The 112,531-nt window shown below is 72.0% G+C and carries 110 protein-coding genes and 2 pseudogenes (2 of these 112 cut by a window edge); 50 read left to right on the top strand and 62 right to left on the bottom strand.

The genetic code is table 11. The features are described from left to right. The 8 genes from mshB to ACYVP9_RS01600 all read right to left on the bottom strand — a co-directional run. Positions 1-607: the 5' portion of an N-acetyl-1-D-myo-inositol-2-amino-2-deoxy-alpha-D-glucopyranoside deacetylase gene (mshB, locus tag ACYVP9_RS01635; protein ID WP_460602939.1), read on the bottom strand. It extends 266 nt beyond the left edge of the window; only the first 607 of its 873 coding nucleotides appear in the window; the start codon lies at positions 605-607; the stop codon falls past the left edge of the window. A 33-nt stretch (positions 608-640) separates the two neighbouring features. Then, positions 641-1,705 carry an ABC transporter ATP-binding protein gene (locus tag ACYVP9_RS01630; protein WP_460602938.1) on the bottom strand — a complete coding sequence of 355 codons (1,065 nt, stop codon included), beginning with the start codon at positions 1,703-1,705 and terminating at the stop codon, positions 641-643. Then, the gene (locus tag ACYVP9_RS01625) at positions 1,702-2,964 is read right to left on the bottom strand and encodes an ABC transporter ATP-binding protein (RefSeq protein ID WP_460602937.1); all 1,263 of its coding nucleotides are present in this window, start codon (positions 2,962-2,964) and stop codon (positions 1,702-1,704) included. Before ACYVP9_RS01625 ends, ACYVP9_RS01630 begins: the two co-directional genes overlap by 4 nt. A gap of 2 nt (positions 2,965-2,966) precedes the next feature. Beyond that, entirely contained in the window at positions 2,967-3,905 is a 939-nt protein-coding gene (locus tag ACYVP9_RS01620) for an ABC transporter permease (protein ID WP_460602936.1), read from the bottom strand. A 31-nt stretch (positions 3,906-3,936) separates the two neighbouring features. Beyond that, positions 3,937-4,947 carry an ABC transporter permease gene (locus tag ACYVP9_RS01615; protein ID WP_460602935.1) on the bottom strand — a complete coding sequence of 337 codons (1,011 nt, stop codon included), beginning with the start codon at positions 4,945-4,947 and terminating at the stop codon, positions 3,937-3,939. A gap of 173 nt (positions 4,948-5,120) precedes the next feature. After that, entirely contained in the window at positions 5,121-6,836 is a 1,716-nt protein-coding gene (locus tag ACYVP9_RS01610) for an ABC transporter family substrate-binding protein (RefSeq protein WP_460602934.1), read from the bottom strand. Positions 6,837-6,984: 148 nt separating this feature from the next. Continuing rightward, complete coding sequence (locus ACYVP9_RS01605) at positions 6,985-7,758, bottom strand: carbon-nitrogen hydrolase family protein (protein ID WP_460602933.1); 774 nt, start codon at positions 7,756-7,758, stop codon at positions 6,985-6,987. Then, entirely contained in the window at positions 7,755-8,906 is a 1,152-nt protein-coding gene (locus ACYVP9_RS01600) for a pyridoxal phosphate-dependent aminotransferase (RefSeq protein WP_460602932.1), read from the bottom strand. The genes ACYVP9_RS01605 and ACYVP9_RS01600 overlap by 4 nt, the downstream gene beginning before the upstream one ends. A 272-nt stretch (positions 8,907-9,178) precedes the next feature. Here ACYVP9_RS01600 and ACYVP9_RS01595 point away from each other — a divergent pair, with 272 nt between their 5' ends. Next, positions 9,179-10,273, top strand: a complete 1,095-nt coding sequence (locus ACYVP9_RS01595; RefSeq protein WP_460602931.1) for a hypothetical protein — start codon at positions 9,179-9,181, stop codon at positions 10,271-10,273. A gap of 205 nt (positions 10,274-10,478) precedes the next feature. Here ACYVP9_RS01595 and typA read toward each other — a convergent pair whose 3' ends face one another. Both typA and ACYVP9_RS01585 read right to left on the bottom strand, forming a co-directional pair. After that, positions 10,479-12,350 carry a GTP-binding protein TypA/BipA gene (gene typA, locus ACYVP9_RS01590; protein WP_460602930.1) on the bottom strand — a complete coding sequence of 624 codons (1,872 nt, stop codon included), beginning with the start codon at positions 12,348-12,350 and terminating at the stop codon, positions 10,479-10,481. A 1-nt stretch (position 12,351) separates the two neighbouring features. Next, positions 12,352-13,710, bottom strand: a complete 1,359-nt coding sequence (locus tag ACYVP9_RS01585; protein ID WP_460604266.1) for a DEAD/DEAH box helicase — start codon at positions 13,708-13,710, stop codon at positions 12,352-12,354. 299 nt (positions 13,711-14,009) lie between these two features. Here ACYVP9_RS01585 and ACYVP9_RS01580 point away from each other — a divergent pair, with 299 nt between their 5' ends. Further along, complete coding sequence (locus tag ACYVP9_RS01580; RefSeq protein ID WP_460602929.1) at positions 14,010-14,690, top strand: lysophospholipid acyltransferase family protein; 681 nt, start codon at positions 14,010-14,012, stop codon at positions 14,688-14,690. On the opposite strand, the gene nicT is transcribed toward ACYVP9_RS01580, so the two are convergent. From nicT to ACYVP9_RS01540, 8 genes and pseudogenes are all read right to left on the bottom strand, one after another. Then, positions 14,677-15,795 (bottom strand): HoxN/HupN/NixA family nickel/cobalt transporter, encoded by a 1,119-nt coding sequence (nicT, locus tag ACYVP9_RS01575; protein ID WP_460604265.1) that lies wholly within the window; start codon positions 15,793-15,795, stop codon positions 14,677-14,679. The genes ACYVP9_RS01580 and nicT overlap by 14 nt on opposite strands. Before the next feature lie 94 nt (positions 15,796-15,889). Beyond that, positions 15,890-16,636: an energy-coupling factor ABC transporter ATP-binding protein gene (locus ACYVP9_RS01570; protein WP_460602928.1), complete on the bottom strand. Its 747-nt coding sequence runs from the start codon at positions 16,634-16,636 to the stop codon at positions 15,890-15,892. Further along, positions 16,633-17,391 carry an energy-coupling factor transporter transmembrane component T family protein gene (cbiQ, locus tag ACYVP9_RS01565; protein WP_460602927.1) on the bottom strand — a complete coding sequence of 253 codons (759 nt, stop codon included), beginning with the start codon at positions 17,389-17,391 and terminating at the stop codon, positions 16,633-16,635. Before cbiQ ends, ACYVP9_RS01570 begins: the two co-directional genes overlap by 4 nt. Then, positions 17,391-18,391: pseudogene (locus tag ACYVP9_RS01560) on the bottom strand (energy-coupling factor ABC transporter permease). Before ACYVP9_RS01560 ends, cbiQ begins: the two are co-directional and overlap by 1 nt. Before the next feature lie 208 nt (positions 18,392-18,599). Further along, a complete protein-coding gene (locus ACYVP9_RS01555) occupies positions 18,600-19,175 on the bottom strand; it encodes a TerD family protein (RefSeq protein ID WP_460602926.1) in 576 nt (191 codons plus the stop codon). Positions 19,176-19,322: 147 nt separating this feature from the next. Beyond that, positions 19,323-20,396 (bottom strand): TerC family protein, encoded by a 1,074-nt coding sequence (locus ACYVP9_RS01550; RefSeq protein WP_460602925.1) that lies wholly within the window; start codon positions 20,394-20,396, stop codon positions 19,323-19,325. 136 nt (positions 20,397-20,532) lie between these two features. Continuing rightward, the gene (locus tag ACYVP9_RS01545; protein ID WP_460602924.1) at positions 20,533-21,720 is read right to left on the bottom strand and encodes a PucR family transcriptional regulator; all 1,188 of its coding nucleotides are present in this window, start codon (positions 21,718-21,720) and stop codon (positions 20,533-20,535) included. Positions 21,721-21,737: 17 nt separating this feature from the next. Beyond that, on the bottom strand, positions 21,738-22,709 hold the full coding sequence (locus tag ACYVP9_RS01540) for a helix-turn-helix transcriptional regulator (RefSeq protein ID WP_460602923.1): 972 nt from the start codon (positions 22,707-22,709) through the stop codon (positions 21,738-21,740). Positions 22,710-22,799: 90 nt separating this feature from the next. Between ACYVP9_RS01540 and ACYVP9_RS01535 the strand changes: the two genes are divergently transcribed. Then, a complete protein-coding gene (locus ACYVP9_RS01535; RefSeq protein ID WP_460602922.1) occupies positions 22,800-24,296 on the top strand; it encodes an MFS transporter in 1,497 nt (498 codons plus the stop codon). A 103-nt stretch (positions 24,297-24,399) separates the two neighbouring features. Here the strand turns inward: ACYVP9_RS01535 and ACYVP9_RS01530 are convergent, their stop codons facing one another. Both ACYVP9_RS01530 and ACYVP9_RS01525 read right to left on the bottom strand, forming a co-directional pair. Continuing rightward, positions 24,400-24,843, bottom strand: a complete 444-nt coding sequence (locus tag ACYVP9_RS01530; protein WP_460602921.1) for a DUF2867 domain-containing protein — start codon at positions 24,841-24,843, stop codon at positions 24,400-24,402. Positions 24,844-24,878: 35 nt separating this feature from the next. Continuing rightward, positions 24,879-25,994, bottom strand: a complete 1,116-nt coding sequence (locus tag ACYVP9_RS01525) for an ROK family protein (RefSeq protein ID WP_460602920.1) — start codon at positions 25,992-25,994, stop codon at positions 24,879-24,881. 50 nt (positions 25,995-26,044) lie between these two features. On the opposite strand from ACYVP9_RS01525, the gene ACYVP9_RS01520 reads away from it, so the two are divergent. From ACYVP9_RS01520 to ACYVP9_RS01505, 4 genes are read left to right on the top strand one after another with little or no spacing between them, the layout of a single operon-like run. Next, a complete protein-coding gene (locus ACYVP9_RS01520) occupies positions 26,045-27,298 on the top strand; it encodes an MFS transporter (protein ID WP_460602919.1) in 1,254 nt (417 codons plus the stop codon). Positions 27,299-27,347: 49 nt separating this feature from the next. Further along, positions 27,348-29,366, top strand: a complete 2,019-nt coding sequence (gene malQ, locus ACYVP9_RS01515) for a 4-alpha-glucanotransferase (protein WP_460604264.1) — start codon at positions 27,348-27,350, stop codon at positions 29,364-29,366. Positions 29,367-29,413: 47 nt separating this feature from the next. Then, positions 29,414-30,757 (top strand): hemolysin family protein, encoded by a 1,344-nt coding sequence (locus ACYVP9_RS01510; protein WP_460602918.1) that lies wholly within the window; start codon positions 29,414-29,416, stop codon positions 30,755-30,757. After that, entirely contained in the window at positions 30,754-31,755 is a 1,002-nt protein-coding gene (locus ACYVP9_RS01505) for a hemolysin family protein (protein WP_460602917.1), read from the top strand. The genes ACYVP9_RS01510 and ACYVP9_RS01505 overlap by 4 nt, the downstream gene beginning before the upstream one ends. 4 nt (positions 31,756-31,759) lie before the next feature. On the opposite strand, the gene ACYVP9_RS01500 is transcribed toward ACYVP9_RS01505, so the two are convergent. Continuing rightward, positions 31,760-32,905, bottom strand: coding sequence for a cytochrome P450 (locus ACYVP9_RS01500; RefSeq protein WP_460602916.1), 1,146 nt, complete (start codon positions 32,903-32,905; stop codon positions 31,760-31,762). A gap of 38 nt (positions 32,906-32,943) precedes the next feature. Between ACYVP9_RS01500 and ACYVP9_RS01495 the strand changes: the two genes are divergently transcribed. Further along, the gene (locus tag ACYVP9_RS01495) at positions 32,944-33,732 is read left to right on the top strand and encodes an alpha/beta fold hydrolase (RefSeq protein WP_460602915.1); all 789 of its coding nucleotides are present in this window, start codon (positions 32,944-32,946) and stop codon (positions 33,730-33,732) included. On the opposite strand, the gene ACYVP9_RS01490 is transcribed toward ACYVP9_RS01495, so the two are convergent. Together ACYVP9_RS01490 and ACYVP9_RS01485 are read right to left on the bottom strand one after the other, a co-directional pair. Next, entirely contained in the window at positions 33,711-35,153 is a 1,443-nt protein-coding gene (locus ACYVP9_RS01490; protein ID WP_460602914.1) for a flavin-containing monooxygenase, read from the bottom strand. The genes ACYVP9_RS01495 and ACYVP9_RS01490 overlap by 22 nt on opposite strands. 45 nt (positions 35,154-35,198) lie before the next feature. Further along, positions 35,199-35,765: a hypothetical protein gene (locus ACYVP9_RS01485; RefSeq protein ID WP_460602913.1), complete on the bottom strand. Its 567-nt coding sequence runs from the start codon at positions 35,763-35,765 to the stop codon at positions 35,199-35,201. A 197-nt stretch (positions 35,766-35,962) separates the two neighbouring features. Between ACYVP9_RS01485 and ggt the strand changes: the two genes are divergently transcribed. Both ggt and ACYVP9_RS01475 read left to right on the top strand, forming a co-directional pair. Then, complete coding sequence (gene ggt / locus ACYVP9_RS01480; protein WP_460602912.1) at positions 35,963-37,786, top strand: gamma-glutamyltransferase family protein; 1,824 nt, start codon at positions 35,963-35,965, stop codon at positions 37,784-37,786. Positions 37,787-37,830: 44 nt separating this feature from the next. Beyond that, positions 37,831-38,580 (top strand): SDR family NAD(P)-dependent oxidoreductase, encoded by a 750-nt coding sequence (locus ACYVP9_RS01475; protein ID WP_460602911.1) that lies wholly within the window; start codon positions 37,831-37,833, stop codon positions 38,578-38,580. Between the two features lie 87 nt (positions 38,581-38,667). On the opposite strand, the gene ACYVP9_RS01470 is transcribed toward ACYVP9_RS01475, so the two are convergent. Together ACYVP9_RS01470 and ychF are read right to left on the bottom strand one after the other, a co-directional pair. Beyond that, a complete protein-coding gene (locus ACYVP9_RS01470) occupies positions 38,668-39,567 on the bottom strand; it encodes an LLM class oxidoreductase (protein WP_460602910.1) in 900 nt (299 codons plus the stop codon). Further along, complete coding sequence (gene ychF, locus ACYVP9_RS01465) at positions 39,567-40,640, bottom strand: redox-regulated ATPase YchF (protein ID WP_460602909.1); 1,074 nt, start codon at positions 40,638-40,640, stop codon at positions 39,567-39,569. The genes ACYVP9_RS01470 and ychF overlap by 1 nt, the downstream gene beginning before the upstream one ends. 85 nt (positions 40,641-40,725) lie before the next feature. Here ychF and ACYVP9_RS01460 point away from each other — a divergent pair, with 85 nt between their 5' ends. Both ACYVP9_RS01460 and ACYVP9_RS01455 read left to right on the top strand, forming a co-directional pair. Beyond that, complete coding sequence (locus ACYVP9_RS01460; protein WP_460602908.1) at positions 40,726-42,294, top strand: DNA recombination protein RmuC; 1,569 nt, start codon at positions 40,726-40,728, stop codon at positions 42,292-42,294. Between the two features lie 166 nt (positions 42,295-42,460). Next, positions 42,461-43,186, top strand: coding sequence for a DUF6542 domain-containing protein (locus tag ACYVP9_RS01455; RefSeq protein ID WP_460602907.1), 726 nt, complete (start codon positions 42,461-42,463; stop codon positions 43,184-43,186). A gap of 4 nt (positions 43,187-43,190) precedes the next feature. Here the strand turns inward: ACYVP9_RS01455 and ACYVP9_RS01450 are convergent, their stop codons facing one another. Then, positions 43,191-44,216 carry a 4-hydroxy-3-methylbut-2-enyl diphosphate reductase gene (locus ACYVP9_RS01450; RefSeq protein WP_460602906.1) on the bottom strand — a complete coding sequence of 342 codons (1,026 nt, stop codon included), beginning with the start codon at positions 44,214-44,216 and terminating at the stop codon, positions 43,191-43,193. Positions 44,217-44,259: 43 nt separating this feature from the next. Here ACYVP9_RS01450 and ACYVP9_RS01445 point away from each other — a divergent pair, with 43 nt between their 5' ends. The 3 genes from ACYVP9_RS01445 to ACYVP9_RS01435 are packed head-to-tail and all read left to right on the top strand — an operon-like array spanning position 44,260 to position 46,601. Then, positions 44,260-45,171 carry a hypothetical protein gene (locus tag ACYVP9_RS01445; RefSeq protein ID WP_460602905.1) on the top strand — a complete coding sequence of 304 codons (912 nt, stop codon included), beginning with the start codon at positions 44,260-44,262 and terminating at the stop codon, positions 45,169-45,171. Between the two features lie 7 nt (positions 45,172-45,178). Further along, positions 45,179-46,393, top strand: a complete 1,215-nt coding sequence (gene xseA, locus ACYVP9_RS01440; RefSeq protein ID WP_460602904.1) for an exodeoxyribonuclease VII large subunit — start codon at positions 45,179-45,181, stop codon at positions 46,391-46,393. After that, on the top strand, positions 46,386-46,601 hold the full coding sequence (locus ACYVP9_RS01435) for an exodeoxyribonuclease VII small subunit (protein ID WP_460602903.1): 216 nt from the start codon (positions 46,386-46,388) through the stop codon (positions 46,599-46,601). Before xseA ends, ACYVP9_RS01435 begins: the two co-directional genes overlap by 8 nt. On the opposite strand, the gene ACYVP9_RS01430 is transcribed toward ACYVP9_RS01435, so the two are convergent. After that, a complete protein-coding gene (locus ACYVP9_RS01430; RefSeq protein WP_460602902.1) occupies positions 46,598-46,987 on the bottom strand; it encodes a hypothetical protein in 390 nt (129 codons plus the stop codon). The two genes, ACYVP9_RS01435 and ACYVP9_RS01430, sit on opposite strands and share 4 nt — an antisense overlap. A 152-nt stretch (positions 46,988-47,139) precedes the next feature. Here ACYVP9_RS01430 and glpX point away from each other — a divergent pair, with 152 nt between their 5' ends. From glpX to ACYVP9_RS01405, 5 genes are read left to right on the top strand one after another with little or no spacing between them, the layout of a single operon-like run. Next, the gene (glpX, locus tag ACYVP9_RS01425) at positions 47,140-48,198 is read left to right on the top strand and encodes a fructose-bisphosphatase class II family protein (protein ID WP_460602901.1); all 1,059 of its coding nucleotides are present in this window, start codon (positions 47,140-47,142) and stop codon (positions 48,196-48,198) included. A 58-nt stretch (positions 48,199-48,256) separates the two neighbouring features. Further along, positions 48,257-49,717, top strand: a complete 1,461-nt coding sequence (locus ACYVP9_RS01420; protein WP_460602900.1) for an amino acid permease — start codon at positions 48,257-48,259, stop codon at positions 49,715-49,717. Between the two features lie 42 nt (positions 49,718-49,759). Then, complete coding sequence (locus ACYVP9_RS01415; RefSeq protein WP_460602899.1) at positions 49,760-51,151, top strand: class II fumarate hydratase; 1,392 nt, start codon at positions 49,760-49,762, stop codon at positions 51,149-51,151. Beyond that, entirely contained in the window at positions 51,151-51,642 is a 492-nt protein-coding gene (locus tag ACYVP9_RS01410; RefSeq protein ID WP_460602898.1) for a hypothetical protein, read from the top strand. The genes ACYVP9_RS01415 and ACYVP9_RS01410 overlap by 1 nt, the downstream gene beginning before the upstream one ends. Continuing rightward, complete coding sequence (locus ACYVP9_RS01405) at positions 51,639-52,319, top strand: HAD family hydrolase (protein ID WP_460602897.1); 681 nt, start codon at positions 51,639-51,641, stop codon at positions 52,317-52,319. Before ACYVP9_RS01410 ends, ACYVP9_RS01405 begins: the two co-directional genes overlap by 4 nt. On the opposite strand, the gene ACYVP9_RS01400 is transcribed toward ACYVP9_RS01405, so the two are convergent. After that, positions 52,285-53,028 (bottom strand): hypothetical protein, encoded by a 744-nt coding sequence (locus ACYVP9_RS01400; RefSeq protein ID WP_460602896.1) that lies wholly within the window; start codon positions 53,026-53,028, stop codon positions 52,285-52,287. The two genes, ACYVP9_RS01405 and ACYVP9_RS01400, sit on opposite strands and share 35 nt — an antisense overlap. Beyond that, complete coding sequence (locus ACYVP9_RS01395; protein ID WP_460602895.1) at positions 53,025-53,732, bottom strand: hypothetical protein; 708 nt, start codon at positions 53,730-53,732, stop codon at positions 53,025-53,027. The genes ACYVP9_RS01400 and ACYVP9_RS01395 overlap by 4 nt, the downstream gene beginning before the upstream one ends. Before the next feature lie 187 nt (positions 53,733-53,919). On the opposite strand from ACYVP9_RS01395, the gene ACYVP9_RS01390 reads away from it, so the two are divergent. From ACYVP9_RS01390 to ACYVP9_RS01375, 4 genes are all read left to right on the top strand, one after another. Next, positions 53,920-54,597 (top strand): hypothetical protein, encoded by a 678-nt coding sequence (locus ACYVP9_RS01390; protein WP_460602894.1) that lies wholly within the window; start codon positions 53,920-53,922, stop codon positions 54,595-54,597. Positions 54,598-54,721: 124 nt separating this feature from the next. After that, positions 54,722-55,381 carry a signal peptidase I gene (locus ACYVP9_RS01385; RefSeq protein WP_460604263.1) on the top strand — a complete coding sequence of 220 codons (660 nt, stop codon included), beginning with the start codon at positions 54,722-54,724 and terminating at the stop codon, positions 55,379-55,381. A gap of 319 nt (positions 55,382-55,700) precedes the next feature. After that, positions 55,701-56,942: a sensor histidine kinase gene (locus tag ACYVP9_RS01380; protein WP_460602893.1), complete on the top strand. Its 1,242-nt coding sequence runs from the start codon at positions 55,701-55,703 to the stop codon at positions 56,940-56,942. After that, entirely contained in the window at positions 56,939-57,604 is a 666-nt protein-coding gene (locus ACYVP9_RS01375) for a LuxR C-terminal-related transcriptional regulator (RefSeq protein ID WP_460602892.1), read from the top strand. Before ACYVP9_RS01380 ends, ACYVP9_RS01375 begins: the two co-directional genes overlap by 4 nt. A gap of 5 nt (positions 57,605-57,609) precedes the next feature. On the opposite strand, the gene bioD is transcribed toward ACYVP9_RS01375, so the two are convergent. The 4 genes from bioD to ACYVP9_RS01355 form a co-directional block, all read right to left on the bottom strand. Then, complete coding sequence (bioD, locus tag ACYVP9_RS01370) at positions 57,610-58,326, bottom strand: ATP-dependent dethiobiotin synthetase BioD (RefSeq protein ID WP_460602891.1); 717 nt, start codon at positions 58,324-58,326, stop codon at positions 57,610-57,612. Continuing rightward, positions 58,323-59,426 (bottom strand): 8-amino-7-oxononanoate synthase, encoded by a 1,104-nt coding sequence (locus tag ACYVP9_RS01365; protein WP_460602890.1) that lies wholly within the window; start codon positions 59,424-59,426, stop codon positions 58,323-58,325. Before ACYVP9_RS01365 ends, bioD begins: the two co-directional genes overlap by 4 nt. A gap of 89 nt (positions 59,427-59,515) precedes the next feature. Beyond that, positions 59,516-60,817, bottom strand: a complete 1,302-nt coding sequence (bioA, locus tag ACYVP9_RS01360; protein WP_460602889.1) for an aspartate aminotransferase family protein — start codon at positions 60,815-60,817, stop codon at positions 59,516-59,518. A gap of 67 nt (positions 60,818-60,884) precedes the next feature. Next, entirely contained in the window at positions 60,885-61,733 is an 849-nt protein-coding gene (locus ACYVP9_RS01355; protein ID WP_460602888.1) for a Rossmann-fold NAD(P)-binding domain-containing protein, read from the bottom strand. 69 nt (positions 61,734-61,802) lie between these two features. On the opposite strand from ACYVP9_RS01355, the gene ACYVP9_RS01350 reads away from it, so the two are divergent. The 5 genes from ACYVP9_RS01350 (at position 61,803) to ACYVP9_RS01330 (ending at position 67,418) form a co-directional block, all read left to right on the top strand. Beyond that, positions 61,803-62,486, top strand: a complete 684-nt coding sequence (locus ACYVP9_RS01350; protein ID WP_460602887.1) for a TetR/AcrR family transcriptional regulator — start codon at positions 61,803-61,805, stop codon at positions 62,484-62,486. A gap of 207 nt (positions 62,487-62,693) precedes the next feature. Next, complete coding sequence (locus ACYVP9_RS01345) at positions 62,694-63,452, top strand: ABC transporter ATP-binding protein (RefSeq protein WP_460602886.1); 759 nt, start codon at positions 62,694-62,696, stop codon at positions 63,450-63,452. A 3-nt stretch (positions 63,453-63,455) separates the two neighbouring features. Next, the gene (locus ACYVP9_RS01340; protein ID WP_460602885.1) at positions 63,456-65,873 is read left to right on the top strand and encodes an ABC transporter permease; all 2,418 of its coding nucleotides are present in this window, start codon (positions 63,456-63,458) and stop codon (positions 65,871-65,873) included. A gap of 143 nt (positions 65,874-66,016) precedes the next feature. Continuing rightward, positions 66,017-66,436, top strand: coding sequence for a cupin domain-containing protein (locus tag ACYVP9_RS01335; protein ID WP_460602884.1), 420 nt, complete (start codon positions 66,017-66,019; stop codon positions 66,434-66,436). Further along, positions 66,429-67,418 carry an acetoacetate decarboxylase family protein gene (locus ACYVP9_RS01330; RefSeq protein ID WP_460602883.1) on the top strand — a complete coding sequence of 330 codons (990 nt, stop codon included), beginning with the start codon at positions 66,429-66,431 and terminating at the stop codon, positions 67,416-67,418. The genes ACYVP9_RS01335 and ACYVP9_RS01330 overlap by 8 nt, the downstream gene beginning before the upstream one ends. Here the strand turns inward: ACYVP9_RS01330 and ACYVP9_RS01325 are convergent. From ACYVP9_RS01325 to ACYVP9_RS01315, 3 genes are all read right to left on the bottom strand, one after another. Then, complete coding sequence (locus tag ACYVP9_RS01325; RefSeq protein ID WP_460602882.1) at positions 67,351-67,659, bottom strand: 2TM domain-containing protein; 309 nt, start codon at positions 67,657-67,659, stop codon at positions 67,351-67,353. The genes ACYVP9_RS01330 and ACYVP9_RS01325 overlap by 68 nt on opposite strands. Before the next feature lie 143 nt (positions 67,660-67,802). Next, the gene (locus ACYVP9_RS01320) at positions 67,803-68,006 is read right to left on the bottom strand and encodes a hypothetical protein (RefSeq protein WP_460602881.1); all 204 of its coding nucleotides are present in this window, start codon (positions 68,004-68,006) and stop codon (positions 67,803-67,805) included. A gap of 286 nt (positions 68,007-68,292) precedes the next feature. Beyond that, positions 68,293-69,402 (bottom strand): FUSC family protein, encoded by a 1,110-nt coding sequence (locus tag ACYVP9_RS01315; protein ID WP_460602880.1) that lies wholly within the window; start codon positions 69,400-69,402, stop codon positions 68,293-68,295. A gap of 191 nt (positions 69,403-69,593) precedes the next feature. Between ACYVP9_RS01315 and ACYVP9_RS01310 the strand changes: the two genes are divergently transcribed. Beyond that, positions 69,594-70,202: a helix-turn-helix domain-containing protein gene (locus ACYVP9_RS01310; protein WP_460602879.1), complete on the top strand. Its 609-nt coding sequence runs from the start codon at positions 69,594-69,596 to the stop codon at positions 70,200-70,202. A gap of 9 nt (positions 70,203-70,211) precedes the next feature. Here the strand turns inward: ACYVP9_RS01310 and ACYVP9_RS01305 are convergent, their stop codons facing one another. The 7 genes from ACYVP9_RS01305 to ACYVP9_RS01275 all read right to left on the bottom strand — a co-directional run bounded on the left by ACYVP9_RS01305 (position 70,212) and on the right by ACYVP9_RS01275 (position 74,984). Continuing rightward, positions 70,212-70,451, bottom strand: coding sequence for a hypothetical protein (locus ACYVP9_RS01305; RefSeq protein ID WP_460602878.1), 240 nt, complete (start codon positions 70,449-70,451; stop codon positions 70,212-70,214). 46 nt (positions 70,452-70,497) lie between these two features. Then, a complete protein-coding gene (locus ACYVP9_RS01300) occupies positions 70,498-70,956 on the bottom strand; it encodes an SRPBCC family protein (protein WP_460602877.1) in 459 nt (152 codons plus the stop codon). 4 nt (positions 70,957-70,960) lie between these two features. Continuing rightward, complete coding sequence (locus ACYVP9_RS01295; RefSeq protein ID WP_460602876.1) at positions 70,961-71,599, bottom strand: dihydrofolate reductase family protein; 639 nt, start codon at positions 71,597-71,599, stop codon at positions 70,961-70,963. A 1-nt stretch (position 71,600) separates the two neighbouring features. Next, positions 71,601-71,942 (bottom strand): ArsR/SmtB family transcription factor, encoded by a 342-nt coding sequence (locus tag ACYVP9_RS01290; RefSeq protein WP_460602875.1) that lies wholly within the window; start codon positions 71,940-71,942, stop codon positions 71,601-71,603. An 8-nt stretch (positions 71,943-71,950) separates the two neighbouring features. Further along, on the bottom strand, positions 71,951-72,442 hold the full coding sequence (locus tag ACYVP9_RS01285) for a DUF3291 domain-containing protein (RefSeq protein WP_460604262.1): 492 nt from the start codon (positions 72,440-72,442) through the stop codon (positions 71,951-71,953). Further along, positions 72,439-74,049 carry a DHA2 family efflux MFS transporter permease subunit gene (locus ACYVP9_RS01280; RefSeq protein ID WP_460602874.1) on the bottom strand — a complete coding sequence of 537 codons (1,611 nt, stop codon included), beginning with the start codon at positions 74,047-74,049 and terminating at the stop codon, positions 72,439-72,441. Before ACYVP9_RS01280 ends, ACYVP9_RS01285 begins: the two co-directional genes overlap by 4 nt. Positions 74,050-74,111: 62 nt before the next feature. After that, on the bottom strand, positions 74,112-74,984 hold the full coding sequence (locus tag ACYVP9_RS01275; protein ID WP_460602873.1) for an arylamine N-acetyltransferase family protein: 873 nt from the start codon (positions 74,982-74,984) through the stop codon (positions 74,112-74,114). A gap of 102 nt (positions 74,985-75,086) precedes the next feature. Here ACYVP9_RS01275 and ACYVP9_RS01270 point away from each other — a divergent pair, with 102 nt between their 5' ends. Beyond that, positions 75,087-76,076, top strand: a complete 990-nt coding sequence (locus ACYVP9_RS01270) for a sigma-70 family RNA polymerase sigma factor family protein (protein WP_460602872.1) — start codon at positions 75,087-75,089, stop codon at positions 76,074-76,076. Here ACYVP9_RS01270 and ACYVP9_RS01265 read toward each other — a convergent pair. Beyond that, complete coding sequence (locus ACYVP9_RS01265) at positions 76,052-76,678, bottom strand: TetR/AcrR family transcriptional regulator (RefSeq protein ID WP_460602871.1); 627 nt, start codon at positions 76,676-76,678, stop codon at positions 76,052-76,054. The genes ACYVP9_RS01270 and ACYVP9_RS01265 overlap by 25 nt on opposite strands. A gap of 130 nt (positions 76,679-76,808) precedes the next feature. Between ACYVP9_RS01265 and ACYVP9_RS01260 the strand changes: the two genes are divergently transcribed. Genes ACYVP9_RS01260 through ACYVP9_RS01240 form a run of 5 tightly spaced genes read left to right on the top strand, consistent with a single transcriptional unit; the run spans position 76,809 to position 81,091 of the window. Next, entirely contained in the window at positions 76,809-78,287 is a 1,479-nt protein-coding gene (locus tag ACYVP9_RS01260; protein WP_460602870.1) for a flavin-containing monooxygenase, read from the top strand. A gap of 12 nt (positions 78,288-78,299) precedes the next feature. Then, positions 78,300-79,355, top strand: coding sequence for a zinc-binding dehydrogenase (locus tag ACYVP9_RS01255; RefSeq protein ID WP_460602869.1), 1,056 nt, complete (start codon positions 78,300-78,302; stop codon positions 79,353-79,355). A 30-nt stretch (positions 79,356-79,385) separates the two neighbouring features. Further along, on the top strand, positions 79,386-79,850 hold the full coding sequence (locus ACYVP9_RS01250) for a phage tail protein (protein WP_460602868.1): 465 nt from the start codon (positions 79,386-79,388) through the stop codon (positions 79,848-79,850). Between the two features lie 25 nt (positions 79,851-79,875). After that, positions 79,876-80,067: a hypothetical protein gene (locus ACYVP9_RS01245; protein ID WP_460602867.1), complete on the top strand. Its 192-nt coding sequence runs from the start codon at positions 79,876-79,878 to the stop codon at positions 80,065-80,067. 49 nt (positions 80,068-80,116) lie between these two features. Further along, entirely contained in the window at positions 80,117-81,091 is a 975-nt protein-coding gene (locus tag ACYVP9_RS01240) for an LLM class oxidoreductase (RefSeq protein WP_460602866.1), read from the top strand. A gap of 1 nt (position 81,092) precedes the next feature. Here ACYVP9_RS01240 and ACYVP9_RS01235 read toward each other — a convergent pair whose 3' ends face one another. The 4 genes from ACYVP9_RS01235 to ACYVP9_RS01220 form a co-directional block, all read right to left on the bottom strand. Next, entirely contained in the window at positions 81,093-82,709 is a 1,617-nt protein-coding gene (locus tag ACYVP9_RS01235) for a DNA polymerase domain-containing protein (protein WP_460602865.1), read from the bottom strand. Between the two features lie 117 nt (positions 82,710-82,826). Continuing rightward, complete coding sequence (gene smpB / locus ACYVP9_RS01230; protein WP_460602864.1) at positions 82,827-83,327, bottom strand: SsrA-binding protein; 501 nt, start codon at positions 83,325-83,327, stop codon at positions 82,827-82,829. A 107-nt stretch (positions 83,328-83,434) separates the two neighbouring features. Beyond that, positions 83,435-84,520 (bottom strand): spore photoproduct lyase family protein, encoded by a 1,086-nt coding sequence (locus tag ACYVP9_RS01225; RefSeq protein ID WP_460602863.1) that lies wholly within the window; start codon positions 84,518-84,520, stop codon positions 83,435-83,437. A gap of 15 nt (positions 84,521-84,535) precedes the next feature. Then, positions 84,536-85,378 carry a uroporphyrinogen-III synthase gene (locus ACYVP9_RS01220; protein ID WP_460602862.1) on the bottom strand — a complete coding sequence of 281 codons (843 nt, stop codon included), beginning with the start codon at positions 85,376-85,378 and terminating at the stop codon, positions 84,536-84,538. Between the two features lie 135 nt (positions 85,379-85,513). Between ACYVP9_RS01220 and ACYVP9_RS01215 the strand changes: the two genes are divergently transcribed. After that, positions 85,514-87,277, top strand: coding sequence for an ABC transporter family substrate-binding protein (locus tag ACYVP9_RS01215; protein WP_460602861.1), 1,764 nt, complete (start codon positions 85,514-85,516; stop codon positions 87,275-87,277). Positions 87,278-87,290: 13 nt separating this feature from the next. Here the strand turns inward: ACYVP9_RS01215 and dinB are convergent, their stop codons facing one another. Next, positions 87,291-88,472, bottom strand: a complete 1,182-nt coding sequence (gene dinB, locus ACYVP9_RS01210) for a DNA polymerase IV (protein ID WP_460602860.1) — start codon at positions 88,470-88,472, stop codon at positions 87,291-87,293. A gap of 54 nt (positions 88,473-88,526) precedes the next feature. On the opposite strand from dinB, the gene ACYVP9_RS01205 reads away from it, so the two are divergent. From ACYVP9_RS01205 to ACYVP9_RS01190, 4 genes and pseudogenes are all read left to right on the top strand, one after another. Beyond that, positions 88,527-88,988, top strand: a complete 462-nt coding sequence (locus ACYVP9_RS01205) for a group II truncated hemoglobin (RefSeq protein WP_460602859.1) — start codon at positions 88,527-88,529, stop codon at positions 88,986-88,988. 19 nt (positions 88,989-89,007) lie between these two features. Then, positions 89,008-89,772, top strand: coding sequence for a glycoside hydrolase family 16 protein (locus ACYVP9_RS01200; RefSeq protein ID WP_460602858.1), 765 nt, complete (start codon positions 89,008-89,010; stop codon positions 89,770-89,772). Beyond that, positions 89,769-90,029: pseudogene (locus ACYVP9_RS01195) on the top strand (2'-5' RNA ligase family protein); the annotation flags it as partial. The gene ACYVP9_RS01200 and the pseudogene ACYVP9_RS01195, both read left to right, overlap by 4 nt. Positions 90,030-90,126: 97 nt before the next feature. After that, positions 90,127-90,291, top strand: a complete 165-nt coding sequence (locus ACYVP9_RS01190; protein ID WP_460602857.1) for a hypothetical protein — start codon at positions 90,127-90,129, stop codon at positions 90,289-90,291. Here the strand turns inward: ACYVP9_RS01190 and ACYVP9_RS01185 are convergent. Then, entirely contained in the window at positions 90,260-91,594 is a 1,335-nt protein-coding gene (locus ACYVP9_RS01185; RefSeq protein WP_460602856.1) for a PhoH family protein, read from the bottom strand. The genes ACYVP9_RS01190 and ACYVP9_RS01185 overlap by 32 nt on opposite strands. A 278-nt stretch (positions 91,595-91,872) precedes the next feature. Between ACYVP9_RS01185 and ACYVP9_RS01180 the strand changes: the two genes are divergently transcribed. Then, a complete protein-coding gene (locus tag ACYVP9_RS01180) occupies positions 91,873-92,325 on the top strand; it encodes an SRPBCC family protein (RefSeq protein WP_460604261.1) in 453 nt (150 codons plus the stop codon). Between the two features lie 219 nt (positions 92,326-92,544). On the opposite strand, the gene ACYVP9_RS01175 is transcribed toward ACYVP9_RS01180, so the two are convergent. Together ACYVP9_RS01175 and ACYVP9_RS01170 are read right to left on the bottom strand one after the other, a co-directional pair. Continuing rightward, entirely contained in the window at positions 92,545-93,324 is a 780-nt protein-coding gene (locus ACYVP9_RS01175) for a sulfurtransferase (RefSeq protein WP_460602855.1), read from the bottom strand. Beyond that, positions 93,321-94,088 (bottom strand): isoprenyl transferase, encoded by a 768-nt coding sequence (locus ACYVP9_RS01170; protein ID WP_460602854.1) that lies wholly within the window; start codon positions 94,086-94,088, stop codon positions 93,321-93,323. The genes ACYVP9_RS01175 and ACYVP9_RS01170 overlap by 4 nt, the downstream gene beginning before the upstream one ends. Positions 94,089-94,266: 178 nt before the next feature. Between ACYVP9_RS01170 and trhA the strand changes: the two genes are divergently transcribed. Then, complete coding sequence (trhA, locus tag ACYVP9_RS01165) at positions 94,267-94,935, top strand: PAQR family membrane homeostasis protein TrhA (RefSeq protein ID WP_460604260.1); 669 nt, start codon at positions 94,267-94,269, stop codon at positions 94,933-94,935. Between the two features lie 84 nt (positions 94,936-95,019). After that, entirely contained in the window at positions 95,020-95,646 is a 627-nt protein-coding gene (locus ACYVP9_RS01160) for a hypothetical protein (RefSeq protein WP_460602853.1), read from the top strand. Here ACYVP9_RS01160 and ACYVP9_RS01155 read toward each other — a convergent pair. Next, a complete protein-coding gene (locus ACYVP9_RS01155; RefSeq protein WP_460602852.1) occupies positions 95,636-97,600 on the bottom strand; it encodes a thioredoxin domain-containing protein in 1,965 nt (654 codons plus the stop codon). The genes ACYVP9_RS01160 and ACYVP9_RS01155 overlap by 11 nt on opposite strands. Before the next feature lie 59 nt (positions 97,601-97,659). Here ACYVP9_RS01155 and ACYVP9_RS01150 point away from each other — a divergent pair, with 59 nt between their 5' ends. Further along, positions 97,660-98,031, top strand: a complete 372-nt coding sequence (locus tag ACYVP9_RS01150) for a GntR family transcriptional regulator (RefSeq protein ID WP_460602851.1) — start codon at positions 97,660-97,662, stop codon at positions 98,029-98,031. A 3-nt stretch (positions 98,032-98,034) separates the two neighbouring features. Here the strand turns inward: ACYVP9_RS01150 and ACYVP9_RS01145 are convergent, their stop codons facing one another. The 5 genes from ACYVP9_RS01145 to ACYVP9_RS01125 all read right to left on the bottom strand — a co-directional run bounded on the left by ACYVP9_RS01145 (position 98,035) and on the right by ACYVP9_RS01125 (position 102,497). Continuing rightward, on the bottom strand, positions 98,035-99,063 hold the full coding sequence (locus ACYVP9_RS01145) for a cation diffusion facilitator family transporter (RefSeq protein WP_460602850.1): 1,029 nt from the start codon (positions 99,061-99,063) through the stop codon (positions 98,035-98,037). A gap of 64 nt (positions 99,064-99,127) precedes the next feature. Next, entirely contained in the window at positions 99,128-99,316 is a 189-nt protein-coding gene (locus ACYVP9_RS01140) for a CsbD family protein (protein WP_460602849.1), read from the bottom strand. A gap of 28 nt (positions 99,317-99,344) precedes the next feature. Beyond that, entirely contained in the window at positions 99,345-100,277 is a 933-nt protein-coding gene (locus tag ACYVP9_RS01135) for an MBL fold metallo-hydrolase (protein ID WP_460602848.1), read from the bottom strand. Between the two features lie 28 nt (positions 100,278-100,305). Continuing rightward, on the bottom strand, positions 100,306-101,343 hold the full coding sequence (locus ACYVP9_RS01130; RefSeq protein WP_460602847.1) for a VOC family protein: 1,038 nt from the start codon (positions 101,341-101,343) through the stop codon (positions 100,306-100,308). Positions 101,344-101,357: 14 nt separating this feature from the next. Continuing rightward, entirely contained in the window at positions 101,358-102,497 is a 1,140-nt protein-coding gene (locus tag ACYVP9_RS01125; RefSeq protein WP_460602846.1) for a Rossmann-fold NAD(P)-binding domain-containing protein, read from the bottom strand. 134 nt (positions 102,498-102,631) lie between these two features. On the opposite strand from ACYVP9_RS01125, the gene ACYVP9_RS01120 reads away from it, so the two are divergent. The 3 genes from ACYVP9_RS01120 to ACYVP9_RS01110 all read left to right on the top strand — a co-directional run bounded on the left by ACYVP9_RS01120 (position 102,632) and on the right by ACYVP9_RS01110 (position 105,674). Continuing rightward, on the top strand, positions 102,632-103,555 hold the full coding sequence (locus ACYVP9_RS01120; protein ID WP_460602845.1) for a LysR family transcriptional regulator: 924 nt from the start codon (positions 102,632-102,634) through the stop codon (positions 103,553-103,555). A gap of 134 nt (positions 103,556-103,689) precedes the next feature. Next, a complete protein-coding gene (locus tag ACYVP9_RS01115; protein WP_460602844.1) occupies positions 103,690-104,667 on the top strand; it encodes a fumarylacetoacetate hydrolase family protein in 978 nt (325 codons plus the stop codon). Between the two features lie 5 nt (positions 104,668-104,672). Then, positions 104,673-105,674: an amidohydrolase family protein gene (locus ACYVP9_RS01110; protein ID WP_460602843.1), complete on the top strand. Its 1,002-nt coding sequence runs from the start codon at positions 104,673-104,675 to the stop codon at positions 105,672-105,674. Here ACYVP9_RS01110 and mhpA read toward each other — a convergent pair. The 3 genes from mhpA to ACYVP9_RS01095 are packed head-to-tail and all read right to left on the bottom strand — an operon-like array spanning position 105,671 to position 109,097. After that, positions 105,671-107,284: a bifunctional 3-(3-hydroxy-phenyl)propionate/3-hydroxycinnamic acid hydroxylase MhpA gene (gene mhpA, locus ACYVP9_RS01105; RefSeq protein ID WP_460602842.1), complete on the bottom strand. Its 1,614-nt coding sequence runs from the start codon at positions 107,282-107,284 to the stop codon at positions 105,671-105,673. The genes ACYVP9_RS01110 and mhpA overlap by 4 nt on opposite strands. Continuing rightward, on the bottom strand, positions 107,281-108,213 hold the full coding sequence (locus tag ACYVP9_RS01100) for a VOC family protein (protein ID WP_460602841.1): 933 nt from the start codon (positions 108,211-108,213) through the stop codon (positions 107,281-107,283). The genes mhpA and ACYVP9_RS01100 overlap by 4 nt, the downstream gene beginning before the upstream one ends. Next, on the bottom strand, positions 108,210-109,097 hold the full coding sequence (locus ACYVP9_RS01095; protein ID WP_460602840.1) for a fumarylacetoacetate hydrolase family protein: 888 nt from the start codon (positions 109,095-109,097) through the stop codon (positions 108,210-108,212). Before ACYVP9_RS01095 ends, ACYVP9_RS01100 begins: the two co-directional genes overlap by 4 nt. Before the next feature lie 99 nt (positions 109,098-109,196). Between ACYVP9_RS01095 and ACYVP9_RS01090 the strand changes: the two genes are divergently transcribed. Both ACYVP9_RS01090 and ACYVP9_RS01085 read left to right on the top strand, forming a co-directional pair. After that, positions 109,197-109,919, top strand: coding sequence for a GntR family transcriptional regulator (locus tag ACYVP9_RS01090; RefSeq protein WP_460602839.1), 723 nt, complete (start codon positions 109,197-109,199; stop codon positions 109,917-109,919). Between the two features lie 13 nt (positions 109,920-109,932). Next, positions 109,933-110,916 (top strand): amidohydrolase family protein, encoded by a 984-nt coding sequence (locus tag ACYVP9_RS01085; RefSeq protein ID WP_460602838.1) that lies wholly within the window; start codon positions 109,933-109,935, stop codon positions 110,914-110,916. Here the strand turns inward: ACYVP9_RS01085 and ACYVP9_RS01080 are convergent. Then, positions 110,897-112,531 carry the 3' portion of an acetoacetate--CoA ligase gene (locus ACYVP9_RS01080; protein WP_460602837.1) on the bottom strand. Its footprint extends 324 nt past the window's final position, so only the last 1,635 of its 1,959 coding nucleotides appear in the window; the start codon falls outside the window, past its right edge; its stop codon occupies positions 110,897-110,899. The two genes, ACYVP9_RS01085 and ACYVP9_RS01080, sit on opposite strands and share 20 nt — an antisense overlap.

The raw sequence follows: 112,531 nt of genomic DNA, 5'->3' as shown, positions 1-112,531 counted from the left end.
CGTCGCGCTCGCGCAGCGCGTCGTAGGCGGCGCTGAGCGCCGAGCGCGGCGTGGCCGTCCAGTAGAACTTCGCGACGTACCACGACCCGTCCGCCCGGGTTGCCTCGAGCGCCGCCGTCGTGATGCGGTGGGCCATCACATGATCGGGATGGCCGTAGTCGCCGTTGTCGTCGTAGGTGACCACCACCTGCGGACGGACCTCCCGGACGACGTCGGCGAGCAGGCCGACCGCGGTGGCGAACACGTCCGCGTCGTCGGCCGCGCGCCAGAACGCGCGCGGGTGCCGGTTGGCCGGCGAGCCCATCATGCCGCTGTCGCGGAAACGCCCGGCGCCGCCGAGGAAGCGGTGGTCGAGCACGCCGAGCGCGCGCATCGCGGCGTCGAGCTCGGCGATGCGGTAACCGCCGAGCTGGTCGGCCTGGGCCGCCTCGAGCTGCGCGTACGCCGGGACGAGGATCTCGCCCTCCTCGCCCAGCGTGCAGGTCACGACCGTGACCTGCACGCCCTGCGCGACGTAGTGCGCCATCGTCGCGCCGGTTGTGATCGTCTCATCGTCGGGATGGGCGTGGACGAGCAGCAACCGGCGCGCCGGGACGGACGGGGACACGTCAGCGACGCTAGCGTCCGCCACCGGGGCGGCTTACAGCACCTTCTGCACGGCCGCGAAGTGGCACGCGACCGGATGCCCGACGCCCCGGTCCTCGGTGGCCGGGTCGTCGGTCGTGCACTTCTCGCGCTCGGTGTCGCTCAGCTCGTTGGCGAACTTCGGGCACCGGGTGCGGAACCGGCAGCCCGAGGGCGGGTTGGCCGGGCTGGGCAGGTCTCCCTCGAGCAGGATGCGCTTGCGGGTGCGCTCACGCTTCGGGTCGGGCAGCGGGATCGCCGACAGCAACGCCTGCGTGTACGGGTGCGCCGGCCGGTCGAAGAGGTCCTCGGTGGTGGCGATCTCGACGATGCGGCCCAGGTACATGACCGCGATGCGGTCGGAGATGTGGCGCACCACCGACAGGTCGTGGGCGATGAACACGTAGCTCAGGCCGAGCCGCGCGCGCAGGTCGTCGAGCAGGTTGATGACGCCGGCCTGGATGGACACGTCCAGGGCCGACACCGGCTCGTCGAGCACCAGCATCTTCGGGTTCAGCGCGAGCGCGCGGGCGATGCCGATGCGCTGCCGCTGGCCGCCGGAGAACTCGTGCGGGTACCGCCCGGCGTGCTCGGGATTCAGGCCGACGAGATCCATGAGCTCGCGCACGCGGGCGTCGAGCTCGTCGCCCTTGGCGACCTTGTGGATCACCAACGGCTCGGCGATGATCCGCGACACCTGCATGCGCGGGTCGAGCGAGGCGTACGGGTCCTGGAACACCAGCTGGATGTCACGTCGGATCGGGCGCATGCGCGCACGGCTCATGCCGGCCAGTTCCTTGCCCTGGAACACGACACTGCCGCCGGTGGCGGGCTGCAGGTTGAGGATCGCCCGTCCGGACGTGCTCTTGCCGCAGCCCGACTCGCCGACCAGGCCGAGGATCTCGCCCGGGTAGACGTCGAAGCTGATGCCGTCGACCGCCTTGACGTTGCCGATGGTGCGCTTGAGCACGCGGCTGCGGATCGGGAAGTACTTCTGCAGATCCCTCACCCGCAGGACGGGCTCGCCGGCGTCGTGCGCGTTGCTTCCGCCCTGCGCGTTCTTGTCGAGCGCGACGGTCATGGCGTGCCCCCTGTCGTGCCGCCGGCGCCGGGACTGCGCCCGAGAGAGGGCGAGCCCGCGGCACCGTTCACCTTCGTGGTGCCGATGCCGCCGCCGGCATCGCTGTGGTCGTCGGCGTGCGTGTCGTCGCCGCCGAGCAGCAGCGAGTCGGCCGGGAGTTCGGCCTCGCTGCTGTCGGTGTCGAAGATCTCGCCGGCCTCGTAGCGGTCCTGGCCCTCGAGGTCGTGCGCGAAGTGGCAGGCCGCCGCGTGGGCGTCGTGCCCGTCGACGGCGACGAGCACGGGCTCCTCCTCGCTGCAGCGCGGTTGCCGCATCGGGCACCGCGGCCCGAACGGGCACCCGGGCGGCAGGTTCTGCAGCGACGGCGGGGTGCCGTGGATGGGCGTCAGCCGTGTCTTCTCGGTGACGTCCATGCGCGGCAGCGAGTTGAGCAGGCCAACGCTGTAGGGCATGCGCGGCCGGTAGAACACGTCGTCGACGGTGCCCGTCTCGACGGCGCGGCCGGCGTACATGACCAGCACGCGCTCGGCGACGCCGGCGATGACACCGAGGTCGTGGGTGATGAGCACCAGAGCGGCGCCGGTCTCCTGCTGCGCCGCCTTCATCGCCTCGAGCACGGTCGCCTGGACGGTGACGTCCAGGGCGGTGGTGGGCTCGTCGGCGATGATCACGTCGGGGTTGTTCGCCATCGCGATCGCGATGACGACGCGCTGCCGCATGCCGCCGGAGAACTCGTGCGGGTAGTTGTCGATGCGGTCGTCGGCGTTCGGGATGCCGACGATCTTCAACAGCTCGAGCGCGCGGGCCTTGGCGGCCTGCTTGCTGAGCTTGTCGTCGTGCGCCCGCAGCGTCTCGACGATCTGGGTGCCCACCTTGTAGACGGGGTCCAGCGACGTCATCGGGTCCTGGAAGATCATCGCGATGTTCTTGCCGCGGACACCGGACATCGTCTTGTCGTCACGGCCGAGCAGCTCGCGGCCGCGGAACTGCACCGAGCCGGTGACGCGGGCGTTCTTGGGCAGCAGGCCCATCACGGCCAGCGACGTCACGGACTTGCCGGAGCCGGACTCGCCGACGATGCCGAGCGTCTCGCCGCGGCGCACCTCGTAGCTGACGCCGCGCACGGCGTTGACGGGCCCGAAGGAGACGCCGAGGTCCTTGACCGACAACAGCAGGTCGTCGGCGCCGGGCGGCGGGGTCGTGCCGACCTCGAAGCTGGCGTCGGACGGGGTCTTGGTCAGATCGGTTCGATCACTCATGACTACTCACGCACCCGGTTGTGCTTGGGGTCGAAGGCGTTGCGGATGCCCTCACCGATCAGGGTCACGGCGAGCACGATCACGATGATCAGGATGCCCGGGAAGTAGAACAGCCACGGACGGGTGTCGGCGGCCTGCACGCCTCGGGAGATCAGCAGACCGAGCGAGGTGTCCGGCGGCTTCACGCCGACGCCGAGGAAGGTCAGCGACGTCTCGACCACGATCGACACGGCCGCCGAGATGGTGGCGAACACCAGGATCGTGCTCAGCGTGTTGGGCAGCATGTGCCGCAGGATGATGCGGAACGTGCCCGCACCCATCGCGTGCGAGGCCTCGATGAACTCGCGTTCCTTCAGCGACAGGAACTGCGCGCGCACCAGGCGTGACAGACCCATCCACCCGAAGATGCCGAGCACGAAACCGAGCCCGGCGATCGAGAGGTCCGGGTTGCGGTTGCCGACGACGATGAGGATGACCAGCACCGGCACCGCGAGCATGATGTCGACGAAGCGCATCAGCAGGGCGTCGACGAAACCGCCGAAGTAGCCCGCCGCGGCGCCGATCAGGATGCCGATGATCAGGGCCGTGGCCACCGACACGATCATGATGATGAAGTCGCGCTGCGTGCCGCGCATCATGTTGGCGAACAGGTCGCCGCCGTTCTCGTCGGTGCCCAGCCAGTGACCGGCCTGGCCGGGTGACGCCGACTGCGCGACCTTGCGCTGGTCGGGTGCGTCGAACTTCCACTTGTAGAAGTACGGGAAGACGTAGCAGAAGACCACGATGCCGACGAACACGACCGTCGCGGTCATGGACACCCAGCTGTGGGTGAAGCGGTCGAACGCCTGCCGCCCTTGTGACTTCGAGGCGCCGCTGAAGCCGTCCTCGGCGTCGCCCGCCGGCGGGGTCGTGGCGTTCATCTCGAGTTCCGTCAGAGCCATGTCCGTGCCCCCTCTCGCTCTCGTCCGGCCGTCATGACAACCGGATCCGCGGGTCGAGCACCGCGTAGAGGATGTCGGCCAGCAGGTTGAAGAGCACGACGAAGATCGCCGAGATCATGACCCAGCCGGCCACGCCGTAGATGTCCTGGTTCTGGAACGCGGTGTCGGTGAGGTACTTGCCGAGCCCGTTCCACACGTACACCTTCTCGGTGATCACCGCGCCACCGAACAGCGCGCCGACGTCGATGGCCATGACCGTCACGAGCGGGATGAGCGCGTTGCGCAGACCGTGGCGACGGATGACGGTGCGGTTGCGCACACCCTTGGCGCGGGCGAGGCGCATGTAGTCGGCGTCGAGCACGTCGATGGTGGACGCGCGCTGGTAGCGGATCCAGCCGGCCGCCGTCAGCAGACCGAGCGAGATGGTCGGCAGGATCAGGTGCAGGAACCGGTCGCGCCACAGTTCCCCGCCCGAGGCGTAGCTCTCGATCGCGGGCGTCTGGTCGAAGGTGACCGCGAAGTCGGTGCCGAAGTTCTGATTGGCCGAGATAGCGCCCTGCTTGAGCAGCGCCGCGAACCAGAACGTCGGCAGCGCCAGCAGGACGAACGTCAGGATCGTGATGCCGATGTCGATCGGCTTGTCGCGCTTGACGCCCGACCACACGCCCAGGGCGATGGCGAGGATCGCGGCCAGCACGATCGCGCCGACGATCATGCGCGCGGTGATCGTGAAGGCGTCGGCGAGCTGCGGGCCGATCGGGTTGCCCTGGGTGTCGTTACCGAAGTTGAAGCCGATGAACGGGAACGAGGTGCTCGGGTCGATGAGGTGGGAGAGCCAGTGCCACCACCGCTCCCAGATGCTGCCGTTCAGACCGAGCGCTTCGCGCTTGGCCTCGAAGAACGCCGGCGAAGGCATGGGCTGCCGCGTCCGGAACTGCGCCAGCGGATCGAAGTTGTCGGCGACGTACCAGAAGACGATCAGCGAAGCGATGATCAGCACCAGCACGCTGCCGATGAGTCGCTTGGCGATGAAGACGAGCAACAGGACACCTCGTTCTGACGGCCTGCCGGGTTGTGGCCAGCCGAGCCTAGCTCTCGGGCGCGGTCACGTGGGATCACCCCGCGAACGCACGTGGACGTACACCGACGCCGGGGCCCGGAAGGTGACCGGGCCCCGGCGCCGTGTGATCAGGCGGTGTTACCAGCCGATGCGGTTCAGGACTTGTTCAGCGTGAACGTGTCGGAGTTCCACATCGGGCCGGCCAGCGTCGCGTTGTCCGCGAGCCCCTGGATGTTGTTCTTGAACGCCAGGAGGGTCGGCTTCTGGTACAGCGGCAGGGTGTACATCTCGTCCCAGAGCAGCTTGTCGGCCTGGTTGGCCGCGGCGAGCTGGGCCTGCGCGGTGGTCGCGGTCGACACCTTGTCGAGCGCGGTGTCGATCGCCGAGGTGCCGGCGCGGGAGTAGTTCTGACCCACGGCACCCCCGGTCTTCTTCGGCGAGAAGTAGATCGAGTTGCTCGACGACAGCGACGGCGAACCGACCCAGGCGAAGAGCGCGATCTGGAAACCGCCACCGGCGAGCGAGGTCGGCTTCTCCGGACCCTCGAAGATGTCCGGGTTGGCGAACTCGGTGACCTTGATGCCGGCCTTCTGCACCTGCGCGGCGATGCGGCTGATCGTCGAGTCACGCAGCGGGTTGTCCTGCGTGGTCGTGATCTTGAACGTCAACGGCTTGCCCTTGATGCGGTACACGCCGTCGGAGCCCATCTTGCCGCCCACCGACTGGATGAGCTGCTTGGCCTTCGCGATGTTCTGCTTGTCGTAGGCCTCGCCGTTGTTCACGTAGCCCTTCTGGCTGGTGAGCACGATGCGGTTGCCGAGCACGGACGCCTTGTCGCTGAACTGGCCGACGGTCGCGCTGACCACGGCCGGACGGTCGATCGCGTACGCGAACGCCTGGCGCACCTGCTTGATGCCGAGCAGCGGGTCCTTGGTGTTGAAGTCGAGGTGCTCGAACGAGGCGCCGAAGTTGATCTCGGTCTTGACGCCCGACAGCTTCTTCAGGTTCGACACGAGGTCGAGCTGCGGCTGCGGGTAGATGATGTTGACCTCGTCGTTCTGCAGCGCCTTGACGTTCGTGTCCGAGTCGGACCCGATCGTCTGGTAGATCAGGCGCGCCAGCTTCGGCTTCGGGCCCCAGTACTTGTCGTTCGGCACCAGCGTGATGGTCTTCTGCGCGGTGTCGACGTTCGAGCCCTTGATCAGCCAGGGGCCGTTGGTCGCGCCCGCGGGGATGCCGCCCTTGACCGGCCAGCCCTTGGTGATGTAGTCGCAGGTCGCCTTCGCCGAACCCTGGTCGACCACGTGCTTCGACAGCAGCAGCGCGCTGTTGCCGGAGAACAGGCCCTTCCAGTCGGCGAACGACTGGCCCTTCTTGAAGGTGAACTTCGCGGTGGTCTTGTCGACCGCCTCGGCCTTCTCGATCTGGTCGAAGCCGACGGTCGAGAGCAGTGCGGCGCAGCCGCCGTCCTTCGGGTCGCTCGACTTCTGGGCCTCGGCGGTGAAGACGTAGTCCTCGGCGGTGATCGGCTTGCCGTCGTCCCACACGGCCTTCGGGTTGACCTTGACCGTGACGACCTGCTGGCCGTTCACGACCGAGGACGACGCGGTGCCCTGAGCGGTGTCGGGGATGTAGCTGATGTTGGGTGCGCTGCGGTACAGACCGTCGAGCACACGCGTCACCAGGTTGCCGTTGGCGGTCGAGTTACCGGCCGAGATCAGCGGCATGAGGTTGCTGATGGCGCCGGTCGACTCACCCCAGATCACCTGGTCGCCGCCGCCGCCGCCGCTGTCTCCCCCACACGCGGCGAGTGTGCCGGTCGCCATGAGGGCGACGGCGCTCGCGGCGATCGCCTTTCGCTGGACTCTCACTTGTGAGTGACCTCCTGTTGTTCTGGCGCAGGACGATCTGTCCAGCAGCCGACAGCGAAGGAAAGCCCGAGTGGCGAGGTGATCGCAACCCTCCGGACCTGGCGTCCCGGGATCGTGACCAAATGTTGATACGGGCGAACCGAGGGTTTCAGCGCCGGTCTGCGAGGAATGGGAAGTTGGTCCGAATTGCACGAACAGCGTCCGCGGACACCTCACCCACGACGATGCCCTCGCCCTCAGCGGCCTCCCACGCGGCGCCCAGCGGATCCACGAGGACCGACCCGCCGTCGTGGTGCACGTCGCGTCCGCGACCGGCCGTTCCGACCCGGTTGACGCCGAGGACGAACGCCTGGTTCTCGACCGCCCTGGCCCGCAGCAGCACGCGCCAGTGCTCGTGCCGCGGCGCCGGCCAGTTGGCCGGGACCACGTAGAGGTCGGTGCCGGGGGCGAGGGCCCAGAACTCGTCGGCGAAGCGCAGGTCGTAGCAGACGAACAGGCTGACCCGCAGCGTGTCGTCGCCGTCCGGCAGCTCGACGGTCACGTGCCGGTCGCCCGCCGCGTACCTCTCGTGCTCGCCGGCGTAGGAGAACGGGTGGATCTTCGCGTAGCGCTCGACGGTGCCGTCCGGGCGGGCCAGCACCGCGTTGTTCCGGTAGGCGCCGTCGGCGCCGCGCTGGGCGACGGACGCGACGAGCACGGCACCGTGCTCGGCCGCCTGCTCGAGCAGGAAGGTCTCGTTGGGACCGCCCTCGTCCTCGGCGATCCGCTCCGGTCGCATCGAGAACCCGGTCGCGTACATCTCCGACAGCGCGATCAGTCCCGCGCCGTCCGCCGCGGCCTTCGCGATGAGCGGACGGACGCGCTCGCGCGTCGCCCCCGGGTCCTCCCAGTCGATGTCGTGCTGGACGGCCGCAACCCTCATGCCCTCACCTGCTCCAATCGCCGCAGCGCGTCCCCGAGCACCTCGGGACGCTTGCAGAACGCGAACCTGACGTAGTGGTCACCGGCGCTGCTGTCGTAGAAGACGCTGCTCGGGATCGCCACGACTCCGGCACGCCGCGGCAGCTCGCGGCAGAACCCGACGGCGTCCCGGCCGACGTCGGCCGTGGCGAAGTAGGTCGCCTGCGGGCGGACGACGTCCCAGCCGAGCTTCTCGAGGCCGTCGCACAGCAGGTCGCGCTGCTGTTCGAGGGCGGCCCGGGGGGCGAGTTCGTCCGCCCGGTCGAGCACGGACGCCACCGCCGGCTGGAAGGGAGCGCCGTTCACGTACGTGAGGAACTGCTTGACGGTGCGGACGGCGGTGACGAGCTCGGCGGGCGCGCACGCCCACCCGACCTTCCAGCCGGTCGTGCTGAACGTCTTGCCGGCGCTGCCGATGGTGACCGTCCGCTCGCGCATCCCCGGCAGCGTCGCGATCGGCACGTGGCGGTGGCCGTCGAAGGTCAGGTGCTCGTACACCTCGTCCGAGACGACGACGAGGTCGTGCTCGACGGCCAGGTGCGCGACCTGCGCGAGCTGCTCGGGGGTGAACACCGTGCCGGTGGGGTTGTGCGGGGTGTTGAGCAGGACGACGCGGGTGTTCGGCGTGACCGACCGCCGCAGCGCGTGCGGGTCGAATCCCCAGCCGTCGCCGTCGCGTTCGAGGGTGACGACCCGCCGCGTCGCGCCCGCGATGGCGACGGTGGCGGCGTAGGAGTCGTAGTAGGGCTCGAACATGACGACCTCGTCGCCGGGCCCGGCCAGCGCCGTCACCGCCGCGGCGATCGCCTCGGTCGCGCCCGCGGTGACGAGCACCTCGCGGTCGGGATCGAACTGCAGGCCGTAGCGTTGCCGCTGGTGGCGCGCGATCGCGTGGCGCAGCTCCGGCACGCCGGGTCCCGGTGGGTACTGGTTGTGCCCGGTGCGGATCGCCTCCCGGGCGGCCTCGAGCAGCTCGGGCGGGCCGTCGGTGTCGGGGAAGCCCTGGCCGAGGTTGACGCTGCCGGTCTCGAGCGCGAGCGCCGACATCTCGGCGAAGATCGTCGTCCCGAACCCCTGCATCCGCCGGACGAGCCGCTGCCTGCCTGCCACCCGTCCGACCCTAACGCCGGACCCGCTGGGTAACCCGGGTTTGCACCTGCCAAGGTCGTCAACTGGGCGCTGTTCCGCGCGTTGACAACCTCGCCGGGTGCAACGTCGGGGCGGCGGGCCACTTTGCACCTGCCAAGGTCGTCAACGGGGCGCGGGGCGACCCGTTGACGACTTCGGCGGGTGCAAGGTCGGGCGGTACAGGCCCCTCATGCTCTGCCGACCGACCCGCCTATCACGTCAGAGCTGTTCAAGGCGGGAGTACGGACGGGCCTGTGGACACAGCCGCCCCTGTGGACGGAGCTGCGGATCGCCGGCGACGGCTGCACCACGGTGTGTCGATGCCACGCTCACACCGCCGACCGACCGCCGCGCCGAGTCGGCCCACCTTTCCCGACGTGCCCACATCGAGGGCGGACGCTGCAAACCTCGGCTGGACGGACGGCGCGCGCCGTCATGCAGTCGACAACGGGGATCTGGAGCGTCCTCGCCGCGGAGTGTTCGAACGGCCGGGACCGGATGCGGTGGACGGGTGGGAGCGCCGTCGCAACGCCCATGTCCGGGATGCCCGAGCAGCGCGGGTGTCCAGCCCCCGCACGGTGATCAGCCACGTCGGTGCCGCGCTCGTGCAAGGCGTGGACGTCCTCCAGGTACCAGGCCAGCCCTGTCTGACCGTGCAGTCGGGCACCGCGCTGCGTCGGGTGGCCCGTGCTCACCTGCACCGGGCGACCCTGACACGGACCGATGTCGTCCGGGTGGGCGACGACCTCGTGACCGCACCGGCACGCACTGTCATGGACATCTCGCGGGAGTTCGGCCGCGACGCCGGCGTGGTGGCGGGAGACTCTTCCTTGCATCTCGGCCTCGTCGACGAGCGGACGCTGACACACGCGTACGAGCGCTGCGACAGGTGGCCGGGTCGGAGGCGGGCGCATTCGGTGCTGATGTCCGTCGACGGAAGGTCGGAGTCACCACTCGAATCGCTGAGCCGGCTGCGCGTTGCCGATCACGGCCTGCCCGCCGCCTGGCCGCAGACCTACATCTACGACCTCGACGGCCGGCTCCTCGGACGCTGCGACCTCTACTGGGACGAGGTCGGTGTCGTCGGCGAGTGCGACGGCGACCTCAAATACCGGCGCGCGGTGAACGCGCTGCGCGAACCCGAGGAAGAGATCGAGTACGAGCGGCAGCGACAGAAGGTGTTCGAGCAGGCCGGGCTCATCGTCGTCCGATGGGGATGGCGCGACCTCGGCTCCTTCGCGAGCACGGCGCGACGTCTCCGGGATGCGGCCGTTCGCGGCGCGCGGGTCGGGTCCCCGCTGCGTCGCTGGACCGCGCGCCAGAGCGAGGCCCGTCCCTCTGCAGCGTGATCGGTCGGGGTGACGCGCCACCCCGGCGCGCCCTCACCTTGCACCTGCCGAGGTCGCCATCGTGGCGTTTGCGCCCCACGTTGACGACTTCGCCGGGTGCAAGGTCGGCGCACGACCCGACTGTGCACCCGCCAAGGTCGTCAACGTGACGCGAACGACCGCGTTGACGACCTCGGCGGGTGCACAGTCGGGTGACCCGAGCGGGTCAGGCGCGGGCCTTGCGACGGCTGGCGAGCTTGGCGCGCTCGTTCTGGTCGAGGGTGACCTTGCGGATGCGGACGTTCGCCGGGGTGACCTCGACGCACTCGTCGTCGCGGCAGAACTCGAGCGCCTGCTCGAGCGACAGCACGCGGTGCGGGATCAGCGGGATGAGCACGTCGCCCGACGACTGCCGCATGTTCGTGAGCTTCTTCTCCTTGGTCGGGTTGACGTCCATGTCGTCCGACCGGGAGTTCTCACCGACGATCATGCCCTCGTACACGTCGGTGCTCGGGCCGACGAACATGGTGCCGCGCTCCTGGAGGTTGGCCAGCGCGAAGCCGGTCGTGACGCCCCGGCGGTCGGCCACGAGCGAACCGGACGGACGGGTGCGGATGTCGCCCGCCCACGGCTCGTAGCTGTCGTGGATGTGGTGCAGCAGGCCGGTGCCCCGGGTCTCGGTGAGGAACTCGGTGCGGAAGCCGATGAGGCCGCGCGCGGGCACGAGGTACTCCATGCGGATCCACCCGGTGCCGTGGTCGACCATCTGCTCGAGGCGGCCCTTGCGCAGGGCGAGCAGCTGGATGACGACGCCCTGGTACTCGGACGGGATGTCGATGGTCATGCGCTCGACCGGCTCGAACACCTTGCCGTCGATGGTGCGCGTGACGACCTGCGGCTTGCCGACCGTGATCTCGAAGCTCTCGCGCCGCATGATCTCGACGAGGATGGCCAGGGCCAGCTCACCTCGGCCCTGCACCTCCCAGGTGTCCGGACGCTCGGTGGGCAGCACCCGGATGGACACGTTGCCGACGAGTTCGGCCTTCAGACGGTCCTGCACCTGGCGCGCGGTGAGCTTCTTGCCCGACTCCCCCGCCAGCGGCGAGGTGTTGATGCCGATGGTCATCGAGATCGACGGCTCGTCGATGGTGATGACCGGCAGCGGCGTCGGGTTGTCCAGGTCGGCGAGCGTCTCGCCGATGGTGATGTCGGGGATGCCGGCGATCGCGATGATGTCGCCGGGACCGGCGGACTCGGCCGAGCGGCGCTCGAGCGCGTGCGTCAGCAGCAGCTCGGTGATCTTGACCCGCTCGACGGTGCCGTCGGCGCGGCACCACGCGACCTGCTGGCCCTTCTTGATCGTGCCGTTGTGCACGCGGCACAGCGCGAGACGACCGAGGTAGGGCGACGCGTCGAGGTTGGTGACGTGCGCCTGCAACGTCGCCTCCTCGTCGTAGGACGGCGGCGGGATGTGCTCGAGGAGGGCCTCGAAGAACGGCAGCAGGTTCTCCTCGGACGGCATCGTGCCGTCGGCCGGCCGCTCCATCGACGCGCGGCCCGCCTTGCCGGAGGCGTACACGATCGGGAAGTCGATCTGGTCCTCGTCGGCGTCGAGGTCGAGGAACAGCTCGTACGTCTCGTCGACGACCTCGGCGATGCGGGCGTCCGGACGGTCGACCTTGTTGATGACGAGGATGACCGGCAGGCGCGCCTCGAGCGCCTTGCGCAGCACGAACCGCGTCTGCGGCAGCGGTCCCTCGGACGCGTCGACGAGCAGCACGACACCGTCGACCATCGACAGGCCGCGCTCGACCTCGCCGCCGAAGTCGGCGTGGCCGGGGGTGTCGATGATGTTGATCGTGACCTTCTCGCCCTTCGGCGAGGTGAAGTCGACCGCGGTGTTCTTCGCGAGAATGGTGATGCCCTTCTCGCGCTCGAGGTCGTTGCTGTCCATGACGCGCTCGTTGACGTCACCGGTCTCGGCCTGGTGCGCGGTGAACGCGCCCTGCTGCCAGAGCATCGCGTCGACGAGCGTGGTCTTGCCGTGGTCGACGTGCGCGACGATGGCGACGTTGCGCAGATCGTGTCGCTGGGCCATGTCAGCCCTCCTTCCGGCGGCCGTCGCCGCCACGGGTACGGCCGCGGGGGCCACCGGGGGCGCGACGCCGCTCGGGGCGCGGGCCGGCGTTGCGCGGACGGCGCGATCCCTGCGGCTGCGACGACACCGGCTTGGGGATGGGCACGCCGCTGGGCGCGCGCGCACCCGTGACGCGGGCGACCTCGGGGTTGGCGGCGTCGGCGTCGCGCTGCTCGGCCTCGACACCCGCGGCGGCCAGCATCGTGCGCACGTCGCGCTCGGTGTCGGGCGTGGCGAGCACGACGACGGTGCCGCTCTCGCCGGCACGAGCGGTGCGACCGGAGCGGTGCAGGTAGTCCTTGGGGTCGGCCGGCGGGTCGATGTGCAGCACCAGCGACACGTCGTCGACGTGGATGCCGCGCGCCGCGACGTCGGTGGCGACGAGCACCGGCACCGAGCCGTCCTTGAACGCCTCGAGGGCGCGGGTGCGCTGCGACTGGCTGCGTCCGCCGTGCAGGACGCCGGCCGCGACACCGATGCGGCCGAGGTCGCGCACGATGCGGTCGGCGCCGTGCTTGGTGCGGACGAAGCCGATGGTGCGGCCCTCGCGGCCCAGGATCGACGCGGCGAGCGGGAACTTGTCCTCGCGCGCGACCCGGAACACGTGGTGGCTCATGGCGTCGACGGCGGCCTCGGTGACCGGCACGGCGTGGCCGGCCGGGTCGGTGAGGTACTGCTCGACGAGCTTGCCGACGTCACCGTCGAGGGTGGCGGAGAACAGCAGGCGCTGGCCGTCCTGACGGGTTTGCTGCAGCAGGCGGCGCACGACCGGCAGGAAACCGAGGTCGCACATGTGGTCGGCCTCGTCGAGCACGGTGACCTCGACGTCGCCGAGGTCGCAGGAGCGCCGCGCGATGAGGTCCTCGAGGCGTCCCGGCGTCGCGACGAGCACGTCGACGCCGCGCTCGAGGGATGCGATCTGCTTGGTGATGGGCAGGCCGCCGGCGACGAGCCGGACGGACAGCTCGACGGCGGACGCGAGCGGCGTCAGCGCGTCCGCCACCTGCATGGCGAGTTCGCGGGTCGGCACCAGCACGAGTCCGCGCGGGCGGCGCGGGGCCGAGTGCCCGCCGTTGCCGTAGCGCGACAGCCGGGTGAGCAGCGGGAGGCCGAAACCGAGCGTCTTGCCGGACCCCGTGGCGGCCTTGCCGAGCAGGTCCCGTCCGGCGAGGGCGTCCGGGATGGTCGCGGCCTGGATCGGGAAGGGGGTGGCGACACCGCCGCGGGCGAGCGCCTTGACGATCGGGCTCGGCAGGCCGAGGTCGGCGAAACCGGGGAGGTTCTCGGTGGCGGCCGGCGTCAGCGCGAAGGTGGGCGTCACCGGGCGCGGGGCCGGACGGGCGCCGCCGCGGGGACGCGGCGAGCGGTGCTGGGTGTGGGTGGGGCGCCCGGAAGCGCCCCGACGGCGCGCGGCAGAGCCGCGCGAGGTGGAGCTGGTCAAGGTATTCCTTCGGAAACGTGTGGCACGTCCCAAGGCCGCACACGCAGTGCGGAGGAGTGGCACGAGCCCGACGCCTCTGATCGAACAGGGCGTCGACGAAGCTGCGTTGCGGACAACGGTGCGGACAAGGAGTGCCCGCCAGCTGGTCCCAGTCTAGCGGGGTGCGCGACGATGGCCGAATGGCCCGCGCCGAGCGCTCAGGCGATCCGGATCACCCCGCCGCCTACCGGGCGGTGCTCGCCGTCGGCACACCGCTCATGACGCGATGGTCCCGGTTGTCCGTGACCGGGCTCGAGTGCCTGCCCCGGACGGGTCCGGTGGTGCTGGCGGCCGACCACGACAGCTACTGGGACCCCATCGCGATCGCGGTGGCCGCCCGGCACGTGCGGCCCGTGCGCGCGCTGTCGAAGTCGACGTTGTGGAAGAACCCGCTCGTGGCCCGCTTCATGGACGGCATGGGCCACATCCCCGTCATCCGCGGCGTGAGCAACGACGAGGCGATGGCCCGCGCGGTCGCCGAGCTGCGCGCCGGCGCGTGCATCGGCATGTTCCCCGAGGGCACCCGCTCCCTCGGACGCGAACTGCGCGCCCGCGCCGGCGTCGGACGCCTCGCCGAGGCGGTGCCCGAGGCGACGACGGTCTGCGTGCGCGTCAACGGGAGCACCGAGGTCGTCCGCCTGCCCACCCGGCCGCGCGTGACGGTCGAGTTCTTCCTGCCCCGCGCCGGTCAGTGGCGGACGGGCGAGCCGGCGGCCGAGTTCTCCGAGCGGCTGCTGGCCGAGCTGCGTGAGGGCGCGCCGCGCGAGACGCCCGGACGGCGCCGCCGCGCGCGCCGGCGCAGGTCGGTCACTCCGTCCTGAGGTGCGCCGACCACTTCTCCTCGATGCGGCCGTACTTCCACACCAGCAGCGCGGCGACCCACGACAGCACGAACAGCCCGACGATCGCGTAACCCGCGTAGTCGAGCGGGATGTCGGCGATGACCCGCAGCGGGCCGGAGCGGATGTCGGCCTGGTCGGCGAGCACGCTGACGAGCTCGATGGTGCCGATGACGAGCGCGACCGCGACGGAGATCGCGGTGATCGTGATGTTGTAGAAGACCTTGCGGACGGGCTTCATGAACGCCCATCCGTAGGCCGCGTTCATGAACACGCCGTCGACGGTGTCCATGAGACACATGCCGGCCGCGAACAGCACCGGCAGGACGAGGATCGCGTAGAACGGCAGGTTGAACGCCGCCGCGCCGCCCGCGAGCACCAGCAGCCCCACCTCGGTGGCGGTGTCGAACCCGAGCCCGAACAGGACCCCGACCGGGTAGATGTGCCAGGCCTTGCGCACCGACCTGGTCAGCCCGTTGAGGAACCGGTTCATGAAGCCGCGCTTGTTCAGGTGCTCCTCGAGCTCGGCCTCGTCGAAGTCGCCGGTGCGCATGCGCCGGAACACCTTCACGATGCCGACGAGCACGACCAGGTTCAGCACGCCGAGCACCCACAGGAACGTGCCCGACACCGAGACGCCGATGAGGCCGGTGACCGAGTGCAGTTCGGAGTCGTCGTTCTTCAGCGGGTCGGCGAGCGCCTTGACGCCCAGGCTGAGCAGGAACGCCAGCGAGAAGACGATCGTCGAATGGCCGAGGGAGAACCAGAAGCCGACGGACAGCGGCTTGCGGACGGGCTTTCCCGCGGCCTCGCGCTCGACGTTGTCGGCCATGAGCTTGCGGGTGGTGTTGTCGACCGCCGCGATGTGGTCGGCGTCGAAGGCGTGCCGGAGGCCGAAGGTGTAGGCGAGAATTCCGACGCCCACGGTGAAGACGGGGTTGTCGCCGCCGAGCCGGTAGTGCCCGGGGATGACGAAGCCGAACAGCACCCCGAAGCCGACGACGTGCAGCAGCACCACGAACCCCGCCATGCCGGCCAGCGCGCGGCGGTCCTCGACGGTGAGGGTGGAGCGGAAACGGCGGACCATCGAGTCCCGGGGTGGAGCCTGCGTCACCCTGGCGACGCTAGGCGTCGAACTGTGCAGATGCAATGAGTTCGCAACAAGGCCTGGTCACACGCCCTCAGGGGTGCCGTGCGGGCTCGAAGCCGAGCGGCAGCTCGAGGCGGTGCGCGGCGAGCAGCTCGGCGTCGAGCAGCAGCTCCCGCGTCGGTCCGTCGGCGACGACGACGCCGTCGGAGAGGATCACCGAGCGCGGGCAGTGCGCCCACGCGAACATCAGGTCGTGCGTCGGCATCAGCACGGTGACGTCCAGGGCGTCGAGCAGCTCGGCGAGTTCGCGGCGCGCGGCCGGGTCGAGATTGCTGGTCGGCTCGTCCAGCACGAGGATCTCGGGCTGCATCGCGAGGACGGTCGCGATCGCCGCCCGCCGCTTCTGGCCGAACGAGAGGTGGTGCGGCGGACGGTCGGCGAGCTCGAGCAGCCCGACCCGTTCGAGGGCCGCGTCGACGCGGGCGCGCAGCTCGTCCCCCCGCAGGCCGAGGTTGGCGGGACCGAAGCCGACGTCGGCACGCACGCTCGGCATGAACAGCTGGTCGTCGGGGTCCTGGAACACGATGCCGACGCGTCGGCGGATCTCGCGCAGCGCGTCCTTCCGCACCGCGAGTCCGCCGACGGAGACCCGTCCGTGGCCGCCGGTCAGGATGCCGTTGAGGTGCAGCACGAGCGTCGTCTTGCCGGCCCCGTTCGGCCCGAGCAACGCGACGCGTTCACCTCGCTCGATGCGCAGGTCGACCCCGAACAGGGCCTGGTGGCCGTCCGGGTAGGCGAACGCGAGCTGCTCGACGTGCAGTGACGGCGGGACGGTCACAGCGCCACCGCCACGAGCGCGACGAGCGCGGCGGCCACCGGAACGGTCATCGCCCGCGCCCACTCGGCGGCCGACGCCGGACGGTCGGCAAGCGGCATCGCGCCGTCATACCCGCGCGAGAGCATGGCCAGGTGCACGCGCTCGCCGCGTTCGTACGAGCGGACGAACAACGCCTGGGCCGACTGCGCGAGCACCGGCAACGCCCGCGCGTCGCGCGCGACGAACGCACGCGACTCCCGCGCGACGCGCATGCGGCCCATCTCGGCGGTGACGACGTGCAGGTAGCGCAGCATGAACGCGGTGATCTGCACGAGCAGGGTCGGCATCCGCAGCCGCTGCAGCGCGGCGAGCAGGTCGGGCAGGTCGGTGGTCGCCGCGAGCACGACCGAGGCGATCACTCCCAACGTCGACTTGGCCAGGATGTTCCAGGCGCCCAGGAGGCCGTCCTCGCTGACCGACACCCCGAGGACGTCCACTCGCTGCCCCGTCGCGATGAACGGCAGCAGCAGCGCGAAGAACACGAACGGCACCTCGACCAGCGCGCGGCGGGCGACGACGCCGGGAGGGATGCGGGCGCCGGCCACCGCGGCGGCGAGCAGCAGCGCATCGACGCCGAACGCCCAGAACCGGTCGCGGGGCGTGAGCACCACGGCCAGCACGAACGCGACGGTGGCGACCAGCTTGGTGTGCGCGGGCAGCCGGTGGACGACGGTATCGCCGTGGCGGTAGAGCAGATGCGCGTGCCCGGCGTCCACTACGGCTGGGTGTCGGCCGGGGACCGCTTGCCGCGGCCGACGACGTAGAACAGGCCACCACCGATCGCGAGCGTCAGCAGCACCCCGGCGGCGCCGGCGACGGCCGTCGACAGCCGCGGGTCGTCGACGCCCTCGGTGCCGTAGTCGGCCAGCGGCGAGTCGGCGAGGTCGTGCTCGCGGGCGTTGGCGTCGATGCCCTTCTCGGCCGCCACCTTCTCGAGACCGTCCGGCGACGAACTGGCCCAGTAGCTGACCACCGACGCCAGCACGAGCGCGACGAGGACGCCGCCCAGCAGGAACCAGCGGGAGCGCGTCACGCCGTCGCCCCGGCGGTGCGCAGCGCGAGCGGGCGGCGCAGGTCGCGGGCGCCGTGCACGAGATCGGGTCGGACGCCGATCACGGCGGCGACGGTCGCGGCGGTGATGAGGGCCTCGCCGATGCCGATGAGTAGGTGCACGCCGACCATCGCGCCGACGACGGTGCCGAGCGGGACGTCCGTCGTGCCGCCGATCGCGTACAGCGCGACGAAGGCCAGCGACGCCGCCGGAACCGCGAGGAACGCGGCCACGCCCGACGCCGCGACGACCGCCCAGGTGCGGCGCGGCAGCAGGGCCCGCACCCCGCGGAAGACGGCGTACCCCACGACGACGGTCGTGAGCGACATGCTGATGACGTTCGTGCCGAGTGCGGTGAGGCCGCCGTCGGCGAACACGAGCGCCTGCACGAGCAGCACGACCGCGACACAGAGCGCGCCCGTCCACGGTCCTACGAGCACGGCGGCGAGCGCGCCGCCGAGCAGGTGGCCGCTGGTACCGCCCGCGACCGGGAAGTTCAGCATCTGCACCGCGAAGACGAACGCCGCGACGAGTCCCGCCAGCGGGGCGGCCCGCTCGTCCAGTTCGGACCGCGCCCCGCGCAGGCACAGCGCGATCCCGACGGCGGCCACCACGCCGGCGCCGACCGAGGTCGGCGCGTCGATGAATCCGTCCGGTGCGTGCATCGGGCTCCGCTCGTCGTCGGGGGTCCCACTCAACCGCTTGTTGCGGAGAGTTCGCAAGAGAGTCCTCGTTACTGCGATCAGTTTGCAATACTGAGCAGGCAACACGTGCACCGGGGCGGAGCCGGGACAAGCTCCTCCACCCGCGCACGACACAGCGCGGCCGGCGCCCCCGGGAGGGACGCCGGCCGCGGTCGTGCGGTGGTGTGCGTCAGACGTTGACGCCGAAGTCGCGGGCGATGCCCGCCAGGCCGGACGAGTAGCCCTGGCCGACGGCGCGGAACTTCCACTCGGCACCGTTGCGGTACAGCTCGCCGAAGATCATCGCCGTCTCGTTGGACGCGTCCTCGGTGAGGTCGTAGCGGGCGACCTCGTTGTTGTTCGCCTCGTCCACGATGCGGATGAACGCGTTGCGCACCTGACCGAAGCCCTGCTTGCGGTTCTCGCCGTCGTAGATCGTCACCGGGAAGACGATCTTGTCGACCTCCTGCGGCACGGCCGGCAGGTTGACCTTCAGCGCCTCGTCGTCGCCCTCGCCCTCGCCGGTGAGGTTGTCCCCGGTGTGGGTGACCGAGCCGTCCGGGCTGGTGAGGTTGTTGAAGAAGACGAAGTGCTTGTCGCTGACGACCTTGCCGTTCGCGTCGAGCAGCAGCGCCGACGCGTCGAGGTCGAAGTCGTCACCCGTGGTGGTGCGTGCGTCCCATCCGAGACCGACGAGCACGTTGGTCATGCTCGGCGCTTCCTTGGTGAGCGAGACGTTGCCGCCCTTGCTGAGGCTGACGCCCATGGTGTGTGTCCTTCTCTCGTGTCGTGGTGGTGCGGGTACGTGGTGCGGGTGGGTGGTGCGGATCAGAGCTCGATCCCGGCCGGCGCGAGGCCGACCGCGTAGCAGGCATCCTTCACTGCTTTGGCCTGCTGCGCATCGATGACGGCGCTACACCTGCTGTGGACCAGCCGTGAGCCCGCCCTGCGCGGGGCCGCCGACCGTTTTGGCGGTGACCACCGGCGCGTCGATCGCGGGGGTGCCGTCGGAACCATCGCCGTGGGAACCGTTGCCGTCGGGACCGTCGCCGTCGTCCGCCGGCGGCTTCTTGACCGACAGCAGGATCGCGCCGCCGAGCACGGTGACGATGACGATGAGGCTCACCCAGGACGGGATCTCCGGGATGGACTTGTCGATCACCTTGTGGCCGGCCTGCATGATCAGCTTCACGCCGATGAAGGCGAGGACGATCGCCAGGCCCTTGCCGAGGTAGTGGAACTTGTCCAGAAGCCCCGACAGCAGGAAGTACAGCGCCCGCAGGCCCAGGATCGCGAACGCGTTGGACGAGTAGACGATGAACGCGTCGTCGCTGACCGCGAGCACGGCCGGCACGCTGTCGACGGCGAAGATGAGGTCGGCGGCCTCGATGGCCACGACCACCGCGAGCAGCGGGGTGGCGACGCGCTTGCCCGCCTCCTTCACGAAGAACTTGGTGCCGGCGTACTCGTCGCGAACCGGGATGAACTTGCGCATGAGCCGCAGCGCGAACGACTTCTCGGGCTCGTAGGTGTCGTCCTCGTCCTTGAGCAGCTTGTACGCGCTGTAGAGCAGGACGGCGGCGAAGCCGAACAGGATGGCGGTGAACTTGCTGACGATCGCCACGCCGGCGGCGAGGAAGATGCCGCGGAACACGAGCGCGCCGATGACGCCGTAGAACAGCACGCGGTGCTGGTACTCACGGGGCACCTTGAAGTAGCCGAAGATCAGCGCGAAGACGAACAGGTTGTCGACGGAGAGGCTCTTCTCGAGCAACCACGCCGTCGTGTACTCGACGCCGGCGTTCGTGCCGAGGCCTATGAACACGGCCGCGCCGAACAGCAGCGCGAGGGTGACCCAGACGGCCGACCACCAGGCGGCTTCCTTGAAGCCGATGATGTGGGCACCGCGGTGGGCGAGCAGGTCGACCGTCAACGCGATCACGACGATCGCGGCGAAGGCGAGCCAGGCCCAGAGGGGGACGTTCATGACGGCTCCTAGGTATTCGTACGGTGTCGCTGTCGTGTATCCCCAGTCTGGTTGCCGTCACCTCGCCAGAACCAGCGGATTCGCCGCCGATTAACGGACTCTTCATTGCCGGGTTCCGGCAAGTCATGGGTGTGACTCAAGCGGACGCTGTGGGCCAGCCCAGCAGCTGCGCACCCAGGACCGCGACGTGCAGGGTGAAGCGGTCCTCGGGCCGTTCCAGCGCGGTCCCCGTCAGCTCGCCGATGCGGTCGAGCCGGTAGGTCACGGCGCGCACGGACAGGTGCAGCGCCCGGGCGCAGGCGGCCGCGTTGCCGCCGGACGCGAACCACTGGGCGAGCGTGTCGAGCAGGGGCTGCGCGCCGCCGCGCGCCTCGCGCAGCGGCCCGAGGGTCGACTCGACCAGGTCGGTCAGCGTGGCGCGGTCGCGCAGCAGCATCTTGTAGACGAGCAGGTCGCGGGCATCGATGACCGGGCGCTCGAGTTCGAGCCGGGCGGCGAGCTCGAGCGCGTCCAGCGACTCGCGGTAGGACGACACGACGGCGTCCGCGCCGACCCCCGCCCGTCCCAGCCCGATGCGCCACGCACCCACCGGGCGCCGTCCGTCCCGGTGGGCGTCCAGCGTCTCGCCGAGCCGGCCCACGACCTGGTCGACGGCGGCCCGGTCGGGTGCGGCGAACACGACGACCAGCCGTCCCTCCTTGCTGGCCAGCAGCGCCTGCGCGTCGCCCTTGATGCCGGAGACCGCCCGCTCGAGCACGCCGATGAGCGGAATGCCGTCGTTGAACGCGCGCTCGGCGGCCACGGTGGCGACGGCGTGCGGCCCGGAGAGGTCGAGACCGAAGCCGTCCGCCCGGTGCAGCAGGCCGACCACGTCCGTGGCCCCACCGAGCAGGTCGTCGATGAACTCGCGGCGGGCCGACTCCTGCGCGCGCACGAGCGCGCGGCGGGCGAGCTGGTAACCCTCGGCGAGCGCGGCGACGACGTCGTCCGCCGCGTGCAGCATCACCTCGCCGGCGACGACCGTCCGCTGCGGGTCGTCCGCGGCCGACGCGACCGTCGGCAACCGCCGCCACAGCCGCCAGGCGCAGGAGAGGTAGAGATCCAGCAGCGCGCGCAGCGCCACGCCCTGCCGCGCCGCGCGCGCGCCGTGCGCCCGGTACTCGCGCACCACGGTGGCGGTCAGGGCCCGTCCGCTCGTCGCGGCGGCACTCACGGCGGGCAGGAAGTCGCCGAGCAGGTCGACCGGCACGCCGCCGGCGTCCTGGGAGCCCGCGCGCGCGATCTCGTCGAGCACGTCGGCGGCGACGGCAGGCTGGTCGGGCACCGTCCCATCCTGGCGCGTCACCCGGCGGCTGCGGCGGACATCCGCGCCCCGAGCCGGCGGACGGCGTCCGCGAGCTCGGGCGAGCCCTCGACGGTGAAGTCGGTGTCGAGGAAGCCCAGCCAGATGGCGAGGTCGCGGGCCGAGCGCGACCCCATGGTGAGCCGGCACCGCTCGGCGTCGAGCGGTTCGACACCGCCCTCGGCCCAGCCGCCCATCCGTTCGGTGACCACCTCGGCGGGCGCGTGGACGACGACCGTGGCACGGAACGGCTGCGACGCGGCCTTCGTCTTCTGCGCGACCCACGCGGCGACGTCCTCGGCGGGCAGCGGGCGCAGCGTGAACCGGTGGCCGACCGAGCGCAGTTCGGTGATGCGGTCGACGCGGAACGTACGCCAGTCGTCGCGCTCGAGGTCGTAGGCGACGAGGTACCAGCGGCGTCCCCAGTTCACGACGCGGTAGGGCTCGACGCGGCGTTCGGTCGCCGCGCCCTTCGCGTCGCCGTAGGCGAAGCGCAGGATCTCCCGATCGCGTGCGGCGGCCGTCATCGTGCCCAGCGCGGCACCGTCCAGCGACGGGGGCGTGCGCGCGCCGCGGTGCTCGACGCGGACGGTGAACGAGCCGATGGCGTCGACGCGGCGGGCGAGGCGTGCGGGCAGCACCTGCTGCAGCTTGGTGAGCGCCTGCAGCGACGACTCCTCGATGCCGGTCACCGCTCCCCCGGCGGCCGTCCGGAGGCTGACCGCGACCGCGACGGCCTCCTCGTCGTCGAGCAGCAGCGGCGGCATCGCCGTCCCGGCCGAGAGCCTGTAACCCCCGACGGCGCCGCGGGTGGCCTCGACCGGGTAGCCGAGCGTGCGCAGTCGCTCGATGTCGTTGCGGACGGTGCGGGTGCTGACGTCGAGCCGGCGCGCCAGCTCGGGTCCGGGCCATTCGCGCGGCGTCTGCAGCAGCGAGAGCAGTTTCAGCAGTCGTCCGGACGTCTCGGCCATGGCTGCGAGATTAGTCGGCAATGAGGAACGGAACGTGCCTAATGGGTTGGGAGGGTCCGTCCGTCGAACGAGAACGACCAACACCGGGAGATGACCGTGACCGCAACCCTGACCGCCCCGCCCGAACGGGTCGACGCCCCACCCGCCACCCCCACGGGCCGCCGCCGCTGGCTCGGCTTCGCGGCCATCCTCACCGCGATGATCATGAACATCCTCGACTCGACGATCGTGAGCGTGGCCGCGCCGTCGATCCAGGCCGACCTGCGGGCGTCGTCGTCGCAGCTCGAATGGATCGCCGCCGCCTACACGCTCGCCATCGCGGTCGGCCTGCTGACCGGCGGACGGCTCGGCGACCGCTACGGCCGCAAGCCGATGCTGATGATCGGGCTGACCGGGTTCGTGCTGTCGTCCGTCGCGTGCGCGTTCGCGTGGTCGCCGGAGACGCTCATCGCGGCGCGCGTGCTGCAGGGCCTGTCGGCCGCGCTGCTCACGCCGCAGACCTTCGGCCTGGTGCGTGACCTCTTCGGTCCCGCCGAGATCGGCAAGGCGTTCGCGGCCTTCGGTCCGTGCATCGGTCTGTCGACCGTCGCAGGTCCGGTCGCGGCCGGCCTGCTCATCGAGTGGGACCCGTTCGGGTCCGACTGGCGCGCGGTGTTCCTCATCAACGTGCCGCTCGGCGCGTTCGCGCTCTGGATGGCCGGACGCGTGCTGCCCGAGGGCCGCGGATCGCGCACGATCCGGCTCGACGCCGTCGGCACCGGGTTGATGGCGGTCGTCGCGTTCCTGCTGGTCTTCCCGCTCGTCGACGGTCGCGCGCTGGGCTGGCCGACGTGGCTGTTCGTCGTGATGGCGCTGGCCGCACCGCTGCTCGCCGCCTTCGTCGTGCAGCAGCGCCGTCGCACCCGTGACGGCCGGACCCCGCTCATCGAGGTCAGCGTCCTGCGCAAGCGTTCCTACGTGTCGGGCATCGTCTTCGTGCTCGTGTTCTTCGGCGCCATCGTCGGCTTCTCGCTGGTCGTCGGGCTGTTCCTGCAGGTCGGCCTGGGCAGGACCGCGCTCGACGCGTCGCTCTACCTGATGGCGCTGGCCGTCGGCACCGTCGTCGGTTCCGGCGTCGGTGCGTGGGCGGCGACCGCGGTCGGCCGTCCGATCCTGCACGTCGGCCTGGCGATCATGGCCGTCGGCACGGTCGTGCTGCTGGCGTCGCTGCACGGCAACGACCGGCCCGGGTTCTGGGCGCTCGTGCCGGGGCTGTTCGTCTTCGGCGCCGGCATGGGCCAGATCTTCGTGCCGCTGTTCAGCATCATCACCGGCCAGATCGAGGACCACGAGGTGGGATCGGCGTCCGGCCTGCTCGAGTCGCTGCAACAGCTCGGTTCGTCGCTCGGCGTCGCGGTGCTCGCCACGCTGTTCTTCTCACGCTTCGCCCTCGAGGACGGCGGCCCCCGCGCAGCCGTCGCCGCCGGACGCCACGTCGACGCGATCGAGACGACGTTGTGGGTGACGCTCGCGCTGCTCGTGGTGGCGTTCCTCGTCGGCTGGCTGCTCCCCCGCCGCGCCCGCGAGGAGTTCACCCCCGCCGCCTGACCCGTCCCCGAGGACCGTCGAGTGGCGCGAAAAGGCTCGAGTGGCGCGGAATTCCGCGCCACTCGAGCCTTTTCTGCGCGACTCGCCAGATGTGGGGGGCGGGTCAACCGAGGCGGACGGCGGCCTGGCGCAGCATCGAGGCGACGGTGACACGGTGTCCGGGCGCGACCGGCACCCACAGCGCGCGGGCGGCGCGGGTGTCGAACGTCAGGGCGGTGGTGAACCGGACGGCCGTCCGGTCACGTTCGAGGGAGAGCCCGAGCCGGGCGTCGAAACCCCAGCGGGACCGGGCGCCCAGCAGCACCTCGTCCTCGCCGTCGTGGACGATCGGCCATCCGTGCACGTTGTCCGGCGCGTGGGTGCGTCCCAGACGCAGTCCGAGCACCCGCCAGCCGGGCGGCAGGGCGAGCCGGTACAGCGGCATCGACCGCTCGATCACCTCGCGCATCCAGTGCACCGCCGGGTGCCCGGTGGGTCGTTCGAGGGTGAGCACGTGCGCGTCCGCGTACGACCGCGCGGACAGGTGGTGGGTCGTCGTCACGCTCACCGGCGTCACCCTACGGGTTCTGCACACGGGCGTTGTCACAACTGCGTCCAGACCGCCTGCCACGCCTGCTCGGCGGCCCCGACGAGGGGGCCGTCCTCGCCGAGTGCGGCGGGCACGACGCGGGGCGGGTCGGCGCGGTGGTCGGTCATGAGGCCGTCGACGTAGGCGTCGTGCACCGCGTCGGGCTGCGCGGCGAGGATGTCGGCGCCCGTGCCGCCCACCGTGAGCACCTCGGGGTCGAGGGCGTTGGCGAGCCCGGCGAGGCCACGTCCGAGCGCGGTCGCGATGGCGGCGACGGCCCGTTGCGATGCCTCGTCGCGGGCGGCGGCCACGCGGGCGGTGAAGGCGACGGGGTCGCGCGGTTCACGGCGGCCGAGCAGCCGGGCCAGCGCGGCGCCGTCGACGCTGGTGCCCCAGCACCCCCGGGCCCCGCAGGCGCACCGCACCTGCGGGTCGCCGAAGGGCATGTGGCCGAACTCGCCGCCCAGCCCGTGCGCGCCGGTGAGCACCCGGCCGCCGTCGACGACCGCCCCGCCGATGCCGGCGAGCACCCGCACGTGCACCGACAGGCCCGCGCCCGCCGCCGCCCCGCGGGACGCCTCGGCCGCGCCCGCCAGGGTGGCGTCGTTGCCTGCCGCGAAGGCGGGAGCCGTCCGCCAGACGGTCGTGAGGTCCAGATCGCGCCACGACGCGCCGGTGGCATGCCCGACGCGCGTTCCGACGACCGTGCCGGGCGCCGCGACGCAGATGCCCCGCACGCGAGGTCCGAAGCGCCGGCGCAGCCGGGTCACCGCGCGCGCCACCTCGGCCAGGGCGGCGGGCCCGTCGAGGTCGTCGAACGCACCCTCGGCGTCGGCGACCGCCTCGCCGCCCAGCTGCGTGGCCCGCAGCTTCCAGCGCTCCTGCGTCAGGCTGAGCGCCAGCACCAGGGGGCCGTCCGGATGCGGCAGCAGCACGGTGGTCGGGCGGCCACGCCCGCCCGTGCGTTCGGCGGGTTGCTCGCACACGAGGCCGGCGGCGGTGAGCTGGGCCACCGCCTCGGCGGCGGCGCCGGTGCCGATGCCCACCCGCTGCGCGGCCACGGCCCGGGTGACGCCCGGCGCGGCATGGACGGCGGCGAGCAGCTCACCGGCGCGCGGTGAGACCGGCATCGCACCGCCTCCGTCCGTAATTGACTCTGACTTCGAGTATATTCACGGCAGTGAGTTACCGCGTCGCCGGACGTACCGGCCGCACCCTGCCGCTGTGGCCCCTCGTCGCCCTCGCCATGGGCTCGTTCGCGTTCGTGACCGCCGAGACCCTGCCCGTGGGCCTGCTGCCGCAGATCGCCGACGGGCTGGACGTGAGCGAGGCACGGGTCGGGCTGCTGCTCACCACCTACGCCGCCGTCGCCGCCGTCACCACGATCCCGCTGACCGCCCTCACCGTCGGCTTCCGGCGCGACCGGCTCATCGCCGGCTGCCTCGCCGTGTTCGCGCTGGCGCAGGTGCTCGCAGCCGTTGCGCCGACCTTCGAGGTGCTCACCGCGGCCCGGCTGATCGCGGCGCCCGTGCACGGCATCTTCTGGGCGGTCGTCGCCCCCGTGGCCGCGCGTCTCGCTCCCGCCCACCTCGCCGGACGGGCCACCTCACTGGTGTTCGTCGGCAGCTCGATCGCGCTCGTCGCCGGAGTGCCGCTGGGCACCGCCCTCGGCCAGGCCACCACCTGGCGCGTGGCCTTCGCCGTGCTCGGCGGCCTGGGCGCGCTCGCCGCGGTGGCCGTGCTCGTGCGCCTGCCCCGTCTCGACCCGGTCGACGAGAACCGCGCGACCGCCACCCGCATCCGCGCCGCCGTCGCGGCGGTCGCCGATCGCGGCGTCGCCCGCGTGTGCCTGGTGACGGTGGTGGTCGTCATCGGCCACTTCGCCGCGTACACCTACATCGCGCCGCTGGTCGAACGCGCCGGCGGGCTGGACGGGTTCGCCCTGAGCGCACTGCTGCTCGGCTTCGGCGTCATGGGCCTGGCGGGGACCATCACCGTCGGGCGGGTCGTCGACCGGCACCCGGGACCCGTCCTCGCGGGCTTCGTCGCCGTCGCAGCGGTCTCCGTCGCCGTGCTGGCCACGACCTCCGGACCCGCCGTCACCGTCGTCGCGGCCCTGCTGTGGGGCATCGGCTTCTCGGCCGTCCCGGTGTCGCTGCAGTCGGCGATCCTGCGGGTCGCGCCGCAGGGCCAGGACACCGCCTCCGCGGTCTACGTCGTGGCGTTCCAGATCGGCATCGGCGGCGGCGCGTTCCTGGGCGAGCGCATCGTCGGAGCGGGCGGGCTCGGCGTGGTGCCGCTCGTCGCCGCCGGCACCGCCCTCGCCGCGACCGTGCTTGTGATCACGTCCCGGCGGGTGTTCCCCGTCCGCATCGAGCAGCCAATGGTCGCGACGGCCGACGCCGCCGACGCCCGCTGCGTGCCGGCGCACTGATCACGCACCGTCCGGCGAGGCGGTTTCGAGAACAGGGCCCGCCGGGATACTGAGCGGCGTGACGAACCCGCTTCACGACCTCGCCGGCCGTCTCGGGGTCGACGCCGAGGTGTGGAGCTGGCAGGGCGAGCACTCGGCCGTCCCCGAGTCGACGTTGCGCGCGGTGCTCGGCGCGCTCGGCGTCGATGCGTCCGACGACGACGCCGTCCGTCGCGCACTCGACAGCCGCGACCACGACCGTCCGCTGCCGGTCTACGTCGTCGCTCGCGAAGGCGACGACACCAGCGTGCCGGTCGGCGGCGGCGAGGTGGCGCTCGAGACCGAGGACGGCGGGATCGTGCCGCTGGCCGTCGTCGACGGCCGCGCGACGTTGCCGACCGACCTCCCGGTCGGCTACCACCGGTTGGTGTCGGACGGTGCGGCGTGCACCGTCATCCGCCCCCCTCGGCGGCTGTCGCTGCCCGACGGCCTGGACCGCGAACCCGGCTGGGGTTTCGCCGCGCAGCTGTACAGCGTGCGGTCGCGGCGCTCGTGGGGCATCGGCGACCTCGGCGACCTGACGACGCTCGCGACGTGGTCGGCGCGCGACCACGGCGCCGACTTCGTGCTCGTCAACCCGCTCCACGCCGCGGCCGTGCACCACCCGCTCGAGCCGTCGCCGTACCTGCCGACGACGCGGTCGTTCGCGAACCCGCTCTACCTGCGGGTCGAGGACGTCCCCGGCTACGACGCGCTGCGGGAGCAGGTCGACGCGCTGGCCGCGCCCACCCGCGAGCCGGCGCCGGACGGCCTGCTCGACCGCGACACCGCCTGGGACGCCAAGCGGCAGGCGCTGCAGCTGCTGTTCGAGCTGCCGTCCGACCGTGCCTCGTTCGACGCGTACCGCGACCGCGAGGGCCGTCCGCTGCAGGACTTCGCGACCTGGTGCGCACTCGACGAGACCTACGGCGAGCCGGACGCGTGGCCGGCAGAGCTGCGACGGCCCGACTCCCGCGAGGTGGCGGCGTTCGCCGACGAACACGCCGAGCGGGTGACGTTCTTCGCGTGGCTGCAGTGGCTGCTCGACGGGCAGCTGACCGCAACGCAGCGGGCCGCGCGCGAGGCCGGCATGCGGGTCGGGATCGTGCACGACGTGGCGGTGGGCGTGAGTCCGACCGGCGCCGACGCCTGGGCCCGCCGGGCCGACCTCGCGACGAGCGTGACCGTCGGCGCTCCCCCGGACGCGTACTCGCAGACCGGGCAGGACTGGGACCAGCCGCCGTGGCGTCCGGACCGGCTCGCCGAGCTGGCCTACGCGCCGTTCCGGGAGCTGTTCGCGACGGCGCTGCGGCACAGCGGCGGACTGCGGGTCGACCACGTGATCGGCCTGTTCCGGCTGTGGTGGATCCCGCGCGGCCGTCCGGCCCGCGAGGGCACCTACGTGCACTACGACCACGACGCGCTGACCGGCATCCTCATGATCGAGGCGCAGCGGGCCGGGGCGGTGATCATCGGTGAGGACCTCGGCAACGTCGAGCCGTGGGTGCGCGACTACCTGCGCGAACGGGGCGTGCTGGGCACGTCGATCCTCTGGTTCGAGTACGACGGCGACGGGCGTCCGCTGCCGCCGGAACGCTGGCGCGAGCTGTGTCTCGCGTCGGTGACCACGCACGACCTGCCACCGACCGCCGGTTACCTCGCGGGCGACCACGTGCGGCTGCGCGACCAGCTGGGGCTGCTGACCGTGCCGGTGGCCGACGAGCTCGCCCGCGACGCCGCCGAGCGGGAGCGTTGGCTGGGCGTGCTGCGCGGCGCGGGTCTGCTGCCGGACGGCGACGTCGGGACGGAGCAGATCGTGACCGCGCTGCACCGGGCCCTGCACCGCGCCCCGTCCGTGCTGCGCTGCGCGGCCCTCGTCGACGCCGTCGGCGACCGGCGCATCCAGAACCAGCCCGGCACGACCCAGGCGCAGCACCCGAACTGGCGGGTGCCGCTGAGCGGGCCGGACGGCGAACCGATGCTGCTCGAGGACGTCGTCGACGACCCGCGTGTCGCCCGGCTCGCCCGGGTGATGCGCGAACGCCAGTAGGGTGCGGGGACGACACCCGAATCGCCCCAGGAGTTGAGCACCCCCTCGTGGTCCTGTCCGTCATCGGACTCGCCGCCGTCCTGGTCCTGACGCTCGGCACCGCATTGTTCGTCGCGGCCGAGTTCTCCCTCGTCGCGGCCGACCGGTCCGAGCTCGAGACCGCCAAGCGTGGCGGCGACCGGGCCGCCGGGCGCGCGCTGGCCGCCGTCCGCCGGTTGTCCTTCCAGTTGTCCGGCGCCCAGCTCGGCATCACCATCACGACGCTCGTCGTCGGCTTCCTCGCCGAGCCGTCGATCTCCGACCTGCTCCAGCCCGTGCTGACCGGCGTCGGCCTGCCCGGCGCGGCCGCCGACACCGTGGGCGTGATCGTCGCCCTGATCGTGGCCACGGTGCTGCAGATGGTCGTCGGCGAGCTCGTGCCGAAGAACTGGGCCATCGCCCGCCCGACCCCGGTCGCGCGTCGCGTCGCCGCGCCGATGGGACTGTTCACCGCCGCGTTCCGTCCGCTGATCGCCGCGTGCAACGGGCTCGCCAACGTCGTCGTGCGGCGGCTGGGCATCGAACCGCAGGAGGAGCTGCGCTCGGCGCGCTCGGCCACCGAGCTCGGCAGCCTGGTGCGCACGTCGGCCGAGCAGGGCACGCTGCCCGGCGCGACCGCGCAGCTGCTCGCCCGTTCGCTGACGTTCGGCGACCGGGTGGCCGGCGAGGTGATGACGCCGCGCAACCGCGTCGTCGAGCTCGCCGAGACCTCCTCGGTGACCGCGCTGCTCGACGCCGCCCGCGAATCGGGTCACTCGCGCTTCCCCGTCGTGCGGGTCGTCGACGGGCTCGCCGACATCGACGACGTCGCCGGCGTCGTGCACGTCAAGCAGGCCCTGCTGGTGCCGCCGCAGCAGCGCGACACGACACCCGTCCGCACCCTCGCCTCGACCCTGCCGCAGGTGCCCGAGCAGCTGCGCCTCGGACCGCTGCTGGGGCAGCTGCGGCGATCGGGACTGCAGCTCGTGCTCGTCGTCGACGAGTACGGCGGCACCGCCGGCATCGTCACCCTCGAGGACGTGGTCGAGGAGCTGGTCGGCAACGTGCAGGACGAGTACGACGATCCGACCGACGCCGCCGACCGTCCGCGGACACCGCGGGTCGCCGGCGACGTGCCGGTGTCGTTGTCCGCGCGGCTGCGCATCGACGAGGCGGCCGACGCCGTGCCCGGCTTCGACGCACCGGACGGCCCGTACGACACGCTCGCCGGTCTGCTGCTCGCCCGGCTCGGCCGCCTTGCCGAGCCCGGCGACGCCGTCGAGGTCGACGGCTGGGTGCTCACCGCCACGGAGACCGACGGCAACCGCATCGAGACCGTCACCCTGCGGCCGTCCCCGGACGGCGACGCGTGACCGCGCTCGGCCTCGCCGCCGCGGTGCTGCTGCTGCTCGGCAACGCGTTCTTCGTCGGCGCCGAGTTCGCGTCCGTCAGCGTGCGCCGCGCGCAGATCGAGCCGCTCGCCGAGGCGGGGAGCAGACGGGCCCGCCGCGTGCTCGACGCGCTCGGGCGGGTGTCGATGCTGCTCGCCGGAGCGCAGCTCGGCATCACGCTGTGCTCGCTCGGCCTCGGTGCCGTCGCCGAGCCTGCGGTCGCCGTGATCTTCGAGGACCTGCTGCACCTCGTGCACGTCCCCACCGGCTTCTCGCACCCGATCGCGTTCGCGGTCGCCCTCGCGCTCGTCGTGCTGCTGCACATGGTGCTGGGCGAGATGGTGCCGAAGAACATCGCGCTCGCCAGCTCGGAGCGCGCCGCGATCGTGCTGGTGCCGGCCCTCGACACGTTCGTACGCAGCACTCGCGCCGTCATCGGCAGCCTCAACGCGCTCGCCAACGGGGTGCTGGCGCTGTTCGGCATCCACGCGCAGGACGAACTGAAGTCGGCCTACACGCCCGAGGAACTCGCCGACATCCTCGCCGAGTCGCGCAGCGAGGGATATCTCGACGCCGGTGAGCACCAGCGGCTGACCCGCGCGCTGTCGTTCGGCGAGCGCACCGCCCGCGACGTCGTCATCCCGCTCGACGACGTCGTCACCGTGGCCGCCGACGTCACGCCACCGCAGCTGCAGCACGTCGCTGCCGACACCGGCTTCTCACGCTTCCCGCTGCGCGACGGCGACCGGTTGATCGGGTTCGTGCACGTCAAGGACGCCCTCGTCGGCGGCGGCGCCGACGACGCGCCTCTCGCGCCGCGCTTCCTGCGCCGCATGCCGCAGGTCGACGTGACCACGCCCCTGCCCGACGTGCTCACCGCCCTGCGCCGCGCCCGCAGCCACATGGGAACGGTGGTGGCCGACGGCCGCAGCATCGGCGTCGTCGCCCTCGAGGACGTCGTCGAGCAGGTCGTCGGGTAGGGACTCAGGGCGCCGGCCGCCAGCGCACCGGCACCGACGCCGGCTTGCGGAACACCAGGCCGGTCGCGGCGACCGGCGCCTCGAGCCGCAGTCCCGGCAGCCGGTCGAGCACCGTCTCGAGCGCGACCCGCGTCTCGAGCCGGGCCAGGTCCATGGCGACACAGGCGTGCGGTCCGCGGGCGAAGGCGAGCTGCGACCGCACATTCGCGCGGTCGAACGCAAAATCGTCCGGCCGGTCGAACACGGCCGGGTCGCGATTGGCCGCGGCGACCGACACTCGCACGAGATCGCCCCGGCGGACGGGCGCGCCGAACAGGTCGGCGTCCGCGGTCGCGTACCGGTCGACCACGGCGGCGGCGGGCTCGAGCCGCAGCGACTCCTCGACGGCGACGGGTACGAGCGTCCGGTCGGCGGCGACCTGCGCGGCCCGCGCCGGCTCGGACAGCAGGTGCACGAGCAGGTTCGCGATCATGCCCTCGGTCGTCTCGATGCCGCCGAACATCATGACGGCGGCGTTGCTGACGATCTCGTCCTCGGCGAGCGTGCCGCCGGCGGCGGCGAGCAGCGGCGAGCGTCCCGCCCGCAGACCGGCGCGCACCGCGTCGCCGAGGTCGGCGACGGCAGCCCGCTCGGGACCGTCCGGCTGCTGTCCGGCGCTGAGCGCGGTCACCGCGGCGACGATCGCGGTGTACCAGCGCAGCACCTCCGCGGCGTCGACCTCGAGGCCCAGCGCGTGCGCGACCACGGCCACCGCGAGCGGCCCGGCGAGCGTCGCGCGCAGGTCGGCGTGCCCGTCCGCCTCGACCCGCGCGACGAGATCGGCGGCAAGCGTCCGCGTGACGTCTCCGTAGCGCTGCTCGAGTTCGGCGGCGCGGAACGGCGGTCCGAACGGCGAGCGGTGGCGACGGTGCTCGGGCCCGTCCGTCGACAGCATGCTGGGGCCGACGACCTGGGCGGTGCTGAAGCGCGGGTCGTCGACGGTGAACCGGCCCGCGTCGCGCATCACGGCCAGGGCCGCCGCATGACCGACCACGAGCCACCCGTCGAGCGCGGGCACGTGCACGACCGGGCCGGCCTCGCGGACCCGGGCGAGCGCCGCCGCCGCGCCGGGGCCCGACAGGTCGTCGAGAGACAGGTCTGCCGTGGTCACCCGCCGCACGCTACGACCCGCCCCGGCAGAATCCGTGCGTGCCCTCCGACTGCCCCGGCCCGCCCCGCTTCGTGACCGCTCCCGACGGGGTGCGGCTGGCGTACCGCGAGCTCGGCGACGGGCCGGCCGTGGTGCTGCTGCACGGCTTCTTCTCCAGCGGCGTGGCGGGCTGGCTGAAGCCGGGACACGCGCAGCGACTGGCCGGCGCCGGACGCCGGGTGATCGTGTGCGACCTGCGCGGGCACGGGCGCAGCGACCGTCCGACGGGGCCGGACGCCTACCGTCCGGACGGGCTCGTCGACGACGTGCTCGCGGTGGTCGACGCTCTCGGACTCGAGCGGTTCGCGGCCGCCGGGTACTCGCTCGGCTCGCGCATCGTCGCGCGGCTCATGCTGCGGGGTGCGGCGGTCGAGCGCGCGGTGCTCGGCGGGCAGGGGCTGGCCACGATGTCGTCGGTGCCCGGGCGGTCCCGGGGCGGGTTCCTCGCTCCGCTGCTGCGCGACGACCCACCCCGACCGGACGAGCTCACCACCGCCCAGCGCTGGTTCGTCGCGCAGTGGAACCGTCGCGCGGAGGACGAGCGCGCCGCGTTGCGGCGACTGCTCCTGTCGTCACTGCCCACGCCCGCCGCGCAGCTGCGCGCCATCACCGTCCCGACGCTCGTGGTCACCGGCAGCGAGGACGGCCCGGTCGACGGGCGCGCGCTCGCGTCCGCGTTCGGCAACGGCGTCTTCGCCGAGGTGCCGGGCGACCACATCCGCGCGGCGGGACGCCCGACCTTCGGTGACCAGCTGGTCGGGTTCCTTCAGGCGCGGACGAACTCGTAGTCGTCGGGCTTCACGTCGGCCGCCCGCCGCGCGTACTCGCGCATGTAGCCGGGCCAGTTGGTGACGATGCGGCCCGACTCGTTGCGGTACCAGGAGTCGCACTCGAGCCAGGCCGTGCCGGCGAAGCGGTTCTGCACCTCGCGGTCGGTGGCCGCCTCGACGTCGGGACGCACGTCGAGCGCCGCCCGGCGCTCGTCCGCCAGCTGCACCGCACGGCGCACGTACCCGGCCTGCGCCTCGAGGAAGTGGATGATCGAACCGCCCGAGGTGTTCGTGTTCGGCCCGTACATGACGAACAGCGACGGGAAGCCCGGCACCGACAACCCGAGGTGTGCGTGCGCGCCCTGTTGCCAGGCGTCCTCGATGGTGACGCCGTCCCGGCCGGTCACCCGCATCGGCAGCATGAACGCCGTGGTGCGGAAGCCCGTGCCGTAGATGACGCAGTCGACCTCGTGGACGCGACCGTCGGCGGTGCGCGGCCCGTCCGGCGTCATCTCGACGATGGGGTCGGTCACGACCTCGACGTCGTCGCGCTGCAGCGTCGGCAGCCAGAACGAGCTGAAGAGGATGCGCTTGCAGCCGAAGCGGTAGTCGGGCCAGACCTTGCGCCGCGCCTCCGGGTCGCGCAGCTGCATGCGCATGAACAGGGCCGACCAGAGCCGGCCGAGGCGGCCGGCCGTCCGGGGGTGCCGGATCCAGAACGTCAGCAGCTCGGTGTACTCGAACAGCGCCAGCCGGTACAGCCGCCGCAGCAGCGACGAGCGCCGCAGGACGGCGCCGACCGGGCCGGCGAACGCGTGGTTGCGCCGCGGCAGGAACCAGTTGCCGGTGCGCTGGAAGACGGTGGTGTGCCCGGCCGCCTCCGCCACCGGCGGCACGAACTGCACCGCGCTCGCGCCGGTGCCGATCACGGCGACCCGCTTGCCGGTGAGGTCGTAGTCGTGGTTCCAGCGGGCGGAGTGGAACGCGGTACCGCGGAAGGTGTCGAGGCCGGGCAGCCGCGGCAGCGCGGGCTGGTTCAGCTGGCCCACCGCGAGCACGACCGCGTCCGCCTGCAGGTCGCCGGCGGTGTCGGTGCGGACCGTCCAGGTCGCGGACGTCTCGTTCCACTCGCAGGCGGTCACGCGGACGTTCGTCCGCACGCGCCGGGTGATGTCGTACTTGTCGGCGACCCCGCGCAGGTAGCCGAGGATCTCGGGCTGCGGCGAGCACAGGCGCGACCAGTGGGCCGGCTGCTCGAACGAGTAGCTGTACAGGTGACTGGGCACGTCGCACGCGGCGCCCGGGTAGGTGTTGTGGTGCCAGGTGCCGCCGATGCCGTCGGACGCCTCGAGCAGCGTCACGTCGTCGAAGCCGTGCGACGTCAGCTCTATCGCCGCCGCGATGCCACCGAACCCTGCGCCCACCACCACGATCCGCATCGTCCGAACCTAACGGTACGGAGGCGCCGGCGGCTGCGGCGTTCGTTACCCGAAGCGCAGGTCGGTCGCGCCGCTGCCGACCGCTCCGGCGGCACCGAAGACGGCGGTCCTGAGTTTCGCGTTCAGGGTGCGGGCAGCACTGCGCGTCCAGTCGACGGTGTAGCGGCTGTACTGGCGGCTGGACGGGCTGCCGCCACCGGCCTGCGGATCGCCGACGACGAACACGGTCGAGACCGCGGCGCCGGCGATGCTGCCGGTGACGAGCTTGGTGCGCGAGTCGATCGCCAGCTTGCTGATCACGACCGTGGACGAGCCCCGCACCAGGCGCAGCGTCCCCGTCTCCCTCGCGGCGTACTCGCCGGACGACTCGACGAAGCTGCCGCTCGCGATCGGGAACCGCAGCACCGTCCGCGCGTAGGTCGCGGGCCGGCCGCTGCCGACGCGGACGCCGGCGTTCGCGAACTGCGTCACCGCAGCGGACGTCAGGTCGACGCTCACCGAGCCGCCGGTGACGGCGCGCGGCGCGGCCTCGGCCGTGGGCGAGGCGAGCACGGCACCGCCGGCACAGAGCACGACGGCAGTGGCGGCGACCAGACGGGTGTGCACGGGCACGGCGGACCTCCGGGAGCATCGCGAACCCAGAGCCGCGACTTAACGCAAAACATATATCGCTGTGAGTGACGGCGCACCGTGCTGCGCCGAATTCGCGGCACAGAGCACGAGAAACGCCGACGGACCGTGCGAAATGCGTCCGATCCGGGCATGACTGTGCGGCAGATGTGCACGACGAGCCAGTGGGGGTCACGGCGATGCGGCGTTCGGCGGCGGTCATCGGAACAGCGGTTCTGCTCGGGTCCGGCGCGGTGGCGGCCGGCCCGCCCGCTGCCGCCGCCCCGCGGGAGCCGAAGCAGGCGGTGGCCGTCGGCTCCGGCGGCGCGGTCGCGTCCGCCGACCTCGACGCGAGCCGTGTCGGCATCTCGGTGCTGCGGCGCGGTGGCAACGCGATCGACGCCGCCGTCGCCACCGCGGCGGCGCTCGGGGTCACCGAGCCCTACGTCGCCGGACCGGGCGGCGGCGGGTACATGGTGATCTACCTGGCGAGACAGCACCGCGTCGTGACGATCGACGGACGCGAGACCTGCCCGGCCGGCTGCACGTCGACCCGCTTCGTCGACCCGTCCACCGGGAAACCGCTGCCGTTCGAGCAGGCACGCCGCAGCGGCCTGTCCGTCGGCGTCCCCGGCATGGTCGCGACCTGGGCCAAGGCCACCCGGCTCTACGGACGCGACTCGTTCGCCGCCAATCTGCGTCCGGCCGCCGCACTGGCGCGACGGGGGTTCACCATCGACACGCAGTTCCGGCAGCAGACCGAGGCGTCGCTGCCGGCGCTGCGCTCGTTCACCAGCACCCGCAAGCTCTTCCTGACCGCGTCGGGCGACCCGTTGCCGGCGGGCAGCACGCTGCGCAACCCCGACCTCGCCCGCACGTACGACCAACTCGCGAAGTACGGCCCGTCGTACCTGTACGACGGCGCCCTCGGACGTGACGTCGTCCGCGCCGTCGACAATCCCCCGGTGGCGGCCGGGCAGAGCGAATTCCCGATCCGCAAGGGCGACCTCACTTCGCGCGATCTCGCGCATTATCGAGCACTGTCGCAGGCACCGACCCACGTGACGTACCGCGGCCGCGACATCTACGGCATGGCGCCGTCGTCGTCCGGCGGCATCACGGTGGGCGAGGCGCTGAACATCCTGAAGACGTTCCCGCTCGCGAAGCGGTCGACGGCGGACGTGCTGTTCCGCTACCTCGAGGCGTCCCGGCTCGCGTTCGCCGACCGCAATGCCTACATCGGCGACCGGCGCTACGTCGACGTGCCACAGCGGGGCCTGCTCGACCCGGCGTACGCCCGCACCCGCGCCTGCCTGATCCAGGACAAGGCGCTCGCGTCCCCGGTCGACCCGGGCAACCCGTTCCGGCCCTACGGCGGGTGCGGCTCCACGCGGGCGCAGAAGATGACCGACAACGAGGGCCGCGAGACCAACCACCTGGTCACCGCAGACAAGTGGGGCAACGTCGTCAGCTACACCAACACCATCGAGCAGCTCGGCGGCAGCGGCATCACGGTGCCGGGCCGCGGCTTCCTGCTCAACAACGAGCTGACCGACTTCACCTTCGCGCCGGCGACGCCCGGCGCGTACGACCCGAACCTGCCCGCGGCGGGGAAGCGGCCGCGCTCGAGCATGTCGCCGACGATCGTGCTGCGCAAGGGCAGGCTCGACTTCGCGGTCGGCTCCCCCGGTGGCGCGACGATCATCACGACGGTGCTGCAGATCCTCGTGAACCACATCGACCTCGGCATGTCGTTGCCCGCCGCCATCGCCGCGCCCCGGGTGTCGCAGCGCAACGCCACCGCGAGCGAGGCGGAGCCCGCGTTCTACGACAGCTCGTTGCGCCGCACGCTCGAGTCCCGGTACGGCGAGAAGTTCACCGAGCTGACCGGCTCTCCCCTGCCGCTCAAGTCGTGGATCGGTAACGCGACGGGCCTGCAGGCGCTCGGTGGTGGGCAGTACCTCGCCGCCGCCGAGCCCGTCCGCCAGGGTGGTGGCAGCGCCCTGGTCGTCCGGCCTCGGTAGGCGCGCGGTCGGTGCCCCCGGCGGGCTCGTGACATCGTCGGCCCATGCCTTTGCGTCGCAGCGCCCTCGTCACCGGTGCCGGTTCGGGGATCGGTCTTGCGTCGGCCGTCGCCCTCGCCCGCGCCGGTGTCGACCTCACGCTCGTCGGCCGCCGGACGGACGCGCTGCGCGCGGCCGCCGACGCGATCCCCGGGGTCGAGGTGGCCGTCGCCGCGGGCGACATGGCGTCCCCGGACGATCCCGTCCGCGTCGTCGACGAGCACGTCGAACGCTTCGGCGGCATCGACGGGTTCGTCGCCGCGGCCGGCGCGTGGGAGTCGACCCCGCTCGTCGACATGACCGCCGCCGCCTGGGACGCGACACTCGACGTCCACCTGCGCGGCGCGGTGCTCGGGGCCGGACGGGCGGCGCGCCGCATGACGTCCGCCGGGCACGGCCGCATCGTGCTGGTGTCCTCGGTGAACGGCTCCGCGTCCGAGCCGAACACGTCCGCCTACAGCGCGGCGAAGACCGCGGTCGTGAGCGTCGCCCGGTCCCTGGCCGTCGAGCTCGCCGACTCGGGCGTCACCGCCAACGCCGTCGCGCCCGGGTGGGTCGACACCCCGATGACCCACGACGACCTCGTCGCGTCGTCACCGGACGCACTGCGGCGGCTCAACCCGCAGGCCCGCTTCGGGCGCGCGGACGAGATCGCGGAGGTCGTCCGGTGGCTCGTCCTCGACGCGCCGCTGTTCCTCACCGGGTCGACGCTCGTCGTCGACGGCGGTCAGTTGGCGTCCGCGCCGCTGCCCTGACCTTCGGTTCGGCGCCCTACGCGACAGTGCATCACCTGCCGGGTGACACGCCGCCGGTCGGCCGGGCCGCGCTTCACCGACGACCCGTCAACCGAGTCCGAGCGCCGCACCGACCGCCGTGATCGATTCGGCGGTGATGGGGTCCAGGACGAGCTGCACCTCGTCCGCGCCGGCGTCGGCCAGCTGCTCGAGGTGCCGCGCCAGCGTCGCCAGCGGCACCGGGGCGGGGTCGTCGCCGTGGCCGGTGCCGGTGAGCCGTCCGGTGCCGTCCGGCAGCTGCACCAGCACCGCTGCGCTGGCGGCGACCTCGCCGGGCAGGCGGCCCGCCTGCACCGCTGCCTCCTCGACGCGGTCGCGGACGGCCGCGAAACCCTCGACGGTGTTGCCGTAGTCCGCCCACCAGACGTTCCAGGCATCGACGTGGGGCAGCGTGATGCCGAGCATGCGCGGCCCGATCGACCCCACCATCAGCGGCGGGCCACCCGGCCGCACCGGGCGCGGGTCGAGCACACACTCCGCGACATCGTGGAACTCGCCATGGAAATCGCACCGGCCCTCACGGACGAGCCCGCGCACGATCGTGAACGCCTCCGCGAAACGCGCGACCCGGCGGTCGTAGGGGAAGCCGAAGGCCGCGTACTCCCGCTCGTTCCACCCCGCACCCAGCCCGAGGACGAGCCGTCCGCCGGACACCGCGTCGACGGTGGCCGCGAACTTGGCGAGCATCGCGGGGGCGTGGAAGCCGGTCGAGGCGACCAGCGGCCCGAGCCGCACGCGCTCGGTGACCGCGGCGAGCGCGGCCAGCGACGTCCAGACCTCCCACGGTCCGCGCACGCTGCCGTCCGGCAGCTCGTGCAGCAGGTGGTCGCCGAGCCAGATCGAGTCGAACCCGACGGCCTCGGCCGTCCGCGCCATCGCGACCATCTCCGGCCACGGCACCGGACGCTCCACCTCGGGCAGCTGCACCCCGACGCGGAGGCTGGTCATCAGACGTTGAAGCGGAACTCGACGACGTCGCCGTCGGCCATGACGTAGTCCTTGCCCTCGATGCGGACCTTGCCGCGGGACTTGGCCTCGTTCATCGAGCCGGCGTCGACGAGGTCGTCGAACGAGACGACCTCGGCCTTGATGAAGCCCCGCTCGAAGTCGGTGTGGATGACACCCGCGGCCTGCGGGGCGGTGGCGCCGACCTTGATCGTCCAGGCACGCGACTCCTTGGGACCCGCGGTGAGGAACGTCTGCAGGCCGAGCGTGTCGAAACCGACGCGGGCGAGCTGGTCGATGCCCGATTCGGTCTGGCCCATCGACTGCAGCAGCTCGAGCGCCTCCTCGGCGTCGAGCTCGATGAGCTCGGACTCGGTCTTGGCGTCGAGGAAGATCGCCTCGGCCGGGGCGACGAGCGCGCGCAGCTCGTCGGTGAAGGTCTGGTTGTCCAACTCGTCCGGGTCGACGTTGAAGACGTAGAGGAACGGCTTGGTGGTCATGAGCGTCAGCTCGCGCAGCGGCTCGCGATCGACCTGCGCGGCGTAGAGCGTCCTGCCGGTCTGCAGGATCTCGATCGCGTCCTTGGCCGCAACGAGGACGGATGCGCGGTCCTTGTGCAGGCGCGCGTCCTTCTCCAACCGCGGGATCGCGTTCTCGAGCGTCTGCAGGTCGGCGAGGATCAGCTCGGTGTTGATGGTCTCGATGTCGGCGGCCGGGTCGACCTTGCCGTCGACGTGCACGACGTTCGGGTCGCTGAACGCCCGGATGACCTGGCAGATCGCGTCGGCCTCGCGGATGTTGGCGAGGAACTTGTTGCCCAACCCCTCGCCGGTCGAGGCGCCGCGGACGATGCCGGCGATGTCGACGAAGCTGACGGTCGCGGGGACGACCTTCGCGGAGTCGAAGAGCTTCGCGAGCACGTCGAGCCGGCTGTCGGGCACCCCCACCACGCCGACGTTGGGATCGATCGTCGCGAACGGGTAGTTGGCGGCGAGGACGTCGTTCTTGGTCAGCGCGTTGAACAGCGTCGACTTGCCCACGTTGGGCAGGCCGACGATGCCGATGGTGAGGGACACGGAGCGCCAGTCTACGGACTGCCGGACGGCGCCCCCGGCGCGTCGGACCCCGAAACTGTCGGACCCCGGTGTGAGCATCGAACACATGGACGTCGCAGCAGTTCTCGTCGCGGTGCTGACCCTCGCCGCCGGTCTCGCCCTCGGCCTGCTCCTGGGCCGCTTCCGCGGCGACGCGGCCGCCCGTGACGCGCTCGCACGGGCCGAGGCCGCCGGTCGCGACGCGGTCGCCGCGGTCGAGGCCCGCGGCCGCGAGGCCGTCGCCCGCGCCGAGGCGGACGGCCGCGACGCCGTGGCGTACGCCGAGGCGCAGGGCCGGGAGGCGGTCCGGGCGGCGCAGGCCGAGACCTTCGAGGCCCGCCACGAGGTCGCCCGGCTGACCGCCACGCTCGAGACCGAGCGGCAGGCCGCCCGCGACCGGGCCGAGGCCGAGACGGCTCGGCAGCGGGCCGCCGCCGAGCAGGCCGCCGCTACCGAGGCCCGGCTGCGGGAGGCCTTCGACTCCCTCGCCGGCAAGGCGCTGCAGCAGAACAACAGCGCCTTCGCCGAGCTGGCCGCCGAGAAGCTCACGGCGGCGAAGTCCGACGCCGCGGGCGACCTCGCCCAGCGCCAGATCGCCATCGAGGCCCTCGTCGGCCCGCTGCGCGAGTCGCTGACCAAGGTCGAGCGGCAGCTGCAGTCCGTCGAGCGCGACCGCGCCGGCTCCTACGAGAAGCTGCTCGAACAGGTCGGCACGATGCGCCAGACCTCCGAGCAGTTGCGCACCGAGACGTCCCAGCTCGTGTCCGCCCTGCGGGCCCCGCAGGTGCGCGGCCGGTGGGGTGAGATGCAGCTGCAGCGGGCGGTCGAGGCGGCCGGCATGACCGAGCACGTCGACTTCGTCACCCAGCAGACGGTGACGTCCGCCGACGGGCGGCTGCGCCCCGACATGGTCGTCCGCCTCGCCGGCGGCAAGAACGTCGTCGTCGACTCGAAGGTCGCGTTCGCGGGCTACCTCGAGGCCATGGAGGCCAAGGACGAGGCCACGCGCGACGCCCGGCTCAAGGCGCACGCGCGGCACCTGCGCACCCACATCGACCAGCTCGGCGCGAAGTCCTACTGGGAGCACTTCGCGCCCACGCCCGAGTTCGTCGTGTGCTTCGTGCCCGCCGACACCTTCCTCGACGCGGCGCTGCAGCACGACCCGACGCTGCAGGAGCGCGCGTTCGAGCAGAACGTCGTCCTCGCCACCCCGTCCACGCTGGTCGCGCTGCTGCGCACCGTCGCCTACACCTGGCGGCAGGAGGCGCTGGCCGCCAACGCCGCCCAGGTGCACCAGCTCGGCCGCGAGCTCTACACCCGGTTGTCGACCATGGGCGGGCACATCGACAAGCTCGGCAACTCCCTCACCCGCGCGGTCAGCGAGTACAACAAGACCGTCTCCTCGCTCGAGACCCGCGTGTTCGTCACCGCGCGCAAGATGTCCGAGCTCAAGGTCGTCGAGCACGGCGTCGAGCTCGACCCGCCGCACCAGCTCACCGAGACGACCCGCACCCTGCAGGCTCCCGAGGTCGCCGACCAGCGGCTCGTCGCCCTGCCGAAGCCGGCCCGCGCCGGTGCCGTGAGCGGCCAGGACGAGCTCCCCGTCACCCCCGACGCGCACCGTGCCACGTCGTGATCGAGGGACACCGCGTCCGGAGAACCGGCCCCGATCGGGCGCCCAGCACCTGAGAAACGGGGTGCGCGTCGTGCCGTGACCGGCCCGGCACTGCCGGTACCGTGGCGGCAGAGTTGCGGCCGTCACGGCGCGCTCGCGCCCCGTCCGCCGAACCCCTGGAGCCAGCGTGTCAGGTCCGTCCTCGCGCTCGGCGACGCCCGCCGACGACGGATGGGGTTCCGCCACTACGATCCGATCGGGTACGTCCCGGCAGAACGGGTCCCCCGCACCGCGCGACGGTCGCACCGGCCGGCTCGAGGCCCGCATCACCGGTCACTCCACGACCACCCGGACGCCCGATCGGACGCGTCCCGAACGCGCCCCCGAACGGCCCACCGCCCGCGAGAGCGCGGGCCCCGAGGCCGGGCGCGCCGACGAATCCCCCGCGGCCCGTGCGCAACGGCCCACCCGCGCCCAGAACCGGGAGGCCCGCCGCATCGCGGCGGCCGAGCTCGACGGCGTGCGCGAAGCGATCTCCCGTCCGCACGAGCGCGGCCTGCCCGGCTGGGCGGCGCTGCTGGTGATGCTGGCCATCGCCGTGCTCGGCGGCATCGTCGACACCGTCGATCTGTTCGACATCCAGGGCGGTTTCAACGTCGGCATCGTGGTCGCGTCGGTGGTGGCGATCGTGCTGGTGAAGCGCAGCCACATGTTCCCCGTGGTCATCGCCCCGCCGATCGTCTACACGCTCGGCGCCGGGTTCCAGTACTACGTCAAGGCCAGCGGCAGCAACGCCAACAAGGCGAAGATCGACGCCGCCGCCAACTACCTCGTGTACGGCTTCCCGGCCATCGCCACGGCCTGCGCCGCCGTGCTGATCATCGCCGGCGTCCGGATGATCGTCCGCAAGTAACCGGTCAGCCGGACGTTGCGCGCAACCGCAACTCGCGGCGCAACTCCTGCGGCAGCGCGAACGCCAACCGCTCCTCGGTGTGGCTGACCTCGGTCACCTCGCCGTAGCCGTTCGCGGCCAGCCAGTCGAGCACCTGGCCGACCAGGATCTCGGGCACCGAGGCACCCGAGGACAACCCGACGGTCCCGACGCCCTCGAACCACGCCGGGTCGACCGCGTCGACGTTCTCGACGAGGTGGGCGGCACGCGCACCCGCCGTCAGCGCCACCTCGACCATGCGCACCGAGTTGGACGAGTTCTGCGAGCCCACGACGAGGAACAGGTCGGCCTCGGGCGCGATCGCCTTCACCGCCGCCTGCCGGTTCTGGGTGGCGTAACAGATGTCGTCGGACGGCGGCGACTGCAGGTTCGGGAACTTCTGCTTGAGCGCGTCGACGGTCTGCATGGTCTCGTCGACCGACAGCGTGGTCTGCGACAGCCACACCACCCGATCGGGGTTCCTGACCTCGACGCCGTCGACCGCCTCGGGGCCGTCGACGAGCGTGATCGCCTCGGGCGCCTCGCCGCTGGTGCCCACGACCTCCTCGTGACCCTCGTGGCCGATGAGCAGGATGTCGTAGTCGTCGTCGGCGAAGCGCCGCACCTCGTGGTGCACCTTCGTGACCAGCGGACAGGTGGCGTCGATGGTGCGCAGGTGCCGTTGCGCCGCCTGGGCGTGCACCTCGGGCGCGACCCCGTGGGCGGAGAAGACGACGACGGCACCCTCGGGCACCTCGGCGTTCTCCTCGACGAACACGGCTCCGCGCGCCTCGAGGGCCTTGACGACGTGCAGGTTGTGCACGATCTGGCGGCGGACGTAGACCGGCGCGCCGTAGTGGTCGAGCGCCTGCTCGACCGTCTGCACGGCCCGGTCGACCCCGGCGCAGTAGCCCCGCGGCTTGGCCAGCAGCACCCGTTTCGAGGCGGCCGCGGCGTCGGTGCTGGAGGGCTGGGCCGGCCGTGCCGGCTGGCCGTCCGATGTGGACGTCATGCCCTCGATGGTACGGACGGCGGCGATGCGGCACTGTGGTGGCATGCACCTCCCCGGCCCCGTCCGCGCCGCCGTCGGCCTCGTCGCCTCCGCCTCCTCCGAGCTGCGGAAACTGCCCGACCGCGCCATCGAACTGCCCATGCTCGCGGTGAGCACGGCGCTGCAGATGTCGCTGCGGGCGCAGCAGCGCTACGCCCAGCTTGCGGCGAAGGGTGACGAAGTGCTCAGCCGTGGCCCGGCCGGTGACGAGCCGCCGCCGTGGGCCACGTTCGACGAGCCCGTCCCGGCCGAGGAACTGCACCGCAGCGCCCTCGCCCAGCTCGACAGCCTGCTCGGCGACGCCGGCGAGTCGGAGACCGGCTCGGCCGGTCGCATGTTCGAGGAGCTGTTCGGTGTCGACGACCCGTCCAGGGCCACCGGTGCCGCCGACGCCGCCGGGGCCGCCGACGCCGAACAGAGCGCGGACGACGGTCCCACCGCCACCGTCACCCCGATCAGCGACGCCGAGCGCCCGTCGCGCACGGCGGGCCCGCGCAAGGCCACCCCCCGCAAGGCGACCGCCCGCAAGAGCACTGCGCGCAAGAGCACCGCCGGCAGGACCACCGGCTCGACGTCCGGCGACGACGCCGCGCCCCCCGTCCAAGCCGCCCAGGCCGCCAAGAAGTCCGCCCGCAAGACCGCGAAGAAGGCGACCCGCAAGACCACCGCCCGTTCCCGTGGGGCAGCCGCGACCACCGGCGCCGACACCCACGACAACGGCGTCGCCGACGCCGTGAAGTCCGAACCGGACACCTCGACGGTCTCCGGCACGGCACCCGCCCCGGACACCGACGAGGCGACCGGGCGCGGCAAGTCGGTCAGCCCGCCGCGCGACCGCGCGCCGTCGCGGTTCGACGCCGCCGGGGACGACGACGGCACCGAGTCCGCCGGCGACCCGTCCGACAGCACCGACTGATCGCCGCGTGGCCCGCCTCGAGACCTCGGCGGAGTCGCCCGTCCCGGTGCGGGCGGTCGCGATCCGCATCGGCGAGTGGATCGCCCGCCTCGGCGAGATCTGGGTCGACGGCCAGGTGGCGCAGCTCAACCGGCGTCCCGGCGTCGGGACCCAGTTCCTGACCCTGCGCGACCCGGACGCGAACATCTCGATCTCGGTGACCTGCCCGCGCGGCGTGCTGCCCGACTCGGTGCGCGAGGGCGCCCGTGTCGTGCTGCGTGCCCGTCCGGACTTCTGGCTCGAGCGCGGCTCGCTGAGCCTGCGCGCCCTCGAGGTGCGCCAGGTCGGCCTCGGCGAGCTGCTCGCCCGCCTCGAGGCGCTGAAGAAGCTGCTCGCCGCCGAGGGCCTGTTCGCCCGCGAACGCAAGCGTCCCCTGCCGTTCCTGCCGCGCACGGTCGGACTGATCACCGGACGGGCGAGCGCCGCCGAACGCGACGTCGTCGAGAACACGCGGCGGCGGTTGCCGGGCGCGCGGTTCCGGCTCGAGAACGTGGCCATGCAGGGGGTCAACGCGGTCGGAGAGGTGTGCGACGCGCTCGCCCGGCTCGACCGCGACCCCGAGGTCGACGTGATCGTCATCGCCCGCGGCGGCGGCAGCGTCGAGGACCTGCTGCCGTTCAGCAACGAGACGCTCGTGCGCGCGGTGTCGGACGCGGTCACGCCGGTGGTCAGCGCGATCGGCCACGAGACCGACGTGCCGCTGCTCGACCTCGTCGCCGACCTCGCGGCGTCGACCCCGACGGACGCCGCGAAGCGGATCGTCCCCGACCTGGCGGACGAGCTGCGTGAGGTCTCGGGCCTGCGGACCCGCGCGCGGGCGTCCGTCCGCACCCGCCTCGACCGCGAGGCCGAGCTCATGGCGGGACTGCCGGAGCGGCTGCGGCAGACCGTCCGGCTGCGCATCGGACGCGAGGCGGACGAGGTCGCCGCGTGGCGTGACCGGTCCCGCCGCCGGCTGGGCGCACTGCTCGACCAGCGCCGCGACGAGCTCGACCACACCCGCGCCCGCGTCCGCTCGCTGTCGCCGCAGGCCACCCTCGACCGCGGGTACGCGGTCGTCCGCACGGTCGACGGGACGGTCGTCCGCGAGCCGGCCGACGCGGACGGCCCGCTCGAGGTGATCGTGGCCGACGGGCGGTTCACCGCCGCGCGGGTGGCCGTAGGGTCTGAACCCGATGAGTGAGATCTCGTACGAGCAGGCCCGCGCCGAACTGCGCGAGGTGGTCGCGAAGCTCGAAGGCGGCGGCCAGTCGCTCGAGGAATCGCTCGCGCTGTGGGAGCGCGGCGAACACCTCGCCGACGTGTGCCAGAGCTGGCTGGACGGGGCGGGGCAGCGGCTCGAGAAGGCGATCGCCGAGCACGACGCCGACGCCCCGTCCGCCGACGACTAGACCCGGACGCTGCCGACGCAGACGTTCTCGCCCCTGATCGCGCGGGCGCGGATGACGTCCGTGCCGGCGCGGTTCGCGGGCCGGGTCTCGACCGTGAACGAGCCGCTCGGCGCGGCGGTCGTGGCACGGCGCTGCGCGACGAGCGTGCCGTTGTCGGACACGTACACGCGGAACGCCTGTCCCGCCCGGTTGGTGTCGACCTCGAACTCGACCTCGATGCGGCCGTCGTCGTGCTTGGCCTTGAGCTCCCAGGTGCCGGCGACGGAGCACCGTCCGGACGAGCGGACCACATCTCGGCCGCTCGCGGAGGCGGTGGCGCTGACGGCGAACGGGGCGAGCAGGCCGACGCCCAGGGCGGCGACGGTGAGGGTGCGGCGGACGGTCATGGCGTTTCCCTTTCCTCGGTGGTGTGCCACCAGCCTGTGCCCCCGCGGGTCGCAGTCGCGATACGACGATCGACCTAGTACCGACCCGCTGCGGTAACACCCGTCTGACAGGATGAGGACGACCGAGCCCCCGGCCGAGAGGACGCCCGCCGATGACCGACGGAACCGCCGGAGGAGCCGACCACGAGCGCGGTGTGCCGCCCGAACTCGCCGTCGCCCGCAAGGCCCCCGACCGCAACCTCGCCCTCGAACTGGTGCGCGTCACCGAGGCCGCGGCCATGGCCGCGGGCCGCTGGGTCGGCAGCGGGGACAAGAACGGCGGCGACGGCGCGGCCGTCGACGCCATGCGCACCCTGATCGGGACCGTGTCGATGAACGGCGTCGTCGTCATCGGTGAGGGCGAGAAGGACGAAGCGCCGATGCTCTACAACGGCGAGCAGGTGGGCGACGGCACCGGTCCGCTGTGCGACGTCGCGGTCGACCCCATCGACGGCACCACGCTGATGGCCAAGGGCATGCCGAACTCGATCGCGGTCATCGCCGTGTCCGAGCGCGGCAGCATGTTCGACCCGTCCGCCGTGTTCTACATGGAGAAGATCGCCGCCGGGCCCGAGTGCGCCGACGCCATCGACATCACCGCGCCGGTCGCGGAGAACATCGCCCGCGTCGCCAAGGCCAAGCACGGCCGGCCCGAGGACGTCACCGTCGTGATCCTCGACCGTCCCCGGCACGAGAAGCTCGTCCAGGAGGTGCGCGACGCGGGAGCCCGCATCCGCTTCATCAGCGACGGCGACGTCGCAGGGGCGATCTCGGCGGCCCGACCGGGCACCGGCGTCGACCTGCTGCTCGGCATCGGGGGCACGCCCGAGGGCATCATCGCCGCGGCCGCGCTGCGCTGCATGGGGGGCGTCATCCAGGCCAGGCTGTGGCCCAAGGACGACGAGGAGCGGCAGAAGGCCATCGACGCCGGCCACGACCTCGACCGCGTGCTGATGACCGAGGACCTCGTGAGCGGCGACGACATCTTCTTCTGCGGCACCGGCATCACAGACGGCGAGCTGCTGCGCGGCGTGCGCTACTACGCCGATTCGGTGCAGACCGAGTCGATCGTCATGCGTTCGAAGTCGGGCACCATCCGGCTCGTCGACTCGCTGCACCAGCTGGGCAAGCTGCGCGCCTACTCGTCGGTCGACTTCGGTGGGGGCAGCTGACCGTCCGCCGCGCGCACGGCCGTGATCGGCGGTCGTGCATACCGGGAACGACCGCGGCGTGACGAGCCTGCTGCGTACCAAGTCGGTCGACGACGTCCTCGAACAGTCCGAGGGCGGCGGCAGCAAGCTGCGCAAACGCCTCGGCGTGTTCGACCTCGTCGGATTCGGGGTCGGCATCGTCATCGGCACCGGCATCTTCACGCTGACCGGCGTCGAGGCGAAGAACAGCGCCGGTCCGGCGGTCGTGATCTCGTTCGTCATCGCCGGCGCCGTCGCCCTGATGGCCGCGCTCTGCTACGCCGAACTGGCCAGCGCGGTGCCGACGGCCGGCAGTGCCTACAGCTACGCCTACGCCACCATCGGCGAGGTCGTCGCCTGGATCATCGGCTGGGACCTGCTGCTCGAGTTCATCCTCGGCTCGTCCGTCGTGGCCCGCGGCTGGTCGGGCTACCTGCAGAACCTGTTCGACCTGCCCACCTCGGTCTTCGGCGAGGACTCGACCGTCAACTTCGGCGCCGTCCTCATCGTGGCCGTGCTCGCGGTGGTCGCCATCGTCGGCATCAAGCAGTCGGCCTGGCTCACGAACGTGCTGGTGTTCGTGAAGGTCGCCATCTGCCTGTTCATCGTCGTGGCCGGTGCGTTCTTCCTCAAGGCCGACAACCTGAAACCCTTCGTCCCGCCGGCCGGGCCGGCCGAGAGCGAGAAGGGGCTCGGCCAGCCGGTCGTCCAGGCCCTCTTCGGCGCACCGTCGTCGTTCGGCGTCGCGGGCGTCATCTCGGCCGCCGCGGTGGTGTTCTTCGCCTACACCGGCTTCGAGGCCGTCGCGAACCTCAGCGAGGAGACCCACCACCCGGCGCGGGACATGCCGCGCGGGCTGATCGGCACGCTCGTCATCGCGACGGTCCTGTACGTCGGTGTCTCGTTCGTGCTCACCGGCATGCAGAAGTACACCGAGCTCAACGCCGGATCGCCGTTGGCGTCGGCGTTCGACTCCGTCGGCGCGAGCTGGGCGGGCACGCTGGTGTCGATCGCCGCCGTCTCGGGCCTGACGTCGGTGATCCTCGTCGAGCTCGTCGGGCTCGGCCGCATCGGCTTCGCGATGGGACGGGACCGGCTGCTGCCGCCCGCGGTCGCCTCCGTCAACGAGCGGACGGGCACGCCGGTGCGGTTCACCGTGATCGTCGCCGTCGCGATCATGGTCATCGGCGGGCTCGTGCCCCTCGCCGACCTGGCGGACCTGGTCAGCATCGGCGCGCTGTCGGCCTTCGCGATCGTGTCCGTCGCGGTGCCGATCCTGCGTCGGACCCGCCCCGAACTGGACCGTCCGTTCCGGGTGCCGTTCTCCCCCGTCCTGCCGATCGTCTCGGCGCTCGCCTGCATCTACCTCTCGCTCAACCTGTCCATCGAGACCTGGCTGCGCTTCGCGGTGTGGCTCGCGATCGGCATGGCGATCTACTTCGGCTACGGCCGCAGACACGCGCGGGTCGCCGAGCCGTCCCCGGCGAAGACGCTGAGCTGACCTCGCGATGAAGCACCGGGCGGTCCTACTAGGGTCGGCGGCATGAGCGACGAGTTCCGGATCGAGAAGGATTCGATGGGGGACGTCCGCGTTCCCAAGGACGCGAAGTGGCGGGCGCAGACGCAACGGGCGGTCGAGAACTTCCCGATCTCGGGCGCAACCATCGAGCGCGAGCTCATCGCAGGCCTGGCGCTGATCAAGGGCGCCGGCGCCCGCGTCCGCGCCCAGCGCGGCGTGCTCGACCAGGCCAAGGCCGAGGCGATCCACGCCGCCTCCGTCGAGGTCGCGCGCGGTGACTGGGACGCCGAGTTCCCGATCGACACGTTCCAGACCGGGTCCGGCACGTCGTCGAACATGAACACGAACGAGGTGCTGGCGACGCTGGCGGCGGAGCGGCTCGGCTCGCCCGTGCACCCGAACGACGACGTCAACGACCCGCTGTCGAGCAACGACCAGTTCCCGTCCGCGATCCACGTCGCCGCGACCAAGGCGACGATCAACGACCTGAAGCCCGCGCTCGACCACCTCGCGTCCGCGCTCGAAGCGAAGGCCGAGCAGTTCGCGACGGTCGTGAAGGCCGGACGCACCCACCTCATGGACGCCACCCCGGTCACCCTGGGCCAGGAGTTCGGCGGCTACGCCGCTCAGGTGCGCTACGGCATCGAGCGGCTCGACGCGGTGCTGCCGCGGGTGGCCGAGCTGCCGCTTGGCGGCACCGCCGTCGGCTCCGGCATCAACGCGCCCATCGGGTTCGCCGGCGAGGTCATCGCGCTGATCGCGTCCGAGACCGGGCTGCCGCTGACCGAGGCGCGCAACCACTTCGAGGCCAACGCGGCCCGCGACTCGCTCGTCGAGCTGTCGGGCGTGCTGCGGACGATCGCGGTCGGCTTCAACAAGATCGCCAACGACATCCGGTGGATGGGCTCCGGTCCGAGGACGGGCCTGTCGGAGATCTTCATCCCCGACCTGCAGCCGGGCAGTTCGATCATGCCGGGCAAGGTGAACCCGGTGCTGGCCGAGGCCGTCACCCAGGTCGTCGCGCAGGTCGTCGGCAACGACGCCGCCGTCGCGTGGGGCGGCGCTGCGGGCGCGTTCGAGCTCAACGTGTACCTGCCGATGATGGCGCGCAACCTGCTCGAGTCGATTCGCCTGCTGTCCAACGTCGGGCGCGTCTTCGCCGACCGCTGCGTCGCCGGCATCGAGGCCAACGAGGAGCAGTGCCGCGCGTACGCCGAGGGCACCCCGATGATCGTCACACCGCTGAACCACTACATCGGCTACGACGAGGCGTCCAAGGTGGCGAAGCAGGCGATCAAGGAGCGCAAGACGATCCGCGAGGTCGTCGTCGAGCGCGGGCACGTGCCCGGCAAGATCACCGAGGAGAAGCTCGACGAGGTGCTCGACGTGCTGTCGATGACGGCACCGAAGGCCTGATGCCTGCGCGGCGTCCCGAGCGCAGCGAAGCGCTGCTCGCCGAACTCGTCGACGCGCTGCGCACGACCGGTCTGCCCGACTGGTACTACGCGTTGTGCGACGAGTTCCCGCAACGGATCGGCGACTACAGCCCGCAGGGCGACGCGATGCGCTCGGCGTGGGAGGCGACGGGGCTGGCCTACCGCGCGTCGGGCAAGCGGGCCGGCGGCGGACGCCTCGGCGGCCGTGACCACCGGCTCGAGGCACTGATGATGCCGGCCCGGTACTGCGGGATGTTCGACGTCCCGGTCCACCTCGTGCGCGACGGCAGGACCGGGATCGCCGTGCTGCACATCGTCGCCCGTGACCTGCTCGTCGAAGCAGGCGTGCCGCCGCGTTCGCCCGCCTACCCGCGCCCGTGGGCGATGTCCGACGCCGAGGTGGCCGCGATCGCGCAGCGGCTGGCCGACCGTCTCGTCGACCTCGCTCGGGTCCTGGACGTGCCCGCATGACCGACGCGGTGATCTTCGACTTCTACGGCACCCTGACGCCCGGACGGTCGTCGGACGCGCAGCTGCGTGGCCGGCGGGCCCAGGCGACAGCACTCGGCGTCCCGGTCGACGAGTTCGACGCGGCCATGACCGCGACGGTCGACGAACGGTTCCGCGGCGCGGGCGGCTCGGTCGAGGGCTCGCTGCGGTGGATCTGCGCGCGGCTCGGCATCGACGTCGCCCCGCCGCACGTACGGCGGGCCGCCGAAGTACGTCTGCAGGTCGAGCGCGGTTTCGGCGAGCCACGTCCTGACGCCGTCGATCTGCTCTCGACCCTGCGGGTGCTGGGCAAGCGCATCGGGCTCGTCAGCGACTGCAGCGCGGAGCTGCCCACCTACTTCCCCGATCTACCCGTCGCCCCGTATGTCGACGCCCCGGTGTTCTCGTTCGTCACCGGGCACCGCAAGCCCGACCCACACAATTTTCTCGCCTGCGCGCAAAGTCTGGGCGTCGCTCCCGAGGCCTGCCTGTACGTCGGCGACGGCGGCAGCGACGAGCTCGCGGGCGCGTCACGGGTCGGCATGCGCGCCGTGCACCTCGACGTCGCCGAGGACGTCGGCGGTGTCGTCTACGGACGCCATGTCGACTGGAGCGGCGATCGCATCACCGCGCTCGGCCAGGTGCTGGACCTGGTGTAGCCGGCCGCCGACGGCCTGCCAGCAGCAGGACGACCCCGCACCCAGCCAGCAGGACGCCGGCTGCGGCCAGCATGACCGAAGCCCCTGTGATCGCGACGCCACCTCGCCGAGATCGGTTCGCCCCGCCCGCGCCGAGCTCTCCGTCACGTCCGGCACCGGCGGACGCGGCAGCGACGCCGAGATCAGGATCGGTGAGGGTGATCCGCAGCGCGAACGCGACCAACCGGTCGGCCACCTCGTTGCCGGACGACGTCGGGATGCCGACCGCGACCCGCACCCAGGCATCACCTCCGGGCGCCAGCACCACGTCGGTGTCGACGTCGCCACCCAGATCCCTTCCTGTACCGCTCCACACCTGCACGTAGGGACCGCTCGGCGCCTCCGCCGAGGACACTTCGACGGACAGCGAGTCCGACAGCGGGTCGGCCTGACACCCGGCGCAGTCGTCCGGGATCAGCCGCAACGACAGTGATGTGGCGCGATCGAGACCGCTGCGGATCGCGAGGTCGGTGGCGGTCGTCGAGCCCGGCGCCGCTCCGTCCAGCGAGAGTGCAGCGGACGGCATCGTCGAGTAGTCGTGGCCGTCGACTCCCACCTCGAGGGCGGGCCGCGAAGGCGCCACATCGGCAGGTGAGGCCAGCGCGACCGAACCGCCCACGCACAGCACGGCCGCGGCCGCCAGTCCGGCGAACCATCTGCGCGGGTTCACGACACCACCTGCTCCAGGGTGAACACCACGCGGGCTGTGACGGCGTCACCCTGGGCCGCGTTGTCCCGGGGGCGGTCCGACGAACCGTCGTCCGGTGGCCATCGGACGCTGAGGTCGAGACAGACCCCCGCGCCGGGCGCAAGGCGGACGTCGCGGCCGTCGACGTCGCGGACCGGCGTGCGCTTCCCGGTCAGTTGGTCGAGCGTCCCTGCTGCGACCGGCGCGCCCGGCCCGGCCGGGTCGGAGCACCCGGCTCCGGACGGCACCGATCGGCCGGCGACAGTCACGGAGAGCATGCGGGACAGCACGCCCCGTTCGGGAGTGCCGCTGACGCGGTCGCCGTCGACGTGACAACCGGTGATTCCCGCGGCCTGCTCGGCGCGTGCCTTGTCGTGGCTGGTCGAGCACGGAGCGGGTACGTCGCGGACGTCGCTGATGGCCATGGACACCGTCGCGTCGACGCCGGAGCGAGGAGCGTTCGCGACGACCCAGAATCGCTGGGTCGACTGCCCGCCCGGCAGCAGCCCGCTCACGGCCAGGTCGACGGTGCCCTCGCCGCCGGTGAGGTCGAGGTGCAGCGCGCCCGTCGCGACGTGGTTCCCGTCGATGTCGACGGAGTGGACGGGTGAAGGCGCACTGGCACTCGTCGTCGCCGTCGCCAGCGCGACGAAGACGACGACCACGACCAGAACAGCGCGCTTCACAGACCCTCGCAGCACAGACGGCGGATGACTCGTACGTCAGCGTCGAGGGAGGTGGTCGGCGTCCGCGTCGTCAGAACTGATGAGTTCGGAACCCACGATCATGACGATCCGTCGGACGGGGTCGCTGACGAATCCTGGTCCCAACGCCGCCGGCGGGGGCCGGCGGACAGACCCGGAAGGATCCTCCATGGACCGCACGAAGAGCTTCAAGATCGCCGGCTTCGCCGGCGCTCTCTGCGCCTCCGCCGCGCTCGTCGGCTTCGCCGCCACCGGCACCGGCGCGTACTTCACCGACAGCAAGGACGGCTCGATCACAGCATCGACCGGCGCGGTCAAGGTCAACACCACCGACCTTGCCCTGAACTACACGAACCTTCTTCCCGGCGCGTACGACACGAAGACGATCGGGTACTCGTCGTCGGGCACGTCGGGCCAGGACGTCTGGCTGGTCTTCCCTGCAACGGCAGCAAACCGTCTCACCGGTGAGGACGGCAGCGCCCCCAACGGGAACGACGCGCTGGGGCGTTACGGCCACTTCAAGGTCACGTCCCCGGCCGGCGATTTCGTCTCGAACAACCTCCGTTCGAACCCTGGCAGCCCCGCGGACCAGAACTGCAGCGTCGACGGGAACGGCCATGGCGGGAATGCGGCCGAGGCGGCAACCAGAACCGACTACTCCCTGCCGTACTGCGGCGTCCCGCACGCGATCCTGCTGAGCGACAACATCCAGCCGGGTCAGTACAACGAGGCCACAATCGAGTTCGGGTTCACGAAGATCGCAAGGGGTCCGCAGGCCGTGCCCACGCAGCTCTTCAAGATCGTCGCGACGCAGCACGGCGTTCGTCCGGACGACGCCAACAACTGACGCAGGACGTGGCGGGACCGGTTCACCGGTCCCGCCACGGTTCGTTCACCCGACGTAGCGAGGAGCAGCAGTGGCCAAGCACAGCCGCAGCCGCCGTCGTTGGCCGATCGCCATCGCCCTGCTGATGACGACACTCGTCGTCGCACCCGCGGCGCTGTTCTGGTCCCAGGGCTACCGGCCCTACGTCGTGCACACCGGCTCGATGGAGCCCACCTACAAGCCGGGTGACCTGGTCATCGACCGTCCCGTTCGGGGCCAGGTGCACGTCGGCGACGTCATCACCTTCCGCCACTCCGATGTCACGCCGGATCTCGTGACCCACCGCGTCGTGCGCGTCACGGCGAAAGGCCTCATCCACACGAAGGGCGACGCGAACGCGACGCCGGACGTGTGGGAGATCCGCCCCGATCAGGTTGTCGGGCGGGTGGCGAAGAGCGTCTCGGGCGGTGGATACGCCATGGTCTTCCTGCAGCAACCTGCCGGCATCGGCGCTCTCGCCACCGCGGTCTTCGCGGTCGTGCTGCTGTGGGGCCTCTTCTTCCCGACGGCCGCTCCGATCGCGACGACGACGGCCGCCGAACGACATGACATCACGCCCACTGCCGAACGGCGCCCACGTCCCAGCCCGCGCCCGCGACCCATGCCCCGGCATCGTGGGGAATCCTGGGCGAACCTCCGCGAACTGGACACGATGCTGAGCGGTCCGCCCCGCGGCCCGAGCGACGAATCCGGCCATAACGCCCACGAAGAACGACGCGCGCGACCGGAACTGCTCCACGCCTGACAAGGACCAAAGACACTCACGCCACGTGGTTTCGGGAATGCGGACCCGCAGCCTTTCGTCCCTTTCCCGGCGGCAGAGCGTTTCGTTCCTTGACCACCTCGGACGACTGAACAGATCATGACCGCGGCGCTCCTCGGAGTGCCGAATGGGTGGATCTGACCGTCGTGCGGGGGGCGCATCGGTGATCGAGGTGAGGGTGTCTTCGGCGACTCTGCCGAAGCGCCTCTGGGTGGCACTGTGCTGGGCTCTCGTGTCGTGGACGGCGGCGGTTCTCGTTCTCCACGCCGTCGGCATGTCAGCGCCTGCGTGGCTTCCGACAGTGAGCGCGATCGTCGTGGCCGACGGCTTTCTGCTGGCCGCGGCGTTCCGTTTCGTGCATTGGCGGGCCGCGCCCGAAGCAGGTTTGCTCGCGCAGACCTTCGGCATGGCCCTCGCCGGTCTTCTGCTGCCGATCTCGACGGTCGCCGCGCCGATGAGCGCCGGCGACAGTTCGGTCCCGGTGCTGGCGCGCGCGCTGGTCCTGGTGTCTGTCTTCCCGCTCCTCGCGGCGCGGCGCTACTTGACCTTGATGGACGGGGTCCGCGGGGTCGTGAAGGCCCTCGTGGTCGCTGGACTCGTCCTGATGCTGACGATGGGCGCAGACACCGCCACGGCGAGCCTGATCACCGAATTTCTCGTCGTCGCCGGGTGGCTGATGTTGGCCGACCGGGCGCTCGAGCACGAGAACGCGTTCGCCGTGGTCATGTGCCTGCTCGGCCTCGGCGAGGCCACCCGCATCTGCGAACTTGCACTCCCCGGCGTCTTCGGCGGGCTCCCGGCCGGTTTCGACGTTGCGGCAGGTGTGCTCCTGGCTGCGATCTTCTTCGCGGACCTGCGCGAGGTATGGCGTGCTGAACGCATGAGCGCGGGTGAGATGGCTTCGGACCTCGTCCGCACCCGCGCCATGCTCGACTCCGTCAGCTCGTCGCAACGCGATCGCATGCACGACGCCCGATCGGTCGTTGCGGGCGTGATCGGCGCCGCGCAGGTGCTCGCCGATCGGCCCGACCCGGATCTGTCACGCCTGATGATCTCCGAGTTGACCCGCCTCGCCGGTGTGCTCGACGTCGAGGCCGCCGAACGTCCATCCGACTTCGACCTGTCCACGGCTGTCGACCCCGTCCTGCGTCTGCACGCCCTCGAAAATCCCGTCCTGTCCGCGTACGTCGATCCGGTACGGGTCACGGGACGTCCGCAGGCGATCGCCGCCGCACTCGACAATCTGCTGCGCAACTGCCGCGTTCACGCGCCGTGTGCCCCGGTCCGTGTCTTCGTCGGTCGGGACGGCCACGAGGTCGCCCTCGTCGTCGAGGACGACGGTCCGGGTATCCCGGTGGACGAGCGTGTCGCGGTCCTAGGACGAGGTGTCAGGGGAAGCCGCCCCGGCGGGCCCGGTTCGGGGCTCGGACTGCACAACGTGATCACCGCCGTGGGCGAGAACAATCTCCGCATCGATTCCGCCGAGGGCGGCGGCACTCGCGTCACGCTTCGCCTGCCGGCAGCCGCCGAGGTGTACGCATGAATCTCGTACTGGTCGTGGACGACCACGAACTGATCGCGACCGCGCTGTGCGTCGCACTCCGTTCGCAGGAGATCCCGGCAGAACACGTAGCACCTCGTCCCCTGCCGGAGTTGCTGCCACTGCTGCTCGATCGGAAACCCGACGTCGTGCTGCTCGACCTCGACCTCGGTGATCACGGCGACTCCACGGGCCTTGTCGGCCCGCTCACCGACGCGGGCGCCCGTGTCGTCCTGGTCTCGGGTTCGGGCGACAGGCTGCGCATCGCCGCGGCGCTCGAGCAGGGTGCCCGCGCCTATCGGTCCAAGCTGGACGGGCTGACCCGACTCGTCGACACGGTGCGAGCCGTTCTGCTCGACGACCGGCCCCTCGACGTGCACCTGCGCGTCGAGCTCCTGGACGAACTGCGCCGCGGCCGCGCCGAGCGCACACGAACGCTTCGCCCCTTCGCACAACTGACCGACCGTGAGGCCGCGACGCTCCGCGAGTTGTGCGACGGCCGATCGGCCCGGGAGATCGCCGACCTGTGGGTCGTGTCGGAGCCGACGGTCCGAACCCACATTCGCGCGGTTCTGAGCAAACTGGAGGTCAGTTCACAACTCGCCGCAGTGGCCATGGCAGTCCGCTCCGGGTGGTTCACCGCCGCGATGAGTCGCAGCGCCTGACGCGGTCAACGCTGCGCCGCGACGAAGGCTGCGGAGTCGAAGGTGCCGTTGAACTTGCGGGACAATCCTTCCCGGGCGCGCTTCCGGAAGTCGGGGGCCGAGCCGGACCCTTCGGGCAGCACGCCCGCGAGGCGTCCGTCCGGCCCGAGCGCGGCGAGGTCGGCGACGTTGCGGCGCATGGCGAGGTCGGGTTCGGCCGGCCAGCTGCCGATGACGACGCCGGCGAGGGTGAGCCCCTCCTCGGCGAGGCGTCCGACGGTCAGCGCGGTGTGGTTGAGCGTCCCGAGACCGGGTGTCGTCACGACGAGGACGGGCGCGTGCAGCGCCGCGGCGAGGTCGGCGAGCGTCCAGCGGTCGTCGTCGGTGAACGGCACGAGCAGCCCGCCTGCGCCCTCGACGATCACGGTGTCGCGCACCGCATCGAGGTCGACGATGCGCCGCACGGCGTCCGCCAGCTGCAATTCCTTCATGCCGCTGACCGCGGCGGCGTGATGCGGTGACAGCGGGTCGGGATACCGCGCGTACTCGTGGGTGTCGGTGACCCCCGACAGGCGCGTGACCTCCGCGAGGTCGCCCGGCTCCCCCGGCGCCATGCCGGTCTGGGCGGGCTTCACGACGGCGACGCGGTGCCCGCGCCGGGCGGCCGCCTGCGCGGCCAGCGCCGCCGTGACGATCGTCTTGCCGACGTCCGTCGACGTGCCCGTGACGACCAGGACGCTCATGCGAGCACCTCGGCCAGCACCCCCGCGGCGCGGTCGAGATCGGCGGACGTGAGGTCGGCGCGGGCGGTGAGCCGCAGGCACGACCGTCCCGGCGCGACCGACGGCGGACGAAAGCAGCCGACACGCAGGCCCATGTCGAGGCAGGCGGCCGCGGCGGCGACGGCCCGGCGCGGGTCGCCCAGCACACCGGGCACGACGGCGGCCCCGGGAACGATCGTCTCGACGTCGAGCGCGCGCAGGTCGTCGGCGATGGCACGCGCGTTGCGGTGGATCGCGGCCACGCGCTCGGGCTCGCTGCGCAGCACCGCGAGGGCGGCCCGGGCCGCGGCGGCCGCGGCGGGCGCCAGGCCGGTGTCGAAGATGAACGGGCGCGCCGTGTTGATCAGCAGATCGATCACCTCGGGCACCGCCAGCACGGCACCTCCCTGCGATCCGAGCGATTTCGACAGCACCGCGGTGCGGATGACATCCGGCTCGGCCGCGAGACCGGCGGCGTCGACCGCGCCGCGCCCCGAGGGGCCGATCACCCCGACGGCGTGCGCCTCGTCGACGACGAGCAGGGCGCCGTGCGCGCGGGCGGCGGCGTGCAGCTCGGCCAGCGGCGCGAGGTCGCCGTCGACGGAGAAGACCGCGTCGGTGACGACGAGCCGGTGCGGCGTGGTGGCCGCGGCGAGGGCGTCCTCGACGGCGGCGACGTCGTTGTGCGCAACCTTGACGACGGGCGACCCCGAGAGCCGGCACCCGTCGATGATCGAGGCGTGGTTGCCGGCATCGCTGACGATCGTCACGTCACGGCCGCCCAGCGCGGTCAGCACGCCGACGTTCGCGAGGTACCCGGACGAGAAGACCAGAGCAGCGGGCGCGCGGAGGAAGTCGGCGAGCTCGAACTCCAGGTCGCGGTGCAGCTCGGTGGTGCCGGTGACGAGCCGGGAGCCCGTCGATCCTCCGCCCCACGTGCGCGCGGCCTCGGCCGCGGCGGCGGTGACCCGGGGGTCGTGCGTGAGCCCGAGGTAGTCGTTGGACGCGAGATCGAGCACGGTGTCGTGCGCGACCCGGGGCCTGAGCACGCGCCGGAGTCCGGCGGCCTCGCGCGCGGCCACGGCGTCCCTGACCCGGTCGAGGGCTCCCTGGCCCCACGCGGGCGTCGCTCGTCGATCTTCGTCGTGACCCGCGCGTGGGGCCAGGCGCGTCATCGGACGACCTCACGCACCGACTCGTCGACGATGTCGAGCAGCTCGTCGAGCTCCGTGTCGGAGATGCCCAGCGGCGGCATGAGCACGACGACGTCACCCAGCGGACGGATGATCGCGCCCTTGCGGCGAGCGGCGCGGCAGACCTCGAAACCCGTCCGCGACGTCACCGGGTTCACCTCGATGCCGGTCATCGTGCCGATGCGACGGATCTCGGCGACGCCGTCATATTTCGCAAGATCGCTCAAACGCGTGCCGATGCGCTCGCCGACGGCAGCGGCGCGGTCGACCGTCCCCCGTTCGTGCATGAGCTGCAGGTTCGCCAGCGCGACGGCGCAGCACAGCGGGTTGGCGGTGTAGGTGTGCCCGTGGAAAAAGGTGCGTCCGCTGGCGGCGTCTCCGAGGAACGGTTCGTACATCGCGTCCGTCGCGAGCACGGCCGACAGCGGCAGCAGGCCGCCGGTGACACGCTTGCCGAGCACGAGCAGGTCGGGCTGCACACCCGCGTGCTCGACGGCGAACCACTTGCCGGTGGCGCCGATGCCGGTCGCGACCTCGTCGACGAGCATCGCGGCGCCGGACGAGTCGCACAGCTCGCGGACGCCGCGCAGGAACGCGGGGTCGTGGGTGAGCATTCCGCCGGCCGCCTGCACGAGCGGCTCGACGACGATCGCGCAGACGCGGTCACCCTCCCGGTCCATGAGCTCGCGCATCTCGGCGAGCACGGCCTCGGCCCGCTGCCCGCGGGTCTCGCCCGGCTTCAGCACGCCCGGAGACGACACCAGCCGGGTCTCGATCAGCAGCGGACGGTACGTGTGGTGGAACAGCTCGACCCCGCCGAGCGAGACCGCGCCGAGGGTGTCGCCGTGGTAGCCCTCGGCGCAGTGGACGTAGAGCGGACGGTCCTCGCCGCGCTGCGTCGCCGCCTGGTACGCGATCTTGATGGCGGCCTCGGCCGCGGACGACCCGTCACCGGCGAAGAACACCTTGGACAGGTTGTCCGGGGCGACGCGCAGCAGCTCCTCGGCGGTCCGGATGCCGGGTTCGTGCGTGAGGCCGAGGAACGTCGAGTGGTCCAGCTTCGCGGCCTGCTCGCTCAGGGCGGCGTTCAGTTCCGGAACGTTGTGGCCGTGCACCGTCACCCAGAGGGACGAGCAGCCGTCGAGGTAGCGGCGGCCGTCGGTGTCGAACAGATACATCCCGTCCGCCCGGTCGACGACCAGCGGTTCGTCCGAGGGCCACAGCGCGTGCTGGGTGAACGGGTGCCAGACCGACTGCAGATCGCGCTCGACGAGACTCACCGCGGCAGTCTGTCATCCGCCCTCCCTGCCGCGGGATGTGCCGCGAGGACGAACGACGTCCGTCACGTCATGCGGCGAGCACGTCGGCGACGGCGCGGGGCTCCCGTCCGAGGAGCCGCGTGAGTGTCGGGTCGGCGACGTCGAACTCCCCGCGCCGGGAGGCCTCGAACGAGCCGAGGAACAGGCGCGCGGCGAACTCCGGCGCGCCGCCCGCGACCTGCCGCGCCACCCAGGCCTCGTCGTCGATCACGACGTGACGCACCGGCCGTCCGGTCGACTGCGACAGCAGGTCTGCGACCTCGGCCATGTCGACCGTCGACGCCGCGACCAGCGGCGGGGTGGGCCCGTCGAACGTCGCGTCGCCTGCCAGGATGGCCACCGCCGCGGCGGCGAGATCGTCGCGGGCGGTCCACGACACCCGCCCGTCCGCCGGCGTCACGACCTCACCCGATTCCAGCGCCCCGGCGATCATGAACCGCAGACTCTCGGCGTAGTAGCCGTTGCGCAGCGACGTGTAGGGACGCCCGAGGCCGGCGTGGTACCCCTCGACCGCAGCGTGGTCGCGCGCCGGGGCGAACGCCGACCCGGCGGACGCCGCCTGGTGAGCGGTGTAGAGCACCCGCTGAGCGCCGGCGCGATAGGCCGCGTCGATCGCGGCGCGGTGCTGCGCCACGGCCTCGTCGCCGAGCGAGTTCACCGACACCACCAGCACCTGCGTCGCACCCTCGAACGCGGCGTCCAGCGACGCGGGGTCGGCGAAGTCGCCGTGGCGGACCCGGACGCCGAGTTCGGCCAGGCCCCTCGCCGCCGCGGGTTCGCGCACGCTGACCCCGACCTGCCCCTTGGGGAGGCGAGCGGCCAGCCCGCGCACCACCTGCGACCCGAACCCGCCGTTGCCACCCGTCACCACGATCATCGCCACTCCTGTTATCGCCGATACGTCTTTGCTGTTATCAGTGATACCACGGTGCGCTATCGTCGTGGCGTGACCCGGACGGCGGCGACTCCCCGCGAGCGCATCGTGGCCGCGGCGGCCCGCCTGCTCGACGAGCACGGGCCCGACGCGGTGACGACCCGCGCCGTCGCCGGGGCAGCCGGGCTGCAGGCCCCCGCCATCTACCGCCTGTTCGGCGACAAGGACGGCCTGCTCGACGCCGTGGCAGAACACCGGCTCGCGCAGTACGTCGAGCACAAATCCGCGGACGGCGACATCGGCGACCCCGTGGTCGACCTGCGTGCGGCCTGGGCGCGACACGTGCGCTTCGGCCTCGACAATCCCGCGGTCTTCGCCCTGATGGTCGATCCGTCGCGGTCCTCGCCGGCCGCGCGGGCCGGGCTCGAGGTGCTGCGCACGCGCATCCACCGGGTGGCCGCGGCCGGCCGGCTGCGCGTCCCCGAGGAGCGCGCCGTGGCGCTCGTCCACGCTGCGGGCACCGGCGCGGTCCTCACCCAACTGGCGCTGCCGCACGAGTCCCGTGACCCCGGCCTGGCGGACGCGATGCTCGGCGCGGTCCTGCGCGACGTGCTGGTCGACGCCGACGTGCCCTCGGCGGACGGTGTCGTCGCCGCTGCCGTCACCGTGCGCGCCGCGGCCTCCGGCTTCGAGGTCCTCTCGGAGGCCGAGCGGCAGCTGCTGGGCGAGTGGCTCGACCGGGTGGCCTCGGCCTGACCGCCCGACCATCGGCCCGGGCCCACCGCAGCGGTGGCACGTGATCGACGGGCCGTCCGGCCCCTGTCGTGCCATCGGCCTCGTCGCACGGTGGACCGGACACCGGTACGAGGAGGTCGGCGTGGTCTCGGTGATCGATCTGGCGGGCGCGGTGAGGGGCCGTTCGGTTCGGATCGCGCGCACCGGACGCCACACCCCGGACGCGTCATGAGCGTGCCGGCGGCGGCCCCGGTGGACGCCCGCGAGGGTTCCGCGGGCACTCGCATCGACCTCGACGACGTCTGTCGCCACTTCCGGGTCGGCGACAGCGTGGTCAAGGCCCTGGACCAGGTCAATTTGCACGTCGACGAGGCAGCGTTCGTGGTGGTGCTGGGCGCGAGCGGATCGGGAAAGACGACGCTGCTCAACCTCGTCGGTGCGCTCGACACACCCACGTCCGGCACGGTGCGGCTGGCAGGCACCGACCTCACCCGCGCGTCGCGCGCCGAGCGCACCCGCATCCGGCGTCACACCGTCAGCTTCATCTTCCAGTCCTTCAACCTGTTCCCCGGCCTCACCGCCGCCGAGAACGTCGAGTTCGGCGCCGACGTCGCCGGTCGCCACGACGTCGCGGGCGTCACGACGTCGGTGCTCGAACAGGTCGGGCTGTCGGCCCGCGCCGACCATTTCGCGCACCAACTGTCCGGCGGGGAGCAGCAGCGGGTGGCGATCGCCCGGGCACTCGCCACGGGCAACCCGATCCTGCTGGCGGACGAGCCGACGGGCGAACTCGACTTCCGTACCGGCGTGCAGATCCTGGAACTGCTGCGGGCGCAGGCCGAGGCGGGCCGGACGGTTCTCGTGGTCACCCACAACCGCGAGATCTCCCGCGTCGCCGACCGCGTGATCGAGATGTCGAGCGGTCGCATCGTGCGTGACGGCCCTCCGGCCGGCGGCAGGGCACCCATCGGCGAGCTGCGGTGGTGAGCGGTGCGGACCCGGAGCCTGTGGTTGCGTTGGACCGTCCGCGATCTGCGTCGTCGGTGGCCGCAGGTGTTCGCGATCGCGCTGGTCATCGCGCTCGGCACCGGCACGTACGCGGGGCTGTTGTCGACCGGCGCGTGGCGGACGCAGTCGAACGACGCGAGCTTCGGACGTCTGCACGTGCACGACCTGCGGGTCGCGCTGGGCGAGGGCGCCACCGTGCCGGAGGGGACGCTCGCGCGGCTGGCGCGCGGCCTGCCGCACGCGGCGGCACTCACCGGCGTGCGGGAGCGGTTGGTCGTGCCGACGCAGGTCGACGCGGGCCACGGCGTGCTCGTCGCGGGGCAGGTCGTCGGCTCCGCCGGCGGCGACGGCGCCGCCGTCGACACGGTGTCCCGTTCCGCCGGCCGCGCGTTGACACCGCAGGACGACGGCCGTGCGACGGTCGTGCTCGAACGACAGTTCGCCACGCAGAACCACCTCTCCGACGTGGGTCGGCTGCGCCTGTCCGGTGGCACTCCCACCCGGTACGTCGGCCTCGGACAGTCGCCGGAGTACTTCATCGTCTCGGGCCAGCAGGACGCGATGCCGTTCCTGTCGCAGAAGTCGTTCGCCGTGCTGTTCACCTCGCTGCACAGCGCCCAGCAATTGACGGCCTCGCCCGCGCGGGTGAACGACCTGGTGCTCACGGTGCGTTCCTCGGCGGTGGCGGCGGTGCGGGCCGACCTGCGGCGCGTGCTGTCCGCCGACCGGTCGGTGCCCAGCGCCTCGGTGACCGGCCGCGACGACATCGACGCCTATCGGGTGCTGTACGACGACATCCAGGGCGACGAGCAGCTGTGGCGGGTCATCGCGCTGCTCGTCCTCGCCGGCGCCGCGTTCGCGACCTTCAACCTCACGAGCCGGGTCGTCGAGGCCCAGCGTCGCGAGATCGGTGTGGGAATGGCGCTCGGGGTGCCGCCGCGGACACTGGCGATCCGGCCGCTGCTGTTCGGTGCCGAGATCGCCCTCATCGGGGTCGCGGCCGGCGTCGGCGTGGGCGCGCTGATCGGCGTCCCGTTGCGCGCGATGTTCACCGACGTGCTGCCGTTGCCGGTGTGGCGCACCCCGTTCCAGTGGGGCACGTTCGCCCAGGCCGGGGCGCTGGGCCTCGTGCTGCCGTTGCTGGCGGTCGGCTGGCCGGTGTGGCGCGCGGTACGGGTCGAACCGGTCGAGGCGATCCGCGTGGGCGCCTTGAGCGGGCGCGGTTCGGGCCTGGCCCGGCTCGCCCGTCACGTCCCCGGTCGCGGGTACCGCAGGATGCCGGTGCGCAGCGTGCTGCGCACTCCCCGCCGCACCCTGCTCACGACGCTCGGCGTCGCCGCCGTGATCGCCACCCTGGTGACCATGCTCGGCTTCCTCGACTCGTTCCGCGCGACCCTGGACACCTCCGAGGACGATCTGCTGCGCGCGGCGCCCGACCGCGTGACGGTGTCGCTCCGGTCACCCGAAGCGGTGGACGGCCCCGCGGTGAAGGCCGTTCGCGCCCTGCCGCAGGTGGCTCGCGCCGAGCCCGGCCTGCGGGTCGCCGCGGTGGCGAGGTCGGGTGGTCGCTCCGTCCCGGTGCTCGCCGAGACGCTCGGGCCGGCTGCGCCCTGGCGTCCCGAGATCGTGGCCGGAACGGCGACCGGCGGCATCGTCCTGGCACGCAAAGCCGCCTCGGACCTCCACGTCCACGTCGCCGGGACCGTCGAACTCGAGCACCCGCGGCTGACGCCGGAAGGGTTGCGGACGGTCGTCTCACCCGTCCGCGTCGCCGGGATCACGCCGAACCCCATGCGCGCCTTCGCCTATCTCGACCTGCGGACGGCGCGCCGTCTCGGCCTCACGGGCGCGGCCAACCTGCTGACGGTGATCCCGGCCGCGCACGCCAGCGCGTCGGCAGTGCAGCGGGCGCTGCTCGGCGTCGCTCAGGTCGCGGCCGCCCAGTCGGTCCGGACGACGACGGCGGACATGCGCGACAGCCTGCGCCAGTTCGTCGGCATCCTCACCGTGACAGCGGCGGTCACGCTGCTGCTCGCGCTGCTCATCGCTTTCAACACCTCGAGCATCGGCATGGACGAGCGCGCGCGGGAGCACGCGACGATGCTCGCGTTCGGGCTGCCGACCCGGGCGGTGCTCGGACTCGCGGTGGTCGAGAGCGCCATCCTCGGCGTGCTCGCCACCGTGGTGGGCGTCGTCGGCGGTTACCTGCTGCTGGTGTGGCTGACCTCGACCACCGTGGCGCAGGTGCTGCCGGAGATCGGGGTCGAGGCGTCGCTGGCCGCCGGCACACCCGCCATCGCGTTCGGGTTGGGGGTGCTCACGGTCGGGGCCGCGCCGCTGCTGCACGCCCGCGCGATGCGGCGGCTCGACATTCCCGCCACGCTGCGGGTGGTGGAGTGACACCTTCCCAGGTCGTTGGACGGACCCGGGTGCGGCGCTCCCGGTCGACGTCCCCGACCCGACGGGTCCGGTGCCTCTGCGGCCACGCGCCGTCCTGCGGCAGCGTCGGTCCGGTCGGTCGGCCCACACCCTCAGGAGAAGCCATGACCAAGGTGTCGAAGCAGTCCGCCTCGTCGCACATCGGGTTGCCCGGTTTCAACGACGCCTGCGAACAGGACGTCGACGGATGGAACGTGAGCAGCGAGGCACAGTCCACCGAGATGGACCTCGCGCCCTTCTTCCGGGGCGCACCGCAGGACCTGTGTCAGGCCCGGCACCTCGGCTACGTCATCCGCGGTCGGTTCGGGGTGCGGTGGCCCGACGGGCGGGAGGAGATCTTCGAGGCCGGCGACGCGTTCGTGATCACGCCGGGTCACACACCGTTGATGTTCGAGGACAGCGAGTACGTCGCGTTCACGCCGGCGGACGAGGCGCACGAACAGCAGCGCGTCGTCCTGCCTGACATCGTGCGGTACGCCCAGGACCACGGCATCGCACTCCCCGAGTGGGCCGCGCGTGCGTGAACCGGACGGGACGGCGCGCAGGTGCCGCGCCCGCAGGCGGCGCGGCGCGTTCTACGAGTGGACCTGGCCCCGCCCCGAGGTCACGGTCGACGGCAGGCAGCTGCGCGGTCCCGTGCTCTATCACCCGTTCGAGACCTTCCGCACGATCCATCTCGCCACCGCCCAGCGGGTGCGGGCGGTCCTGCCGTCGGCGGACCTCGAACCGGTGCTGTGGTGGGACGGCCGGGCTGCCGTCGTCGTGGCGGCGATGCGCTACCGGGAGATCACGGTGCGCGACGTGCGCGAAGGTCCGGTGCTCGTCGAACCGTACGGCGAGGTGATGGTCGGTGCGCTCGTCACCCGCGGTCGCCGGCCGCGCCCGCTGGCCGCCCTGCTGCCCGACGTGACCGGGGTGGGCGTCTTCGTCCTCGACCTGCCGGTGACCACGACCGAGGCGCGCGATCTCGGCCGCTCGCTGTGGGGGCTGCCGAAGTACGTCGCCGACATGGAGTTCCACGACGGTGCCGAGACGCGCGTGGTGCGGCTGGCCGAGGCCGGGAAGGAGATCCTGCGGTTGTCAATCCAGCCCGGCGGCCGGGTCGTGCGTTCGGAGGAGGTGGTCACGCTCTACAGCGTGCGGGGCACCGACCTGGTCGAGACGGTGATGCCGTGGCGCGGGTGGTACCGGCGCCGGTGGGGCGGGGCCGCCGGGCAACTCGTCGTCGGCAGCGACCATCCCACCGCCGACCGGCTCGCGCGCCTCGACGTGGCGCGCCGTCCGCTCGTGGCACTGGACTTCCTCGACGCGCGGGCGATCCTGCCGGGCGGCACCACCATCGGCACCGCCCGGCCCTACGCCGGGCACGTCGCAGGTCGCGAGGACGCGTCTCTGACCGTCACGTTCCCGGGCCTGTGGAGCCCGGTCCGCGAGGCCGTCATCGGCCCTGGCTCTGCGTGGCCCGGCGCTGACGTTCGATCTCCCGAGCGATCTCCTCGGGTGTGAAGTCGTCGCCCCGCCACACGTCCCACGCGTTCATCACCAACCCGATGCCCCAGCCGAAGATCGGGAACATGGGCCAGAAGAAGCCGTCACCGGTCACGGCCCAGACGACGGTGAGGAACGAGTTCACCAGGACGTAGATGAGCACGTGCGCGCCGAGGTCGCGCTTCTTCTTCAGACGCGCCCGCGCACGGGCCTCCTCGTCCTGCGGCGTCGGGCCGATGCTGCTGCTGTCGAGTGCCATGAGCGCCTCCCGCGATCGAGGTGCACCCAGTCGACCGCCGCGCCGGCGCTCGCACACGGGCCGTCCGACCCGCGCCGGTGGTGACCGCGTCACCCGCCGCCGGGACCGCGGTGACCCCTTGCCGGCCCGTGCGCCCGACGCCCTCACGCCTGCGCAGCTCGATAGCGGAGGCCCTGGGTGACGAAGGCGGCAGCCGCGACGACGGCCGCGAGGAACACGAAGACCGACGGGACGAACACGGCGAGCACGATCAGGCCCGCCGTGAGCAGGCCGAGCACAAGCAGTCCGAGCAATGTGGGCGCGTCGGCCCCGGGGTCGCCGGCCGGGTTTCTGTTGTTGTTCGTCACGGACGATCGCGTACCCGGCCCGCAGCACGCGCTGCGGGGTTCGCACGACGCACGTCGTCGGGTGGTGCCGCGGAGCGAGAACCGAGGCGCACCGGGACGTTAGTCCCGACGTCGCCCGGGTATCCCTGGGGCGAGGCAGCTCGGTGCCGTCCCACAGGGGAAGACACCGACCACGGACGGGGTTCACCACGTCCGGTGGCCGCGCGAGGCTCGTCGATCGGGGGGTCGTGGGCTGACGCGCGGCTGCCTGACAACTTCCCGACGCGACCCGGGCAACGGGTTCGGCTCACGCCGACAATCGGCGCCTGGGCCGCGCTCCCAGATGGCGCAACGCCTCGTGCGGCAGCGGTGGGCGGCCGAGCGGATTGGCCTCCGTCACCAGTGCGAACGATTCGGTGATGTTGCGCAGGTTGATCAGCGCGGCACCTTCGACCGGCCAGTGGTCGGCGCTCTCGGACGCGCCGGCGGCCGCCAGCCCCCGGACGGTCTCGCGCACGGCGGCGAGGCGCTCGGCGTCCGCCGCCTGGATCGCCTCCCCCGCCTCGCGCAACGCGGCCGTCCACTGCCTGCGGAAGGTCGGGCCGACGCCGTCCTCGCCCAGGGCGATGGTGCGAGCCAGGCTGCGTGACTCGGCGACGCCTTGTTCGAGACGGACGAGCAGTCGATGCCATTCGCGGGGGTCGCGCAACCCGCGGGCCGAGCGGCGCGGGTTCATGCGAGCGCTCTCGCGGGCCTGCCGCACCATGGCCCAGGCCTCGTCCAGTTCGTCGTCGAGCTCACGGGTGCGGTCGATCCACCCGTGCACCTCGGCGGCCACCTCGTCCCGCTCGAGGCCGGCGGCCATGTCGACCAGCAGGTCGCCCACCTGGTCGTCGATCGCGTCGATGGCCGCGACGGTGCTGCGACGCAGCAGCGGCGGCCACACCAGCAGGTTCACGAGCAGCCCGACACCCACCCCGATGCCGGTGTCGACGAGACGGTCGACGAGCAGCACGTGCTGCGTCGACGAGCCGGTCGTGAGCACGATCAGCGCGGTGGCCGCGGCGGAGGTGAGGTCCGACCCGATCCACGGCAGCGCGCCCACGAGCAGTCCGGCGCCCACGGCCACGGCCACCGGGAGCGCCCCGAGCCCGAGGGTGGTGCCCACCGCCCAGGCGATGAGGACTCCGGCCACCGCTCCGACGACCTGCCGCACACCGGTCGAGAACGTGCGGTACACGGTGGCCTGCACGACGAGGATGGCCGACCACGGGGCGAGGAAGCTCTGCGAGAGCCCGAGCACGTCGGCCACGAGCACCCAGGCGACGACGGCCGCGACCACGATCTTGACCGCCTGGGTGACCCGGCTCCATGCCACCGGGTCGCGCAGCTTCTCGATGACGTCCGGTGACCGCATCACGTCAGTGTGTCCACCAGGAGCCCGGCTCACGCCGCACCGCGACGACGACCCACGGCGGACGGGTGGGAACCGGCCCGGCCAGGCCAGGCCAGCGGGCATCCGTGATCGGTACCAATTCGCATCCGGCGATTGCGAAGCGTCTTGCGAACAGCGTCCCGCGTTGCGTCCGTCCTTCGTACGCTCGATCGATGGACGACGGACGGGGGTTTCCGTTGCGCGGCACCGATCCCTTGACGGCCCGGGAGGTCGAGGTGCTGCGCGTCCTGCGCTTGGGCCTCACCAACCACGAGATCGCCGAGTTGTTGCACATCTCCTCACGGACGGTCGAGAGCCATGTCGCCTCCCTGCTGCGCAAGCTCGGCGCGCGCAACCGGCGCCACCTCGCCCAGTTCTCACCGGCGTCCGGCCCGACCGCTGGACCACGCGAACCGGTCGAGATCGCCGACCTCGACCCGGACGGCGTCATCGTGCGCGTCAATCGCCCGTGGGAGCGCTTCTGCGTCGAGAACGGTGGCGATCCCGTCCGGTGCGGCGCGGGGGTCTCGTACCTGCAGCAGTGCGCCCGTGGTGACGACGGCCGCTCCGTCACCGTCGCGACCTACATCCGCATCGCCGCGCGAGGCGGCGCGTTCGTGCCCCTGCAGACCCGTATCGCGTGCCACAGCCCGTCCGAACGCCGGTGGTTCGACCTGCTGATCACGTCGCGCATCGACGACGACGGACGGTGCGTCGGCACGCGTGTGTCGTTGCGCCGCACCCACCGTGCCGACGCGACGGCCGCGCTGGTCACCGGGTGAGCGTGCCGCTCACCCCACGTGCGGGAACTCGTACTCCTCGTCGTTCGAGATCGCCTTCGCGTAGGCGACGAGTTCCGCGTCCGGAAGGCTGACACCGATCCGCCGCAGGGCGAGTACGGCCTGGGGCATGACGTCCTCGAACGGCTCGCCGGTGTGCCGGTCGCGCAGGTCGGCGTCGACCTTGCCGACCCGTGACGACGCCTGCGAGAAGATCGACCCGCCACCGCCGACATTCATGTTGAACACCATGACGCCAGCATCGCACGGGCTCCGGCGACGCGGCGGCGTCCGCGGATCACCGTTCGAGGTAGCGGCCCAGCTGGTCGAGCAGCCCGCGCGTGCCCCCCTCGCGGCTCGGCACGTCGCTGTGGAAGCGGTCGAAGAAGACACCGTGCTCGATGTGGGTGAACCGGGTGCCGTCGGCGACGGGCTCGAACTCGAGCGTCGCGATCGAGGTCGACATGTGGTCGCCGTCGAGCCACATGTCGTACGTCGTGACGATGCGGTCGTGCTCGACGATGTCGGTGTAGGTCGCCACGTAACGCGTGACCGGGCCGTCGTGGAACTTTCCCTCGGCGACGTCGCGTCCGCCGACCCGGAAGTCGAAGGACCACTCGCGCGGCTCGATCGCGTCGCCGGCACCCCACCAGGCGAGCTTCTCCTGCTCGTCGGCGAAGGCGGCCCAGACGCGCTCGACGGGGGCCGGGTAGTCGCGGGTGAGCTCGAAGCCGGCCCGCGCGATGCGTCGCTGCATCGTCCTACCGCTCGAACGTGACGTGGACGGTGCCGCTCTCGGACACCTCGGACGTGACCTTGTGCGTGGTGTCGATGTGCACGCCGTTCCACAGGCTGCCGCCGGCGCCGAGCAGCACCGGTGCGACGGCCACGTGCAACCGGTCGACGAGCCCGGCCCGCAGGTACTCGCGCGCGACGATCACCCCGCCGCCCACGCGGACGTCCGCGGCTCCGGCTGCGGCCCGCGCCTCGGCGAGCACGTCCTCGACGGGCGCGCTGCGGAAATGGAAGACGGTGCCGTTGTCGAACGCGATCGGTTCGCGTGGCGCGCCGTGCGTCAGCACGAAGACCGGGCAGGCGAACGGCGGCTCGTCGCCCCACCAGCCCTTCCACTCGGAATCGTCGGGGAACGCGTGCAACCCGAACATCCCGGCGCCCATGATCTCGGCGCCGACGCCCTCGAAGAAGGAGACCGCGTAGGCGTCGTCGAGTCCCGTGGTCCCCGTCCCGCTGGTGTCGCCGAGTCGGGCACGGAAGGTTCGCGTACTCACCCAGGCCGCGGTGAGACGGTCCCAGCCCTCCCCCATCGGGTGGCTCGCGGTCGGCTCGCCGGAGGCGAACCCGTCGAGCGAGACGTTGAGGTCGATGCGGACGCGGGTCATGTCAGCTCTCCTGGGTCGTGGGGGTGCGGGTGAGGTGGAGGCCGAGCCGGTCGGCCCGGTGCTCGGCGGGCGTGCGCTGCTCGCCGAGCCAGAGATGCAGCACGTCGAGACCGCCCGGACGCAGGCTGACGGTGCGCACGCGCCCGTGTTTCTCGGACGTGATCAGCCCTGCCTTCTCGAGCACCGACAGGTGCTGGAGGAACGACGGCAGCGCCATGCCGAAGGGAGCCGCGAGCTCCGAGACGACGGCCGGCTCCGTGGCCAGCCGCTCGACGACGGCCCGACGCGTCGGGTCGGCGAGCGCGCGCAGCACCGCGTCCACCGTCTCCGAATAGTTAGGCATGCGCCTAACTATTGCCGGGGTCGACCACGTCTGTCAACGGCAGGCCGGCCCTCGGCGTCGAACCGCCGCAGCAGGGTGAACGCGCGCGGCGACGGCCCGTGCCGGCGCAGGTACGTCAACCGGGCCAGGGCGCGGTCGGCCGTCGGCATCGCGTCTCGCACCCACCACAGCGCGGTGGACGGTTGCGGCACCGACTCGAACCACGCGGTGCGGCGCAGCAGCGCCCGGCCGTGCGCGCTGTGGTAGACGAACGCGTGCAGGGCCGCGTAGTCCCTCCACGCCGACACGCTGACGACGCGCAGCGGGTCGTCGGCGTGCACGACCGGGTGACCCCGTCCGGCCGTCTCGAGCTGCCACACGAAGCCGTCGCTGTGCCGAGCCGTCGCCGCCACGACCGAGAAGGCGTTCGCGAAGCCGGCCATGGACGGGTGGTCCACGGGCGCGCGCATGCGCGACTCGGTGACGTGCGCGAGAACCGCGACGCCGTGACGACCCGTCAGGCGGCCATCACCGCCGCCGGGTCGACCGGGGTGTCGGCCGGGCGGCGCCGCACGAAGAGGGCCGGCACCAGACAGAGACCCACGAGGATCGTCGACACCAGGAAGATGCCGCCGAACGACTGCCCCATGAAGTGCAGGCCCTGCTCGACGACCGGTTTCGCCTGCTGCTCGGTGAGACCCAACTGCTCGAGCACGGCCTGCCGCTTCTCGCCACCGCCCGCGTTCTGCAGGGCCAGGGTCGGGCCGACGACGTCCGCGTGCGCGTTGTAGGCGTTGGTGAGCAGTACCGAGAACAGCGCCGTGCCGATCGAGATCGCGATCTGCTGCGTGATGTTCATGAGCGTCGAGCCGCGGGCCACCTCGTGCTGCCTGAGGCTGGCGAGGGCCGCCGTGAACACCGGCATCATCGTCGCGCCCATGCCCAGACCCATCACGACGAAGGCGGTGATGATGTAGCCGTAGGACGTCTGCTCGTCGGTGCCGATCAACATGCCCATGCCGACCGTGTCGAAGACGAGGCCGGTGAGCACGACCTTGCCGGGGCCGATCTTGTCGGCGAGGAATCCCGCCAGCGGCATGGTGAGCATCGCGCCGAAGCCCTGCGGCGCGACGAGCCAGCCCGAGCTGAGCGGCGACTCACCGCGCACCTGCTGGAAGTAGAGCGTGAACAGCAGGCTGGCACCGAAGAACGCCATCGCGAACAAGGTCATCGTCAGGACCGCGACGGTGACGTGGCGGTTCGCGAACAGCCGCAGCTGCACCAGCGGATGGATGTTGCGCTTGCGCAGCGCCCACCAGACGAACGCCGCCACGAGGACGAGGCCGATGACGGTCGTCGACACCACGGTGCCGGTGAAGACCGTGCCGTGCTCCTGCTTCGCGGCCGGGATGGACGACACCCCGTACAGCGTGAGCGCGAGGCCGGGCGAGAGCAGCGCCATGCCGACGAAGTCGAAGCTCTCGGACGGGTGCACCTCGTCCTTGTCGAGCACCAGGTAGGCGTACACGACGGCGCCGATGCCGATCGGCACGTTGATGAGGAAGATCCAGTGCCACGAGGCGATGTCGATCAGCCAGCCACCGAGGATCGGCCCGAAGATCGGGCCCAGCAGCATCGGCACCCCGAGGATGGACATCACCCGGCCCAGCCGTTCCGGACCGGCGGCGTGGGTCAGGATCGTCATGCCCAGCGGCATGAGCATGCCGCCGCCGAGGCCCTGCACGACCCGGAAGAACACCAGCATCTCGAGGTTCTGCGCCATGGAGCAGAGCGCGGACCCGGCCGTGAACAGGGCGATCGCGAGGATGTACAGCCGCTTGCTGCCGAACCGGTCGGCGGCCCACCCGGTCAGCGGGATGACGGTGGCGAGCGCCAGGGTGTAGGCCGTCGCCGTCCACGCGACCTGCGCCTGCGTCTTGCCGAAGATCTCCTGGAAGGTGCGCTGCGCGACGGCCACGACGGTGATGTCGAGGATCGACATGATGGCGCCGAGGACGATGACCCCGGCGATGACCATGACGCGCTTGTCGAGTCGGTTGTCGGTGGGCGTGCCGGCGGAGGGCGGGGCTGCGTCGTCCGGGGCCGGGTTCTGGACCTCGAGGCTCATGCGCGGCAGCTTAGGGGCGGCCTGTGACAACGGGACAGACGATTCGGCCGTCGCCCGTCACGTCATGTCCGGGTGCTCTCGAAGCGTCGATGTGCCTCGGTCAGCGTGTGCCAGAGCCGCGTCCGCGACGCGTCCGGCATGGCCTCGAAGCGAAGCCCGAAGACCTCGTCGAGGCGCGCGAACCAGTCCTGCTTCCCGGTCACCGCACGGGCCGTGACGGCATCGTGCCCGACCCGCGACCACATGAGCGCGCGGGCGATGTCGACGCCGCCGGCATCGCGGCGCTGCGCCACCGGGGTGCGCACGAAACCCGACTCGGCCGACCCGGAGAGCCAGGCGTGCCTCGATGCGAAGTCGGACGGGGACGCCGGCGCGAGCGTCCACGTCATCGTGCGGAACGAGCCGGACGGGTCGTGCGTGAAGCACCAGCCGTCGCCGTCCGTCCGCCCGAGGACGAAGCGGAACGGACCCTGCGGGTGGTCGCCCGGCACGAGCGGCAGCGGGTCGTGCAGCGCATCACCCAGGCCGGCGTCGACGTACCAGCGCCCGTCCGGGTTGTCGTCGGACGGGAGCCCGGAGACCGTCAGCGCGAGGTGGTTCGCGTGGTCGTCCGGCGACGGCGTCTCGCCGTGCACGGAGCCGACGTGGCCGCGCACGTCGAACCCGAGGGACGTCAGCAGCAGCGCCAGCGCCCCGTTGAGGTGGTAACAGTAACCGCCTCGGCCCTCGTGGGCGATGCGCGCCGCCGCGGCGGACGGGTCGACCGTCCACTGCTCGCCGGCGGCGATCCAGAAGGTCTCGTACGGCACCCGCTCGACGTGGCGACGGGCGATCTCGCGCAGCAGCCCCACGGACGGCGGGGCGGCCTCGACGCCGAGCCGCCCGAGATACGCGTCGCGCACCCCGGTGTCCAGTTCGTCCGAGTACCCGTTCATGCGCCCTCCCCGAGCCGCGCCCATCGTGGCACCACGCACCGACGACGAGGTGCGATGCTCACGCGGTGATGAGTTCCGGGCGCCACCGCCGTCACATCTGACATGACCACCGACACCGAGAACCTGACCACCCTCGAGGAACACGACTTCGTCGCGCGCGTCGAACGGCACCGCCGCGAGCTGCACGTGCACTGCTACCGCCTGCTCGGCTCGTTCGACGACGCGGAGGACCTCGTGCAGGAGTCGTTCCTGCGCGCCTGGCGCCGCCGCGACACGTACGCGGGACGCGCGTCCGTCCGCGCGTGGCTGTACCGCATCGCCACGAACGCCTGCCTCGACGCGCTGGACAAGCGGCCCCGCCGGCCGACGGCGGACGGCGAGATCCTGTGGCTGCAGCCCTACCCGGACGAGCTGCTCGCGCAGCTGCCCGACCACCGCGAGGGACCGGAGGACATCGCGCTGACCCGCGAGACGGTCGAGCTCGCGTTCGTCACCGCGATCCAGCACCTCGCCCCGCTGCCGCGCGCGGTCGTGGTGCTGCGCGACGTGCTCGGGTGTTCGGCGAAGGACACCGCCGACCTGCTGGAGACGACGGTGGCGTCGGTGAACTCCGCGCTGCAGCGCGCCCGCGCCGGGATGCGCGACGCGCTGCCGGACGACCGCACCGAGTGGCGTGCCGAGCCGTCCGCGGCGGAGCGGGACCTGCTGGCGCGCTACGTCGACTGCACCGAGCGGGTCGACCTCGACGGTCTCGCCGCGCTCGTGCACGAGGACGTCCGCTTCTCGATGCCACCGATCCCCGGCACGTGGGAGGGCAAGGACGCGGTCGTGCGCTGCTGGGACGAGGGCGGTTTCGGCAGCGAGGCGTTCGGCAGCGTGCGGACCCTGCCGACGAGGGCGAACGGGCACCCCGCGTTCGGCGTGTACGTGCGGGTCCCGGGCGACGAGGAGTACCGGGCGCTGACCCTGGAGGCCGTGCGGTTCCGGGACGGCGCGGTCGCCGACATCGTCAACTTCGACCGGGGGCTCTTCACCCGCTTCGGGCTGCCCATGACCCTCGGGGCGGGTCAGCCGGGCGTCGCCGTCCCGTAGATCGCCGGGAGCCAGACGGCGAGCAGGACGTCGACGACGGACCGCTCCTTGACGGCGGGCTGCTCGCCGGTGAAGGTCGCGGCGAGCACCCGCTCGTTCATGAGATTGAGCGCGATCGCCAGTTCGCGCGCCGGCGGCCCGGACGGGGCGGCGCCGCGCCGGCGTTCGGCGCGGATGACGTCGGCGCACTGGTCGATCCAGCGTTCCATCGTGGTGGCCCACTGCGCGCGCAATTCGGGGCTGGACGCCTGCGCGGCCACCGCGGCGGCGACGACGGCGCGGTGGCGGGCGAAGACGTCGACGATGTTGCCGATGACGGCGCGCCACGAGCGGACGGGATCGGCGGCGAAGTCGAGGGTCAGCTCGGCACGATTCGCCTCGTCGACCACGCGGTCGAGCAGGCTGAGCACCACCGCTTCCTTCGAGGCGAAGTAGAAGTAGAACGTCGGCCGCGACAGCCCCGCACCCTTGGCGAGATCGTCGACGGAGAAGCCGTCGAACCCGCGCTCGCGCAGCAGCGTCTCTGCGGTGGCGAGGATGGCGCGTTCCCGCTCCTCCCCCGACACTCGAGGCGCTCGGCGCCCCCGGGAGACAGCGGTCATGCCGCGACCGTACCCGGTGTCGATCCGGTCGACATGGTGTCGAGAGTCTCGACACACACTGCCGACGGAACGTTGAACTACTCGACAGGGTGTCGATAGCGTCGGGTCATCCGAACGAGGGAGTTCCGCCGTGACCGACCACGTCGACGTGCTGATCGTGGGTGCCGGGCTGTCCGGCATCGGCGCCGCGTGCCACCTGCGCCGCGAATGCCCCGACAAGAGCTTCGTGATCCTCGAGTCGCGCGACGCCATCGGCGGCACGTGGGACCTGTTCCGTTATCCCGGCATCAGGTCCGACTCGGACATGTTCACGCTCGGCTACTCGTTCAAGCCATGGACGGACGGCAAGTCGATCGCCGACGGCCCCGCGATCCTCGAATACGTCCGTGAGGCGGCCCGCGAGAACGACGTCGAACGGCACATCCGCTTCGGCCACCGCGTGCAGCGCATCGAGTGGTCGTCCGACACCGCGCGGTGGACCGTGACCAGCACGGTCGGTGACACGACCACGACCATGACCGCGTCGTTCGTGTCGGTGTGCGCGGGCTACTACCGCTACGACGAGGGCTTCACGCCCGAGTTCCCCGGACGGGACGACTTCGCCGGGCAGATCGTGCACCCGCAGCACTGGCCCGAGGACCTCGACCACGCCGGCAAGCGCGTGGTCGTGATCGGCAGCGGCGCGACGGCCGTGACCCTGCTACCGGCCCTCGTGCAGGGTGACGACGCCGCCGAGCACGTGACGATGCTGCAGCGCTCCCCCACCTACATCTCGGCCGTACCGTCCCGCGACAAGCTCGCCGACCGGCTGCGGCGGGTGCTGCCCGAGCAGCTCGCCTACGACGTCGTCCGCTGGAAGAACGTGCTGACCGGCGTGGGCATCTACCAGCTGAGCCGTCGCCGTCCGGAGTTCGTCAAGGGCTTCCTGAAGAAGAAGGCCGCCGAGAAGCTGCCGACCGGCTTCGACGTCGACACCCATCTCTCCCCGTCGTACGACCCGTGGGACCAGCGGCTGTGCGCGACACCGGGTGGCGAGCTGTGGCGTGCCATCCGCGCCGGCAGGAACGACATCGTCACCGACCGCATCGAGCGATTCACAGAGAAGGGCATCCTGCTCTCGTCCGGGCGGGAACTGCCCGCGGACATCATCGTCACCGCCACCGGCCTGAACCTGCTGGTCGTCGGCGGCATGCAGGTGGTCGTCGACGGCGAGCCGGTCGAGCTGAACGAGACGCTCGCCTACAAGGGCATGATGCTCAGCGGCGTGCCGAACTTCGCGCTGACCGTCGGGTACACGAACGCGTCGTGGACGTTGAAGGCCGACCTCGTCGCCCGCTACGTCTGCCGGCTGCTGAAGCACATGGACGAGCACGGGTACGACACCGTCGTGCCGGAGCGTCCGAGCGACCTCGCCGATGACGAGCTCGCACCGCTGATCGACCTGCAGGCGGGGTACGTGCTGCGCAGCGCCGACCGGCTGCCGAAGCAAGGCCCGCAGAAACCGTGGCGGCTGCACCAGAACTACCTGCGCGACATCGGCCTCATGCGCCACGGTTCGCTCACCGACGGCGTGCGCTTCGGCAGCACCAAGACCCCCGTCACGGTCTGAGAGAGGGACGACATGGCCACCATGCGAGCCGAGCGCTTCGACACCGCCACCCGGACGGTGTCCGTCCGGGACGTGCCGATCCCCGAACCCGGCCCGGGCGAGGTGCTGATCAAGGTCGCCTACTGCGGCATCTGCCACTCGGACCTCAGCCTCATCGACGGCACCTTCGGCTCGCCACTGCCCGAGATCACGCAAGGGCACGAGGCGTCCGGCGTCATCGCCGCACTCGGCGAGGGCGTCACCGACTGGCAGATCGGCGATCGGGTCATCCCGGCCGCGGGCCGTCCTGATTTCACGTGTCCCGAGTGCAAGCTGGCCAACTTCAGCAACTGCCTGAACCTGCAGTTGATGGCGTTCCAGTACGACGGCGCGTGGGCCGAGTACACGACCGCGCTCGCGCTGTCGTTGACGCGCGTGCCCGACAACGTGTCGATGCAGCAGGCGGCGATCCTCGCCGACGCGGTCGCCACCCCGTACGGCGCCGTCGTCAACACCGGCAGGGTGCAGGTCGGCGAGTCGGTCGGCGTCTGGGGGCTCGGCGGCATCGGCACCCACATCGTGCAGATCGCACGGCTCGTCGGCGCCACGCCGATCATCGCGCTCGACCTGATCCCCGAGGTGCGCGAGCGCGCGCTCGAGCTCGGCGCCGACCATGCGCTCGACCCGACCGACCCGGCCACGCCCGGCCGCATCCGCGAGCTGACCGGTGGTCGCGGGCTCGACGCCGCCTTCGACGCCGTCGGCATCCCGGCCACCTTCGACCAGGCCCGCTGGACGGTGCGGGTCGGCGGTCGGCTCGTCGTCGTCGGCATGAGCAACCAGAGCGTCGATCTGGGCGACACGATGACGCTCGGCCTCGCGCGCGTCGCCATCCTCGGTCACCTCGGCTACCGCAACGAGGACATCGCCACGCTCGCGAAGCTGGTGTCCAGCGGGCGGCTCGACCTGTCCCGGTCGGTCAGTGACGTCGTGTCGCTCGAGGACGTCGCCGAGGGCATCCGGCGTCTCGACCAGCACGAGGGCAACCCGATCCGCATTCTCGTGCGCCCCGGCGACGACGTGGACTAACATCCCACTCCCCGCCGGGAGGAGCCGCTCGTGTCGCAGGTCGTCGACTTCAAGGACGTGTCCGCCGAGGGCCTCGAGTCGTCACCGCATGCGGACGCCCTCGCCGGGCTGCGCGCGAACGAGGCGCGCTACTGGAAGAACAAGTACGACCACGACTTCGTCGTCGAGTCGGCGGACGACGCCCCGGAGATCGTCGAGTACGTGCACCGGGTCCTCAAGGACGAGCGCGACCTCGAGATCGCGTCGCGTCCGCTGCAGGTGTCGCGGTTCGAGGTCGACGGATTGCGGATGTCGTTCGTGATCTACGAATCGGGCCTGATCGTCAACGTCATGTACGCGGTCGACCCCGGCGGCAAGCGTGCCGTTGGCTTCAAGCTGTCGGACGGCATGGACGTCCCCGACGAACTCGAGGGACGTTTCAAGTTCGCCCGGCAGAGGTCGAAGCTCGCGGGCACGATCCGCGGGTCCTACTTCGTGATCAAGGGCGAGCACTGAGCGGCACGATGGGTACGACGTCCGCATGACCGACCCGACCCCGGACGTCCCCGTCGATCCCATGGACGACGACTCGCTGCGCCCCGACCCGCCGTCCGAGCCCGACGCCGTCGAGGCGGCCGAGCGGATGAACGACCCCGACGGCGCCCACCCGGGCGTGTCCGACCAGACCGCGACCTCGGCGGGCGACGACGCCGTGCCGGAACTGCCGCAGTAGTCCGCTCGCGCCGGGTTACCCCGTCCGGCCGGTCGGGGACCCACCCGGCATGAGGATCGGATACTTCCTGTCGTGCGAGGAGTACGGCCCGCAGGCCCTGATCGACCAGGCGAAGCAGGCGGAGGCGGCGGGCTTCGAGGCGTTGTGGATCTCTGACCACTTCCACCCGTGGAACGACGAGCAGGGCAACAGCCCGTTCGTCTGGTCGATGATCGGCGCGGTGTCGCAGGTGACGTCCCTGCCCGTCGAGACGGCGGTGACGTGCCCGACGGTGCGCGTGCACCCGGCGATCGTCGCGCAGGCCGCGGCCACCAGCGCGGTGCTGACCGGCGGCCGCTTCAGCCTCGGCATCGGCAGCGGCGAAGCGCTCAACGAGCACGTGACCGGTGCCCGCTGGCCGGACACCGACGTGCGGCTCGACATGCTGCGCGAGTCGGTCGAGGTCATGCGCAAGCTGTGGACAGGGCAGTTCGTCGACCACCACGGCGCGCACTACGACGTCGAGAACGCGCGCATCTACACCCTCCCGGACGAACCGCCGCCGATCATGATCAGCGGCTTCGGCCCGAAGGCGGCGCGGCTCGCGGGCGAGATCGGCGACGGCTTCGTGACCATCCCGCCCGACCACGACATGATCAGGACGTTCCGCGAGGCGGGCGGTGAAGGCAAGCCGGTGCACGCCGGTTACAAGGTCTGCTGGTCCGAGGACGACCAGACCGCGCTGCAGACCGCGCACGCGCTGTGGCCCAACGACGCGTTGCCCGGCGAGCTCGCGCAGGTGCTGTCGAGCCCGAAGCACTTCGAGCAGGCCGCGCAGCTCGTCACGCAGCAGCACATCGCCGACTCGATCGCCTACGGCAACGACGTCGACCGGCACGTCGAGGCGTTCCGTCCCTACGCGGACGCCGGAGTCGATGCCGTCTACATCCAGCAGATGGGCGGCGCACGTCCGGGCACGAACGCCGAGGGATTCTTCGAGTACTACCGCGACACGGTGCTGCCCCGGCTGCGTGAGATCGCCTGACTCACCGCAGCGGCGGCAGCGGCCCGGACGGCCGCAGCACCGCGTCGAACAGGTCGCCCTTCTCGGCGATGCGGGCACCGATCGTCCGGATGGTGAAGCCGTCCGGCCATAGGGTTGGATCGTCCAACTCATCCCAGTCGACCGGCGCCGAGACGGGGGCGCCGGCAGCGGCGCGGGGGCTGTACGGCGCGACGAGGGTCTTGTTGATCGCGTTCTGGGTGTAGTCGAGGCGGGCGAGGCCGGCGCGGTCGTCCTTCTGCCACTTCCAGCTGACGAGCTCGGGCACGACGCCTCCGACGGCGTGCGACAGCTGGTCGACCCAGGCGCGGGTCTCGTCGAAGGACGGCCCGACCGGGATCGGGATCCAGATCTGGATGCCGCGCTGCCCGGTCACCTTGGGGCGGCCGCGGACCCCCACGTGATCGAGAGCGGTGCGGTGCAGCCGGGCGAGCACGAGCAAGTCGTCCCACGACGTGCTCCCACCCGGGTCGAGGTCGATCAGGGCGTACGTGGGGTGCTGCGGGTCGTCGACCCGCGAGGTCCACGCGTGCCATTCGAGCGCGCCGAAGTTGGCCGCCCAGACGAGCGCGGCCGGTTCGTCGACGACGAGATAGGTGTGCGTCTCGTCCTCGTCCGCGTCGGGGTTGCGCCAGCGCGGAACCCAGTCGGGAGCGTGGGTGGGCAGTTCCTTGTGCCAGAAACCCGCCGTGTCGGCACCTCCCGGAAAGCGGTGCATGTTCAGGGCGCGCCGCTTCAGGTACGGCAGCACGACGGGCGCGATCTCGGCGGCGTAGCGCAGCAGGTCCCGCTTCGTGACCGGCTTCTCCCGGCCGCGCGGGGGGAACAGCACCTCGTCGAGGTTGGTCACCTTCAGTTCCCGACCGAAGACGTGCCATGTGCCCGACGCGCCGAACGCGTCGAGCTCGGCGAAGGCCTCGTCCGGCGCCGGCGGGGTCGCGGTCGCCCGCAGCGGGACGGACGCGTGCGCGGCAGGCAGGTCACTGCGCCAGAGCCGGTCGGGGTCGGCCTTGACCTCGTCGTTCGTCCGCCCGGTCAGCACCGAACGCGGGTGTTCCTCCGGGTCCCATCCGTCGACGGCGAAGTCGTCGTGCTTGTGCAGCAGCAGCCAGCTCTCCGTCCCGCCCCTGTCGCCGCGGGTGCGGACGAGGACGAACTCCCCGCGCAGCTTCTCGCCGTCGAGCACCATGTGCAGTTCGCCGTTGCGCACGGCGGCGTCGGGATCGGCCACCTCGTCGGGCTTGACCGGCGCCCAGGTGCCGGCGTCCCACACGATGACGTCCCCGCCGCCGTACTCCCCGGCCGGGATGACGCCTTCGAAGTCGTAGTAGTCGAGCGGGTGGTCCTCGACGTGGTACGCGCCGCGGCGCACGGACGGGTCGAGCGTCGGCCCCTTGGGGACGGCCCAGCTGACGAGCACGCCGTCGATCTCGAGACGGAAGTCGTAGTGCAGCCGCCGCGCCCGGTGCCGCTGCACGACGAACCGCCGCACGGTGCCGTCCGCCGCCGCGGTCTCCCCGGAGGGCTCCTCCGTCCGGGTGAAGTCACGCTTGGCGCGGTAGCGCTCCAGACGCTCGGAGGCCTGCTTGCGCGGCGGCACGGACCTCAGGCCGCCTCGGCGGCACCCTGGATGCCCTCGCGCCGTGCCCACACCTGCTGCGGCGGGGCGGCGATGTCGACACTGCGCTCGATCGTCGTCATGCGTTCGGGGTACCCGTCACGCGCGGTGGCGCTGCTTGAGATGTCGTGAGAACGCCCGCTCGATCTCCCGTTGCGCCTCGCGCTCGGCGAGGTCGTGACGCCGGTCCCACGTCTTCTTGCCCCGCACCAGCGCGAGCTCGACCTTGACCCGTCCATCGGAGAAGTACAGCGAGAGCGGAACCATCGACAGCCCGCTCTCCCTGACCCGCAGCTCCCAGTCGAGGATCTCGCGGCGGTGCAGCAGCAGCTTGCGGGTGCGGCGCACGGCGTGATTCGTCCAGCTGCCGGCGGCGTACTCGGCGATGTACAGCGAGTGCAGCCACATCTCGTGGTCGTCGACGATCGCGAACGCGTCGACGAGAGACGCCCGGCCGTGGCGCAGGCTCTTCACCTCGTTGCCGACGAGCGCGATGCCGGCCTCGACGGTGTCGAGCACGGTGTAGAGGTGCCGGGCGCGCTTGTTCGTGGCGATCGCCTTCCGCCCGCGCTCCTTCACCACGACCAGAACTCTAGGCATGACCGCCCCCGCCGTCGGGGGGTCGGGACCCCCTGTTCCGAAATCTGTAATACACGCGGAACTGCGTGTATTACAGATTTCGACAACAGGGGTGTCGGGCCCGGCCGTCACGTCCAGTACAGGACCCGCGCGCCGGGCAGCGTGGCCGCGAGCGCCTCGTCGAACCAGCCGCGCAGCTCACGCATGACCGGCGCCGGGTAGACGTACTTGCGGCCGCCGAATTTCGACCGCTTGACGGCGCGGTTGTCCTCGTCGAGGTCGAGCTTGGTGTTCGGGTACCAACTCAGCAGCTGCGTGCGGCTCGACTCGGTGAAGCGATGAGTGATCAGTTCGACGGTCAGGTCGACGTCGAGCCCGGCGACCGTGCTGCGCACATCGCGCAGCAGCTGCGCGTACTCCTCCCGCCACCCGGGCAGCGGCATCACGGGCGCGATGGTGAGACCGACGGGGTACCCGTCCGCGGCGAGGGCCCGCAACGCTACGAGCCGGGCGGGCACGGGAGCCGTCCCGCCCTCGAACCGGCGGGCGACGGCGGCCGAGTTGACCGAGAACCGGACGCGGGTCCGTCCGCCGTGGGGCAGACCGACGAGCGGCGCGACGTCGTCGAACTTGGTGGTGAACCGCAGGCCGGTGCCGTCGCCGTAGGCCCCGGTGCCGACTCGGGTGACGGCTTCGGTCAGCGACGCCGTGAGGTGCTCGAGCCCGAGCGGGTCGGTGTAGCAGGACAGTTCGAACGTGGTGCCCTCGTGGCCGCGACGGACGTCGCCGGTGGTCACGTTGCCCTGCCCGGCGAGCGTGGCGATCGGCGCCAGCACGTCGTCGAGATTCGCGTGCACCCTCGTCAGCGGCGGTCCGGTGAGCGAGCCCGCGAGGTAGCAGTACTGGCAGTGCGCGGGGCACCCCTTCGCGAGGTCGAGCCGCCAGTCGGCGGACGGCGGGATGGGCTGCGGCTTCAGCGCGCTCGGCGGCGCGACGACCACGGCGAGCGTCTGCTTGGCCCGCGCGTACACCTCGCGCTCCGACCCGCGGACGGGCGGCAGCCGGTCGGCGTCCAGCAGGCGGATGTCCTCGATGCCCGCGGCCTCGCAGCGCTCGACGATGCGCCGCCCGTGCGGGAGTTCCGCGGCCGACCGGGTGACGAGCACGTGCTTCGGCGTCCACAGCCGGGACGAGGACATCACATCAGCGGGCATACCCGCACGACACGGTCAGGCGGACGGCGAATCCACCGGTGCCGCCAGCCGGACGGTCACCTCGCGGACGAGGGCGCCCAGCCGGAACCGGTCCGGCCACACCACGTCCAGGCCGGCCTCGAGCAACGGCGCCGCCGTCACCGGCCCGACGGCCGCGCAGAGGACGGACCCGCGCAGCGCGTCCCGCACGGCTGCGCCGAGCCCGATCTCGTCCGCGGTGCGCAGGACGTTCGTCGACGCCGGGGCGCTCGTGAAGGTCACCGCGTCGAGTTGCCGCGCGGCGACCTGCTCGATCAGCCGGTGCAACGGCTTCGGGTCCTCCGGGGGTTCCCAGCGGTAGACGGGCACCTCGATGACCTCGGCGCCGGCCGCGCGCAGCCCGTCGACCAGCGAGCGCAGCGGATCGCCGTGCAGCTGCACCGCGACACGGCGCCCGGCCAGCTCGGGCCCGGCGAGCAGGTGCTCGAGGATCTCGTCGCTCGACTCGGACTCGGGCGCCCACTCCTCCCGCAACCCGGCGGCGCGGACGGCTCCGCGCACCTTCGGCCCCCGGGTGAGGACCGTCGAGGCGGCCAGGGCGCGCAGCAACGACTCACCGTGGCCCCAGTGCTCGACGACCTCGAGCCAGCCACGGAAGCCGACGGCCGTGGTGGTGATCGTGAGATCGAGCGGCGCGGCGAGGCACCGTGCGGTCGCCTCGCGCAACCTCGTGTCGTCGGCCAGGGGGACGACGTGGATCGCCGGCCCGTAGACGATGCTCGCGCCGCGGCGCGCGAGGGCATCGCCCAGCTCCTCGCGGCGGCGCTCGGCCGTGACTCCGACCGTCCGGCCGATCAGGTCGAGGGTGCGGTCCGCCACGCCGATCACGGTACGCAGCACCCGCCGGTACGGTCGCCGGCGCGAGATTGTCGGCCTCCTGTGCCACGATCGGCGCGAGTGGATCAACGGGAGGGAACGCGGATGCGCCGTCGTCGGGCAGGCATCGTCGTCGCTGTGGGCGCTGTCGCCCTGCTCGCGGCCGGGTGCAGCGGCAGCGTGGTCGACGGCACGCCGTCCCTGGCCGTCCGCTCGGGGTCGGGATCGGGGTCGGGGTCGCCGAGCGGCTCGCCGTCGGGCACCGGCTCGCCGTCCGGCCCCACTCCCACCGGCAGCGTCACGTGGGGCGAGTCGACGGGCGACATCTCCAACCTCATGCCGCTCATCTCGGCCGGCAATTCCACCGCCAACGGCAACCTGGTCACGCGGGTGCTCGACGGCCTCTACCGCAGCGCTCCGAACATCCAGTACATCCCCGACGTCGACCAGGGCACGGCCTCGTCCGCGGTCGTCGGCGGCAAGCAGGTCGTCACGGTGAAGATCAACCCGCGCGCGGTCTGGGCCGACGGTCAGCCGATCACCGCCGCCGACTACGTCTTCACCGCAGAGGCGCAGAAGTCGAGCGACCCGTCGAACGGCGGGTGCGCCGCCCTGCTCAGCACGGTCGGCTTCGACCAGATCGAGACCGCCGAGGCCGTCGACGAGCGCACGGCGACGTTCACCTTCAAGGCCGGCCAGTCGTTCGCCGACTGGAAGGGCCTGTTCTCGGGCAACAGCGCGCTGCTGCTGTCGAAGCACGTCGTCGACCAGGGCTCCGCGCGGGCGACGTGCGACTACATCACCCGCGGCTGGCCGGTCCGCGACGGCATCCCGCTGGGCGCGCAGAACGGCCCATGGCTGATCACCGGCGACAACGTCGACGTCGCCGCACGGACGATCACGCTCGTGCCCAACCCGCGGTACTGGGGTGACAAGCCCAAGCTGGCCAAGCTGGTGTTCAAGACCATCGGGTTCGACTCCGACACGCAACTGCGGGCACTGCAGACCGAGGACGTCGACATCGTCTACCCGCAGCCGCAGCTCGACCTCGTCGCGAACCTCAAGAAGCTGAGCGGCATCAAGACCGAGATCGGGTTCGGCGCCTCGTTCGAGCACCTCGACTTCAACACCCGCGACCCGCTGCTGAAGTACAAGCAGGTGCGGCAGGCCATCGCCCTCGCGATCGACCGTGACGCGCTGGTCCGGGCCACGGTGGGTCAGTTCAGCGACACCGCGTCCGTGCTCGGCAACCGCATCGTGCTGACGTCCCAGCGTGGGTACCAGAACAACGGCGCCGCCTACGACCGGCAGGACATCGCCAAGGCCAAGCAGCTCATCCGGTCCGTCGGCGGCAAGCTGGGCAGCGACGGCATCTACCGCATCGGCGGACGACCGCTGTCGTTCCGCATCACGACGACGCAGGACAACCCGCTGCGCGACGTCACCGTCAGCCGCATCGCCGCGCAGGTGAGGGCGGCCGGCATCAAGATCACCGAGTTCGCGAACCCCGACATCTTCCAAGGTCCCGAGAAGCCGACCTCGCTTGCCGGCGGCGGCTTCCAGATCGCGCTGTTCGCGTGGGTGGGTTCGCCGTCGCTGTCGTCGTCCAACTCGATCTACTACAGCCCCGCGAAGACCCGGGGCGCGGTCGGCCAGAACTACTCACGCGCCGGCACGACCGACATCGACACCCAGCTCGACAAGGTCACCACGGCGTACACCCCCGACGCCCAGCTCGCCGCCGCGAACGCCGCCGACAAGCTGCTGTGGGGCGAGATGTACACGCTGCCGCTGTACCAGAAGCCGACCCTGCTGGCCTACCGCAACGACATCCAGGGCCTCGCCGACAACGCGACCTTCGCCGGCCCGCTGTGGAACTCCGACGACTTCACGGTGCGCTGAGCCCCGGTCGCGCTCAGTCCTGGTCGAGCATCGGCATCTCGAGCCCCCGTCCCCGGCCGAGCAGCTGCGCGCGCCCGACGGCGTCGCGACCGAACTTGGCGCGAATGCCGTCCAGCACCGGGTCGAGCGCGCTCGTGTCCTTCGCCGCGAAGGGCAGTTCGAGCTGCCGGTCGTCGGCGTCCTCGAGGTTGGTGAGCGAGACGCCGACGAGCGTGCACCCGCGTTCGTCGACGAGCTGACCGGCGTCGCGCAGCAACTGCCGCGCGGTCGCGAGCACGGCATCGGTCTCACACGTGGGCCGCAGGGTGGTGTGCGAGCGCGTGACCCGCTCGAAGTCGGCGAAGCGCAGCCGCAGCGTGACGGTGCGACAGACGCGGTTCGCCTTGCGCAGCCGGGTGGTCGTCCGCTCGACGAGCCCGGTGAGGTGGTCGTCGAGGTCGGCGAGCGACGGCCGCCGTCGCGACCCGAGCGCGCGCTGGGCGCCGATCGAGCGGCGTCGCCGGCCGACCACGACCGGTCGGGGGTCGCGGTTGTGGGCGAGGGCGTGCAGGTGGTGCCCGGCCGCCGGCCCGAGCAGCGAGACGAGGGCGTCGTCTCCGAGCTCGGCCACGTCGGCGACCGTGAACAGGCCGCGGTCGTTGAGCTTGGCGGTGGTGACCTTGCCGACGCCCCACAGCTTCTGCACCGGCAGCGGGTGCAGGAAGTGCAGCTCCTCGTCGGCGGGCACGAGGCGCAGGCCGTCGGGCTTGGCGACCCCGCTCGCGACCTTGGCGAGGAACTTGGTGCGCGCGATGCCGACGGTGATCGCCAGCCCGACCTCGTCGCGCACCCGCTGCCGCAGCCGCACCGCGATCTCGACGGGCGACCCGGACACCTTGCCCAGACCGCCGACGTCGAGGAACGCCTCGTCGATCGAGATGCCCTCGACCAGCGGCGTGACGTCGTCGAAGATCGCGAACACCTGCTTGCTGGCCTCGACGTAGCGCTCGAAGTGCGGCTCGACGACGATCGCCTGCGGACACAGCTCGCGTGCCTGCCGACCGTTCATCGCCGAACGCACCCCGAACGCCTTGGCCTCGTAGCTCGCGGCCAGGACGACGCCACCGCCGACGAGCACTGGCCGGCCGCGCAGCCGGGGGTCGTCGCGCTGCTCGACCGACGCGTAGAACGAGTCGAGGTCGGCGTGCAGGATCACGCGTCCATATTCGTCGACCTGTTCGAAATTGGCAATCGACGCTACCGTCGCGCCATGACCGAACCGACGCTGTTCGAGTGGGCCGGCGGGCACGACGCGATCCGGCGCATGATCGACGCCTTCTACGACCGCGTCGAGCAGGACGATCTGCTGTCGCCGTTCTTCCCCGGCGGCGTCACCGAGCACCACCGCGCGCACGTCGCGGACTGGTGGGCCGAGGTCTTCGGCGGCCCGGCCGTCTATACCGAGCAGCACGGCGGTTACGAGTCGATGCTGGCCCACCACGTCGATCTCGGCATCACCCCCGAACACCGGTTCCGGTTCGCCTCGTTGATGTCGCGGGCCGCCGACGACGCCGACCTCCCCGCCGACCCGGAATTCCGGGCGGCGCTGGTCGGCTACCTCGAGTGGGGCACCCGGCTGGCCATGGAGAACTCGCAACCGGGCGCCGGGCCCGTCCCGCACGCAACCGTGCCGCGCTGGGGCTGGGGCGTTGCGCCGCCCTACCAACCGTGACGGCAGGAGACACTGACGGATGGACTTCGACGAGACCTTCACCCGACTCGACCCCCGGGTGTGGACCGACGCCTACCTCCCGGCCTGGAGTTCGCGGGCGGCGGCCGCGGCGGCGTACGAGGTCGGCGCGGACGGGCTCCTGCTGAGCATCCCGCCCGACCACCCGCTGTGGTGTCCGGACTCCCACGCGCCTCCGCTGCGGGTGTCGGCGATCCACAGCGCCAACCGGTCCGGGCCGGTCGGTTCCACAGACGCGCCCCAACCGTTCCGCGACGGCCTCGTCGTCCGCGAGCAGCAGCCGACCGTCATCGGGTTCGCGCCCCACCACGGTTCCGTCGCGGTCACGTGCGCCGCCCACCTCACTGCGCGCTCGATGTTCTCCGCCTGGCTCGTAGGCCTCGAGGACGCGCCCGAGCGGTGCGGCGAGATCTGCGTGGTCGAGGTTTTCGGCACCGCGGTCCGCGCGGGCGACGTCGCGCTGGGGCAGGGCATCCACCGCTTCCGCGACCCTTCCCTTCGCGAGGACTTCTCGGCCGAGCCCACGCCGCTCGACGTCGAGCAGGAGCACACCTACGCCGTCGACTGGCGGTCCGGGCGGGTGACCTTCTCCGTCGACGGCGTAGTCACCCGTGAGGCCGACCAGGCTCCCGACTACCCGATGATGCTGATCCTCGGGCTGTTCGACTTCCCCGACGAGCCCGGCGACCCGTCCGACGTGCCGCGACTGCAGGTCACGCGAGTGACGGGCAACGAGCTCGGCGTCGGAAGCATCGACGGACGGTGACCACGAACCCGCTGGTCGTCACACTTTCGCTCGACGACGCCGCGCAGGGACGCTTCGACCGCGAGCGGGCGGCGTTGTTCCCGTCGGGACGGACGCAGGTCGGCGCGCACGTCACGCTGTTCCACGCCGTACCCGGCGAGCTCGAGCAGCAGGTGCGCGAGGATCTCGCGGACGCCGGCCCGCCCTTCGACGTGGCGGTGACGGGCGTGTTGCCCCTCGGCCGCGGCGTCGCGTACCGACTCGAGTCGGTCGAGTTGTCCAACCGACATCGTGCGCTGCAGCAGGCGTGGTGGCCGCACCTGACGGCACAGGACCGGCAGGGGGTTCCGTCCGCACGTCACCGTCCAGAACAAGGTGACGCCCGAACAGGCGCGGCGCACCCTCGCCGACCTCGACGCGGCGTTCGCGCCGTTCGAGGTCACCGCGCTCGGCTGGACGCTCTGGCGCTACGACGGCGGCCCCTGGACGCACCTCGCGGACGTCCCCTTCACAGCGGCAGGTCCTCGAGCATCTCGGTGACGAGCGCGGCGATGGGCGAGCGCTCGGAGCGGGTGAGGGTGACGTGCGCGAACAGCGGGTGGCCGCGCAGCGCCTCGATCACGGCGGCGACGCCGTCGTGCCGTCCGACGCGCAGATTGTCACGCTGCGCGACGTCGTGGGTCAGCACGACTCGCGAGCCGGCGCCGATGCGCGACAGGACGGTGAGCAGCACGTTGCGCTCGAGCGACTGCGCCTCGTCGACGATGACGAACGAGTCGTGCAGCGACCGGCCGCGGATGTGGGTCAGCGGCAGCACCTCGAGCATGCCGCGGTCCATGACCTCGTCCATCACGTCACCGGACACGAGCGCGCCGAGGGTGTCGAAGACCGCCTGAGCCCAGGGCGCCATCTTCTCGTTCTCCGAGCCCGGCAGGTAGCCGAGGTCCTGCCCGCCGACGGCGTACAGCGGCCGGAACACCACGACCCGCTTGTGCGCGCGCCGCTCGAGCACCGACTCGAGCCCGGCGCACAGCGCGAGCGCCGACTTGCCGGTGCCCGCCCGTCCGCCGAGCGACACGATGCCGATCTCGGGGTCGAGCAGCAGGTCGAGCGCGACGCGCTGCTCGGCCGAGCGGCCCCGCAAACCGAACGCCTCACGGTCGCCGCGCACGAGCTTCACGTGCTTGTCGGGCGTGATGCGTGCGAGCGCCGAGCCCTTGACCGAGTGCAGCACGAGGCCGGTGTGGCACGGCTCCCCCGCGACCTCGGCGAAGTCGGGCGCATCGGCCAGCTCGATCGGCTCGCCGTCGTAGAGCGCGTCGACGGACGCCGGGGAGACGTCGAGTTCGTGGATGCCGGTGTAGCCGGTCGAGTCGACGACCGGGTGCAGGCGGTACTCGTCGGACGGCAGGCCGACCGACGCGGCCTTGACCCGCAGCGGCATGTCCTTGGTGACGAGGGTGACGTCGCGTCCCTCGTTCGCGAGATTGAGCGCGACCGCGAGAATGCGCGAGTCGTTGCTGTCGACCCGGAAACCGGCGGGCAGTGTCGAGAGGTCGGAGTGGTTCAGCTCGACGCAGAGCCGGCCCCCGCCGTCGCCGATGGGCACGGGTGAGTCGAGCCGGCCGTGCTCGACCCGCAGGTCGTCCAGCACGCGCAGCGTCTGGCGCGCGAACCAGCCGAGCTCCGGGTGGTGCCGTTTGCCCTCGAGTTCGCTGATGACGACCAGCGGGAGGACGACGTCGTGCTCGGCGAACCGGCCCAGCGCACCCGGGTCGGACAGCAGGACCGACGTGTCGAGGACGAAGGTGCGGACGGACGGTTCGGGGACGGCAACGCTCATGAGGCGCTCCAGGGGACTCGGCACCGCGGACGCACACGCGCCCGTAGCGCTGTCGGGGTGACGGCCCGTCCTCGGCACGCAGGTACCGGACGCGCCGGCCCCATCGCGATCCGTCGAGGAAACACCGATTCAGGGACCTCCGCCGGCGCCCGGGCTGACCCCGGCCGCTGAGCAGGAAGCTACGTCCGCGGTCACGGAGCCGCGGGAAGGCGCGCCAAGGAGTTGGTTACGGCGTCGTTAACGCTCGACGCTACGGTCGGGCCATGCCCGCATCGAACCTGCACGGCGAGGTCACCGTCCGCATGGCCGCCCCACCGGAGAAGGTCTGGGAGCTGGTCAGCGACGTCACGCGCATCGGCGAGTTCAGCCCCGAGACGTTCGAGGCCGAATGGCTCGGCGGGGCCACCGGCCCGGCGCTCGGCGCGACGTTCCGCGGCCACGTCAAGCGCAACGGCCGCGGGCCCGTCTACTGGACGACCTGCAAGGTGACGCAGTGCGAGCCCGGCAAGGTCTTCGGCTTCGCCGTCGTGGGCGGCGGGCGGACCTTCAACAACTGGAGCTACCGCATCGAGCCCGACGGTGACGGCAGCCGGGTGACCGAGGCGTTCGACATCCAACCCAACCTGGCCATGCGCGCCTACTGGCTCGTCGCCGGACGGCTGCGCCGCAGGACCAATGAGAACGGTATGCGCCAGACCCTCGAACGCATCAAAGCTGTGGTCGAGGGTTGACCCGTCTCGATCGGACGGGACTCGTCCGATCCGTCGCCCTGATCGAAGGGCGCAATCTGCGCTCGTCGCGTACGGATCTTGATGGCCCGGCGGCGTCATGTCGTCCGCCTGCCCTCAAGATCGAGTGGAGGCTTGCGATCTTCATGGCCACGCGACGCCATGAAACCTTCGGCTCCTCAAGATCGTCGCCGGGTGCGTGTCCGCGGCGGCGACCCGAGATCAGCCCGTCTCGACCGGACGGGACTCGTCCGCGCCCCACTGGGACCACGACCCGGTGTAGAGGGCGAGGTCGTCCAGCCCGGCGACGGTCATCGCCAGCAGGTCGTGGCAGGCGGTGACACCGGACCCGCAGTAGGCCACCGCCGCGCCGTCGCCGAACCGCTCGCGCAGCTCGGCAGCCGGACGGAACCGCCCGGACGCGTCGAGGTTCTGCTGCCACGGCGCACTGATCGCCCCGGGCACGTGACCGGGACGCGGGTCGATCGCCGGATCGCCGTGCGCGTACCGCTCGGCCGTCCGCGCGTCGAAGACCCGGGCGTCGGTCGCCGCGACCTCGTCCGCGGTGACGAACCGTCCGGCGGGCCACGAAACCGGCTCCCGCCCGACCGGCGCGAACGCCGGCACCGCGGTCTCCAACGGACCGGTCCAGGCCGCGAGGCCGCCGTCGAGCACGGACACCGGCTCGCCGAGCACGTGCAGCAGCCACCACAACCGCGCCGCCTGCGCGCCGCCGGAGTCGTCGTACGCGACCACCGGAGTGCCGGTCGCGATGCCGACCCGGCCGAGCGCCGCGGCGAAGCGCTCGGGCGACGGCAGCGGATGCCGTCCGGTGCCCGGACCCGCCGGATCGGACAGGTCGGTGTCGATGTCGAGCCACACCGCGCCGGGCAGGTGCCCGGCCTCGTAGGCGGCGCGTCCGGACCGTCCGTCGAGGTACCAGCGGACGTCGACGAGCCGGGCGTCCGCCGGCACCGCATCGGCGCCGACCAGGGGCGTCACGCCCCGAACCGCCGCTGCCGGGTGCCGAAGGCGCGCAGCGCGCGGTAGAAGTCGATGCGCCGGAAGTCGGGCCACAGCGCGTCGCAGAAGTAGAACTCCGAGTGCACCGACTGCCACAGCAGGAACCCGCCGAGCCGCTGCTCCCCCGACGTGCGGATCACGAGGTCGGGGTCGGGCTGGCCCTTGGTGTAGAGGTGCTCGGCGATGTGGTCGACGTCGAGGGTCTCGGCGAGGTCCTCCAGGGCCGTGCCGCGCGCCGCGTGCTCGAGCAGCAGCGAGCGGACGGCGTCGGCGATCTCGCGGCGTCCGCCGTAGCCGACCGCGACGTTGACGGTGAGCCCGTCGCGCTCGGCGGTCGCCTCCTCGGCGCGCTTGAGCTGGGCGGCGGTCTCGGCCGGCAGCAGGTCGAGCGCGCCGACGGCGTTCACCCGCCACGGGTTGCCCTCCGCGGCGAGTTCCTCGGCCACCCCGCCGATGATGTTCAGCAGGGGCGCCAGCTCGGACTCGGGACGGCGCAGGTTGTCGGTGGACAGCAGCCAGATGGTGACGTGCGCGACCCCCACCTCGCCGCACCACTGCAGCAGGTTGGTGATGTGGCGCGCACCGGCGACATGGCCGTGGCTGACGTCGTCGAACCCGGCCGCCCGGGCCCAGCGGCGGTTGCCGTCGACCATGATCGCGACGTGCCGCGGCACCGGCAGACCGTCGATCCTGCGCCGGAGGCGTCGCTCGTAGACGGCGTAGACCGCCTCACGGATTCCCACGACGGCCCAGGTTAGCCCTGAGAGCGACCCGGCGCCGAAACCTACGCGCGCGTAACCTTGGCGGATGACCACCCACCGTCCGCACCTCGACGCGAGTGCGCGGCGGCCGGCGGCCGCGACCGGATCGCCCACCGGCCCCGCACGCAGCGACCACGCCCACGAGTCGATGGCCTCCCGCATGGCCGACTCGGTCGCCGACACCGTCAACGACCTCAAGCCCCGGCTGCGGGGCTGGCTGCACGCCTACGCCGCGGTCGTGTCCCTGGCCAGCGGCGCGGCGCTCATCGCGACCGCCGCGGCCCTGCGCGGCGGCGTGGCGGCGCTCGTCACCGCCATCTACTGCGGCACCGTGACCCTGCTGTTCGGCACCTCGGCGCTCTACCACCGCCTCAGCTGGAGCGACCGGGCGCGCCGGGTCATGAAGCGGCTCGACCACTCGATGATCTTCGTGTTCATCGCGGGCACGTACACGCCGATCGCGGCGCTGACCCTGCCCAGGGGCCCGATGATCGGCGTGCTGGTCTCGGTCTGGTCGGGCGCCCTCGTGGGCGTCGCGCTGCAGACGTTCTGGCACTCGGCCCCACGCTGGCTGTCGGCCCCCTGTTACATCGCGCTCGGCTGGGTCGCGGTGTTCGTGATGCCGGACCTGCTCGATCGCGGCGGTGTGGCCGCCTTCGTGCTCATCACCGCCGGCGGCGTCGTCTACACCCTGGGCGGCATCGTCTACGCCCTCAAGCGTCCGAACCCGTGGCCGGGCGTCTTCGGCTTCCACGAGGTGTTCCACCTCGCCACGCTCGTCGCCGCCGCGTGCCACTACGTCGCCATCTGGTTCGCCGTCCTGGACTGAGTTCTCCTGCGGCGAACATCGTTGCCGTCCGACCGTCTGTAAGCGTGTAATCATGTAATCAGACACGTCAGACGGAGGTTCACCATGCACGACGACCACCCCTTCGCCCAGTTCGCCGCCGAGGCCGAACGCCGCTTCCGGGAGGGCGGACGCGGCCGCCGCGGCGGACCTCACCACCACGGCCGGGGCCAGCGCGGCGGCGGCTGGCAACAGGCCGATCTGCCCGACGCGACCGACGCCGCCGAGTGGTTCGCCGGCCGGCTTCCGGACGACTGGTTCACCGGCACCCCCGAGGTGTCGGTCGACCGCGACGAGATCGTCGTCGTCGGCGAGCTGACCGCGCCCGACGACGGCGGCACCGCCGCCGCCCAGGGCCGCATCCAGCGCTTCCGCGAGGAGACGCGGGACGCCCGCATGCGTATCGCGGACGAGGCGGAGGCCCGCTACGGCCGCAAGGTCGCCTGGGGCGCCGCGATCGGCGACACCCGCGAACTGTTCACCACCCTCTCGGTGCCGGTGATGACGCGACTGCGCTCGCCCGAGCGGCAGGTGCTCGACACCCTCGTCGACAGCGGCGTGGCCCGTTCGCGCGCGGACGCGCTCGTGTGGTGCGTCCGCCTCGTCGGGCAGCACGCCGACGAGTGGCTCGGGCAGCTGCGCGACGCGATGGCCCAGGTCGACGAGCTGCGCAAGCAGGGACCTACCGGCTGAGTGCCGCCTCGAGGTCCGCGACCTGCGTGACCGGCAGGTCGCAGACCATCCCGCGGCACACGTAGGCCGCGGCTGCGCCGTCGACGAGCGGACGGTCGGCCAGCAGCGGCCGGCCGTCCGCGTCGGGCTCGCCCGTCACGACCACGGCTCCGGGCGGACGCAGCCGCCACGCGGCTGCGGTGAACTCGCCGCTCGCGTCGCCGACGATCGCCACCTGCACCGGTCCGGACGCGAGCGCCTCGGCCGCGGCCAGCGCCCACCCGAAGAAGCGGGGTTGCCGGGCCGCCATCTCCCCCACCGCGGCGAGCGCCCGCTCGGCCGCCTCGCGATGCCGCGACGACCCGGTCAGGGCGTGGTGGCCGAGCAGCGCATGGATCAGCGACGACGACCCGGACGGGGTCGCGTTGTCGGACGGGTCGCGCGGCCGGCGCACGAGGGTCTCCGCGTCGTCCGCGGTGTCCCAGAAGCCGCCGTCGTCGGCGGCGAAGTGGTCGAGCGCGACGTCGAGCAGTCGCCCCGCCAGCTCGAGCCAGTGCGGGTCGCCCGTCGCCTGGTGCAGCAGGGCCAGACCGTCCGCCAGATCGCCGTAGTCCTCCGCGACACCGTGGGCGTCGCCGACCGCGCCGTCGCGCGAGGTGCGACGCAGCCGTCCGTCGACGAGGTGCACCCTTTCGAGCAGTTCCGCGCATTCGACGGCGGCGTCCAGTAACTCCGGTTCGCCCAGCAGCATCGCCGCCTCGGCCAGGGCCCCGATCGCGAGGCCGTTCCAGGCCGTCACGACCTTGTCGTCGCGCGCCGGTTGCGGTCGCAGCTCGCGCGCCGCGAACAGCCGCGTGCGCAGCTCGACGAGCTCGTCCGCCGGCGGATCGGACAGCAACTGCAGCGTCGACAGACCGTGTTCGAACGTCCCCTCGTCGGTGACGTGGAAGATCGCCGCCGCCCGCGCGCCGTCGTCCGCGCCGAGCGCCTCGGCCAGCTGCGTCGGCGTCCACGCGTAGGTGAGCCCCTCGACACCGTCGGTGTCGGCGTCGAGGGCTGAAGCGAAACCGCCCTCGGCCGTCAGCAGGTCACGCAGCAGGAAGCGCGCGGTCTCGCGCGCGACCCGGGCGCCCAGCGCCGAACCGGTGCGCCGCCACCAGCGCAGGTAGCCGCGCAGCAGCTGCGCGTTGTCGTAGAGCATCTTCTCGAAGTGGGGCACGACCCAGGCGGCGTCGACCGAGTAGCGCGCGAACCCCCCGCCGAGCTGGTCGTACATGCCGCCGCGCGCCATGGCCTCGAACGTGCGGTCGACCATGGTGCCCACGTCGGCGCCTCGCTCCTGCGCCCGCAGCAACCACTCCAGCACCATGGACGGCGGGAACTTCGGGGCCCCGCCGAAGCCGCCGCGCTCGGCGTCGGCGTGCCGGGCGATCGCCTCGACCGCAGCGTCGAGTTCGGTCGCGCCCGGCGCGGCGCCGGCGGCGAACGCGCCCCCGGCCTGCTGGGTGAGCGCGTCGACGACCCGCTGCCCGGTGGCGAGCACCTCGTCGCGGTTGTCCCGCCACGCCTCGGCGATCGCGTCGAGCAGCCGCACGAAGTGGTCGCGCGGGAAGTAGGTGCCGCAGTAGAACGGCTTGGCGTCGGGGGTCAGCAGGCAGGTCATCGGCCAGCCGCCGTGACCGCTCATCGCGACGGTGGCGTCCATGTAGACGGCGTCGACGTCCGGACGTTCCTCGCGGTCGACCTTGATGTTGACGAAATGCTCGTTCATCACGGCGGCGACCTCGTCGTGCTCGAACGACTCGTGCGCCATCACGTGGCACCAGTGGCAGGCGGCGTACCCGATCGACAGCAGCACCGGCACGTCGCGGCGGCGGGCCTCGGCGAACGCCTCGTCCGACCACTCCCACCAGTCGACGGGGTTGTCCCGGTGCTGCTGCAGGTAGGGACTGGTGGCGGCTGCGAGGCGGTTCACCCGTCCATCGTCCCCGGCCGGCACGGACGCCTGACGCGACCCGGTTGTACGGTGCGGCCATGGACGATCCGGTCGTCGCCCTCGACGCGACGTCGCCCGTCCCGCCGTTCGAGCAGATCCGCGGCGGGCTGGCCGGGCGCATCGCCGGCGGCGAACTCCCCGCGGGCACGAAGCTGCCGACCGTCCGCGCCCTGGCCGCCGAACTCGAGGTCGCCACCAACACCGTTGCCCGCGCCTACCGCGAGCTCGAGACCGCCGGGTTGATCGAGACCCGCGGCCGTGCCGGCACCGTCGTCCGCGCGACGTCCGCGAGCAGGCAGGAGCTTGCCGCCGCCGCCGCCCGGCTGGCGGAGCTCAGCGCCGCGCAGGGCCTGTCGGACGACGACGCCGTCGCCCAGTTGCGCGCCGCGCTGGACGCCCGCCGGACCTGACCGTCACTCGCGGTGCGCCCCCGCGGGGCTGACGTGGACGGTCGCCGCGGTGAGCCGCGGCACGAAGAACAGCAGGTGTTCCTCGGCGTGGTGGGCGAGCTCGTGCGCGTCGCGCAGCGACAGCCCGGCATCGACGGTGATGTCGACCTCCGCACGCAGGGTGTGGCCCAGCCAGCGGACACGCAGCTCCCGCAGCTCGCGCACCCCCTCGACGGACCGGACCGCACCGGACGCCTCGTCGACGAGGTGCGGGTCGACGGCATCCATCAGCCGCGCACCCACCTGCGCCACGGCGCCCCGCAGGACACCGAGGATGGCGACGGTGATGAGCAGTCCGACGACCGGGTCGGCCCACTGCCATCCCACGGCGACACCACCTGCACCCACCAGCACGGCCAGGCTGGTGAAGCCGTCGGTGCGAGCGTGCAGGCCGTCGGCCACGAGTGCGGCCGACCCGATGCGGCGTCCGACCCGGATGCGGTAGCGGGCGACGAGCTCGTTGCCGATGAAACCGACACCCGCCGCACCCGCCACGGCCCAGAGGTGCGTCACCGGTTCGGGGTCGATCAGCCGCCGGATCGACTCGAACGCGGCCAGCGCCGCCGACAGCGCGATCATCGCGACGACGAAGAGGCCGCCGAGGTCCTCGGCGCGGCCGTACCCGTAGGTGTAGCGCTTGCTCGGCGGACGTCGGGCCAGGCGGAACGCGATGAGCAACGGCACGGCGGTCAGCGCGTCGGCCACGTTGTGCAGGGTGTCGCCGAGCAGCGCGACCGACCCCGACACCAGCACGACCGCCGCCTGCACCGCGGCCGTGACGCCCAGCGCGGCGAGACTGATCAGCAGGGCACGGCGACCGGCGGCGTCCGCCTCGACGGCGTCGTCGATCTGGTCGGCCAGGTCGTGGCTGTGCCCGCCGACGAACTCCGACAGCGCGTGCCGGGCGCGCCCGGCCACCGAGCGGTCGTGCTCATGATCGTGGTGGTGATCGTGATGGTCGTGCGTGTGCGCCGCCGCGGTCCGATGACTCACGATTCCACGCTAACGACGCGGGCGGACGAGAGCACGTTGCGAGCGACCCGCAACAGGCGCGGAGCTACTGCCCGGGCTGGTCCTTCTCGTCCTCGTACTCGTCGCGGACCTCGTGGGCGGCCTGCTCCTGCTCCTTGCCCTCCTCGACGAGGTCGTCGTCGTTCATGACCCGGCCCGCGGCCTCCTTCACCTTGCCGACGACCACGTTCTCCCAGGTCGCCGGTCGCTCGATGGGGGCGTCGTTCTCGCTCATGCGGCGAATCTACGGTGCGCCCGCGGTCTCAGGCGTAGCAGGACAGCGGCCGTCCGCCGTTGAAGGCGACCATGTCGCGCAGCGCGCCCATGACGTCGACGGTCGTGCTCTCGTCGAGATCGGCGTACGCGCGGTGCAGGTTGCCGACGATGCGTTCGGCGTCGAGCCAGTCGGCGTACTGCCCGAGGTCGGTCTCGCGCGCGGCCTCGAGCGGATCGAGCCCAGCCGCCTTCGCCGCCCGGGCCGTCGACAGCACGAACTCGAGGTAGCCCACGATCGTGTCGATGAGTGCGTGGTCGCACGGCGCGCCGTGTCCCGGGACGATCGTGGTGGCGGGGATCGGCCTGACGACCTCGGTGAGGACGGCGATCGCCCCGACGACCGAACCCATGAGCAGGAACGGCGTGCCTCCGTTGAACAGCAGGTCGCCGCAGAACAGCACCTGCTGCTCGGGCAGCCACACCAGGCTGTCGTTGCTCGTGTGCGCCGCGCGGCCGACCCAGCTGACCTCGATCGGACGGTCGTCCGACCACAACCGCACCCGGTCGGCGAACGTGACGGTCGGCGGCGCGACGGTGAGGTCGCCCCACTCGACCGGGTCCCAGATGCCGGTGTCGCCGGGGATGCCGAACGCGAGCAGCTCGGTACGGCAGTTCTCGTGGGCGACGATGGTGCCGGTGCCCATCAGCGAGTTGCCGTAGGTGTGGTCGCCGTGGTGATGGGTGTTGATCAGCATGTCGACCGGGGCCGGCGTGACCGAGGCGATGCGGTCGCGGAACGCCCGCGTCCGGCGCTCGGTCGAGCAGGCGTCGATGCTGATCACCGACGACGAACCGACGACGAACCCGGTGTTGTTGATGTACCAGGACCCGTCCGGCTGGATGTAGCCGAAGACGCCGTCGGCGACCTCGACGAGTTCCGCGGGTCCCAGCTCCGGGTGGTCGTGCAGGCTCGTGCTCACACGCAGATCCTCTCGCGGTCGGACGGGATCACAACGGTGCCGGGCTCCAGAGCCCGGCCTCGGGCGGGGTGCGGTGCCAGAGCGCGAACAGGTCCTCGCCCGGGCCGGCCGTTCCCCACCGGTCGGCGTACTCCGGGATCGCCGGCCAGACGCGCGGCACCCACGCGTCCTCGTCGGCGATCTTCTCCAGCGCAGTCGTGTACTCGACGACGAAGTCGTCGGGACCGGCGAAGTAGGAGTAGACGTTGTCGCCCGAGCTGTGCCGTCCGGGTCCCCACAGCGGCGCACGGCCCGCGCGCACCATGCGTCCGGTGCCGCGCATGTACTCGTCGATGTCGCGCATCTCGAAGGACACGTGGTTCAGGCCCGCGTACGGGGCGGCGGCGATGGCCAGGCTGTGATGGTCGTCCGAGCACCGCAGGAAGCACATCCGGTCCTCGAGCCAGTCGGACAGCCGCAGGCCCAGGTAGGTCTCGTAGAACTGCATGAGCGCGACGACCTGCGGACTGTTCAGCACGACGTGACTCAGCTTGCGCGGCACCGACTCGCCCACGGCGACCTCGCGGAACGGCTTGGGCGCCACGTCGCTGGACACCTCGACCAGACGCCCGTCCGGGTCGAAGAACCGCACCCCGTACCCGCCCCCGGGTGTCGCCAGGGGTCCGGGCTCGCCGGCCAGCCGTACCCCGTCGGACGCGAGCCGCGCGGCGAGCGCGTCGACGGCCGCGCGGTCGACGGCGCCGAACGCCACGAGGTCCGTCCGCCGTTCGGACGCGCGCCGGATCCGCACCACGAACGGCTCGGGACTGCCGACGGTGCCGAGGAAGGCCACCTCGCCGTCGCCGGCGACCTGGTAGAGCCCCCAGGAGTCCTCGTAGAAGCCGAGCGTCGCCGCGAAGTCCGCCGTCGAGATCGCGACGTGGCGGATGTGGGTGATCGGCGAGCGCTGCGCGACCAGCGAGGGCAGTACCGACCCGCGCGGCGCGGGCGGCGGCAGCGGCGGGCCGGGGCGGGGGTCCGGCGGCGTCGCCGCGGCGAGGTCGGTGTCGACGAGGGACGTGGTCATCGCAGCTCTCCTGATCAGGCGGGGCGGTCGAGGGCGAGGTCGACCTGGCGCATGCGTTCGGGCAGGTGCGCGCGCATGCCGGCGACGGCGTCCGCCCAGGTCTCGGCGGTGATGCCCATCTCGGCCTCGAGGATTCCGTGCGAGACGTCCTGCACGAGCTTGGCCCGCGGGAAGCGACGCTGCTCGAAGCTGCGCAGCCGTTCGTCGAGGTCTCCGGGTCCGTCGAGGCACTCGGCGAGGACGACCGCGTCCTCGAGCGCCATCCCGGCGCCCTGCGTGATGTGCGGCGCGCACGCGTGGGCGGCGTCGCCGAGCACGCCCACCCGCCCGGAGAACCAGGGCAACGGCAGCATGACGTCGGAGATGGGGCTGTAGACGATGTCGTCGTCGGCGGTGAGGCCGTCACGGACCTCGGCGGGCAGCCCGCCGAAGGGCGCCATCCGCTCGCGCAGGATCTCGGCGAACCGGGCGCGGTCGTGCGTCACGCCCTTCGGGTCGGGCGTCACGACGAACATGTACATCGTCGCCTCGCTCAACGGGATGAACCCCGCCTTGACGCCGAGCGCCTGGTACACCCGCACGCCGGTCACGTACTCCGGCCGGGGCAGGGTCACGCGGAAGACGCCGAAGCCGGAGTACACCGCGTCGTGGTCCGGGCCGAACAGGGTGCGGCGAGTCGCGGACTTGATGCCGTCGAAGGCGGCGACGAGGTCGTAGGACTCACGGCGCCCGTCGCTGAGGCGGACGTCGACGGCGGTGCCGTCGTCGTCGAAGGACTCGACCGTGGTGTCGTAGGCGACCTTCACGCCGTGCCGTTCGACGGCCTCGATCAGGATGTGGTGCAGGTCGGAGCGCGACAGCGCCGTGTTGTGCGGGACGTCGCCCCCGCCGAGAGCGCTCGGGACGTCGACGATGTGCTCGCCGCCCGCCTCGTAGAAGCCGGTGACGTCGTACTGGTACCCCGCGGCGACGATCGCGTCGAGCACGCCGAGCGACCGCAGCGCCCGCAGGCTGTTGCCGGGTTGGTTGATGCCGACGCCGTAGACGGAGAAGTCCGGCTTGACCTCGACCACGTCGACGTCGTGACCACGCTGACGGAGGGCGATCGCGGCGGCCAGGCCGCCGATCCCGGCCCCGATGACGAGAATCCTCATGGCTGCTCCCGCTGCCTCGTTGCTGGCGTGTGGCAGGAACGTAGCCGCCGTCCGCGGCCGGGGGACATCCCCAATCGGCGATGCCGGTCAACGACGCCGTCGATATTCGCGGCCCGCGCTGCCAGGATGCAGCGATGGAACCGTCCGCGGCGTTGCGGCGCATGGACCTGAACCTGCTGCTGCCCCTCAACGCCCTGCTGGAGCACCGCCACGTGACCCGGGCCGCCGAGGCGGTCGGCATCGGCCAGTCGGCCATGAGCGCGGCGCTCGCGCGGTTGCGGCGCGCGTTCGACGACCCGCTGCTCGTCCGCAACGGACGGGCCCACGAGCTCACCCCGATGGGACGGTCGCTGGTCGATCCCGTGCGCACCACCCTGATGGCGATGGAGGACCTGCTCGCCACGCGTCCGCATTTCGACCCCGCGACCGACGAGCGGACGTTCACGATCGTCGCGAGCGACTACGTGACGCTCGTGCTGCTGCGCCCGCTGCTCGAACGCCTGTACGACGAGGCGCCGAAGGTGGCCGTGAACGTCGTGCCCGTCACCGGCACGACCGCCACCGATCTCGAGCACTCCCAGGTCGATCTGGTGATCATGCCGCGCGAGCTCGAGACCGGCTCGATGCCGAGCTTCCCCAGCCGCAGCCTGTTCACCGACCGCTACGTCGCGGCGGTGTGGAAGGACCACCGCGAGGTCGGTGACGTCATCGACCGCGAGCAGCTGCAGCGACTGCGCTACGTGCGCTACTGGGCCACCACCGGCGGCGGGGCGTTCGTCGACCTCCAGCTCGCCAACCTCGGCATCCGCACCGAGGTCGCGCTGTCGACCCACAGCTTCACGCTGGTGCCGTGGATGCTGCCGGGCACGTCGCTGTTCGCCTTCGTCCACGAACGGCTGCTGCGGGCGACGTCGGTGCGGCGGGAACTGCGGGTCGTCGAGTGCGACGTGCCGCTGCGCCCCATCGTCGAGACCATGTACTGGCACCCCGTGTTCCACAGCGACCCGGCCCACCACTGGCTGCGCGAGAGCGTCACCGCGCTCGCCGCCAACCTCTGAATCCCCGGCGCGATCATCGACGGGGTCGATGACGACCATCGCCATCGGGACGTTCCTCCCGCCCGGTGCGCTCCCTAGGGTCGAGGCGTCGTCCGGCGCCGCCGCCGGCGTCGCGCAGAGCGAGAGGGAACCCGATGCCGCACCCCGACCCGTACGCGCTGGGACGATTCCGCACCGCCCGCGGCGGCGAGTTCTGCGGCGTCGTCGTCGACGCGCAGACCGTCCCGCTCATCGAGCTGACCCCGGACTTCGTCGACGTCCACGAACTGCTGGCCGACTGGCCGGTGTACAGCAAGATGCTCGACGCCGCGGTCGTCGACGCCCGGACGTCGGGTCAGTGGCAGGAGCTGGCCCGACCCGTCGACACGCTGCAGGTGCTCGCGCCCGTCGAACCGGCGCAGATCTTCCAGAGCGGTGCCAACTACAAGACGCACGTCGTGCAGCTCATGGTCGCGGCGGCCGCCGAGGCCGGTGACGACGATCCGGACGCGACCTTGTCCCGCGCTACCGACCTCATGCAGCAGCGCGCCGAACGGGGCACGCCGTACGTGTTCCTCGGCCTGCCGTCCTCGATCTGCGGGCCGTACGACGACGTCGTCCTGCCCGACATCGGGACCCAGCACGACTGGGAGCTGGAGCTGGCCGCCGTCATCGGCACCGAGGCCTACCGCGTCGACCGCGCGGACGCCATGGCGCACGTCGCGGGATACGTGATGGTCAACGACATCACCACCCGCGACCGCGTCTTCCGCCCGGACATGCCGGGCCTGGGCACCGACTGGCTGGCCGGCAAGAACTCGCCGACGTTCCTGCCCGTCGGCCCGTGGTTCGTGCCGGCGCAGTTCGTCCCGGACCCGTCCGCGCTGCGCATCACGCTGGCGTTGAACGGCGATGTCATGCAGGACGAGTCGACGGCGGACATGATCTTCGACGTCCCGCGCCTCGTCGAGCACGTCAGCGCGATCACGCCCATGCGTCCGGGCGACCTGCTGCTGACCGGGTCGCCGGCGGGCAACGGGGCGCACTACGGCCGTTACCTGCGCCCGGACGACGTCATGGACGCGACCATCACCGGCCTGGGCCGGCAGCGGAACCGCTGCGTGGCACCGTGACCGGGGTGCGCACCGTCGACGTGCACGCGCACGTGGACGTCCCCGCGATCGCCGACCTCGTGGCGGGCCGGCCGGGCCTGGCGGCCGAACAGGCCGCTCAGCTCGCCACGTTCGGCGCCGAGTCGACGCGGCTCAACATCGAACTCGCCACGACGAGCTACCGCCCGCTGCTCGACGACGTCGCGGTCCGCCTCGAGCGGATGGACGCCGGCGGTGTCGACGTGCAGGCCGTCAGCGTGGTGCCGACGCTCTACCACTACTGGGCCGACGAAGCCCTTGCCGCCGACGTCGTCGCGGCGGCGAACGACGAGATTGCGCGCTTCTGCTCGAAAGAACCGGACCGGTTCGTCGGACTCGCCGCGGCATCGCTGCAGCACCCCGAGCTCGCCGCCGACCAGCTGCGAGCGGCCGCGGCCCACGGCCTGCGGGGCGTCGAGATCTCGACCAGCGTCGCCGGTCGCGAGCTCTCGGACCGGTCCCTGGACCCGTTCTGGGCCGCCGCCGAGTCGCTCGGGTCCTTCGTGTTCATCCACCCGTGGGGCTGCAGCCTGGGGTCCCGGCTGGCGACGTCCTACCTGGGCAACGTGGTCGGCAACCCGACCGAGACCACCGTCGCGCTCAGCCACCTGGTCTTCGGGGGCGTCCTCGACCGCTTCCCCGGGCTCACGGTCTGCGGTGCCCACGGCGGCGGGTACTTCCCGCACTACCTGGGCCGGGCCGACCACGCCTTCGCCGCACGACCGGAGAGCCGCACGATGCAGCGCGAGCCGAGCGCCTACCTCGACCGGTTGTACTTCGACTCGCTCGTCTACTCCCCCGGCGAGTTGACCCGGCTGGTGCAGGCCGTCGGCGCCGACCACGTGGTCGTCGGCACCGACTACCCCTTCGACATGGGCGTTCCGGACCCGATCGCCCGCCTGGACGCCATCGGCCTCCCGGCGGCCGAGCGGGACGCCGTCGCCGGGGCGACGGCATCCCGCCTGCTGCGGATCCGGACGGGGACCTAGACGGCGGCCGCGACCATGCCGAGCTGCGCCGTCAGGTCGGCGACGAGGGCGGGCAGCCCGTCCACCGTCGCGGCCGTGCCGAACAGGTAGAAGTCCGGGCGCGCGACGAACACGGCGTGCCCGCCCGCGGCGAACCACTCCAGGTACTTGCCCTCGACGTCGACGACCTGGGTGACGTCGGGCAGCGCCTGCGGGTGCGCACCCTCGGGCAGGAACTGCACCACCCGCGCGCCGAGGAGGCGCACGGCGGCCAGCGTGCCGTCGTCGAGCACCGCGGACGGGTCCGCGACGCACCCGATCACGAATCCGGTGCCGACGACCTGGTCGAACCGCCCGGTCGTCCCCGCCGCGTCCCGGACGCGCGCCTGGATGCCGAGCTGCCCGGCCGGACCCTCGGGGGCACCGTCGGCCGCCGTACGCACGATGCCCGGCCCGAGCACGGGCGGCGGGACGGGTCCCAGCGCGAGGTCGGGACGCCCACCGGCCGCCAGCATCCGCGCGTCGCGCGCCGCGACCGCCTCGGGATCGGTCAGGCAGATGACGTTGCCCAGCGCGACCGACATGCCGATCGAGTGCTGCACGTGGGCCGACCGCTCGCTCGTGTACGTGTCGAGCAGGGAGTCGTCGGCACGACCGGTCAGCACGAGGTCGAGCTTCCACGCCAGGTTCGCGGTGTCGCGGATGCCCGAGCACATGCCCTGGCCCGCGAACGGCGGCATCAGGTGCGCGGCGTCGCCGGCGACCATCACCCGTCCGATGCGCCAGCGATCGGCCCACCGCGCCTGGAAGGTGTAGACGGTGTGGCGCTCGAGCGTGGCGTTGCCCGGGTGGACGTCCCACGGTTCGAGCAGGCGCCACGCCGTGCTCTCGGTGTTGAGCTGCTCGACCGTCTCGTCCGGCAGCCGCAGGAACTCCCACCGCCGGCGGCCCGGGCCTCCGGAGACCCGCGTCGTGGGCCGCACCGGATCGCACACCTGCAGGTTGGACGGCTCCCACACCCGGGTCGGATCGTGCGGGATCACGTCGACGATCAGCCAGTCGTAGAAGAAGCCGAGGTCGGTGACGGTGGTGTCCATGCGACTGCGGACGAAACTGTTGGCCCCGTCGCACCCGACGACGTAGCGGGCGCTCGTCCGTGTCTCGACACCGTCGTCGTCGACCGCGGTGACGACCACGTGGTCGCCGCGGTCGTCGACGTCGACGGCCCGCAGGCCGCGCCGCACCGTGACGGTCTCGAACGACTCCGCCTCGGCGCCGAGGGTCGCCTCGAGCTCCGGCTGACCGAACATGTTCGCGGTGCACCAGCCGCTCGGGCCGGCGGACGACCAGTCGAAGTGCAGCAGGGTCTCGCCCGCCGCGTTCTGCCAGTCGTAGTCGCGTCCCGGTTCGGACAGCGTCTCGATGCGGTCGGCGAGGCCGGCGTCGGCCAGCACGCGGGCGATCTCGTCGTCGAAGTGGACGGCGCGCGGCCGCGGGTACGGCGCCTTCCACCGTTCGAGCACGCCGACCCGGTGGCCGTGCCGCGCCAGCAGGATGGCGAGGGTCTGTCCGACCGGCCCGTAGCCCACGACGAGGACGTCGACGTCGGTGTCGGTCCCGTCCGCGTTCATGACCGGTGCGCTCCGGTCATGAGGGCGGCGAGGTCGTCGGGCGCGAGGAACGACGGCGGCGGCGGCGGACCCCAGTTGTAGAGCCCGCGCATGCCCTCCCAGGTCTGCGGCGTCCACAGCGCGTCGTCGACGATGCAGTCGAGGTCGGAGTAGTACTCGCTGAAGTTGCCCGCGGGGTCCTTGAGGTACCAGAAGAAGTTCGACCCGACGTGATGGCGCCCGAGGCCCCACACGTGCCGCGACGGGTCCTTCTCGAGCATGGCGGTCGCGCCGCGGCCGACCTCGTCGACGTCCTCCACCTGCCACGACGTGTGGTGCAGGAACGCCAGCGGCGCCTGCTGCACGAGCACGTTGTGGTGGTCGGTGGAGCACCGCAGGAAGGCGGCCAGACCGGGGACGGTGTCGCTGATGCGGAATCCGAGCCCCTCGGTGAACAGCCGCTGCGACGCCACCTGGTCGGTGGAGCCGAGCACGACGTGACCGAGCTTGCGCGGCCGCACCCGCTCGGTGCGCAGCACTCCGGCCGCGCGCACGTCGGGCCGCACCAGGTGACCCGGCCCGTTGTAGGGCGGCGGCGCGATGTCGGGCTGCGCGAGGCGAGGGGCGATCTCGACGACGACCGTGACCTCGGTGCCGGGGTCGTACGTGCGGACGGACGTCGCGTCGGTCTGCGCCGGCAGGTCGAGGCGGGCCAGGGCGGCGGACACCCGTTCGATGTCGTCGGCGTCGTCGGCGCCGACGCGCAGCTCGACGAGCCGGCGGCGGGCCGTGGCCACGATGCGCAGCTGCTCACCGCCGTCGACCGTCGCGAAGCCGTGACCGTCGGCCGTCGCACCGGTCGGTCGCAGGCCGAAGTCCTCGTAGTACTCGGCACCGGCGCCGGGGTCGGGGACGCCGATGGTGATCTGCGTCAGGCCGTGCAGGCTCACGACCGGCCTCCCCGGACGGACGGGTGGTGCGGCCCGGCCACCATCGGGTTGCGCAGCTCCCCGACGCCCTCGATGTGGCTGCGCAGGAGCTGGCCCGGTTCGAGGAACCGCTTGGGCTCGCGCGCGTTGCCGACCCCGGACGGCGTGCCCGTGAAGATGATGTCGCCGGGCAGCAGCGGGCACACCGCGGACAGCTTGGCCACGAGCTCGGGCACGTCGAAGATCAACGAGCTGGTGCGCCCGAGCTGCAGCACCTCGTCGCCGACGCCGCACCCCAGTTCGAGGTCGTCGCGGTTCGGCACCTCGTCCGGTGTCACCAGATAGGGCCCGACCGGCGCGAAGCCGGGGTACGACTTGCCCAGCGAGAACTGCGGGACCGGCCCGATCAGCTGCACCACGCGCTCGGACAGGTCCTGTCCGACCATCAGGCCGGCGACGTGGTCCCACGCCGCCGCCTCGTCGACCTCGTACGCGCGACGCCCGATCGCGACGACGAGCTCGACCTCCCAGTCGACGTTGGCACTCGGCAGCACGACGGTGTCGTCGGGGCCCGTGATCGAGCTGGGGAACTTGGTGAAGACGGCCGGCGCCGGCGGGCGGCCCATCTTCGACTCGTCGATGTGGTCGCCGTAGTTGAGCCCGATCGCGAACACCTGGCGCGGCGCGGGGGTCGGCGCCCCGAGATCGGCGCGGTCGATCGCGATGTCGCCGCGGCCGAGCCGGCCCTCGCCCCACGCGCGGACGTCGTCCCACTGCTCGAGCACGGCCTGCGGGTCGGCCGGGAAGCGGCCGTCGCTGGCCTTCTCGACGTCGAGTCCGACGAGGTCCTCGCCGGGAGCGGAGGTGATGACGGTGGCCCGTCCGGCCACGTTGGCGATGCGCATGGAGGCTCCGTTGCTCGTGAGATGTGCCGCCATCCTGTGACCATCGAAATCGACTGTCAATAGAGAATCGATTCTTTAGCTGGTGTTATTATCTTGCCCATGGTGCGGAAGGCAGGTGGCGAGAGCCTCGCGGTCGACGTGTACGCGCAGCTGCGCAGCGACATCTTCGACCGGCGCATCGCCCCGGGCGAGCGGCTGAAGCCCGTCGAGCTGGGCGAGCGCTTCGGCGTCAGCATCAGCGTCATGCGCGAGGCGCTCGGCCTGCTCGCCGCGCAGAACCTCGTCCGCATCGAACGCAACCGCGGCTTCCACGTCACGACGCTGTCCGCAGAGGTCCTCACCGACCTCACCGCCGCCCGCAAGATCAACGAGGGGGCGGCGCTGCGGCTCTCGGTCGAGCAGGGCGGGGTCACGTGGGAGTCGGAGGTGCTGGCCGCGCACCACAGGCTCAGCGCCCAGCCGATGTACCTGCCGGGCGAGGACCACGACGGCCGGCGCACCCGCAACAACGAATGGGCGGCCGCGCACATCGCCTTCCACCACAAGCTGATCGACGCCTGCGGCAACGCGGTGCTGCTGGACATCTGCGACCGGCTGTCCGATGCCGCCGAGCTCTACCGGGCGTGGTCGGGGCCCGGCGGCGGCGAGGTCGGTCGCGACGTGGCGGCCGAGCACCGCGGCCTGCTCGACGCGGCGCTGGCACACGACGCGCCGCTCGCGGTCGAGCTCTTCGAGGCGCACGTCGACCGCACGGCGGCGATCCTGCTCGACCCCGCCGTCCTCGATCCCGCAGTCCTCGGCACCGACGTCTCGGCCGGCTGACCCGGTGCCGTCGGTGCCGCCGGTTCCGCCGGTGCTGGCGGGTGCGATCGACCTGCACGCGCACTTCCTGCCCGCCCGCTACCGGGAGGCCGCGCTCGCGCACGGCCAGGGCCGGCCGGACGGCATGCCCGCGCTGCCCGAGTGGGACGCCGCGACCGCGGTCGCGATGATGGACGACGTCGGCATCGCCGCCGCCCTGCTGTCGCTCTCGTCGCCCGGGGTGGGGTTCGTCCCCGCCGGCCCCGACCGGGCCGAGCTGTGCCGCCGGGTCAACGACGACGGCGCCGAGGCAGTCGCCCGGTTCCCCCACCGCCTGGGCCTGCTCGCGGGCCTGCCCCTGCCCGACCTCGACGCGGCACTGGCCGAGATCGACCGCGCGTTCGACGAGCTCGGGGCCGACGGCATCGGCCTGCACACGCACTACGACGACGTGTACCTCGGCGACCCGCGCCTCGACCCCGTGCTCGCCGCCCTCGACCGGCGCGGCGCCGTCGTGACGATCCACCCCGTCTCACCGTGCGGGTGGGAGCAGGTCGCCTTCGACCGTCCCCGTCCGCTGGTCGAGTTCCTCTTCGACACCACCCGCGCGGTGATCAACCTCGCGCTGTCGGGCGCGCTCGACCGGTTCCCGTCCGTCCGGTGGGTCGTGCCCCACAGCGGGGCCGCGCTCGCGGTCGTGGCCGACCGCGTCGAGCGCATCGCGCCGGTGACGAGGTCCGACGACTCCCCCGACGTCGCCGTCGTCGCCGCGCTGCAACGGCTGCGCTTCGACCTCGCCGGCGTGCCCCTGCCCCGGTCGCTCGCGGCGCTGCTCGGCCTCGTGGGACCGGATCGGCTCGTCTACGGCAGCGACTACCCGTTCACGCCGGCACCGCTGGTCGCGGCACTCGCCCGCGACCTCGCGGAAACGCCGCTGCTCGACGCCGACGGCCGAGACGCCGCGTTGCGCGGCAACGCCGAGCAGCTGTTCCCGCGGTTCACGCGGATCGGCGCCTGAGCTCCCTCGCCAGCGCGACGAAGTCGTCCAGGGCGGACGGGTCCTCGACCGCCCCGAGGCTCAGCACGTCCTCGACCTCGGCGCCGAGCAGGATGCGTTTCACCGGCACCTCGAGCTTCTTGCCGGTGCGGGTGCGCGGCACGGCCCGGACGCCGATGATCTCGTCCGGCACGTGACGCGGGGACGCCTCGCGGCGCAGCGCGGCGACGATCTGCCCGCGCAGGTCGTCGTCGAGGTCGTCCGCCACCACGAACAGCGGCATCCAGTAGCCGCCGTCCTCCCGATCGAGGCCCACCACGAGCGAGTCCCGCACCCCGGGCAGGGCGTCGACGACGTCGTAGATGTCGGCGCTGCCCAGCCGCACCCCGTTGCGGTTGAGCGTGGCGTCCGAGCGGCCGTGGAACACGACGCTGCCGCGTCCGGTGATCGTCACCCAGTCGCCGTGCCGCCAGAGGCCCGGGTAGGTGTCGAAGTACGTCGCCCGGTACTTCGAGCCGTCGGGGTCGTTCCACAGCATCACCGGCATGGTGGGCATCGGGGCGGTGACGACGAGTTCCCCGACCCGGTCGCGCACCGGGCGTCCGTCGTCGTCGAACGCGTCGATCGCGACCCCGAGCGCGGCGCAGGAGATCTCGCCCGGCCAGATCGGCACCGTCGGCGCCCAGAAGGCCAGGGCGGACACGACGTCCGTCCCGCCCGAGGTCGAGACGAGCGGCACCCGTCCGCCGAACTGCGCGTCGACCCAGCGTGACGACGCCGCCGACAGCGGCGAGCCGGTGGCGCCGATCAGGCGCAGCCGCCGCAGGTCGTGGTCGGCGTCCGGACGCACGTCCTGCTTCTCGCAGGCCTGCAGGTAACCGGGGCTGGTGCCGAGCACCGTCACGCCGTGCTCGGCCGCCAGTTGCCACAGCCGGTCGGGTGCCGGGTGGGCGGGACTGCCGTCGTAGAGCACGATCGACGCGCCCACGAGCAGGCCGGAGACGGTGAAGTTCCACATCATCCAGTTGGTGCTCGTGTACCAGAACAGCCGGTCACCCGGACCGAGGTCGAGGTGCAGACCGCACACCTTGAGACCGTCGAGCACCACCCCGCCGTGACCGTGCACCAGGCCCTTGGGCACTCCGGTCGTGCCGGACGAGTAGAGCACCCAGAGCGGGTGGTCGAACGGCACCGGGGTCGCCGTCAGTGCGGTGCCGCGGGGCGCGCACGCGGTCTCCCAGTCGGTGGTGGGCACGCCGAAACCGGGCGTCTCGCGGCCGGGCCGCCGGACGCTCACGACGTGGCGGACGGTCGGCATGAGCGCGGCGAGCCGGACCGCCTCGTCGCGCCGGTCGTGCTCGCGCCCGGCGAAGCGGGTGCCGTCGGCGCAGATCAGCACGACGGGGTCGAGCTGCGCCAGCCGGTTCGCCGCCGCGGCGGCCGCGTAGTCGGGCGCGCAGCACGACCAGATCGCCCCGAGGCCGGCGGTCGCCAGGAACCCGACGAGCGCCGGGATCCCGTTCGGCAGGTACCCGACGACGCGGTCGCCCGTCCGCACCCCGAGGTCCTGCAGCGTCGCCTGCAGCGCGGCGACCTGCTGCTGCAACGCGGACCACGTGAGTTCGGTGGCGGTGGC

The organism is Jatrophihabitans fulvus (assembly GCF_054781375.1).
Note: the sequence above shows the minus strand (reverse complement) of the source record. Positions and strands in the feature narration are given on the sequence as shown.

Coding starts and splice junctions, on each gene's coding strand:
- ACYVP9_RS01630 (WP_460602938.1), bottom strand. CDS start 1,705: ATGACCGTCGCGCTCGACAAGAACGCGCAGGGCGGAAGCAACGCGCAC.
- ACYVP9_RS01625 (WP_460602937.1), bottom strand. CDS start 2,964: ATGAGTGATCGAACCGATCTGACCAAGACCCCGTCCGACGCCAGCTTC.
- ACYVP9_RS01620 (WP_460602936.1), bottom strand. CDS start 3,905: ATGGCTCTGACGGAACTCGAGATGAACGCCACGACCCCGCCGGCGGGC.
- ACYVP9_RS01605 (WP_460602933.1), bottom strand. CDS start 7,758: ATGAGGGTTGCGGCCGTCCAGCACGACATCGACTGGGAGGACCCGGGG.
- typA (WP_460602930.1), bottom strand. CDS start 12,350: ATGGCCCAGCGACACGATCTGCGCAACGTCGCCATCGTCGCGCACGTC.
- ACYVP9_RS01580 (WP_460602929.1), top strand. CDS start 14,010: ATGGCCCGCGCCGAGCGCTCAGGCGATCCGGATCACCCCGCCGCCTAC.
- nicT (WP_460604265.1), bottom strand. CDS start 15,795: ATGGTCCGCCGTTTCCGCTCCACCCTCACCGTCGAGGACCGCCGCGCG.
- ACYVP9_RS01555 (WP_460602926.1), bottom strand. CDS start 19,175: ATGGGCGTCAGCCTCAGCAAGGGCGGCAACGTCTCGCTCACCAAGGAA.
- ACYVP9_RS01550 (WP_460602925.1), bottom strand. CDS start 20,396: ATGAACGTCCCCCTCTGGGCCTGGCTCGCCTTCGCCGCGATCGTCGTG.
- ACYVP9_RS01540 (WP_460602923.1), bottom strand. CDS start 22,709: ATGGCCGAGACGTCCGGACGACTGCTGAAACTGCTCTCGCTGCTGCAG.
- ACYVP9_RS01535 (WP_460602922.1), top strand. CDS start 22,800: ATGACCGTGACCGCAACCCTGACCGCCCCGCCCGAACGGGTCGACGCC.
- ACYVP9_RS01525 (WP_460602920.1), bottom strand. CDS start 25,994: ATGCCGGTCTCACCGCGCGCCGGTGAGCTGCTCGCCGCCGTCCATGCC.
- ACYVP9_RS01490 (WP_460602914.1), bottom strand. CDS start 35,153: ATGCGGATCGTGGTGGTGGGCGCAGGGTTCGGTGGCATCGCGGCGGCG.
- ggt (WP_460602912.1), top strand. CDS start 35,963: ATGCGGCGTTCGGCGGCGGTCATCGGAACAGCGGTTCTGCTCGGGTCC.
- ACYVP9_RS01475 (WP_460602911.1), top strand. CDS start 37,831: ATGCCTTTGCGTCGCAGCGCCCTCGTCACCGGTGCCGGTTCGGGGATC.
- ACYVP9_RS01470 (WP_460602910.1), bottom strand. CDS start 39,567: ATGACCAGCCTCCGCGTCGGGGTGCAGCTGCCCGAGGTGGAGCGTCCG.
- ACYVP9_RS01460 (WP_460602908.1), top strand. CDS start 40,726: ATGGACGTCGCAGCAGTTCTCGTCGCGGTGCTGACCCTCGCCGCCGGT.
- ACYVP9_RS01450 (WP_460602906.1), bottom strand. CDS start 44,216: ATGACGTCCACATCGGACGGCCAGCCGGCACGGCCGGCCCAGCCCTCC.
- ACYVP9_RS01445 (WP_460602905.1), top strand. CDS start 44,260: ATGCACCTCCCCGGCCCCGTCCGCGCCGCCGTCGGCCTCGTCGCCTCC.
- ACYVP9_RS01435 (WP_460602903.1), top strand. CDS start 46,386: ATGAGTGAGATCTCGTACGAGCAGGCCCGCGCCGAACTGCGCGAGGTG.
- ACYVP9_RS01430 (WP_460602902.1), bottom strand. CDS start 46,987: ATGACCGTCCGCCGCACCCTCACCGTCGCCGCCCTGGGCGTCGGCCTG.
- glpX (WP_460602901.1), top strand. CDS start 47,140: ATGACCGACGGAACCGCCGGAGGAGCCGACCACGAGCGCGGTGTGCCG.
- ACYVP9_RS01415 (WP_460602899.1), top strand. CDS start 49,760: ATGAGCGACGAGTTCCGGATCGAGAAGGATTCGATGGGGGACGTCCGC.
- ACYVP9_RS01410 (WP_460602898.1), top strand. CDS start 51,151: ATGCCTGCGCGGCGTCCCGAGCGCAGCGAAGCGCTGCTCGCCGAACTC.
- ACYVP9_RS01405 (WP_460602897.1), top strand. CDS start 51,639: ATGACCGACGCGGTGATCTTCGACTTCTACGGCACCCTGACGCCCGGA.
- ACYVP9_RS01390 (WP_460602894.1), top strand. CDS start 53,920: ATGGACCGCACGAAGAGCTTCAAGATCGCCGGCTTCGCCGGCGCTCTC.
- ACYVP9_RS01385 (WP_460604263.1), top strand. CDS start 54,722: ATGACGACACTCGTCGTCGCACCCGCGGCGCTGTTCTGGTCCCAGGGC.
- ACYVP9_RS01375 (WP_460602892.1), top strand. CDS start 56,939: ATGAATCTCGTACTGGTCGTGGACGACCACGAACTGATCGCGACCGCG.
- bioD (WP_460602891.1), bottom strand. CDS start 58,326: ATGAGCGTCCTGGTCGTCACGGGCACGTCGACGGACGTCGGCAAGACG.
- ACYVP9_RS01355 (WP_460602888.1), bottom strand. CDS start 61,733: ATGATCGTGGTGACGGGTGGCAACGGCGGGTTCGGGTCGCAGGTGGTG.
- ACYVP9_RS01345 (WP_460602886.1), top strand. CDS start 62,694: ATGAGCGTGCCGGCGGCGGCCCCGGTGGACGCCCGCGAGGGTTCCGCG.
- ACYVP9_RS01335 (WP_460602884.1), top strand. CDS start 66,017: ATGACCAAGGTGTCGAAGCAGTCCGCCTCGTCGCACATCGGGTTGCCC.
- ACYVP9_RS01325 (WP_460602882.1), bottom strand. CDS start 67,659: ATGGCACTCGACAGCAGCAGCATCGGCCCGACGCCGCAGGACGAGGAG.
- ACYVP9_RS01315 (WP_460602880.1), bottom strand. CDS start 69,402: ATGCGGTCACCGGACGTCATCGAGAAGCTGCGCGACCCGGTGGCATGG.
- ACYVP9_RS01310 (WP_460602879.1), top strand. CDS start 69,594: ATGGACGACGGACGGGGGTTTCCGTTGCGCGGCACCGATCCCTTGACG.
- ACYVP9_RS01305 (WP_460602878.1), bottom strand. CDS start 70,451: ATGGTGTTCAACATGAATGTCGGCGGTGGCGGGTCGATCTTCTCGCAG.
- ACYVP9_RS01300 (WP_460602877.1), bottom strand. CDS start 70,956: ATGCAGCGACGCATCGCGCGGGCCGGCTTCGAGCTCACCCGCGACTAC.
- ACYVP9_RS01295 (WP_460602876.1), bottom strand. CDS start 71,599: ATGACCCGCGTCCGCATCGACCTCAACGTCTCGCTCGACGGGTTCGCC.
- ACYVP9_RS01290 (WP_460602875.1), bottom strand. CDS start 71,942: ATGCCTAACTATTCGGAGACGGTGGACGCGGTGCTGCGCGCGCTCGCC.
- ACYVP9_RS01280 (WP_460602874.1), bottom strand. CDS start 74,049: ATGAGCCTCGAGGTCCAGAACCCGGCCCCGGACGACGCAGCCCCGCCC.
- ACYVP9_RS01275 (WP_460602873.1), bottom strand. CDS start 74,984: ATGAACGGGTACTCGGACGAACTGGACACCGGGGTGCGCGACGCGTAT.
- ACYVP9_RS01270 (WP_460602872.1), top strand. CDS start 75,087: ATGACCACCGACACCGAGAACCTGACCACCCTCGAGGAACACGACTTC.
- ACYVP9_RS01265 (WP_460602871.1), bottom strand. CDS start 76,678: ATGACCGCTGTCTCCCGGGGGCGCCGAGCGCCTCGAGTGTCGGGGGAG.
- ACYVP9_RS01255 (WP_460602869.1), top strand. CDS start 78,300: ATGGCCACCATGCGAGCCGAGCGCTTCGACACCGCCACCCGGACGGTG.
- ACYVP9_RS01245 (WP_460602867.1), top strand. CDS start 79,876: ATGACCGACCCGACCCCGGACGTCCCCGTCGATCCCATGGACGACGAC.
- ACYVP9_RS01240 (WP_460602866.1), top strand. CDS start 80,117: ATGAGGATCGGATACTTCCTGTCGTGCGAGGAGTACGGCCCGCAGGCC.
- smpB (WP_460602864.1), bottom strand. CDS start 83,327: ATGCCTAGAGTTCTGGTCGTGGTGAAGGAGCGCGGGCGGAAGGCGATC.
- ACYVP9_RS01225 (WP_460602863.1), bottom strand. CDS start 84,520: ATGCCCGCTGATGTGATGTCCTCGTCCCGGCTGTGGACGCCGAAGCAC.
- ACYVP9_RS01205 (WP_460602859.1), top strand. CDS start 88,527: ATGACCGAACCGACGCTGTTCGAGTGGGCCGGCGGGCACGACGCGATC.
- ACYVP9_RS01200 (WP_460602858.1), top strand. CDS start 89,008: ATGGACTTCGACGAGACCTTCACCCGACTCGACCCCCGGGTGTGGACC.
- ACYVP9_RS01185 (WP_460602856.1), bottom strand. CDS start 91,594: ATGAGCGTTGCCGTCCCCGAACCGTCCGTCCGCACCTTCGTCCTCGAC.
- trhA (WP_460604260.1), top strand. CDS start 94,267: ATGGCCGACTCGGTCGCCGACACCGTCAACGACCTCAAGCCCCGGCTG.
- ACYVP9_RS01160 (WP_460602853.1), top strand. CDS start 95,020: ATGCACGACGACCACCCCTTCGCCCAGTTCGCCGCCGAGGCCGAACGC.
- ACYVP9_RS01150 (WP_460602851.1), top strand. CDS start 97,660: ATGGACGATCCGGTCGTCGCCCTCGACGCGACGTCGCCCGTCCCGCCG.
- ACYVP9_RS01140 (WP_460602849.1), bottom strand. CDS start 99,316: ATGAGCGAGAACGACGCCCCCATCGAGCGACCGGCGACCTGGGAGAAC.
- ACYVP9_RS01130 (WP_460602847.1), bottom strand. CDS start 101,343: ATGACCACGTCCCTCGTCGACACCGACCTCGCCGCGGCGACGCCGCCG.
- ACYVP9_RS01125 (WP_460602846.1), bottom strand. CDS start 102,497: ATGAGGATTCTCGTCATCGGGGCCGGGATCGGCGGCCTGGCCGCCGCG.
- ACYVP9_RS01120 (WP_460602845.1), top strand. CDS start 102,632: ATGGAACCGTCCGCGGCGTTGCGGCGCATGGACCTGAACCTGCTGCTG.
- ACYVP9_RS01115 (WP_460602844.1), top strand. CDS start 103,690: ATGCCGCACCCCGACCCGTACGCGCTGGGACGATTCCGCACCGCCCGC.
- mhpA (WP_460602842.1), bottom strand. CDS start 107,284: ATGAACGCGGACGGGACCGACACCGACGTCGACGTCCTCGTCGTGGGC.
- ACYVP9_RS01095 (WP_460602840.1), bottom strand. CDS start 109,097: ATGCGCATCGCCAACGTGGCCGGACGGGCCACCGTCATCACCTCCGCT.
- ACYVP9_RS01090 (WP_460602839.1), top strand. CDS start 109,197: ATGGTGCGGAAGGCAGGTGGCGAGAGCCTCGCGGTCGACGTGTACGCG.